This window comes from Sporosarcina sp. FSL K6-5500 (assembly GCF_038005665.1).
Lineage (GTDB): Bacteria > Bacillota > Bacilli > Bacillales_A > Planococcaceae > Sporosarcina > Sporosarcina psychrophila.
This window is the reverse complement of record NZ_JBBOTP010000001.1, coordinates 692055-807397: the sequence shown is the minus strand read 5'-3', so window position 1 is coordinate 807397 and position 115343 is coordinate 692055. Positions and strand designations below refer to the sequence as shown.

General features: G+C 40.0%; 88 protein-coding genes, 3 pseudogenes and 1 riboswitch (2 of these 92 cut by a window edge). Of the genes and pseudogenes, 66 read left to right on the top strand and 25 right to left on the bottom strand.

Translation table 11 applies throughout. From position 1 onward, the window contains the following. The 16 genes from MKX62_RS03515 to MKX62_RS03440 form a co-directional block, all read left to right on the top strand. Positions 1-654, top strand: the 3' end of a protein-coding gene (locus MKX62_RS03515; RefSeq protein WP_340740733.1) for a ribonuclease YeeF family protein. Its footprint begins 924 nt before the window's first position; 654 of the gene's 1578 nt are visible here — the last part of the coding sequence; its start codon lies off the left edge, out of view; it ends in the stop codon at positions 652-654. Positions 655-674: 20 nt separating this feature from the next. Then, positions 675-1439 (top strand): hypothetical protein, encoded by a 765-nt coding sequence (locus tag MKX62_RS03510; RefSeq protein WP_340740732.1) that lies wholly within the window; start codon positions 675-677, stop codon positions 1437-1439. A 21-nt stretch (positions 1440-1460) separates the two neighbouring features. Continuing rightward, positions 1461-1916: a hypothetical protein gene (locus MKX62_RS03505; protein ID WP_340740731.1), complete on the top strand. Its 456-nt coding sequence runs from the start codon at positions 1461-1463 to the stop codon at positions 1914-1916. Next, on the top strand, positions 1913-2362 hold the full coding sequence (locus MKX62_RS03500; RefSeq protein WP_340740730.1) for a DUF5085 family protein: 450 nt from the start codon (positions 1913-1915) through the stop codon (positions 2360-2362). Before MKX62_RS03505 ends, MKX62_RS03500 begins: the two co-directional genes overlap by 4 nt. A gap of 73 nt (positions 2363-2435) precedes the next feature. Then, positions 2436-2774, top strand: coding sequence for a hypothetical protein (locus MKX62_RS03495; RefSeq protein WP_340740729.1), 339 nt, complete (start codon positions 2436-2438; stop codon positions 2772-2774). Between the two features lie 27 nt (positions 2775-2801). Beyond that, on the top strand, positions 2802-3059 hold the full coding sequence (locus MKX62_RS03490) for a DUF5085 family protein (protein WP_340740728.1): 258 nt from the start codon (positions 2802-2804) through the stop codon (positions 3057-3059). Positions 3060-3106: 47 nt separating this feature from the next. Further along, positions 3107-3661, top strand: a complete 555-nt coding sequence (locus tag MKX62_RS03485) for a lipoprotein (RefSeq protein WP_340740727.1) — start codon at positions 3107-3109, stop codon at positions 3659-3661. A gap of 310 nt (positions 3662-3971) precedes the next feature. After that, positions 3972-4523 carry a hypothetical protein gene (locus MKX62_RS03480; protein ID WP_340740726.1) on the top strand — a complete coding sequence of 184 codons (552 nt, stop codon included), beginning with the start codon at positions 3972-3974 and terminating at the stop codon, positions 4521-4523. A gap of 223 nt (positions 4524-4746) precedes the next feature. Then, positions 4747-5127: a hypothetical protein gene (locus MKX62_RS03475; RefSeq protein WP_340740725.1), complete on the top strand. Its 381-nt coding sequence runs from the start codon at positions 4747-4749 to the stop codon at positions 5125-5127. Positions 5128-5148: 21 nt separating this feature from the next. After that, a complete protein-coding gene (locus MKX62_RS03470) occupies positions 5149-5712 on the top strand; it encodes a hypothetical protein (protein WP_340740724.1) in 564 nt (187 codons plus the stop codon). A 76-nt stretch (positions 5713-5788) separates the two neighbouring features. After that, a complete protein-coding gene (locus tag MKX62_RS03465; protein WP_340740723.1) occupies positions 5789-6166 on the top strand; it encodes a hypothetical protein in 378 nt (125 codons plus the stop codon). Positions 6167-6835: 669 nt separating this feature from the next. Continuing rightward, positions 6836-7762, top strand: coding sequence for an aldo/keto reductase (locus MKX62_RS03460; RefSeq protein ID WP_340740722.1), 927 nt, complete (start codon positions 6836-6838; stop codon positions 7760-7762). Between the two features lie 741 nt (positions 7763-8503). After that, entirely contained in the window at positions 8504-11242 is a 2739-nt protein-coding gene (locus MKX62_RS03455; protein ID WP_340740721.1) for a M14 family metallopeptidase, read from the top strand. A gap of 648 nt (positions 11243-11890) precedes the next feature. Then, complete coding sequence (locus MKX62_RS03450) at positions 11891-12160, top strand: excalibur calcium-binding domain-containing protein (RefSeq protein WP_187045853.1); 270 nt, start codon at positions 11891-11893, stop codon at positions 12158-12160. Positions 12161-12861: 701 nt separating this feature from the next. Further along, entirely contained in the window at positions 12862-14166 is a 1305-nt protein-coding gene (locus MKX62_RS03445; RefSeq protein WP_340740720.1) for a glucose-6-phosphate isomerase, read from the top strand. Between the two features lie 743 nt (positions 14167-14909). After that, entirely contained in the window at positions 14910-15734 is an 825-nt protein-coding gene (locus MKX62_RS03440; protein ID WP_340740719.1) for an alpha/beta fold hydrolase, read from the top strand. Positions 15735-15833: 99 nt separating this feature from the next. On the opposite strand, the gene MKX62_RS03435 is transcribed toward MKX62_RS03440, so the two are convergent. Further along, positions 15834-16019, bottom strand: a complete 186-nt coding sequence (locus MKX62_RS03435) for a hypothetical protein (protein ID WP_340740718.1) — start codon at positions 16017-16019, stop codon at positions 15834-15836. Positions 16020-16191: 172 nt separating this feature from the next. Here MKX62_RS03435 and MKX62_RS03430 point away from each other — a divergent pair, with 172 nt between their 5' ends. From MKX62_RS03430 to MKX62_RS03405, 6 genes are all read left to right on the top strand, one after another. Continuing rightward, positions 16192-16833 carry a hypothetical protein gene (locus tag MKX62_RS03430; RefSeq protein WP_340740717.1) on the top strand — a complete coding sequence of 214 codons (642 nt, stop codon included), beginning with the start codon at positions 16192-16194 and terminating at the stop codon, positions 16831-16833. 135 nt (positions 16834-16968) lie between these two features. Beyond that, the gene (locus tag MKX62_RS03425; RefSeq protein ID WP_340740716.1) at positions 16969-17103 is read left to right on the top strand and encodes a hypothetical protein; all 135 of its coding nucleotides are present in this window, start codon (positions 16969-16971) and stop codon (positions 17101-17103) included. Between the two features lie 351 nt (positions 17104-17454). After that, the gene (locus MKX62_RS03420) at positions 17455-18039 is read left to right on the top strand and encodes a TetR/AcrR family transcriptional regulator (protein WP_340740715.1); all 585 of its coding nucleotides are present in this window, start codon (positions 17455-17457) and stop codon (positions 18037-18039) included. After that, positions 18029-19321 (top strand): cytosine permease, encoded by a 1293-nt coding sequence (locus MKX62_RS03415; RefSeq protein ID WP_340740714.1) that lies wholly within the window; start codon positions 18029-18031, stop codon positions 19319-19321. Before MKX62_RS03420 ends, MKX62_RS03415 begins: the two co-directional genes overlap by 11 nt. After that, complete coding sequence (locus MKX62_RS03410) at positions 19305-20399, top strand: DUF917 domain-containing protein (RefSeq protein WP_340740713.1); 1095 nt, start codon at positions 19305-19307, stop codon at positions 20397-20399. Before MKX62_RS03415 ends, MKX62_RS03410 begins: the two co-directional genes overlap by 17 nt. Beyond that, the gene (locus tag MKX62_RS03405; protein ID WP_340740712.1) at positions 20396-21952 is read left to right on the top strand and encodes a hydantoinase/oxoprolinase family protein; all 1557 of its coding nucleotides are present in this window, start codon (positions 20396-20398) and stop codon (positions 21950-21952) included. The genes MKX62_RS03410 and MKX62_RS03405 overlap by 4 nt, the downstream gene beginning before the upstream one ends. Positions 21953-23206: 1254 nt before the next feature. On the opposite strand, the gene MKX62_RS03400 is transcribed toward MKX62_RS03405, so the two are convergent. Beyond that, complete coding sequence (locus MKX62_RS03400; RefSeq protein ID WP_340740711.1) at positions 23207-24259, bottom strand: acyltransferase family protein; 1053 nt, start codon at positions 24257-24259, stop codon at positions 23207-23209. Between the two features lie 551 nt (positions 24260-24810). Next, positions 24811-24969, bottom strand: coding sequence for a hypothetical protein (locus MKX62_RS03395; protein WP_340740710.1), 159 nt, complete (start codon positions 24967-24969; stop codon positions 24811-24813). Between the two features lie 164 nt (positions 24970-25133). Between MKX62_RS03395 and MKX62_RS03390 the strand changes: the two genes are divergently transcribed. Together MKX62_RS03390 and MKX62_RS03385 are read left to right on the top strand one after the other, a co-directional pair. Further along, positions 25134-28115 (top strand): S-layer homology domain-containing protein, encoded by a 2982-nt coding sequence (locus MKX62_RS03390; protein WP_340740709.1) that lies wholly within the window; start codon positions 25134-25136, stop codon positions 28113-28115. A gap of 565 nt (positions 28116-28680) precedes the next feature. Next, positions 28681-30222, top strand: coding sequence for a DUF5050 domain-containing protein (locus MKX62_RS03385; protein ID WP_340740708.1), 1542 nt, complete (start codon positions 28681-28683; stop codon positions 30220-30222). A gap of 118 nt (positions 30223-30340) precedes the next feature. Here MKX62_RS03385 and MKX62_RS03380 read toward each other — a convergent pair whose 3' ends face one another. Then, on the bottom strand, positions 30341-32020 hold the full coding sequence (locus tag MKX62_RS03380; protein WP_340740707.1) for a glucosaminidase domain-containing protein: 1680 nt from the start codon (positions 32018-32020) through the stop codon (positions 30341-30343). Positions 32021-32336: 316 nt separating this feature from the next. Between MKX62_RS03380 and MKX62_RS03375 the strand changes: the two genes are divergently transcribed. The 3 genes from MKX62_RS03375 (at position 32337) to MKX62_RS03365 (ending at position 41477) form a co-directional block, all read left to right on the top strand. Beyond that, positions 32337-34307, top strand: a complete 1971-nt coding sequence (locus tag MKX62_RS03375) for a hypothetical protein (RefSeq protein WP_340740706.1) — start codon at positions 32337-32339, stop codon at positions 34305-34307. 21 nt (positions 34308-34328) lie between these two features. Next, positions 34329-36758 carry an RCC1 domain-containing protein gene (locus MKX62_RS03370; RefSeq protein WP_340740705.1) on the top strand — a complete coding sequence of 810 codons (2430 nt, stop codon included), beginning with the start codon at positions 34329-34331 and terminating at the stop codon, positions 36756-36758. Between the two features lie 87 nt (positions 36759-36845). Further along, the gene (locus tag MKX62_RS03365; protein WP_340740704.1) at positions 36846-41477 is read left to right on the top strand and encodes a PPC domain-containing protein; all 4632 of its coding nucleotides are present in this window, start codon (positions 36846-36848) and stop codon (positions 41475-41477) included. Between the two features lie 56 nt (positions 41478-41533). On the opposite strand, the gene MKX62_RS03360 is transcribed toward MKX62_RS03365, so the two are convergent. Next, positions 41534-45409 (bottom strand): immunoglobulin-like domain-containing protein, encoded by a 3876-nt coding sequence (locus MKX62_RS03360; RefSeq protein WP_340740703.1) that lies wholly within the window; start codon positions 45407-45409, stop codon positions 41534-41536. Between the two features lie 19 nt (positions 45410-45428). After that, on the bottom strand, positions 45429-46037 hold the full coding sequence (locus MKX62_RS03355; protein WP_340740702.1) for a hypothetical protein: 609 nt from the start codon (positions 46035-46037) through the stop codon (positions 45429-45431). A gap of 108 nt (positions 46038-46145) precedes the next feature. Here MKX62_RS03355 and MKX62_RS03350 point away from each other — a divergent pair, with 108 nt between their 5' ends. Genes MKX62_RS03350 through MKX62_RS03340 form a run of 3 tightly spaced genes read left to right on the top strand, consistent with a single transcriptional unit; the run spans position 46146 to position 51296 of the window. Continuing rightward, the gene (locus MKX62_RS03350; RefSeq protein ID WP_340740701.1) at positions 46146-49049 is read left to right on the top strand and encodes a VWA domain-containing protein; all 2904 of its coding nucleotides are present in this window, start codon (positions 46146-46148) and stop codon (positions 49047-49049) included. 31 nt (positions 49050-49080) lie between these two features. Next, positions 49081-49860, top strand: coding sequence for a cohesin domain-containing protein (locus MKX62_RS03345; RefSeq protein ID WP_340740700.1), 780 nt, complete (start codon positions 49081-49083; stop codon positions 49858-49860). Between the two features lie 11 nt (positions 49861-49871). Then, positions 49872-51296, top strand: coding sequence for a putative Ig domain-containing protein (locus MKX62_RS03340; protein ID WP_340740699.1), 1425 nt, complete (start codon positions 49872-49874; stop codon positions 51294-51296). A 314-nt stretch (positions 51297-51610) separates the two neighbouring features. Here MKX62_RS03340 and MKX62_RS03335 read toward each other — a convergent pair whose 3' ends face one another. From MKX62_RS03335 to MKX62_RS03325, 3 genes are all read right to left on the bottom strand, one after another. Then, positions 51611-54208, bottom strand: coding sequence for a VWA domain-containing protein (locus tag MKX62_RS03335; protein WP_340740698.1), 2598 nt, complete (start codon positions 54206-54208; stop codon positions 51611-51613). 17 nt (positions 54209-54225) lie between these two features. After that, positions 54226-55650, bottom strand: a complete 1425-nt coding sequence (locus MKX62_RS03330; RefSeq protein WP_340740697.1) for an S-layer homology domain-containing protein — start codon at positions 55648-55650, stop codon at positions 54226-54228. A gap of 66 nt (positions 55651-55716) precedes the next feature. Next, the gene (locus MKX62_RS03325; protein ID WP_340740696.1) at positions 55717-57393 is read right to left on the bottom strand and encodes a hypothetical protein; all 1677 of its coding nucleotides are present in this window, start codon (positions 57391-57393) and stop codon (positions 55717-55719) included. A 408-nt stretch (positions 57394-57801) separates the two neighbouring features. Between MKX62_RS03325 and MKX62_RS03320 the strand changes: the two genes are divergently transcribed. After that, positions 57802-60747, top strand: a complete 2946-nt coding sequence (locus MKX62_RS03320) for an S-layer homology domain-containing protein (protein WP_340740695.1) — start codon at positions 57802-57804, stop codon at positions 60745-60747. A gap of 210 nt (positions 60748-60957) precedes the next feature. Here MKX62_RS03320 and MKX62_RS03315 read toward each other — a convergent pair whose 3' ends face one another. From MKX62_RS03315 to MKX62_RS03305, 3 genes are all read right to left on the bottom strand, one after another. Then, positions 60958-61296: a hypothetical protein gene (locus MKX62_RS03315; RefSeq protein WP_340740694.1), complete on the bottom strand. Its 339-nt coding sequence runs from the start codon at positions 61294-61296 to the stop codon at positions 60958-60960. 673 nt (positions 61297-61969) lie between these two features. Beyond that, complete coding sequence (locus MKX62_RS03310) at positions 61970-62614, bottom strand: response regulator transcription factor (protein ID WP_340740693.1); 645 nt, start codon at positions 62612-62614, stop codon at positions 61970-61972. Next, positions 62614-63822: a sensor histidine kinase gene (locus MKX62_RS03305; protein WP_340740692.1), complete on the bottom strand. Its 1209-nt coding sequence runs from the start codon at positions 63820-63822 to the stop codon at positions 62614-62616. The genes MKX62_RS03310 and MKX62_RS03305 overlap by 1 nt, the downstream gene beginning before the upstream one ends. A 52-nt stretch (positions 63823-63874) precedes the next feature. Continuing rightward, positions 63875-63956, bottom strand: a riboswitch (cyclic di-GMP riboswitch). Between the two features lie 599 nt (positions 63957-64555). Here MKX62_RS03305 and MKX62_RS03300 point away from each other — a divergent pair. The 9 genes and pseudogenes from MKX62_RS03300 (at position 64556) to MKX62_RS03265 (ending at position 70701) form a co-directional block, all read left to right on the top strand. Continuing rightward, on the top strand, positions 64556-65170 hold the full coding sequence (locus MKX62_RS03300; protein WP_187045828.1) for a CalY family protein: 615 nt from the start codon (positions 64556-64558) through the stop codon (positions 65168-65170). Between the two features lie 161 nt (positions 65171-65331). Next, positions 65332-65487: pseudogene (locus tag MKX62_RS24395) on the top strand (hypothetical protein); the annotation flags it as partial. Continuing rightward, positions 65488-66159, top strand: coding sequence for a hypothetical protein (locus MKX62_RS03295; RefSeq protein WP_340740691.1), 672 nt, complete (start codon positions 65488-65490; stop codon positions 66157-66159). Then, entirely contained in the window at positions 66107-66718 is a 612-nt protein-coding gene (gene sipW, locus MKX62_RS03290) for a signal peptidase I SipW (protein ID WP_340740690.1), read from the top strand. The genes MKX62_RS03295 and sipW overlap by 53 nt, the downstream gene beginning before the upstream one ends. 33 nt (positions 66719-66751) lie before the next feature. Then, the gene (locus tag MKX62_RS03285; RefSeq protein WP_340740689.1) at positions 66752-67603 is read left to right on the top strand and encodes a hypothetical protein; all 852 of its coding nucleotides are present in this window, start codon (positions 66752-66754) and stop codon (positions 67601-67603) included. A 160-nt stretch (positions 67604-67763) separates the two neighbouring features. Next, complete coding sequence (locus tag MKX62_RS03280) at positions 67764-68342, top strand: class D sortase (RefSeq protein ID WP_340740688.1); 579 nt, start codon at positions 67764-67766, stop codon at positions 68340-68342. A 415-nt stretch (positions 68343-68757) separates the two neighbouring features. Continuing rightward, a complete protein-coding gene (locus MKX62_RS03275; RefSeq protein ID WP_340740687.1) occupies positions 68758-69180 on the top strand; it encodes a hypothetical protein in 423 nt (140 codons plus the stop codon). A 39-nt stretch (positions 69181-69219) separates the two neighbouring features. Beyond that, positions 69220-69993, top strand: coding sequence for a LeoA/HP0731 family dynamin-like GTPase (locus tag MKX62_RS03270; RefSeq protein ID WP_340740686.1), 774 nt, complete (start codon positions 69220-69222; stop codon positions 69991-69993). A gap of 63 nt (positions 69994-70056) precedes the next feature. Beyond that, complete coding sequence (locus tag MKX62_RS03265) at positions 70057-70701, top strand: hypothetical protein (protein WP_340740685.1); 645 nt, start codon at positions 70057-70059, stop codon at positions 70699-70701. 461 nt (positions 70702-71162) lie between these two features. Here MKX62_RS03265 and MKX62_RS03260 read toward each other — a convergent pair whose 3' ends face one another. The 3 genes from MKX62_RS03260 to MKX62_RS03250 are packed head-to-tail and all read right to left on the bottom strand — an operon-like array spanning position 71163 to position 73596. Further along, positions 71163-71735 carry a 5' nucleotidase, NT5C type gene (locus MKX62_RS03260; protein ID WP_340740684.1) on the bottom strand — a complete coding sequence of 191 codons (573 nt, stop codon included), beginning with the start codon at positions 71733-71735 and terminating at the stop codon, positions 71163-71165. A gap of 12 nt (positions 71736-71747) precedes the next feature. Next, entirely contained in the window at positions 71748-72848 is a 1101-nt protein-coding gene (gene ribD / locus MKX62_RS03255) for a bifunctional diaminohydroxyphosphoribosylaminopyrimidine deaminase/5-amino-6-(5-phosphoribosylamino)uracil reductase RibD (protein ID WP_340740683.1), read from the bottom strand. Then, entirely contained in the window at positions 72841-73596 is a 756-nt protein-coding gene (locus MKX62_RS03250) for a GTP cyclohydrolase II (protein ID WP_340740682.1), read from the bottom strand. Before MKX62_RS03250 ends, ribD begins: the two co-directional genes overlap by 8 nt. A gap of 402 nt (positions 73597-73998) precedes the next feature. Here MKX62_RS03250 and MKX62_RS03245 point away from each other — a divergent pair, with 402 nt between their 5' ends. Continuing rightward, complete coding sequence (locus MKX62_RS03245; RefSeq protein ID WP_187045819.1) at positions 73999-74862, top strand: YitT family protein; 864 nt, start codon at positions 73999-74001, stop codon at positions 74860-74862. 485 nt (positions 74863-75347) lie between these two features. Beyond that, a complete protein-coding gene (ltrA, locus tag MKX62_RS03240; protein WP_338652480.1) occupies positions 75348-76733 on the top strand; it encodes a group II intron reverse transcriptase/maturase in 1386 nt (461 codons plus the stop codon). Positions 76734-76857: 124 nt separating this feature from the next. Here ltrA and MKX62_RS03235 read toward each other — a convergent pair whose 3' ends face one another. Next, complete coding sequence (locus tag MKX62_RS03235; RefSeq protein WP_340740681.1) at positions 76858-77931, bottom strand: S-layer homology domain-containing protein; 1074 nt, start codon at positions 77929-77931, stop codon at positions 76858-76860. A 408-nt stretch (positions 77932-78339) separates the two neighbouring features. Here MKX62_RS03235 and MKX62_RS03230 point away from each other — a divergent pair, with 408 nt between their 5' ends. The 4 genes from MKX62_RS03230 to MKX62_RS03215 all read left to right on the top strand — a co-directional run bounded on the left by MKX62_RS03230 (position 78340) and on the right by MKX62_RS03215 (position 82783). Further along, entirely contained in the window at positions 78340-79188 is an 849-nt protein-coding gene (locus tag MKX62_RS03230) for a MurR/RpiR family transcriptional regulator (RefSeq protein WP_340740680.1), read from the top strand. Between the two features lie 134 nt (positions 79189-79322). Further along, on the top strand, positions 79323-80207 hold the full coding sequence (gene murQ, locus MKX62_RS03225; protein ID WP_187045813.1) for an N-acetylmuramic acid 6-phosphate etherase: 885 nt from the start codon (positions 79323-79325) through the stop codon (positions 80205-80207). Positions 80208-80229: 22 nt separating this feature from the next. Next, positions 80230-81609 carry a PTS transporter subunit EIIC gene (locus MKX62_RS03220; protein ID WP_187045812.1) on the top strand — a complete coding sequence of 460 codons (1380 nt, stop codon included), beginning with the start codon at positions 80230-80232 and terminating at the stop codon, positions 81607-81609. Between the two features lie 106 nt (positions 81610-81715). Continuing rightward, complete coding sequence (locus MKX62_RS03215) at positions 81716-82783, top strand: DUF871 domain-containing protein (protein ID WP_340740679.1); 1068 nt, start codon at positions 81716-81718, stop codon at positions 82781-82783. A gap of 227 nt (positions 82784-83010) precedes the next feature. On the opposite strand, the gene MKX62_RS03210 is transcribed toward MKX62_RS03215, so the two are convergent. After that, positions 83011-83487: a VanZ family protein gene (locus tag MKX62_RS03210; RefSeq protein ID WP_340740678.1), complete on the bottom strand. Its 477-nt coding sequence runs from the start codon at positions 83485-83487 to the stop codon at positions 83011-83013. 320 nt (positions 83488-83807) lie between these two features. Between MKX62_RS03210 and MKX62_RS03205 the strand changes: the two genes are divergently transcribed. Then, entirely contained in the window at positions 83808-84515 is a 708-nt protein-coding gene (locus MKX62_RS03205) for a GDSL-type esterase/lipase family protein (RefSeq protein ID WP_340740677.1), read from the top strand. 116 nt (positions 84516-84631) lie between these two features. On the opposite strand, the gene MKX62_RS03200 is transcribed toward MKX62_RS03205, so the two are convergent. Beyond that, entirely contained in the window at positions 84632-85690 is a 1059-nt protein-coding gene (locus MKX62_RS03200) for an acyltransferase family protein (RefSeq protein ID WP_340740676.1), read from the bottom strand. Between the two features lie 540 nt (positions 85691-86230). Continuing rightward, a pseudogene (locus tag MKX62_RS24390) lies at positions 86231-86436 on the bottom strand (IS4 family transposase); the annotation flags it as partial. A 427-nt stretch (positions 86437-86863) separates the two neighbouring features. On the opposite strand from MKX62_RS24390, the gene MKX62_RS03195 reads away from it, so the two are divergent. Both MKX62_RS03195 and MKX62_RS03190 read left to right on the top strand, forming a co-directional pair. Continuing rightward, positions 86864-88120 carry an S-layer homology domain-containing protein gene (locus MKX62_RS03195; RefSeq protein ID WP_340740675.1) on the top strand — a complete coding sequence of 419 codons (1257 nt, stop codon included), beginning with the start codon at positions 86864-86866 and terminating at the stop codon, positions 88118-88120. 213 nt (positions 88121-88333) lie between these two features. Then, positions 88334-90871, top strand: a complete 2538-nt coding sequence (locus tag MKX62_RS03190; RefSeq protein ID WP_340740674.1) for an EAL domain-containing protein — start codon at positions 88334-88336, stop codon at positions 90869-90871. 313 nt (positions 90872-91184) lie between these two features. Here MKX62_RS03190 and MKX62_RS03185 read toward each other — a convergent pair whose 3' ends face one another. Continuing rightward, positions 91185-91640, bottom strand: a complete 456-nt coding sequence (locus MKX62_RS03185) for an S-ribosylhomocysteine lyase (protein ID WP_187045742.1) — start codon at positions 91638-91640, stop codon at positions 91185-91187. A 205-nt stretch (positions 91641-91845) separates the two neighbouring features. Here MKX62_RS03185 and MKX62_RS03180 point away from each other — a divergent pair, with 205 nt between their 5' ends. After that, positions 91846-93147: a Na+/H+ antiporter NhaC family protein gene (locus tag MKX62_RS03180; RefSeq protein ID WP_340740673.1), complete on the top strand. Its 1302-nt coding sequence runs from the start codon at positions 91846-91848 to the stop codon at positions 93145-93147. 176 nt (positions 93148-93323) lie between these two features. Here MKX62_RS03180 and aspA read toward each other — a convergent pair. Further along, positions 93324-93662, bottom strand: a pseudogene (aspA, locus tag MKX62_RS03175) (aspartate ammonia-lyase); the annotation flags it as partial. Between the two features lie 336 nt (positions 93663-93998). Between aspA and kdgD the strand changes: the two are divergent. From kdgD to MKX62_RS03155, 5 genes are all read left to right on the top strand, one after another. After that, positions 93999-94931, top strand: coding sequence for a 5-dehydro-4-deoxyglucarate dehydratase (gene kdgD / locus MKX62_RS03170; protein WP_340740672.1), 933 nt, complete (start codon positions 93999-94001; stop codon positions 94929-94931). 9 nt (positions 94932-94940) lie between these two features. Next, positions 94941-96401, top strand: coding sequence for an alpha-ketoglutaric semialdehyde dehydrogenase GucD (gucD, locus tag MKX62_RS03165; RefSeq protein WP_340740671.1), 1461 nt, complete (start codon positions 94941-94943; stop codon positions 96399-96401). A 275-nt stretch (positions 96402-96676) separates the two neighbouring features. Then, complete coding sequence (locus MKX62_RS24385) at positions 96677-96877, top strand: hypothetical protein (RefSeq protein WP_338655315.1); 201 nt, start codon at positions 96677-96679, stop codon at positions 96875-96877. Positions 96878-97080: 203 nt separating this feature from the next. Beyond that, on the top strand, positions 97081-97368 hold the full coding sequence (locus tag MKX62_RS03160; RefSeq protein WP_340740670.1) for a hypothetical protein: 288 nt from the start codon (positions 97081-97083) through the stop codon (positions 97366-97368). A 24-nt stretch (positions 97369-97392) separates the two neighbouring features. Further along, complete coding sequence (locus MKX62_RS03155; protein ID WP_340740669.1) at positions 97393-98082, top strand: FadR/GntR family transcriptional regulator; 690 nt, start codon at positions 97393-97395, stop codon at positions 98080-98082. A gap of 118 nt (positions 98083-98200) precedes the next feature. On the opposite strand, the gene MKX62_RS03150 is transcribed toward MKX62_RS03155, so the two are convergent. Then, positions 98201-99124 carry a LysR family transcriptional regulator gene (locus MKX62_RS03150; RefSeq protein ID WP_187045735.1) on the bottom strand — a complete coding sequence of 308 codons (924 nt, stop codon included), beginning with the start codon at positions 99122-99124 and terminating at the stop codon, positions 98201-98203. A gap of 246 nt (positions 99125-99370) precedes the next feature. Between MKX62_RS03150 and MKX62_RS03145 the strand changes: the two genes are divergently transcribed. The 6 genes from MKX62_RS03145 to MKX62_RS03120 all read left to right on the top strand — a co-directional run bounded on the left by MKX62_RS03145 (position 99371) and on the right by MKX62_RS03120 (position 105759). Continuing rightward, positions 99371-100723, top strand: a complete 1353-nt coding sequence (locus MKX62_RS03145) for an IS1182 family transposase (protein WP_338652378.1) — start codon at positions 99371-99373, stop codon at positions 100721-100723. 416 nt (positions 100724-101139) lie between these two features. Next, positions 101140-101601, top strand: coding sequence for a RidA family protein (locus MKX62_RS03140; protein WP_340740668.1), 462 nt, complete (start codon positions 101140-101142; stop codon positions 101599-101601). Positions 101602-101646: 45 nt separating this feature from the next. Beyond that, positions 101647-102621: an aminopeptidase gene (locus tag MKX62_RS03135; RefSeq protein WP_340740667.1), complete on the top strand. Its 975-nt coding sequence runs from the start codon at positions 101647-101649 to the stop codon at positions 102619-102621. Positions 102622-102927: 306 nt separating this feature from the next. Further along, positions 102928-103941 (top strand): TRAP transporter substrate-binding protein, encoded by a 1014-nt coding sequence (locus MKX62_RS03130; protein WP_340740666.1) that lies wholly within the window; start codon positions 102928-102930, stop codon positions 103939-103941. Positions 103942-103960: 19 nt separating this feature from the next. Then, the gene (locus tag MKX62_RS03125; RefSeq protein ID WP_340740665.1) at positions 103961-104455 is read left to right on the top strand and encodes a TRAP transporter small permease; all 495 of its coding nucleotides are present in this window, start codon (positions 103961-103963) and stop codon (positions 104453-104455) included. After that, a complete protein-coding gene (locus tag MKX62_RS03120; RefSeq protein WP_340740664.1) occupies positions 104452-105759 on the top strand; it encodes a TRAP transporter large permease in 1308 nt (435 codons plus the stop codon). Before MKX62_RS03125 ends, MKX62_RS03120 begins: the two co-directional genes overlap by 4 nt. Before the next feature lie 570 nt (positions 105760-106329). On the opposite strand, the gene MKX62_RS03115 is transcribed toward MKX62_RS03120, so the two are convergent. Continuing rightward, positions 106330-107226, bottom strand: coding sequence for a hypothetical protein (locus MKX62_RS03115; protein ID WP_340740663.1), 897 nt, complete (start codon positions 107224-107226; stop codon positions 106330-106332). Positions 107227-107427: 201 nt separating this feature from the next. Here MKX62_RS03115 and MKX62_RS03110 point away from each other — a divergent pair, with 201 nt between their 5' ends. Beyond that, positions 107428-108813: a S41 family peptidase gene (locus MKX62_RS03110; RefSeq protein ID WP_340740662.1), complete on the top strand. Its 1386-nt coding sequence runs from the start codon at positions 107428-107430 to the stop codon at positions 108811-108813. 101 nt (positions 108814-108914) lie between these two features. On the opposite strand, the gene MKX62_RS03105 is transcribed toward MKX62_RS03110, so the two are convergent. Next, positions 108915-109055: a sporulation histidine kinase inhibitor Sda gene (locus MKX62_RS03105; RefSeq protein WP_340740661.1), complete on the bottom strand. Its 141-nt coding sequence runs from the start codon at positions 109053-109055 to the stop codon at positions 108915-108917. A 534-nt stretch (positions 109056-109589) separates the two neighbouring features. Between MKX62_RS03105 and MKX62_RS03100 the strand changes: the two genes are divergently transcribed. The 4 genes from MKX62_RS03100 to MKX62_RS03085 all read left to right on the top strand — a co-directional run bounded on the left by MKX62_RS03100 (position 109590) and on the right by MKX62_RS03085 (position 115082). Beyond that, positions 109590-110942: an IS1182 family transposase gene (locus tag MKX62_RS03100; RefSeq protein WP_338652378.1), complete on the top strand. Its 1353-nt coding sequence runs from the start codon at positions 109590-109592 to the stop codon at positions 110940-110942. A gap of 216 nt (positions 110943-111158) precedes the next feature. Then, entirely contained in the window at positions 111159-111938 is a 780-nt protein-coding gene (locus MKX62_RS03095) for a hypothetical protein (protein ID WP_340740660.1), read from the top strand. Between the two features lie 1372 nt (positions 111939-113310). Then, the gene (locus tag MKX62_RS03090) at positions 113311-113739 is read left to right on the top strand and encodes a VOC family protein (protein ID WP_338655333.1); all 429 of its coding nucleotides are present in this window, start codon (positions 113311-113313) and stop codon (positions 113737-113739) included. 797 nt (positions 113740-114536) lie between these two features. Further along, positions 114537-115082 (top strand): DL-endopeptidase inhibitor IseA family protein, encoded by a 546-nt coding sequence (locus MKX62_RS03085; RefSeq protein WP_338655335.1) that lies wholly within the window; start codon positions 114537-114539, stop codon positions 115080-115082. A 91-nt stretch (positions 115083-115173) separates the two neighbouring features. On the opposite strand, the gene MKX62_RS03080 is transcribed toward MKX62_RS03085, so the two are convergent. Beyond that, positions 115174-115343, bottom strand: the 3' end of a protein-coding gene (locus MKX62_RS03080; protein ID WP_340740659.1) for a polysaccharide deacetylase family protein. 988 nt of this gene lie beyond the right edge of the window; the window shows 170 of its 1158 coding nt (coding positions 989-1158); its start codon lies off the right edge, out of view; the stop codon is at positions 115174-115176.

Below are 115343 nucleotides of genomic sequence, written 5' to 3'. Positions count from 1 at the left end.
ACCGCATTAGACCGTTTAAAGGTCAATCCCGATGCGAGAGCACTTAAAGAACTCATGGCAGGACTTCCTAAAGGGAATAAAAAATGGTCTCCGAAGCATTATGGCATTCAAGCTACCAATCAGGCGATGCTGAAGTTTGCGTCACAGAAACCGGGACAGAGCGGCTGGTCAGGTACTGGAGAGAGTGTACTGAAAAAGCATCCAACTTTGGCTTACTGGAATGACCAAGCAACCATTAAACAACAGGCAAAAACAATAGGAACAGCGACCATTAAAGGCGCAGGTAAGTCCTTTACGGATGTCGTTGATTTTAAAGGCATTGCGAATAGCGGCATTGTAAAAGGAGCTGCTAAATCACTCGCACCTTTAGGAGCAGGTCTTAGTTATTATAGTAACTATTCTACAGCGAAAGACGAAGGACTAGACGACGGTGCAGCTGCAGGTAGGGCAACAGTTGACACGGCAATCGATTTAGCGATCGGCGGCGCAGTACAAGTCGGATTCACTGCAGCCGGTACAGCGCTAATCCCAATACCGGGTGTAGGTACCGCAGTCGGTGTAGTGGCAGGAATAGCAGTGAACTCCTTATTGAATGTTAAATTTGGAGATGACGATAAATCAGCAATGGACCATATTAAAGGGTGGTTCCATTGAGCGAAGAAAGGGTGCATTTGATGTCCTCCAAACGAACAGTAGAAGATTTCGAAGTACTGAGAGGACCTCTTGAATCGGGTAGACAACGTCCCTCCGCTTTGGCGGGTATCCTTGTTCTATGCGTATTTTTACAGGCATTACTATTTTCACTGGAATACTTTGTTGCAGGAGATGTGACAGCTTATCCATACAAAGATGAAATATTGAAGGTTCATTTCTGGATAACGGCGGGACTTATTGTGCTGTCTCTTATTTATGCAATTCCAGCAGTGTATAAAAGAAGTGGCAAGGTCCAGTATTTACTGTCCATCTTAGTGGCCCAAAACCTATTTTCCGTTTCTCTTTTTATCTGTGCATTATTTTTCATCGGAAAGAAAGGGGAAGGCTCGTCGGTTGCACCAGAATCACTTCTGAATTTCACCTATATCACACTCCTGATAGGGTTACTGGTTTTTATCGCAACATTCGTTCGTTTCGCTATTTTACTGCGCAATGGACATTATCGCAAAGGGTCGAAAAAAGATGAGCTTAGAACACGGTTTGAAACAAAATCGTACATACCAGCCGCTGTTCTTGGCGGAATTGGATTGGTCTTTGTGATCCAGTACATTGCCAGGACCTCTGCAATCACAGATATCAATATCATGGTTGTCATTGCGATAGGCATTTTACTGTTCTACGTAATGCTATTCATCCTGCCCGAGCAGCTCGTCATCTTGTATTGCAAGTTCCGTTTTAAAAGCTTTAATTTTAATGAACAAGGAAACTTATATAACGAAAAGTGATGTTAGAAAGGGTGTTTGTAAATGGGGATTGAAAAACGTTCACTGATTTTCAATAACGTACTAACATATGAAACAGAACAAAAAAAAGAGAACTGGCAAGAAGCCATCTTCATGCTAGAAGAGTTCACGCTCAATAAAGATGTCTACAAAAACGGTCCGCTGTTTTTCTCGTTTGTTCAAAACCTAGGGGATGAAACGTCTGGAAAATTCACCTACTACTTGCCAATCAGCAGTCCAGTCGTTTTAGTAGATGACTCTGACTTTACTTTCCAAGAAAACCTAAGCATCGGAAGTGCATTGGTCATGCGGCAGGCGGATGAAAAAGTGGATTTCGCGGCTGCCCATGAGGAAGTAAAGGCATACGCCAACACGCAACAAATTGAATTGGAGACTACCTATTATTGCGTTTTACTGGATGTATACGGGGATATCATCATCGATCTCTATGTGCCGATAAAAGGGCAGGGCGATGCATGATGATTGCAGAAAACCATCAGATTGCATACCGCAATGTCACGTCCAAACTATATAACTTTTTACCCGAAGAAATTGATCTTGCTTTAACGGATTTTGTCTCGATTCTAGACGAGTATGGCTACCAAATTACGGGACCAATGTTCTTTTCGATCATCAGTAATCCGACCGATGAAGTCATGACAGCTGAATTATTCCTTCCCATTAAAGGGAATCATTTTATAATCCCGAAGGAAGCAGAAGTTAATTTCCACAGCTATTTCCTAGTTGACCGTATGCTCACGACACGAATCAAAGGCAATTTTGAAGTGGAAGCACAGGTGAAGTATTGGGAGCTTATGGAATATATGAACGCACATGAAAAAACTCAAAAAACACCTATTTTTGTAGAGTACAAAAAAAGCCGCGCAGGACAGACCTATACGGAGATGAGTGTAGGGGTTTTATAATACTTATTAAGAAGATTAGGTCAAAAAAACTTGACTGGCTTTAAGTCTTTCAAGGTTTTTTGAGTTTGGAGGTGTGCTATTCGTTGCTACTCTCATCCGATTTTCTGTTTTATTGAAAAGAGGGAAGTATCAAAAGGGATCGAAACGAGATGAACTCCGAGCGAAATTCGAAACGAAAACGTATATTCCAGCCGTTATTATTGGAAGTACTGGACTTGTGTTTATCGTTCAATTTGTCGTGAGAACGTTCAATTTGGCTGATATCGAAGAGGCTGTCATAACAGTCCTATGCTTTGCCGTATTCTATACGATGATTTTTGTATTGCCCGAGCAGCTCGTCATCTTGTATTGCAAGTTCCGCTTCAAAAGCTTTAATTTCGATAAAAGGGGTTATATGAACTCTGAAGACTAAGCTGTAGGAAAGAAGTTCTTTTCCATTATGAACAATCCCACTGCCGAACTGTTTATTCCAATTGAAGCAGAAGAGGAAATTAATTTCAGCAGTTATTTCCTGATCAACCGTATGATTATGACTCGACTAACAGATGACTTTGATACCCAGTCACAGGTGACGTTTTGGGAGCTTCTCATTTATATTGAAGAACATGAAATGAGTCGAAAAACACCCATATTCGTAGAGTTCAAAGAAACGAATGCAGGGCAAACCAATGTGGAGATGTCTGTAGGCGTGCAATGATGAACAGACGATGCGTTAGTATTGGCAATTTGATTAGGAGGATTCGCATGAAAAAAACCATATTTTTTTTGTTAGTAGTTTTACTATTGGCAGGATGTGCCTCAAAGGATAATAATAGGGAAAAAGGGGCTGAAGAAAAAGTGGATAAAACAGTTGAACAACAGACACTTTCATTACAATTATTGAAAGCAGACGAAGAAGCCGGGGTAACGATTGAAAATAGCGAAGTCTATAAAGAGTTAAATCGAATGATTATGGAAAATGCAGACATGGGACTCGCCAATGATTTCAGTATTAATATTATTGATATCGTGGACAGTGGAACAGAAAACGCTTCATTGCTTTTCTTAGCCATCAATCGTTTGGATGAACCCATGAAAAACATCAAGTTCGACTATACATTAGGTCATGATAATGGTGCATTTGTGTGGGAGGGCGTTGAAGTGGACCTTTCCGAGCAGGAAACAGGTATCATTCAACCGAATCATGCAGTTCCATTCTCTCTGAGCATAACGCCTGAACAAGAAGCACTCATCGACACACTTGAACAAGATAACCAAGTCGTGAAGATGGATAACTTTAAATTTGATTCAGTAAATTAATGAAAGCGTTGCAATGCTACTTATGATTGCAACGCTTTTAGTTGTTCGTATTTATAATTTAATTGGCGATGCAATAAAAAAGAGAACAACAGGTATCATTAATAAAGTTTCATCTTGGTATAACGGATAGGAGAGTATCAAAATCGGGGAAAATAGAATCGATACAATTACATTATCTTATTTAAAATTCCAAACGCCTAAGGAAAACAGATCTAATATTATTTGTTTTTTCTTAATATTATTATATGTAATTGGTGTAATTCCAATTATAGGAGTACCATTTTCGTTTATTTATTTTATGGCGGCAATTGTGCCGGTAGCAATCCTACAAATTTGGGCATTGCTTTATTTATTCGCCCCATACAAATTTGAGAAGTCCTATTATCTCTTTTTTGGTGTATATGGGGTTGTTAATACATATGTCTATTTTTTAGCAATACAAAAGTTATTGTATCTTCACTTAGGAGCAGAAGGGAAAGGTCCTTTTATTATTGGATTTCTTCTCTTTATCGGCTTACTGGTAACGATGAACTGGTTGAATATAAAGGCGCTGTACACAGGAACATATCATAAAATGCAACAGATGGTGAGTATTAATGTTAGATGGTTATCATTCGCAGGATTAGGTTATGTAATCGGCCAACTTATATTAACGTTTGTCTATAGTGAGTCCGCAAAAATGATGATTTTCATTTTTTTAATTTCACTATTATCAATTATAACAGCATATTTTTCTGTATATCTGCATCGTTACTTTTATATTGTCAAAAACAAGGATCTTGTAAAGCAGGTTTATCCGGAATTTAGTCTACCACTGAAAGAAAGACAAGACGGATCTAAAAAAAGTAATAGAAAGAAGTGAAGATATGATTCCAGAGTTTACGGAAAATGATATTTTCGTTATGTTGCAAACGCTGAATACAAAGTCAATCATCGGTTTTTCCAATCCATTTATAGCGTTAACAAAATAGGAAATAGAAAAGGAATGGGAGAAAACGTATAAGAAATTTCATCTTCGTGGGCTTGTTAACCTCGTCGACGGTGAAGTTAAGTTAGAGGAAGTGTTCGCCAATGCGCTCTGGATTATGTCCAGAACGAATTTGACTGTGGAAATTCTTACTGACGGAAAAAAGAAAAGCGTATTTTATTTCGGTACAGAGAATGTAGTTGAATGCTCTAAAACTTTGGGGAATAATTACACGCTCTATATGCACGGGGCTCCTAACGACACATGGAATGGCGTCATCTATCCACGTATACTTACTGGCGTTGAAAAACAACACGTGCAAATGAAGGATAGGATTCTTATTCCGACATCTATGAATAATACATTCGTGGAAAAAGATGTAGTTTTGGATACCGATAAACTAGGGCCGTTCAATGAAAGTCCTAATTTGAACAGCGTAACTAAAAAGTTGAATCATTCCATTATAGTAAACTTATACATAGTCAACAGTAATTTTTAATCATGATTGGAGAGTCTCGAAATGAAGAAGCTACTTAGAATTTTATTCGCCGCAATACTATTAGTGGGGTGTAATGGCGACAATGACCAAAAACCGCAGACGGGAGAGGAAGAAAACGTGAAAAAAGAGATAGAGCAACAAGCGCTTTCGATGCAAGTATTAAAAGTAGACGAGGAAAATGGCGTCACGTTGGAAGAAGAGATGTATCAACAATTGTCCGGACTTGTAGAAGTCAATCCCGATATTGGGGTTGCGGAAGACTTTAGTATTCATGCAATTGACTTTGTAGAAAAGAGTGCAGGCGAGAGTGTCATGTTATTTTTAGGAATTAATCGATTGGAAAAGGGAATCAAAAATATTACGTTAGAATACACGTTGGGCGTTGAAACGGAGGATACTATAAAATATGTATTCAAGAGTGAAAAAGTAGACCTATCCGAATCATTTGCAGGTGTTATTCAGCCAAACCATGCGATTCCATTTACCCTTCCGGTTACACCAGAGGGGAAAGAACTGCTTCAATTGATGACTGAAGAAAACAAAACTGTGAAAATTGAAAATGCTAAATTCGAATTGGAAAAATAAATAAAATGCTACAGCTTTTTACGAAGTTGTAGCGCCTATTATGTTTAAAGTATGTAGGGAGGTAGGTCTAGAAAACGTGAAGAAAATAATAAGGAACGTATGGGAAGTATTGAAGCAATCTGCTTCGGAAATAAAGGCGAATTGGAAGTTTAGTCAACTCGTTCAAGGAAGAAGTAAAAAGATGAAAATGTATGGATTAGTTTATATGAATACCTGTTTTTTTCTTGTCTACGCAAGTCTTTGTTTTATTTCAATGATTTATAATCTTTTTGGTATCATAGGCGGCACAATCCTAGGAATCATGGAAAGCCCATATTGGTTCTTGTTATTTCTATTGCCAGTAGCCGCGCTGCCATTTTTGTATTTTGTACATAACATTTGGACCTCAAACTATTCCGGCTTTAAAAAGGAATATTTAAAAACACATTCGATTCAAGTACCTCAAGGGGATTGAATTTTCCAGTGCATTCCTATTGGCTGATATCGGGGATGCCTTCATAACAGTCATATGCTTTGTTTTATTCTATACGATGATTTTTGTGTTGCCGGAGCAACTCGTTATCTTGTATTGCAAGTTCCGTTTTAAAAGCTTTAATTTTAATAAGAGAGGTAGCTTATAGAATGAAGAATAAGTAAAGAAACTATGCGGGGCGGACCTATACGGCGATGAGTGTAGAGCCCTTGAAGTGTCCAACGAATCGCCGCAGTTCTCCAACCAATTTTGAAAAGTGTCCAACCAACGAAGGAGTGTCCAACAAAACCCTCGAAGTGTCTAACCAATCGCGGTAAGCCTCCAACCAATTTTGAAAAGCGTCCAATCAACGAAGGTGTGTCCAACAAAATCTTCGAAGTGTCCAACGAATCGCCGCAAGTCTCCAACCAACGAAGGTGTGTCCAACAAAACCTTTGAAGTGTCCAACGAATCGCCGCAAGTCTCCAACCAATTTTGAAAAGTGTCCAACCAACGAAGGAGCGTCCAACAAAACCTTCGAAGTGTCCAACCAATCGCCGCAAGCCTCCAACCATTCTCGAAAAGACTCCAACCTAAGCATGAAATTGTTCTTTTACCTAGATTGTGAGGTATTCTAAATAGTGTGACTACATTTAAAGGAGGCTTTTTTCCATGAAATATACGCAAATTAAACATACCGAACTCAACGCATCCAACATTATTATGGGGAATATGCGTTTGACACAGCTTTCTTTAACGGAAATAGAGCAGTTAATCCGCACTGCACTTGATGAAGGGATTAACTTCTTTGATCATGCAGATATTTATGGTCAGGGTCGGTGCGAAGAATTATTTGCCGAGGCGATTCAAATGAGCCCTAGAATTCGTGATAAAATGATTTTGCAGAGTAAATGTGGCATCAAAGGTCAAGAAAACTACTTTGATTTTTCCAAAGAACATATCCTCGACTCAGTTGACGGTATTTTAAAGCGTTTAAACACGGATTACTTGGACCTGCTACTCCTTCATCGTCCTGATCCATTAATGGAGCCTGCTGAAGTTGCCGAGGCATTTGAGAAATTGCATAGCAACGGAAAAGTAAAACATTTCGGGGTGTCGAACCATAACCCAGCACAGATCGAATTGTTGCAAAAATATACACCACATAAATTAGTAGTCAACCAAATTCAGTTTAGTATTGCACACACACCGATGATTGACGCGGGAATTGCGTTAAATATGAATATAGATCAAGCTATCAATCGTGATAGCAGTATACTAGAATACAGTCGTTTGCATGATATCACGCTACAAGCATGGTCACCATTTCAAAATGGGTTCTTTGCTGGTCCATTCCTTGGCGACTTAGAGAATTTTTTAGAGTTGAATAAAGTGATTGACGAAATTGCTGCCAACTATGACGTAACAAACACGGCCATCGCAACCGCCTGGATTAGCCGCCATCCAGCTAACATCCAAGTCGTACTCGGAACAACGAATCCTCAGCGATTAAAAGACGCATGTAAGAGCACAGATATTACGTTAACAAGGAAAGAATGGTATGACATTTATAAAGCAGCTGGAAATATCGTTCCATAACAACACCATTATCAATTACAACGAAAACAACCTCCTGACCGGATTATCGGTCGGGAGGTTGTTCTGGTTTGAACCAATCATACCTCCACGCCAACCGATCATATCCCGCGTGGCCCAATCATGTATCCGCGCTAACCGATCATATCCCACGTGGCCCAATCATGTATCCGCGCTAACCGATCATATCCCGCACAGCCCAATCATATCTCCGTGCTAACCGATCATATCCCGGGGAGACCGATCATATGTCCGCGCTAACCAATCATATCCCACGGGGCCCGATCATATGTCCGTGCTAACCGATCATATCCCACGGGGCCCGATCATATGTCCGTGCTAACCGATCATATCCCACGGGGCCCGATCATATGTCCGTGCTAACCGATCATATCCCACTGCAGACCAACCATAGATGATACCGAATGCCGCCCGTACAATCCTACTACTGAGAATTGTCGATAGTTGTGCGAGGAAGGCAAGCCGGAAATTAGCGCAAATCCATTCAAAGTTTGGAAGCACTTAGTTGCTTCCAAGGAGCTATATAAACAGTAGATATCGGACAAACTTTGGACCTTCAAACCTAATAACGATATTAAAGTAATATCTCACTATAATAATAGGCGCACTATTCAAATTAGTTTAGAATTCGAAGTAAATTCACTGTCAAACAATTTGTAGATTTGTTATATTAAATCTGTAGTCTGACAATCTACAAACAATATGAAAAGGGGGAGTTAAGTAGTGAAACGGTTTTTAGTAGCATTTTTATCCATCTATATGGCAATTGCGATGGCATTGCCAGCATCAACGTTAGCTGCCCAAACAGTTGATACTGTCCAAGTTAGCCAAGCGACCCAACTAGAGGTTAGCAAATCCCTATTCTCACTTACGGAGATTCGCGATGTAGAGTTGGAAGTTGATTTTGGAAAGAAAGTAGACCTAACCAAACTGGAATTTCAATTTGGAGGGAAAAGTCTATCGGAGTGGAAGATGTGGGATGCGAAAGCGGAATCATATTCTGGGGATCCATTCATCATTGTTAAAAAAGAACCACACTATGTCGGTGGTACAACTAAGATTGCCGCTGAACTAGAGTTTGGACTACCTTTTAATACGGACAATCTATCAACACGGTCAATCCGTGTCATCTACAAAGAGCTAATTGGAGACTATGAACTTGCTCTGGTTGATGCTGCAAATGATTTAAATGCATCAACGACTGTAAAGTTAAATGTCTATGACCAATATCTCGACTGGGAAGCTATTAAGCCATCTATTGATAGTATTTTTGCCGAGTCAAATAAATTAAACGATCGCTATTTAGAGTATCAAAGCCCAGGTAAATCTGTCGAGGGCCGCGACTTTCACCTTGTAGTACTTGCAAAAGATAAAGAAGCAGTGGATAAGTATCTCAATCAAACATTGCCGACTGCGCTTGAAAATCCGGAAGAACTAATGAAGAAGATTAAAGACGGCACGATGGGTGATTATCAAGTTCCAGTCTGGTTCAATAATATCCATCCAGATGAAGTGGAAGGAATCGACTTCCAAACAGAGCTGCTAAAGAAATTCGCGATGGAATCACAAGTTAAATTCACATCAACGGATAAAAATGGTGATTCTGAAGAAGTCATTTTGGATATGGACAAAGTATTAGACAATATTATTTTTATCTTTAACTTTTCACATAACCCGGACGGACGTGTCCTGAATACACGAGCTAATGCACTTGGATTTGATTTGAACCGTGACAATGCTTACCAAACACAGGTCGAAACGATTCAATTGAATCAGGAAATTGCGAAGTGGACTCCGCTTACAATGGTAGAAGGGCATGGCTATGTAAATGGATTCTTAATTGAACCGGCTACACCGCCGCATAACCCGAACTTTGAATATGATTTACTTATTAAAAGCATGACTGAACAGGCACATGAAATGGGGAAAGCGGGAATTGGTAATTCTAATTTAACTTCTTATTTCCTAGCTTCAGAAGGCTATAAAGATGGATGGGATGACATGGGTCCTTCCTATACACCTATCTTTTCAATGCTTCATGGAACTCTTGGACATACTGTCGAGGTGCCAACTTTAAGTCAGGACTCTTTACGCGCTATGGTAGGTACTGGCTTTGGAGCGACAAACTATGTCCTTGAGAATAAAGACGAGTTATATTTAAACCAGCTTGAAATCTTTAGTCGTGGAATTAAAGGACAAGACAATCGTCTCGTTGATCCATTGTTAACGAATGCAGCTGGAGATTCAATCGGTCGGGTTCGCGGGAATAATGAAAACTTCTTCCCGGATTACTATGTATTACCGGCTGATGCAAGAAATCAGAAGAACGTGCTAGAAGTTTATAATATGGTAACGTATTTAATCCGCAACGGTTTAACAGTTGAACAAACGACTAAAGACATTATGATTGAAGCAACTACTTATCCGAAAGGAACTTATGTTGTTCCAATGAAACAAGCAAAGCGCGGCTTGGCGAATGCGATGCTTTATAAAGGCGATGACGTTTCTGATTGGGAAGCAATGTACGATCCCGTTGTTGTTAATTTCCCAGCGCTTAGAGGTTTTGACGTCGTTGAAGTACGTTTTGGAGATGAAGAAGGATTCGAAGGACATACAACAAAGGTTAGTGCAATAGAAGTTCCAGCAAGCGAAGTTAAGAAAACGGCTACTAGACAAGTACTAAAAAACACTAATAATGACACAATCAAACTTGTGAACAAACTCCTTGCAGAAGGAAAACAAGTCGGCTTGGTGCAAGAGGAAAAATTCGGATTCCGTAAAGGCGATTTCGTAGTTAATACAAGTGATTTACTCTCCTACGTCGAGGATTATACCTTTGAAGCGAATCCTTTACCAGCATACAATGCGTTTGAAATAAAGTGGATTTCGGAGCCAAAGGTAGCAGGAAGCGGTTCTAGTCAATTGACATTTTCGTTGAAAGAGCTAGGCTTTAAGCTAGTTGATGAGAAAAATGCAGAAGTCATTATCTCTGATAGTACTTTGCCTAAAGATTTATCAGGTAAAACGTTCGTAGGTATTGGTAACGGTGTACTAAAAGCTGTTAAAGATGCAGAGTTACTAGAAGGATTCGATTATGTAACGACTCAAGGTGGACATGAAGGACTTGTGAAAGCGACAGTAAATGTCAATCACCAATTAACTTCTGGTTATAAGGCAGATGAGCTTCTATATACAACGAGGGGTTCATGGATAACTGAAGTACCAGTGGATGCTGAAGTATTGGCAACAGTCAAAAATACGGATGATTTCTTCGTTTCGGGATGGTGGCCTGGACATGAAGGAGCGCAGGGGCAAACATTCGCCTTTACGCAGCAGTTGGAAGATTCAACAGTGACGCTATTTGCGAACGACTTAGCGTTTAGAGCCCACACGAAATACTATTACCGTATGTTAGCGAATAGCATCTATGCTTCGGCAAGTGAAGATACAACGCCAGAGTGAGTAGTTGATGCGAAACCGGCTACCGCCAAGTTAAATTCGAAGCAAAATAGAAAATTTCAAAGTATTAAGGGGACCCAGTCATTAATACAATGACTGGGTCTATTTGCTTCTGCTAAATTGAAATCTCTAGGATTTGTCATTTTCATAGGCAGGCCATTCATATACTAGCTGGAGCCGATCATATCCGCGTGCAGACCAATCATATCTCCGCGTAACCGATCAAATGCCACGCTAACCGATCATATCTCGACGCAGCCGATCAAATCCCACGCGCACCGATCATATCTCGACGCAGCCGATCATATCTCGACGCAGCTGATCATATCCCACGCGACCCGATCATATCATGACGCAGTCGATCAAATCCCGCGCTAACCGATCATATCATGACGCAGTCGATCAAATCCCGCGCTAACCGATCATATCATGACGCAACCGATCATATCCCACGCGAACCGATCATATATCAGCCCCAACCAGTTTTTTCAGGGTATTCAATAAACTCAAAGTCTGTTAAGGTAATTATATAGTTAAAGAGGGATGTCTTCAGCCTGATCGCTATGAATGATTGGGATAAAGGAAGGCGTTTTTTTATGCCCATAACTAGGTTCATATCTATGAGAATTAATTGAAAAGGAGGTTTTTGTTATGAAGAAAGTATTTACTGTCTTGCTGGCATTTACTATTGCGATAGGCTTCTCATTCAGTTCGGTGAATGTTGAGGCGGCTAGCCCGAAAGTCGTGACATATAAAAATTGCACAGAGTTAAACAAAGTGTATAAAGGCGGCGTAGCAAGATCTGCATCTATTAAAAATGTAGGCGGGGAAACGAAGTACAAGCCATTTGTATCTCAGGCAATCTATGATGCGAACAAAAAAAGCGACCGCGATAAAGATTTAATCGCGTGTGAAAAGTAACTATAAAAGTAACGAAGCAGCTTCAGTCCAGATGGATAGGAGCTGTTTTTTACTATAGTGTCTGGTTAGGCTTGGTTGTTGTTACCCTAATTCGCACTTCAAATTCATATGTATCCGCTCCCGATGTTTCTTCTCACCAGCTACTTTTATACCGAATTACTGCACATATTCTGCGAGTGTAAATCCTCTCCTATACAATAAGTGGACAGACTTTTAAGTGCACGTTTGACTATTAATTTATTCATTCAGCTATAACGGGAGCCACTAAACCGTGCACGATACATTGTATTCCAAGGTGATTAAATCATAGTTCATTAGCAGTGGTTAAAATAACAGTAAGTCGTTACGTATTACTGATGTTGTGTAAGTGGGGTAGTTGCATTACGATAACTAAGTGTTACTGAAGGAAATTCCTTCATATAATATATCTTCCACTGTTAATCATCCAAAATTTAGAATTGAAGTTAAGATGCTTCTTGGGCATAATAGAGAAGAAGAGCTTTGATGATCTATTTTTAATTGCGATAGCTGAAGAGGCTCACCTAATGGGAAATGAGTTACTGCCCTATCTTGATAAAAGATGAGTGGGAGTTGAAAGTGATAGACTGTTATTGAACCCGTAGAAAGAAGTCGGACATGTTAGATGAATAGTAATTTATGACTTAAATTGATAAAACCACCTAGAAGGGGAGAATGTCGAATTGGTAATTCCATTAACACTAAATCAATCACATGTATCTATAAGTAAGCTTGAGGAAGTATTTGGTACACAGGTGAAAACGATTCATCAAGAAATGAATAAAGGTACTTCTGAAGGTGCTGATTATTTGGGGTGGAAGAATTACCCGAATGAGATTTCGTCAAATGAATTAGAGGATGCTCTGAAGGCGGCGAAAAAACTGCGTGAAAATGCAGATTTGGTTGTTGTCATAGGTATTGGAGGTTCTTATTTAGGAGCGAAAGCGATTCAAGATGCGCTATCACCGTATTTCGAAAAAAACTCGGATGATCCTGAAGTACTCTTTGCTGGCCAAAACTTGAGCGGTGCATATATGAAACAATTATTAAGCTACATGGGGAGTAAAGAAGTTGCCATTATTGTTATTTCGAAATCTGGAACAACGACGGAACCTGCAATTGCTTTCCGGATTATGCTTGAATATATGGAAAACCGTTATGGTTCATCCGCAAGCGAACGAATTGTTGCGATTACCGATAAATCAGAAGGTGCTTTGAGGGAAATGGCTGTCCGTTCAGGGTTTACGTCTTTCATCATACCAAATGATATTGGGGGCCGTTATTCTGTTCTCACGCCAGTTGGTTTAATCCCTCTTGCAGTAGCTGGTGTCGATATTGAACAACTCCTTGCAGGAGCAAAAAAAGCCATTCATGATCTCTCGAACGCAGATATAGGTTCGAATATAGCTTATCAGTATGCTGCTTTACGAACGCTACTGTTATCTGAAGGCTACAATGTCGAAATTTTAGCGAGCTTTTCCCCATCCTTTGAAACTTTCCATGAGTGGTGGAAGCAGCTCTTTGGTGAAAGTGAAGGGAAGGGCGGAAACGGTATTTTCCCTGCCGCCGTCGCATATCCTACCGACTTACATTCCCTCGGTCAATATATACAAGATGGTCAACGGATGCTCTTTGAAACGTTTGTCCATTTCACAGAAGAAGCGGAGGATTGTGCGATACCTTCATCCAAAGAAAACTTGGATGGCTTGAATTATCTATCGGATAAAACATTAAATGAAATAAATGAAGTAATGATGCATGGGGCTATGGAGGCGCACCGAGATGGAGGCGTACCTTTACTACGTCTTGAAGTGGCTAAGCAAGATGCCTATCATGTTGGTTATCTCATATATTTCTTCCAACTTTCATGTGCAATGAGTGCTTACTTGCAGGGCCTAAATCCTTTCGACCAGCCAGGGGTTGAAGAATATAAAAACAATATCTTTAGATTGTTGGAGAAACCCGGGCATGTAATAGCGGCTCTATAACAGGTGTAAGTTTTAGTGATCTACAACTTAATAAAATGAGGATCAGACATGTACATAAATGTCTGATCTTTTTTGTATATAGGAAATGATTGGGCTGGGGGGATGTATGTGATTGGTTATGTGGGGGGTATGATCGGTTGGCGGGAAATATGATCGTTGGTGTGGCGTTATGATTGGTTGGAGGATTATATGATCGTTCGTGTGATGTTAATGATCGGTTGGCAGGTTATATGATCGTGCGTTAGGTAGTAATGATCGGTTGGCGGGATAAATGATCGTGCGTGAGGTAGTAATGATCGGTTGGCGGGATAAATGATCGTTCGTGTGGTGTTGCTGATTGGTTGGTAGGATATATGATCGTGCGTGAGGTAGTAATGACTGGTTGGTGGGATATATGATCGTTTGTGTGGCGTTATGATTGGTTGGCAGAGGATATGATCGTTCATGCGGGGTAATGATCGGTTGGCAGGATATATGATCGTTCACGCGGCGGATTTGATTGAGGATAAACATTTAGCTAATAATGGATAAATACTCCAGGGATAGCGTGCACAAGGAGATAATTCTCTTTTGTGACAACAAAAAGTACAGTGGGAAAATTCGAGGCGATTCTTTCAGGCTAGCACAAGACTTTTGTAAACGAATGAATTACAATAGTATTCATAAGATAACAAAAACCGACAAATTTCGATAAAATGTAGGTTTTTTGTGGATTGCTCTAAAGGGAAGAGGGTTAATTTCATTTGTTACATTATGAAACGCATAACTTAGGTCCTCAGCATGAGTGGGTCGTATTTCTTCATGGCTTGGGTGGGAATTCGAATATATGGTATAAACAAATAAAAGAGTTTAAAAAGCATTTCAACCTGCTCTTCATTGACTTAAGAGATCATGGCGGTTCTGCTAATTATGAACCTGAATTGCTGACATATACACCTGAAATTTTAGCTAAAGATGTCGTAAAGGTAATGGATTGCCTTTCTATTGAGAAGGCTCACTTTGCCGGCATTAGTTTGGGTTCTGTTGTCTTACATGCGATGCATATTTACGCACCCAGTAGAATTAAAAGCATGATTTTAGGCGGTGCAATTATCCGGTTAACAAGTGTTGCGAAAGTGATTCTGAGAACAGGAAATTTGCTTAAAAGTGTGGTCCCCTATATGTGGTTGTATAAAACATTTGCACGTATCCTTATGCCTAAAGCACACCATAAGAAATCAAGGGACGTTTTCATCCTAGAAGCAAAGAAAATTCGTCAAAAAGGGTTTATTAAATGGTATCGATTTGCTGCCAAGGTTTGTGAAATTTATCCGCGAATTGATTGTGAAAAACATGAAATTCCCAAGATATACATCATGGGTGATCAAGACTATATGTTTCTTGGCCCCGTTGAAGAAGATACGATAAAGGATAAAAGCGCTAGATTGCATATTATTGAGCAATGCGGCCATGTCTGTAATATTGAGAAGCATAAAGAGTTCAATCAAATAGCTATACAGTTTATCAAGGAACAAGTTAAAGTGGAGCAGGAATTATTAGCAACTAGTAAGCTTGTTAGTATTGCGTAATGTTAAATGAGGACCAGCCTGGATTGTGAGGGCTGGTTTTTTGTGCTAGTTAAAAAGCAAGAAAAATATATTTCGAGTGTATATTTATATAGACGGCACTTACAAAAAGAATGTTCTTCCAACACCGCTTTGTCGCTTGGTGATGGCCTCACGCAATAAGCCTGTCAGAAGATCACTTGGGAGGGATTGAATTGCATCCCTCCTTGGTCTTATTGCTTCGGCGTCTGGAGGATGCGGGTGTGCAGCCTTTGCCGCAGGACGCGGCGACATTGGGCTGCCTTTCATTAGTGTCGCTCCTTCGCTAGATTTGTTCATTATACTAATGAAGGTGTAGCAACCAGTTCACTCCAAATAAGTAGTACCGAACATTTACAACCCCATTGTAGAAAGTATGTTCCTAAGCATGTTATGATTATAGTAAAGATACGTAAAGAATAGTGAAAAGGGTGGAAGCGTCATGGATAAAAAAGAACAACAGTTATTTGCACACTACTACGACAAATTTGTTGAAAGAAGTTTTGATGAAAAGGACTTCTATAGTTTCATGATGTTGGTTCGAGACGATGCGCATGGAATTGATAGTGTTAATGGGCTTGCTGATTTCATCGCGCTAAGGGAGAAGAGCTCGGGATATGTAGGGGAGTACCTAGGAGACTGCAAACAGGTTATCGCAAATTTGGGTAATGGGGTCAAAGCTAAAAAAATTGAGGATATCTTCTCGTTTAAAGAAATAAGGAATGGTTTTAACGCGCTGTTTTTGAAAAATGGCTTTGAGAAGTTACCTGCTGAAATCATCAATGATTTCATTTTATGCACGATTTCTTTATTGCAGGACGTAAAATTAGTATCGGGTAATTTGAATAAAGAAGTGGGACATCTGAGTTTTGCTGTTTCCAGCAAAGAAGTATTTTTGATGGGGAACATGAAGACTTTAAACAAAGGCCGCTATATTCCTGTTACTTTTCAAGTTTTGTCTGTCAAGAATAGCTACGAGGCAATAACACCACAGGACAAAAATGATACACCGTATTTGTTTAACGAGGAACTAATTGAGGTTGTAAATATCGAAGGAAATCTTGTAATAACGTTTCCGGAATAACTTTCTGATGCAATGACATAAAATCTAAACTAAAACCAGCCAAGATTATAAATGGCTGGTTTTGCTGTTCATAGCTAAGAAAGTATACGTTTTTTTGACTTAGAATAATGTCTAGTCAGCTCGGATGCCCACAGGATGTGGGTTACGCGGCGATTGTCGTATTTTTCAGTTAAGCAAGATATGGGCAAGGCGATGAGTCATGAAATGTCTGAACTAACAGGCAAAGCTGAAGCTGGTTTGATCAGCAACGTTGTAAAAGCATTTTTGTAGTATAAAGAATTTCAGGTGCCACACTACGTGAAGCTATTCGGAAAATTCAGCGGCAATCAGATTTACAGACCTCTTCCTGACACCTTAGTATTATTATGAAATCGCATGATTTATTTGACTTTATTCCTCGCACCCACACCCGCACAAATTGTTTTCTGTCGATAGAACCCCCCAAAACAGGCACATTATAATCCATAAAAGCGCTCGAAAATCGCTATCTCAAAGAATAAAAAAACTCTTTCAAAATTTCAAAGGCTAAGAAGTTCCATTAAATGATAAGTCAGAATGTTGTTGATTATTAAAAAGTATCGTTGTATTATTAACCTAATACTTATTAGGTGGGGATACACAATGAGAGAAAAATTATTGAAAGCGGCTATTTATCATTATTCACGTTACGGTTATCAAGGTGCAACGATGCAAAAGATTGCTACAGAAGTTGGCATTAAGCCTGCTTCCATCTACTTTTTTTACCAAAACAAAGAAGCTCTATTTATTGCAGCATTCCAGAAGTTATTAGAAGAACACTTTAGTCAGATGAAAAAAATTATGGATGAAGTAGAAAACTCCCCAATAGAAGAGATTTTCTGTAGTTTGCTGCATGGCACTGTCTCATTCCATAAAGAAAAAGAAGAAGAAACGGCGGCTTATATTTCATTAATCACTTCTCCTCCGCCAGAGATAAAGCAGTTTCTGAAAAATCATATGGAGCAATTTGATAACTGGCTCATACAATCGCTAAACGCTTCTTTAAGGCATTACTATCCATCTATTTCTGAACAGCAATGTGTCAACGTAACAAGACAATTTTTATTAATAATGGATGGTGTCTTTTGGGAAATGAATATGTACGAGGAAAATACTTTGTCTGAGCAACTCCAACATGCTTTCCATCTAACAACTCTAATTTTGAGGGGGATTGAAGATGCAAAATGATTATGCTCGAGAAGTTGTACCGATGCATGAACGTAAGAAATGGTTTTCCATCAGTCTAATCTGGATTGCTGTTGGAATTGATTTATCTGCTATGTTATTTGGGGCACAACTCGGGGCAGGAATGGCTTTTAATGACGCCTTGCTGTCTGTGGTAATCGGATCTCTGATATTGGGTGTTCTAGCTGCATTTTGTGCATACGTTGGGGCGGCTACTGGATTATCAACGTCTATGATTTCTCGTTCCGCCTTCGGAAGTTCAGGCGCGAAAATTGTTTCGGTCTTTCTTGCTATCTCGTTAATGGGGTGGTTTGGTGTACAAGCTGGTTTTTTTGCCGAAAACGCAACTGTTGCTATCTCCGAGGCGATCGGAATTCAATTACCCATTCCGCTTCTAGCTGGAATAGGTGGATTGCTGATGATGTTGACGGCGATGTTCGGATACCGTGCAATAGAGAAGCTCAGTTCTTGGTCTGTACCACTATTAATCATATTAGTGATTCTCGCGGTTGGAATGGCGATCACTAAATTTGGCACTGCTAGTGTCGGGGCGCCTGTAGAAAATACATTCTCGATAGGAATGGCAATCTCACTAGTGATTAGTATCTTTGTTGTAGGTGCGGTAATTTCACCGGACATTTCACGCTGGGCTCGAACAAAAAAAGATGCAGTTCTAGCTTCTTTCTTTGGTTTCTTTATTGGTAATAGTTTTATGTTGGTCATTGCGATGATTCTATCCCGTGTCATGAATGAAGATAATTTGACGACGATTATGCTGACTGTCGGTCTTGGGATTCCGGGTATTCTCGTATTGATTTTGGCGCAGTGGACAACTAATACGAGTAATGCTTATTCTTCTGGACTCGGTTTAGCTGTTATTTTTACGAAGACTAGTAAAGCGAAATTAACTTTTGCGGCAGGTACAATTGGGACGCTTATGGCCGTTTTCGGGATTTATGGAAACTTCATTAACTTCCTAAGTATTATCACAATGTTTATCGCGCCAATAGGCGGTGTGTATACGGCCATTTACTATATAGGCGGGGCAAAAATGCTGTCATTTGAATCTTCTGCAAAGTACAAAGCATATCCGTTGATCGCTTGGGGGACGGGGACTTTAGTGAGCTGGATGACACTGGAGAATCCAATTGGACTGGAACTTTTCAAACTGACAACAATTCCATCTTTAGATAGTTTCATCATCGCTTTTGTTACACAGGGAATTTTTTGTTTTGTCATTAAACGTCAATTTACGAAGGAGAATCAGTATGAAGTGGTTAAATGAAGAAGATATCGAGCACATTGCGATCGGAGCATCCGTTCTTGGAACAGGTGGGGGCGGGGATCCCTATATAGGGAAATTAATGGCTCTTCATGCGATTCGTAAATATGGGCCGGTTCAAGTAATTACGATGGATGAGCTGAAAGAAAATCATTGGATTGTCCCTATTAGCGGGATGGGGTCGCCCAGTGTACTCGTCGAAAAAATTCCTTCATTCGAAATGTTAATGGCACCTTTGGTTGCGTATGAAAAAGCAAGTGGGAAAAAAATTGATATCGTTATGCCAATCGAAATTGGTGGGGTTAACTCATTGATTCCCGTGGCTGTAGCAGCAATGAAAGGCATCCCGATTTTAGATGGCGATGCAATGGGACGTGCCTTTCCAGAAGCTCAAATGGTTACTTTTCATCTTGATGGGCTAAAACCTGAATTGGTCACGATTGCAGATGAAAAAGGAAACACGGTCACGATTGAACCGGCAGATGGCCACTGGAGTGAAAAAATTGCTCGTAGTATTACGATCTCGATGGGAGGATCGTCAATTGTAGCTGATTATGGAGTGACGGGTACACAAGCGAAAAAAAGCGTCATTCCTGGTACATTGACACTTGCTCAAAAAATAGGCGAGATACTGAAACAGCCACGAAATGGAGCAATGCATCCGATCGAACAAATGCTTACATTATTAGATGGACATCAATTATTTAGAGGAAAAGCAGTTGAAATCAAGAGGGGAATCGAGGGTGGATTTACGAGAGGGAAAGCTGTTTTTGAAGGCTGTGAAGAAAATGATCTTGATTCTTGCGTGCTATCCTTCCAAAATGAACATCTTCTTGCTGAAATAAATAACAAACCGATTGCTATGACACCAGATTTAATTGCTGTTTTAGATGAAGAAACGGGCATGCCCATTACAACAGAAGGTTTGAGATATGGAGCTCGCGTCATCATTGTAGCTTTCCCGGCGAACGAGAGATGGCGGACGCCAATTGGCATTGAGACGGCAGGCCCGCGTTATTTCAAGTATCCATATGACTATACGCCATTAGAAATACTGATAAAGGAGTTTGTGCCTTCATGATAAGGTTAGGAATTGACGTTGGCGGTACCAATACAGACGGAGTTCTGTTGAATGCAAAAAATGAAGTAATCTGCAGTACCAAAACGCCCACCACAAAGAATGTTTTTTCAGGGATTCAAACGACAATTAAAGAACTACTAGCTAGTTCGGCGGTCAATGTCAGAGATATTAAAATAGCAACACTAGGAACGACGCATTGCACAAATGCAATCGTGGAGAGGAAATCATTAAATAGAATTGGAATCATTCGCATTTGTCTTCCTTCTGGAACAACGGTTCCTCCACTTGTCGACTGGCCAGAAGATTTAGTCGATAAATTACAGGCTAAAACCGCTTTGATTCACGGAGGTTACGAATTTAACGGTTCCCCAATTACAGGTATTGTGCGAGATGAATTAATAGAGACTGTCGAGTTGTTTAGAGACTCAGTAGATTCGATTGCTATTACAGGTGTATTTTCTCCGGTTCTAGCCGATCAGGAAAATGAAGTAGCAGCTTTTTTCCAACAGGAGTTACCACATATTCCGATTTCCCTTTCAAGTGAAATCGGTACGATTGGTTTAATTGAAAGGGAAAATGCAACCATTTTGAATGCTGCACTTAAGAATGTTATAAAGCATGTAGCAGAAGGCTTTGAGCAGGCATTGGTTAATGAAAGCATTCATGCAAAAATTTATTTCGGTCAAAATGACGGTACACTGATGACTAATGTCTTTGCTCAAAAGTACCCGATTTTCACCATCGCATGTGGGCCAACCAATTCAATTCGAGGAGCTTCATTTTTATCGAAAGAGCGCAATGCAATTGTCGTGGATATTGGTGGTACGACGACCGATATCGGTGTATTAGCAAATGGATTCCCGAGACAAACCTCTCTTGCCGTTGAAGTGGGTGGTGTCCGTACCAATTATCGCATGCCTGATATCTACTCACTTGGTTTAGGGGGCGGTACTCAAGTAACTTTAGAAGACAGTGCATGGAAAATTGGTCCTGAAAGTGTGGGTTATCAATTGCCCGAGAAAGCACTCATCTTCGGTGGTGAAACACTAACTGTGACGGATGTTGCTGTAGGAGTAGGCATGATGCAGATGGAGAATGCGCAAGAAGAAAAACTTCTTTCCATTCCTACACAAGAAATTTACCCACAAATTGTTGAAATGGTAGAAAAAGCAATTGATCGCATGAAAACAAGCGGGGATGACGTGTCAGTCGTGCTGGTTGGTGGTGGTGCAGCCTTGATGCCTGCCACATTAAAAGGTGCGAGTCGTATTATCCGACCTGAACACGCGGGAGTGGCAAATGCAATTGGTGCAGCACTTGGCGACATTAGCGGTACATGTGAAAAAATTTACTTGCTCGAAAATCGCGATCACCATGAAGTGATTGAAGAAGCAAAACAAGAAGCAATCCAAGCGGCTATTACGGCAGGCGCAGATCCTGATCAAATCGATATTATCCAGTTGGAAGACTTTCCATTGGCTTATATTCCAGGGGAAGCAATCTTGGTTAGAGTGAAAGTTGCTGGGCCTCTTTTGTTGGAGAGTGTGAAGTAATTTTGAATTATTTTGTAACCTGTTACTCTTTTTTACTTTTAAGGTTTTATCGGTCAAGAATAGCTACGAGGCAATAAACCACAGGACAAGAATGATACACCGTATTTGTTTAATGAAGAATTGAGTGAGGGTGTGAATATCAAAGGGGATCTTGTGATAACGTTTCCTTAGTAACTATCTGGTTCAATTACATAGGGCGCAAATGAAAACCTGCCATGGACTGGACTAAGAATTCCTCACTCTACATGCTTCGGCGCTGGATGGTCTATATCGAAATCGCATTAAGTTATCTATAATTGCGGTGGAGAAGAATAAAAGTCCCATTATGATGGATAGATTCAGAAATCCCTACTCTACACGCTTTGGCGCTTTGTGGATGCCTCCCGCGATAAGCCAGAAAGAAGACCGCTTTCAGTCTTATCGCTCCGGCTACCACGAAGACGCGCCTTCGCTGGATGTTCCAATGTATTTTTATAGAATATAGTATCCCTGTTTTTATTTTAAGGAAGTGTCACTTTCTTATAGAGGATCACATAATCTTTGAAAAGTTAGCAAAGAATACAATATACGTCGTGCTAGAGTGCCCGAAATTACATCTTCGGGCACTTACCATCTCTATAGATAGTTATCTATTCATTTCTTTCAAAGCAACTGCATTTTTCACTTGAATAGTGTAGGAACGCAGCAGGCGATTAGTCGCAACAGGATTAACGAAAAAGAGCAGCTAGAAGTGACGGAGTCACTTCTAGCTGCTCTTGCCCCTCGGTAAAAAAGTGTCGTGATTATTTCGCCGAAAGCAGGCCGGAAATATTCCAGTGAAAATGGCTGGTTTTTCCGTTCTATGCTATGTATTACGCGGCACTACTGGACAATCTCCAGTCAGATTATGCTTGGTATTCTTTTTCACCTTCCGTCGAAAGTGCCCCCGTGCGGGACAGAGGAGTGCCGCCTCTCTGTGATTAGTAGTATATGCACGATTGCCTAGAGATATACCTGTTAATCGTCTTGCCGGTGTAACGAACAAATCTAGCGACAAGCGGTGTTGGAAGAACATTCTATTTGTTAAATGCCGATTATCTATATAAGTTGAACTAATGATCTTATAAATCTCCAGCGAAGGCGTCTACTGGGGTAGCCGAAGCAATAAGACTGACAGTGGTTTTCTGTCCGGCTTATTGTGGGAGGCATCCCCTAGCGCCGAGCGTTGTTGGTAGGATTCTTTATTTCAACTTATATAGTACAGATTTTAGTGTGCTACTGCTGAATGGGTAGTGGCCTTTTTTGAGAAAATCCACCAAGGAGTAGCTTTCCATGTGGTATCAATTTTTGAATGATAATTGAAACTACGATTGGAATGACCAATCCAAATGCTGTGAATCCAATAATGCCATATGTGAAGTAATCATTTAACAAAATATCTGTAAAGATGTGCAAGTACATAATCGTTAGGGAGTGCTTCTCGATCCTTTGCAGCCAATTGAGTGACAGTTGAGTAGCGATGAGTTGGAATACGCCCACCAATACAAGTGTGAATGAAAGTGGAATGATCAAATCTAAAACAAAATGTTCATAACGCAAAAATTTCATGCTCAAATGATAGTCAATTACATTAAAGTTATCAAGTAAAACTGCTGTCACACTACCGATCAATCCCGCGGTTAACCATCTTTTCGAAACATTCATCCAAATACTCTTCATATAATAACCGAGTGAAAAATAGACGACTGCCATGAGAGCAACATCAATGTTCCAAATCATTGGGATTGTTTGAGACGCAGTATCTGGTGATCCACCAATGACGCGCATCGCAAACAAACTTTCAAAATGGGCAATACTATAAAAGATAGCCAAAATAATAATTTGTTTCGTACGACTAAAGTATTTTGTCATCCATAAGAAGAACAAATACGTAAAGAAAAGCGTAGTTACAAACCAGAATACACCATATGCACCACGTGCAAAACGTCCGCCGACAGCGAGTGTCCACAAATCATTTACATACCATGATAGATCCATATTGCCTGATCCAATTTCTAACCCGTAACGAATCAGCGTAATACTGACGAGGAAAAACAAATAGGGGACGATCAATTGCATAAAACGTTTTTGAATTGAAAGTTTCATTAAGCCCTTTTCTACAACAGGCTTAAAAAACAAACCACTTAAAATAAAGAATGCTGGCATGTGAAACCAATAGATATACTTCGCCAGTGGGAAATCGAGCTGTCCAGGATAATGACCAATGACGACAAGAATCATTAAAAATCCTTTGGTGACATCCACCCAGGATAAACGTTTCTTATTCATAATCAAACTCCTCAAGAAAATTGACGTATATCTAGTGTACAACGTATCAGTAGCTGGGAACGGAATGTAATAGATTTGACTCGAGAATGAAAGAAAGGTAGCAATGCTTGGGTGTATTTCCTTGAATTATCACGGACAACAAATTATTCTGAACCCTTTATGCGATTAGACAGAGATACTACATGTGACTGTTATTACTCGCGCCTTTTACAGCAGTACATTACTAATTAATAATGAATATAATTTTTTCATTATATTTTTATCTACCATCGTACATAACACATAGTAAGCTTCCAACGGAATAGTCAATACATGTGGTGAATATGGTAATGATTACTGAAAAACGGCCTTACTATTAATTGATTTGCAGAATGAAGGCGGTACATCGAATGTAGTTAGCGTGAATCAAATTTTGAAGAATACAGTTGTATTAATGAAACGTTGCCGTGGGGTGGACATCCCTATATTATGCTCAATTATGATATCTACTCTTCAATCAAATGAAGTTGTAGTGATACGCACTATTGAATGCTATTTGCTTTTATTGCTACCTATCCATAGCTATTTTTCTCCATATAACTAGCGCGATGCTGTACGTCTTCAAATGCTAGTATATTTTCGTGATTCACTTGTGGGTGCTGATTAATCATTCGTTCTAAATTAATAACGTCACATTGAAATTCATCTAACACTAGACTTGGTGACCTCATACCGTTATCCCACTGCCACTAAGCGCCTCTGTAGAAAAAGTGGAATAGATGGAATAGTTGAATTAATTAATTGGGTAAATTATACTAATAGTAGCAATGATTACTACTTTTCGGTCATAGAAATATATATAAGTAGCGTTATCACATTAAATGGAGGTTTTAAGTTGAAGAAACCGACTTATCAAAAATTATTCAAAGCGACGATGGCGACAGCAGTTGCGACAGGGGCTTTTGTTGCGGTTGCGCCGGTAAATACGAAAGCGGAAACGCGGACATTTTCTGATGTTAAGAACATCCCGAGTCATCACTTTTACGAAGCGGTCATGAACTTGTCTTCAAGAGGCATCTTCGCTGGATACCCGGATGGTACATTTAAACCTGGTCAAAGCATTAACCGTCAGCATGCCGCTAAATTCTTAGCGCTTACATTAGGGTTGGATACAGTAAACGTTAAGGATCCGGGATTTAAGGACGTTAGCAAAAAGAGTGCATACTATGGGCATATTGCAGCGCTGGTCGAAGCGGGAATTATTTCGGGTTATGCAGATAAGACGTTCAAACCTGGAGATAATCTGACTCGAACACAAATGGCTAAAATGCTTGTCCTAGGGTTCGAGTTTAAGGCAAGGGGTTCACAGAAAAACCCATTTAGTGATGTCAGTGATAATAAATGGAACAAGAGCTACGTCCAAACGCTATATTCCAACGAAATTACAACGGGTACGACACCTACAACTTTTTCGCCAAATGCACTTGTGACGCGCGGGCAAATGGCTTCCTTCATTTATAGAAGTGAAGCTGCTACAAAAAGGCCGGAGCCTAAGCCAGAACCATTCAATAAAGATTTGATAGCAATAGAAGCAGCGTTCAACCAATTAAAGTCTGGTACATTAAAAATTTCACGTGGAAACTATGTAACTGATGAAAAAAAATTAGCAGCTGTCCAAGCCTATGTCACTTCACTTATCACTGAAAAAGGCGTTAGTGCAAAAGCAGCGGCAGACAAAACTACAGGTAACTACGTGGTTACACTTACAAAAGGTAAAGAGAAAGTAGAAAAAACGATAACTATCAAATTTGACGCTACGACAAACGATCATATTGTTACTGAAGTGAAAGCGATTAATGCTAAACAACTTGAAGTGAAGTTTGCAACTGCTATTTCCAAAACAACTGTAGTAGACGCTTCGAATGTTGTTCGAAATATGACGTTAACGACGACAACTAGTGCGACTGCGAACCCTGGACAACTTACAGGCTCGTTATCTGCAGATGGTAAAACTTTAACGATAACTGCAAATGGGGTCTTTAATGGTGAATACACGTTCAAATCAACAGATGCTATCAAATCGGTAACAGGTGAAAAAATCGAAGAGTATACAATGACAGTTAAAGCGCATGATACAATTGCGCCAAAACTAGTTTCTGGATCTGCGACTGCGAAAATAGCTACTCAGTCGTTTTCCCTGTATTTCGATGAGCCTGTGAATGCCACAGGCGCCATCGCTTATGTCAACAATGCAGCAGCAACTGTCTCTAACAATCCGACAAACCCTAATCGTTTGGATGTTACGGCGAGCACAGCTGTTCCAGTAGGTACAACCGCAAGCATTAAATTAACGAATGTGAAGGACTACAATAACAACTCGACATCTCCAAATCCAGTGGAAACATTCGTTACGATTACTACTGACACAGTAGCTCCAACTGTGACGAATGTATTGGTTACAGGGGAGAATAGAATAGAATTAACGTACGATAAAGATATGAAAATATCGTCATTCGCAGGTAAAGCACGTATCGTTCATTCGAATGGAACTGTGACAAACCTCACAGCGTCAGCGGGGGAAAATGCAAAAACGGTGGTCTTATCGGGCACAGTATTGTCCTATAATGATAAGTACAATGCGACTCTGTTCGTCGATGCTGACGTGAAAGATACAGGTGGAAACAGTTCAGCGCTGTATTCAACTAACTTGACTTTAAACCAAGATACGATTGCGCCAGTATTAACAGCTGTTGAATGGAAAGATGGCAAAATTGTAGCGAGTTTCACAGAAAACATTGCGCTAGGCAACAACAATGTCATCACAGCCGTTGATCAAAAATCAGGTGTTTCAACGTCGATTTACCTAAACTATTCCAATGCGCAGAATGCAGTGATTGCGAACAATACGTTAACGATCCACCATGCCTTGCCAAATGGAACCTATCAACTGCGTCTCCCAGCAAACACTGTCGTTGATAAATCGACCATCCCTAATCCGAATCAGCTTGCAACACTATCGTTTAGTGTTCAAAATTCTGCGTCATGGGATACCACTAGTCCTGTAGTTTATGGGATTACAAATTATCCTGTAGCGGATGGAGTAACGCCGGGCACATTGCAAACAGCTACTTATACAGTGACCGACGCTGATAGTGGCGTGAACTTAACGACCGTTCAAGATATCAGAAACTATAGATGGGATGGCAGTGCATTACCGTCAGGCTCTTATGTATCACCAGCTATCACTACTGGAACGACAGATAAAGCGACATCTGTTGCCGTAACGGTATATGTACCAACTGCAGGTATCTCAACAACTAAAACAGCCTCATTCACTGTCAATAATATTCGAGACAACGCAGGAAATGCAATTGCATATGCTGGAAGTGGGGATGTTAGATTTGTTAGTGGGTACCAGTATCAGCCGGAATTCACTTCAGCTGCAATTGGTCCTAACAATTCTTCACTCACACTTGGTTTCAGTACTTCAATGCACTCGATCGATGCAAACGATTTTGAAATCACATTAAATAGTCACATTGTAAAAATAAGTTCTTTTGCTTCAGTTAACAATTCGACTTCATTTGTTACTGATATAAGAGCTTCAGTAGCAGATAATGTCCCGATTCATGGAGCTATAAGTGATGTTGTCTACTTGGATACTAATAGAAACAACATGTATAATGAAGGCGATTTAGTCCTGCAAATGCTTGAAGCTTCTAGCTACTGGGGCAATTCATACGACTCCTTTTCAGTAGATTTAAATGCAGACTATGTAACAAGTTTGAACGTCAAACTTGTTAAAGATTATTCGTCGCCTGCACAAGATTTACAAGGGAACCATGCTTTGTTCGGTAAAGAAATCAGGGTGAGATAAAGATTACTTTCAAGTTTTTATTATCAGGTGCCTTCATTGAACTAGGCAACATTTTATCGGAATAAAACAGCTCCCATCCAGATTATATATCTGGATGGGAGCTGTTTTTAGTTGTTAGAACCGAGTCGGCGAAATAACTGAACTAGGTGACTGTGGTCGCCCCCATATAATGGACATAAGTGGGTATAGTATTGTCCCTATTATTTTTAATGATTCATGAGATGGTGATGATATCACGGGTTACAGACCACGTAGGAGCCGGAATATTTATACATCACCTGCCTATCAATCAAATAATTCTGCCACATCATCAACTACAGTCACATGTATGATGAAATCACCTTCTTTCACTAGGAAAATCCCCTTTTCTATTAACTCAAGAGTGACGAGACTTGCGATAAAGAGACACTATATGTTTGGTAAATGGTGATGGAATATTATTAATGTCTCGTATAGTTAGTAACAGGAAAAGAAAGAATATTCTTCAGTTAACGTATGAATCCTATTTAGGTTTAATAATACTCGAAGAAATAGGTATAATGTATCTAAGGGAGATGATGAAAGAATGAAGATAACAATTAAACTACTGACAGTTATAATGGCTCTACTCTTATGGATGCCGGCTTCTTTTTTAGCGAATACAGATAACGAGCCTATTTTGGCTTCAGATAACTGGACAAATGACGCTGTAATCGCTCCAAGTGTGGATGTGCCGACACATCGCGCTGCAGCTTTAATCGAAAATAATAGAACTGTTAGCAGTTTGTCAGATTTGAAGGCTGCCGTTTACAGTGGATTCAAAAATTATGAACAAACATTTTCCATTGATTACATAGGAGACACTGCGAATTTGAAAGCTGATCTGCAATCCATATTAGATGAGATACTCGTGGAGGATGAATATTTGCATGGAACACTTGCAAGCTGGAGCTGGACCTATAAAGGTTATGTAAATGATGTGACAATCAATTTTTCAAACAGCTACCTAACAAATAAACAGCAGGAGCAATTCGTAGATAGTGAAATTGCAAGGATACTTGGTGAAATCACCGAACCGAGCATGAACGAGTTTCAAAAAGTGAAAGCGGTCAATGACTTTATCGTCCTCAATACAGCATATAGCTTCGATACAGCGGCAAGCCCGCATAGTGTGTATGCGATACTGAATGAACAACAGGGTGTTTGCCAGGCTTATGCTCTTCTCGCTTATAAAATGCTCAATAATCTTGGGTTTGATGTACATTATGTAACGGGGGAAGCGGGGGGGATTGGACATGCGTGGAATCTCGTCAAGGTTGATGGGAAATGGTACAACCTTGATACAACATGGAATGACCCTACTCCGAATCGAAAAGCACAAGTTTACTATAATTACTTTCTTGTTACGGACAATCAGTTAAAGAAAGATCATTCATGGACGCAAGGGGATTTCCCTGTTGCAACAAGTACGGAATATTCTTTTATGCATAGTGTCACTTCCGCTTATACATTAAATGATGTAGTTTATTATAGCGATGAAACAGACGGTAATAAGCTGTATAAAATGGATTTGCTGACGCAAGAAAAAACAAAGTTGACTGATAGTATGGCCCAATATATCACAGCATTTGGTGGAAAGGTTTACTTTAGCAACTATTCCAATGGCGCGCACTTGACAGAGATAGGGACGGATGGGACTAATGTAAAGGAACTGAACAAAATGAGTTCAACCAATCTCTATATCGAACAACCATATTTGTATTTCACTTCAAAAGATGGTTCACTGGAAAAAGTGAAAATTAGTAGTGCCATTACATTTGATACGGCTAAGTACACGATGTGGGATGAAAAAGAAACGAAGGATTTGAAGAAGGAATGGCGTATTGAGATGAATGCACCAGTCAATAATACAACGGTGAACGACCAAACTGTCTATATCGTAGATGCGGAAGGAAACCACTTGTCGTTCATCAATCCGGTTGTCGAAAATCAACAATTTATTCGACTACAGAATAATAGTAGCTTTTCACCGGGAAATCGCTATTATGTCGTCATTGAAAACAGTATCAGATCCAATAAAGAAAAAGTATTAACAAAAGGCGTTGTCATGCCATTCGTTGTGAAATGATAAATCGTTTAAGGTTCTCGTTCGGTCTTAACTTTGAACCATCTTGTTTAAGAAGGTAAGTAATCAAACCCCAGAATCCTGTTGGATTCTGGGGTTTGATGTCGTTATATAAAAGAATCTATTTTACTATCGTTATCTCTTTAACATAATCACCATGAACAAACAGCTCGTCATATCCAACCGCATCTGAGATTACCTTTAACCATGGCAACGGTTTAACTGGCTCTATAATTATGACGGGAATTCCCGTTTTAGCGTATCTATATGCGAGGCTATTGTTCGTTCCAGGACCACTTCGGACATTCAATGCTTCCGTTGTTAGGCCAATGGTATATGGATTAGCCAAATCTTTTCCGCCCATCAATTTATCGATACGATACATATGACCAGCTGCCTTCGCTCCCCAATAAGGATCGGCAGCATATTTGACGTTAAAGCCCACTGCTTTATTGCCAAAAATCGCACCATAGGCATAAGCGTTATTCGGTGGAATGTAATTTTTGTTTAAATACGCGTTGACCAGCTCCAAGATATTTTCCTCGACCGTTTCGAAATATTCCGGAACGGGTCTGTCATCATATACTTTCAAACCGAACAGATTATTGAATTGCTGAGCTCGTTTGCTTAGACCGTATGTACTTTCGTGCTGCGCCAATGCGAGAATGAGCAAGGCATTAATTTGTTGTTCTTCCTCTACTTGTTTCAAAAATGCCCCAAGGCCAATGAGTTTACTTTTTTCAGCCGCATTACGATAGGTTGGATCGTTAGGATAATCGGCTTCAAGACTTTTCAATGTCGTCAGGATATAGGCATCGATTTCCTCGGCTGTATAGTTAGTCTTACTTCGCGCGGGCAGAAACTGAAAGTACTGATAGCCTGTCCCAACTTGTGTCCCATTACTATCGAAGAAATGGCTACCATCCCAACTGTAATACCGCTCTCCATCATTCATAAACGATGGGGTATTCCCAGCCTGATATGATGAAAAAGTACCGGTTTTATTTGAATAAATGGAATGGGTGAGGATTCCGTTTCGAGTGGAATAATAAGATCGCTTGTCCTTTACAGTCGTCCAAGGCAATAAGGTACCGTTTGCGTGTTTAATGAAACCTAGATTGCCTGCAACTTTTACTTTGACATAGCGATCGGTCGATTCTACATATTCCAGTTCGGTATCATCGATGACATATGTTGCTTCATTCCTAAAGTTTTGATCTGAATAAATAATTGTTAACACACTGTCAACAGTCGGTTTGGTGACAACAATTCCGCTATCCATCTTTATGATTGCGTCATCATAAAGAATTACTTGTCCAACAGTCAATGCAGCAATTGCTTCGTTGTATGTAGCAAATGACTTGGAAATAGTTGTACTTCCGTCCGAGCGAAGCGTCGCTGTATCATACGTTGGATCAGCTTCCACAATACTGAATTTTTTAATGACACTTTCTTTGAGTGGGGTGTCGTCGCTATTTCTCACGCCATTTGTGACGTGGAGCGAATAGGTTGTCGAGGGCGTGTAGCCGCCGTTTGGTGGAAGGATGATTACTTTATCACCATCCGTCAAGACCTCTGATTTCACTTTGTTACCAGCCGCGTCAACCACAAACACGGTATTAGCGCCAACGCTGTTACGATCCACGGGTTTATTGAACGTAATCGTCCAGGGCTTATTTGTAGGTTGATCAGCAGACATATCCCAAGCAATTTCCGCATTTGCAATCGAGGGCAGCATAGAAAAAATGAGTGTGCTGACCAGCAGGATTGAGAATAACTTCTTATGTATTTTTAGAAACAATGGGGGTTTCCTCCTTAAAGGTTATGATTCTATCATATTACCAGTATTGGAGGAAAGTTGAAATCAGTATAAAGTTGTTTTTAATTAGAATCTGAGGAGAACTCCACAAGAAAGGCCAACTTTTACCTTCCAATTTTGAAGAGGAATTATGAAGTATTTCCTTAACATTGATGCAGATTTGCCGATAGACTATACAGAGGAGAAGCGATTTCTCTAGGTAGATAAATTCAAAATACATAGCCTAATAAGGGAGGGCCCGAGGTACATAGTTGAAACGAAATTTATAATACTATGACTAAGTTTGGAGGGACTATATTTGAAACGATTTAAAACGATCTGGCGCATGCAGTTTGTCATGTTACTGGCAATCGCCGCGATCGTCTCGTTCAGTTTTACTGTAAACGCGGCGGAAAAGGCACCACCACCACCTTATGAATATACGTTTGAAAAAGATGCGGGCGTACAATTCAATGGCATCGATGGCGTGAAAAGAATTAAAATGACGTTTTATGATAAAAACCTTTCAGTATCGGACATTGTGATGGGGCAAAATGTCTATGTTGAGCAGCCAGACGGGAAGAAGGTTAATATCCTTAACCCCATTATTGTCGGCAGCGATACAGTCACGATATCCTTTAAAAACTTACAGTACCTTGACTACTCTGAAGGTGCGAACTTGGATTATAAGGTAGTCATTGAAAAAGACGCCAAGCTACATTTTGATCAGTTAACGAAATATGAATTACCATTCAAACTCCATGAAATCTTACCAGGTTTTGAATCGGTATTTATCAAAACAACACAGCAAGTCATTAATGAGAATGTCTTGAAAAATAATGCACCCATGGATATAGCGGTTCATGTTCCTAAATTGTATCTAACGGGAATTACCACAACACACCGTTATAAAGGGATTGCAGACTTACCGAATCCGAATTTGGAAAGCCATTCGTTGACGAATATGGATGTCCTGACAGATCCAGAGGCAAGGCGGTTAACGGTCTCTGTCAACGATGAAGAACAGTATGCGCGTGACTTGGACTACCGTCCGGCTATTGGAGGATTTACGCTTGGACAGGCTGGTCTTGAAGCTTTGGTATGTGAAGGACAAAATGTTTGTACCGGAACAGCAAAAGACTTCCATCTAACAGCCTTCAATGAACACGGTAAAGTGTTAACCAATCGGAATTTCAAAGTAAGAGTAACCAATAAAACAAGTGGATTTACAGTCAGTGATTATCTGACTAAGCCGGATAAAATCTTTGGGCAACAAACGACACTACGAGAATTGATGCAAGATCCGAAGTTATTGAACACAATTGTTAGCCGTATTCCTGTGACGGAGTTAGATACACTGGGTTTGATCTATTCACTCGGCAGTAAAACGGAGGTTGCCAATCACGAGCAGCTGAAGATGGCGCTTGCGAATACTAGCATTAAAACCATCACATTGACTGACTCCATCATAGGTGACGTAGATATTGATCGCAGTGTGACGATTGATGGTTCTTCTAATAGTATTGTAGGTAATGTGAAACTTGGACAGGGTGCGAATATTACTGCAAGGCTGAAAAATACGACAGTTAACAAAAATTTAGCCATTGATGTCGGTAAAGATGGTTTTGCTGTTTTAGAGGGAACTGATGTAGTTGACTTCACAACGGCTACAAAGGGTTCGCTTCATTTATTCAATTTCGCATCATCAAATGGGATAGAATTGAATAATGACTCATCAATGCGAGTAGTCAGCGTAGGTGCGACACCTACTATGACCTTGTCTAGTGGAAACATGGTTACACTTATTGGGACGTACGGTGCGGTGAAAGCTAACAACGTAGCTGCTCAGCTGACAATTACGAGCAATACGGAAATTGAAAAACTAATCGTGCACGAACCAAACACATTGACAGTAACAAAACCAAGTGATAAAGCGCTTCCGCTACTAAAAGAAGGAAACGGCGAAATCTTTGTTAATGACACTGATCCGATTGAAGGAGAAGGTGGACAAACGATTAGAGAATGGTATTACCCTGAATTGCTAGCGCAGTCGATTGAAGCTTGGGCAGATACAGGTGCAAGGCTGACATTGGATCAATCCCCAATGGGTGTGAATTGGACAGTAGTCAATCCGAATGTCTTTGGCGGACAATCACAAGTAATTTTCAAAGATGGTTTATTATTCATTGTCGATGTCTTTGCGCAGCAGACAAAAGAAGTTGTTTTACAGGGATTACATGATGGACAGATTTATAGAGTAACGATTTTAGTGGAAATTGAAATACAATAATAAGATGGGGGTGCAACAGTATTGTTCACTCGAGTAAAAAGTATAGTACTAGCAATGATCCTGATGATTCCGTTGTTCATACCATTCGGGCAACCAGCGCAGGCATATGGTGTGACGAATCATGAAAATGTAATAGAAGTTGGAAAAAACCATTTTGTTGTCTTGAAAAATGATGGAAGCGTCTGGAGTTGGGGCGATCATACGTATGGACAGCTTGGCGATAGGTTGAGCGCAATGGAAACCGATAAGCCAAGTGCGATTCGAAGAGAAGATGGTACTCGCCTATTGGGTATTAAATCAATTGCAGCTGGCGGCGACCATACAGTAGCACTTGATAGTAACAAAAATGTCTGGACATGGGGCCGAAATTCGCATGGGCAACTAGGCTATGCAACAGACGAAACCGGGATATCCACTGAATGGATGGTGCCTCATGCTAACCCTGAAATGGTTATGGTAAGTAAGGATGTGCCATTAAAGGCGATTGCCATTTCTGCGGGCACATCTCATACCCTTGCAGTCGATGAAATTGGACAAGTATGGGCTTGGGGTTCAGGTGACAGCGGTCAAATCGGTCAACTAGGAAAGGCTACAACACCTATACTAGTTCCAGGTCTATCTAATGTTGTTGCGGTTGCGGCTGGTGGAGAGCACTCACTTGCTTTAACAGCGGGAGGGTCTGTCTATGCTTGGGGGCGCGGGACGAGTGGGCAACTAGGCAACGGGCAATCGGGTCATAAGAATCCGGAACCCCAAAAAATTGACAGCTTAACGAACGTTATGGCAATTGTAGCTGGTGATAATCACACACTAGCTATAGCGCAAAATAACACAACAATTTGGGCTTGGGGTTCAAATAAATATGGTCAGCTCGGTGACGGGGGCAGGCAAGATAGATTGACACCTGTTCAAGTATCCGGCATTAATGGTGTGAAGATGATTGCAGCTGGAAATGATCATACAATCGCTGTCAAAGATAATGGCAGCGTTTGGACTTGGGGACGTAACACGGAATATAGTGCGTTGGAACAACCCGCAAGTCGGACAACACCTATTCAAATCAAAGGCGTAAATAATGCCTTTGCCATTGGTGGTGGCGGTGCCAATAAAAATAGTTACACATTAGCAATTGATCATGAAGGATCGGTCTGGAAGTGGGATCAGACATCTTTCGATACAACAACAAGATTACCGATATTCAAACAAGTGCCAGGTATTGACGAAGTGATGGAGAAAATAGAATATCCGTTCGTACAAGGTGGGCAAGTGCTATTTAAGTATATAGGCACTAACGACACTATGGACGTTCAAGTATTTGGTAGTTTCAACGATTGGGATGAAATCTCACTCACACAAAGGGGCAACGAATGGACATTCCAGACAGAATTACAACCTGGAAAGCATGAATATGGATTTAAAGTAAATGGCAGATGGGTGGCAGATCCATTAAATCCGAATAAGGGATTTAGTGCAGCTGGTGATCCGATTAGTTATTTGACGGTAGATTCCTATGCTACAGTAGGCCCAGTTATTAATGATAGAGAAGTAACCTTTACGTACAGTAGTTATGATCATAATCGTCTGTTGGAATTTGATGCAGAGACCACCAGTGTTGTAGTGAGAGGTAGCTTTAATGATTGGTTCGGAATCCCATTAAAGAAAAATCCGAACAATACGTGGTCACTCACGAAGACGCTACCATTAGGTGAGCATACTTATTATTATGAAGTTCGAGATCATGCGACTGGAGCAGTGGCAGAATTTAGATTAGATCCACTGAATAAAAGTATTGTGGAGAATCCAATAACAGGTAGCTTGCGGAATACATTCAAAGTTGAGGAACAAATCCTAACAAAAGTACCTGTAGAAAACATTGAATTGGACAGAGGCCCTGTAGTGGATATGGTTGTTGGCGAACAAACGACTTTGCAAGCCATCATTAGTCCAACCAATGCAACGAACAAAAACTTAAACTGGTCATCTACTAAACCCCATATTGTCAGTGTAGAGGCAGGTCGGTTAACGGCACATGCGCAAGGCGAAGCAACGATTATTGTATCCTCGGCAGATGGAGGAAAGATTGATACAGTTACAGTCACTGTAAACCAACAAGACGGTGCCATTTCGTATCCAAGGCCAGGGTACAAAACATTTACTAATAAAACAAATGTTGCACCGAACAAAGTTTGGTATATCGCATTCAGTGAAGAACTAGACGGAAACTCTGTCAATAATAAAAACGCCTATGTAATGGATGAAACAGGAACAAAAATTCCAGTAGGCCATCAGTTAAGTAATGATGATAAAACACTCGAAATTCGTTTACAAGGTGGTAATATGTACACGCCAGGTGCAACGTATTATCTCTTCATCGAAGACACAGTGAAAACGAAATACGGCCAAAAGAAATTGAAAGAAAAAGTTCAAATGAAGTTTACCATTCAACTTTAATAATATGCTTTAACAAAAACCTACATTAAAACTGCCATGTGTACGTTTTAGTGTAGGTTTTTGCAATCATACATAGGAGATGAAAACGTGAGAAAATTATTATCAGTATTATTGTCGCTTTTGTTGGTCGTTACACTACTGACACCCTTACAAGTAACAGCAGCTAATGAAGAACTTCCATTTGATGAATACGGCGTTCGAGTCAATAGCGGTGAGGACTATCAGCAATTGCTAGCTGTAGGTGAAGAAGTAAGTTTCACTAGTAAAGTGGATGTGGCGTTAGATCACGAGTGGAAGATTAATTTCTCGGATATCGCAACGCCAAATAAAATTACAGCAATTACAATTGAGTGTGGCGGTAAACTCATTCCAGTCACAGCTCCTAAATACAGCAATAGCAAAGCCGTCACAATTAAGCCTGTTGCCAACTATCTAGGTGGTCAGAACTATACACTGAGAATCCTGTTGAAGAACGGTAGGAAGTACAAGATGGACTTTGCTACAGCTAAACGTAAAGAAACAGATAGAGCAAACGATAAATATACAGATCCCGGTGTAGATGTACTCTATATAGATGAAACCATAGAAGGAAAAGTATCAGGTACGAATGATATCGACTTTTATAAAATCGATATTCCAGAAGACGGACAATTGACTGTAAACATTAAGCGAGGTACGAATCCAGTATCCCTTTCTCTCTATGGGCATGAAGGAGATCAAGGTGATCTACTAGCTTATACGACAGATACAACGACGAGCTTATCCCGTGAGCTTAAAAAGGGAATTTATTATTTTAAAGTGACGGGGAATGGTGATTATGAAATCACAACTAGCTTCACAGCCAAAATAGTAGACCCAGTAAAAGAACTGGAAAAAGCACAACAAGCGGTAAGGGCACTCCCAGTACCAGCAGATGCAATGCCTAAGCACGCCGAAGACATTAAACAAGCTTTGGCACTAGTGGCTACTGCCAAAGCACTTGGTGCAAATGCTATCGAAATTGAAAAACTTGAAATCAAAATAGCAGCACTTCAAAAAGTGGTACTGCCATTAGAAATGAAAGTAACTGCACTCAATACGAAAACACTCGAAGTAAGATTCAATCGAGCTATAGATACGAGTGTAGCTTTGTTTACAGTTACCTCCTCCTTGAATGATATTCCTGTGAAGTCAGTAACATTCAATCCAAACAAGACAATTGCCAAAATTGAACTCGCGTCAATTGACAGTACAGGCTCATATACTGTGACTGTTGATGGACTAGCTGTTGAAGAAATGAAAGAAGCTATTAATGTAAAGCCTGCAACAATCGAGTCTATTGAAATCCTTGGCGATACTGCAGTTCGCATTGTAGGCGATCAAGTTTCCATAGGCTATCGCGCAGAGAATCAATACGGAGAAGAGATGCTAGAAGCACCAATAGGTGTCACAGCTAAATGGACGGACCCCCTAGCAACAAGTTCGTTAAGCGGAGCAACATCTGATGGTATCGTGAAAATCGCGATTGTTGCTAAAGAGATTGAAGAAGGCAAACTAATCGACTTAACACTTACATCTAATAAAGATAAAACAAAAACAGTTACTAAAAAAATAAAAATCTCAACACAAGCTTCTGTAAAAGGTATTACCATTAAGGAGATTTACAACGAAGCTGGTAAAAAATTAAACGAAACAACTAAACTTGTTAAGGTTGACGAGAATGATAAGGAAGAGATAGATGCAGATAAATTCTACTTATTAATAGAAGCTACAGATCAACATGGCGCCAAAATAGATAATGAAGATATTCTAAATGTACCTGGCGCAATTAGTTTAAGACAATTAGATTCATCAATTGTCAATTTTGTACCAACAACAGAATTCAAGTTAATTGATAAAAAAGATGGTACAAAACATACGGGATTAAGACTCACGGGCACACCGAAATTCGGTGAAACAGAAGTGACATTAACGGTTGTTGGAAATGGCCAAAAAGACTCCATCAAGGTGAAAGTTGAAGAAGGCAGCCGGACGGATGTTATTACATTAGACGTACCCTCATCCATCCCTGCAGATGAAGAGCTGTTCATTCCGATAAATACGATTGATAAACAAAACCAACCTATCACGAAAAAAGAAATTATTACAAATGCAGTGAGTGGTATTAAATTTACAATCAACCCGAAAAAAGATTATGAAATTGTAGAGAAAGAAATTACAACAGAAGCTGGGAAAATCGAAAAAAAAGTAGGAATAGAATTTAAAAAATCCCAAGTCATTGCGGACGAATTTACAATCAAAGCAGAATCTTCTACTGGTAAAATTGTTATGGAGAAGATTACTGTGAAAGGTAAAGCAGTGCCAACAACATGGCGAGAAGTTTCACCTAACTCTATTCAGAAAAACCTAAATCTAACAATCAAGAAAGATAAAAAACCTCAATTGATCGATGATAGCAAAGTACAATTTATCGATCAACACGGAAAGTCGATAGGGCCAACCGATGGATATAGTCTAGTAGTTACTGATCAAAATCCATTAGGCGGGTCAGTTTCTGTCGTCGATAATAAAATTACACCAATAGCTATTGGTACCGAAATTGTGACAATAGCTATTAAATATGGAGATACAGTTCTGAAAGGTAGCGAACAACCAATCACATTCACAGTGACTGATGGAAGTGGTTATAAAGCGTATGAAGTAGAAAAAATAGAGGCTATCTATGATGCTTTAGAAGCTAAGAAACTTACTAAGCAACCAGAAGATTATGCTAGGGATGTTATAGTCTTGGGTGTACTTGAAAATGGCACGAAAGAAAGATTAGCTTATGTAGATCTAGCTACTAGAGCTTATACATTTGAAGCATTAGGAGATTACTTAAAAGTTACAGGCGACGGTAAAATAAACGTCGAAAAAGCCTTTTATTATGGTAGTAAACCCGAAACAGAGCGTACAATTGGCATCAAACTCAATTCATCTGGTGAGGTTCTTCAAGCTAAAGTGACCATTTCTAATGTGGCACCAGAAGTAGTAGAGATACAAAGTTCACAACAGACAATTATTTATAATGCAACTACTGAAGGATCATTCGATTTTAAAAAGCTACCGGATGCTGTAACTAAAAATATCACTGCAAAAGATCAGTATGGAGTGAGCAGTGATAAACTATCGAATCATCAATTCGTGTTTCCAGATGGAACTCCAGTTGCTAGTAACCTAAAGTTCACTGCTGATATTGGAAACTTTATATTCAAAGATAATAATACAAAAGATGCTAAAGTAACCGACTTCTCATCAAACTCATCATTTAACGCATTTGTAACTGTTGGGAATATATCTTCAAATTCGGTTAAAATGACTGTAGAAAAGGCTCATATGCCATCAGTTGAAGCTGAGATTGCGAATATTACCTCGAACGTGTGGGGAAAATTAGATAACGATGATAATTTATTAAATATAGTACAAGGACTTGTTGGAACAGGATATACAGTCACTATTAAATCATCAGATAATAATGCAATTGCTTCGAGTGGTAAAGTAACACAACAAGATATTCCTGCGATGGTCAATGTGGTGTTTGTAGTGAAGAATACTGCTAACCCTTTATTGAGTAAAGAGATGGCTTCTATAAAAATAGAGGTTTTGGCAGCAATGAAAGTAATATTAGCTGCTGATTCAGTTGGAACAGCGGGTAATAAAGAAATTATCGGTTTACCAACTGGAAATAAATATATAGTTATAGAAGGTGCAAAATACTACGGTATATTAGCAGATGGGAAATTAAGTGCATCACAAATTTCTAGGGCATCAGCTGAAGGGCTTGCAGCGGATTTAGCAGGAGGAAAAATCGAAGGTTTACTAAACGGTACTACTTACAAAGTTGAAATCGTAGCTGCAAAAGTAGTAAATATTGATCCTGGTTCTGAATCTGGTGCGTTAGCGGGGGATAGAATAATTACAGGCTTAAAAACCGGAGTTAAATACATTGTATCAGAAGGAACGAATTTTTACGGCTTATTGGCTAATGGTAGCTTAAGTCCAGCGAAAAATGACAAGGATGCCGCTGGTGCGTTAGCAGTAGCACTATCAGGAGCGACTACCATCACAGGTTTAACAAACGGTGTTACTTACAAAGTTGTAATTGCACCGGCAGTACCTCTTGCCGGAGTAAAAGCAACTGCGGGTAATGGCCAAGCAACTATTAATTTCCCAGCACCAACAGGAGCAACATCTGTAAAAGTTCAACAATCTACGGATGGAGCCACTTGGGATACTAGTTATGCAAAAACTGTACCAACATTATTAACTGAGAAATCCACATCAGCAACAGTTACAGGTTTAACAAATGGAGATACTTATTATTTCCGCGTAGACGTAAAGGGTGGGGCTTACGAAGGCACTTCAGACATTACAACTGAAATTAGGCCTATGGCACCGATTACTATAAAAGCCATCAATGGCTTAATAGCACCGAAAACAGGCGAGTCACCGGTGAAAGACACAATTATTACTGAGGAATATACAGCAACGATTGAATGGAATCCCGATCACTCAATTTTTGATTCTGAAAAAATATATATAGCAATAATTATAATTAAACCAAAAGAAGGCTATACATTGGAAGGTGTAACACAGAATTTCTTCACAGTAGTAGATGCAATAGCAACAAACACTGCTAATATAGGTGTAATAACAGCAGTATTCCCAAAGACAAAACTACTGCCTGGCACTCCGCAATAAAAAATTTCAAAGCAAAAAAGCGATTGGCCCTCACCTTGAGGGCCAATCGCTTTTACTCATTTCGCAATAAACGTCTGCGTCAATGGTTGTTTCAAAAATTCGTTATTCTTCGTACTGCCTTTAAACTGGCGATCAATGTATAGCGTGTACTGATTGCCACGTCTGAAAGATTTATCAGGAACCACGCTAATCTGTTTACCGTCAGCGCTTAGTGATAATGTTGTTGCTACTAGTGTATTCGTTGAATCATCCATGATATAAATCAGTCCTGAATACAATGCTTTGTGATCTACTTTTGCATTGAAAGTAATCGTTACTGGCTTTATAGCTGGACGTTCGATTGTTTTTTTCCATTCTGTCATCACGATTGTTTCTACGTGAGCTAATGGACTGATGATATTGCCTTTCATAACAATCGCATACAGTTCACCATTCGGTGCTGCAACCGGTTGGCCCGTGTAACGCGTCCAGTTGGACAAGTCTGCGTTGTTCACTGTATAGCTTTGTAGATCAGGATCCCGCGCACTACGGTCAAATGCGATATGACTACTATTTGTCGTGTAGTAAATTTGTCCACCTGCTGCAGCTGATATGCGATACGTATTTGCTGTAGCGGATGTAATAGTTGGTGCAGCAAGGTTTTCGACCAATGCATACGTACCTGGCTCAGTTGCTAAACCAATAATGTTGTCGTTACCTTGTGGACTACTTGGTTGAATGATTGCCACTAATTGATTGTTGTTGCGAACTAGACGTGCAAAGTTTTTATTAGCCTGTTTTTTCATTTCTACTTCAATCGGTTGCACGAAAGGTTGTGCTGAGTTCCCCCAGCTAATTTCCATCGGTTGATTGACAACTGGGTCTGTAGAGCTTGTAACAATTGTTGGTATTTTAACAGTCAATGCTGGAGATTTTGCTTCAATGGCATTACCGTATGGAATATGAATCGCACGGTCCTGTCCAATAAAGCTAACCCCTTGTTTCTCAGCAAGTTTTTTTTCTTCGAGTGATAGGGTTTGTGTTGAACCCGCTGCTGAGAACGTTGCCGATTTCCGTACTGTTTTAGTCCATGCATTTGTTTCAAAGTCCTCTATTTCTACTGTTACGGTATACTCTTTTACTTGTTCAGGGTCTTTGGGGTCTTTCGGTGTAACCGTGTACTTCACAGGTGATGTGAAATCCTTTGAAGTGATTCCACTTACTTGTACTTCAGTGCCCACTTTTACTATATTTGTTGCTGTTGCTGTTGCAAACTTCGCTTTTAAACTTTTGACGACGGTACCTTTAGGAACGACTACTTTGATGGTACCAGCAGTATGGTCGATAACGCCATAAGCGCGCTCAAGCGCGAATTCGAACGCTGTAATGAGTGCTGGTTCACTTGCGTTCTCAAATAAGCTGACATTCACTGGGTTGGAAGGTGCACTTTCAATCCCATTGACCGTTTGCGTGACGTAATAGCCAAGACCAGCTGGTATGTCTTTAAAGATAGCCGTTGGATCAGATACAGATACCGGCTTTTGTGAATTAATTAGCTCGCCATATGCATTATACAAGTTGACGACAGTCACGGCTTCTTTATGAGTGAGGACCCCATCGACTTCGATTGTACTTCTGCCTGCTTCAGCTTTAAGCTTGTCTATTTTTGGTGGTGCAACCGTAATAATACGTTGCTTGTCATCTGCCTTTGCACCACGTTTTGTTGTGACACTATAGATAATCGTGTAAATTCCAGGGAACTCCATTTCAATCAGCTCATTACAAATGGTTACTGGATCGGTCACAATGTTTTCATTACAAAGAACTTTATTGCCAAATAGTATTTTCTTTTTGATATCATTCGTAAGTTTTGGACCATCCAAGTAATCGTCTGCTGTTGCACCTGCATCCTTGAAATGTCCTACCCCTATATCCGTATTCGCAGTATAGCTATACTCATTTATTGAGATATTCCAAATGAAAGATAAGTTTTCAGGACCATTTATTGTAATATAGGGACGGTTTTTATCACGAACATCGACAATATTAGAACGCATACTTTCCAAGATTTCACCATCTATTGGGAACTCTTGTATTACATAGTAGCTACCAGGCGGGATTTTCATGTCCACATTGAGTGTTGTCCCATCTAGTCCCGTTGGGTTTTTGAAAACGTAAGTTGTCACACCTACTGGTAATGGTTTTGAAACTGCGATAGGTTTATCGGGATTTGCTACGTCATACAACTTTAAAGTAGCACCTGGGTACGCACTTGTGACGCCTACTTCACCTAGGTCAGCAGTACTACCGATTGCAATGACAGCATGTGGCTTCACGTAAACGGTACGGATGACTGTACTCGCAACGTTTCCAGCAGTATCCGTTACATTGTACGTCACGATATATTTTCCTGGAACGCTCATATTGACTGCGCTGCTGTCGATTTTAATGCTTGCTGATAGGCTAGCTGCGTTATCGATATTATCTGTAGCCGTTGCGCCGTATTCAATGTAGATTCCGCCACGGATAAATTCGACTTCATGTTTATTGATCAGTTGAATAGTTGGCTTTGTTGTATCTTTAATGTCAACTCGTGGGGAAGTTTCACTTTCAATCCCGTTGACGACTTGGGTAACGTAATAGGCAATGCCGACTGGAATACCTGAGATTTCGAATAATCCAGTGGCACTATCATTGGCTCTTGTAATTGTTTTAATCGGTTTACCACCTGGATCTTGATAAACTTTCAATGTAGCTTCGCCCATGACATTGTTTACCCAAATATCCCCAGTCGGACGTCCAGGTGCATTTTCATTGGGAATAGCAGTATGAACAACATTATCGATATCCAATGTCGGTGGTGCGATTGTAACGGTTTTTGTTACGGTAGCAGTGTTGCCTGCATCATCTTTTGCTGTGTACGTTATTTTGTAGATACCAGGTGTATTGATTTTCTGGTTTGGAGAGACAGTGATTTCAATGGATGGCGTGCTGATATTATCTTTTGCCACTACATCACTTTTACTGAATGGATACTCCCAATTTGTATAGTTTTTAGGCATAGATACTTTGTCTGTAGCAGGTCCAACGAGTGAAATGGTTGGAGCCATTTCATCGATAATTTTTGCATAGTTAGAACGAGAACTCTGTGCTCCATTCTCTTCCTGGATTACATAATATTCGCCGGCACTTAAACCGGTAAATGTGTAGCTATTTAGTGCTTCAACGTTTCTGATGACTGGTTCATTACTAGAATTGACGATATACAATAGAAGGCGATTACCTTGTCTCGTATCAGTAACTTCGATGGCCCCGCCGTTATTATTTTGACCGGCTCCTGCAATTGTAACGCTTAGTCTAACAGGACGCGGTGCAATATCTTGTGAATTGGAAAATGCACTTTCAACACCGTTGATTGTTTGCTTTGCACGATAGTTTTTACCGGGCGGTACTTGTTCGTCCGCGTATCCAAGGTCAAAATAACCAACCCCATTTTCATCTGCCTCTGTTTTACGGGTTATAAATCCGCTTTTATCGTGATGAAGCGTTAGGATAGCGAATGGTTCGGCACCTGAAACGACAATCCTTGTCGCTGACGGTTCAGCGAGTTCTACCGCTTTAGGCGTAACTAATACGGGTAGTGAACGATCGGATTCAGTTCCGCCAGCTGGTTTTGACGTTACTTGATATTTTCCGGGACTTACATTATTGAAAGTATGTTCGGAAGTTGTATTATCCTTTGTTTGAGCTGACGTACTACTGTTCTCAGGGTAAAGTGTAAGTGTTTCACCCACGATTGCATTGGTAACTTGAACAGTCCCTTTTCCAGTGATAAAGTTTGCCGTACTTCCTGTTACTGTTCCGCTGAACCCATCCGCAAATACAGGTGGCAGGGGTCCGACGGTCATTAAAAGAAGCATGAATGTCATTAAAATCGATACTGTTTTCTTCATTATAAAATACCCTCCTAGATTACTTCACTTCATAAAATTGTTTTTCGAGCAGTTGACCATGTGCATCGTATGCACGGATGGTAAGCACGTCACCAGAGAGGAGACCGTTCATTCCTAGTGAAAACTTATTGTTCGATTGGCGAATCAAAACTTTTTCGGGCAAGTTGTCGAGTGCCACTGTTGTTTTGGCCACTTCACTTTTCCCTTGAACGATGATATTCGTAGCCAAAATGTTGAAATTAGCACTAATCGTTTGGATGTGCGTGCCTTGTAACTGGAATTTCATTGTGACTTCCTCTTTAAGCTTCTGACCTTTTACGGATGCAAAGCTTTGTGGGATGACGAGTGTGTATTCTGTCCCAAATAGATATGGATTTATCGGTTCTACTATAATTTGCGTTAAATCAGCCGATATTCTAATAGAGGCTTCATGTTTCTGATTATTAGTAGATGTTATGTAAATAGCATTTGGATCTACCGGCTCGTTGACTTTGTCGCTAAACGAGATTGTCCAAGTTTTCATTGGATCGGTGATGGGTTTGAAATCAAAGGTTTTAGCACTCGCGGGTTCAATCCAAAATAGGAAGAGGGTTGCAAGTAGTACTAGTGTCGTTATTTTTTTTAACATGTACGTAGACTCCTTCTTAAATTTTAGTAAATCATCGTGTTGCTGAACAATGAGGTGGATTGGTAAAATTGTAGTTTCTATAATAGTTATCGGAAAGGAAGAGAAAAAATGAAGGTACATAAGCAAATTACATTATTTTTAACAGCATTATTAGTGGCTTCGATTGTCTGGATTCCGACAATTGGGCATGCAACTACGGAGTATAGTTATGGAAATCAAAGCTGTGGGGTGGACCGAGGGATAGATGTGATATTTGTCATCAATGATTCTCCTGCGATGATGGCGATTAACATATCCTCTAATCTGACTTCAAATGATGGCTATATTTCAGAATCGGTTAAATATATCCAATCATTACCGAAAAATGATCGGATTGGTGTCATTGGATTTAATGATAAGGCAGCCAACTACCTATCGTTATCAACAAACCGCTACGATACAGTTGCCCAGATGAATAAATTCCTGACTGCTGGTCCGAATACAGCGGGCGGTAATGATTTAAGTACAGGGATTGAAGCAGCGCTTGATGAATATGCAAAAAGACCGAGCACAAATGAAAAATCAATTATTATTATGACAACTGGTTTTTCGGTTAATAACTCGAAATCACTGGAATTGGCACAACGAGCTTATGAGGAACAAGTTACGATTCATGTCTTTGGTTTTGGCTCCATAGTAGACGTAGATGAAACGAGTTTAACAAAAATCGCAAAGAATACCGGCGGGAATTATTATAATGCACCTCGTGCGACTGACTTGGCACGTGATTTAGCTGGATTGAGGTCGACGGTTAGTGGGTTTGTTGGTCGAGAACAAAATAGCAACTGGACATTAACGAATGATGTAATTGAACCAAGTGGATTACTTTTACACGACAATGTCAAAGTGGATTTGAATGGCTATAAATTGGAAGTGAAAGGTGATCTTGTCCTACAGTCTTGCGCAGAATTGCGCGCAGTTAGTGGTGTGATCACAGCTAATAATGTAGAGCAAAAATCAGGTTCAGCGATTTATTTGAATAATAGTCAGTTAGACGTGAAAAATATTTTTACCCAAAATGGTCTCTTGCGTGTGAACGGGAACTATGGTGGTGTGGCGACTCCGGAAGTAATCGTCAACAACTTCGACCAAAAAATACGTGGTGTAGTTGAGTTGACTGGACGTACACTTCATGCGAAGGGCAATTTTGATCAAGAAGGTCGTGTTCAGGCAGGTGGCGGATTGCTAAAAGTAGCTGGTAACGTCACGCAAAAAGGGTTTTTTAATTTACAAAAAGGCAAGCTGTTTGTGGAAGGGAATTTGTTCGTTAACGGGGATACGTTAAAAGATGATGCCTTTACGGAAAATCGTTCATTGAACGTTGATGGAGGGCTTGTGCAAGTTGGTTCTGCTGAGTCGATGGCAATCACGAGAGAAAAGGGTAATATACGACAATCAAGTGGTCAACTATTCGTCAATCATGGAACGGTTAATGTATTTGGTGATTATTCCATTACGGATGGTTGGTTAACGATGATTGAAGGATCTATGGATACGACAGCGGCTGACTATGGGGAAGGCGATGGTGATTTTGTCCATGTCTACCGTGATTTTTCAATGTCGAGCCCACGTAATCATGCGAAAATGGATTATATTCATATCGGTAAGCCACAGCATGACCAGGGTCATTTAACAGACGGTGTGTTACGCATTGATGGTAACTTTACACAACTGGGTGACAAGCGGTTCCACGACAAGTATAGTGATCGCTCTCAAAATTTTGTAGAGGATTACAGTCGCTTGAACTTTAGTGCAGCTGGTAGACATAAAGTGTTGTTAACGGGTAAAGGAAAAGTCAGTGTTCAAGGTAATGGTTTTACGTTTAATATTTTAGAGGTAAAAGACAAGCTGTCAGATTATAAACTAAATGGTCCAGTGAAACATAAAAAACTTATTGAACGTGCTGTTGCGGCTAACACGAAGTTAGCAAGTTTATCTATTAATGGTGTTAATGTCTTCAATTTCAATCCGAATGTGACAACTTATTACGACCACTATGTTCCGGCAGGTAGTCTTACAGGTGGTGCTTACACATTGCAAGTGGATGCGCGGGCGGAAGATCATCGCAACGCGAAGGTCGAAGTGGTGAATTCAGTTGTGACAAATGGTAAGTCGGAAGTGAAAATACTTGTTACGGCACATGATGGCACGACTGCTATCTATACGGTTCACGTTATAGTGGGTGATGGATCAGATGGCAGGGTGACATCAGTTGTCCTTCAGCAAAAAGAATTATCATTCTTGAAAAAGGATAATGGTAGCTTTAGCCCTGAGAAAGCGACAATTGACTATACGGTTTACCCAACCAATGCGAAGAACCAACAAGTCATTTGGTCAAGTACCAATACAGCTGTTGCTACTGTATACAATGGAATTGTCACGGCAGTTGGTGTAGGTCAGGCCTCCATCATCGCCACGACGATGGATGGCAAATTCTCCGATTCGGCAAATGTTACCGTATTGCAACCAAATGACTTGTTAGCAGGTATTAAAACATTTGCAGATCTTGTGAGTGATAATAACCGTTACAATCAAATAATGGCATTATACAATCGAGATGACATTGGTATTGTTGTGCCAGGTAAGTATATCCAAAATTTGGAGTTCGCGAGTAACTCAACAGGCTATTTAATAAGTGGTACAATTATGCTAGATTCAACCGTTAAACGAGTGGATGTTCGAGTCAATGGACAGTCATTACCAGTGCCAGAACCGGCTGATGGGAGGGCAATCTTTAGTCGGGCAGGTCTGACGATTAATGATTATATTGAAATCATTGCCTATAATGCAGCGGGGGACAAATTGGAGCAGATTGAAACGTATTATCCGGTAGGGTTTGAGTCAGGTGATATTGTTCCATTTGGTTTCTATTCGATTCAACGATTATTAGAGAATCCTAGTCTATTGGAGTTAATACTAGACCGCTATGCATTGGAACAGCTACCGTTTACTCACGGCCTAAGCTCTGAATAACGAACAAAGGGGGCAGAGGGCACGATTCGTCGTGCCCGTTCTATTTATGAGGAATTTAAAAGTATTTGTATTGTTAAGTCTGTTTATGTTGTTATTGCCGGCTACACTGGCGCATGCGGTTAGCAAACCTGTTGTTGGGGTTTCTACGGTTTATATGGAAAAAGCCGGAGCAGTTAATCTATCTGTCTTTATAGATAGTGATGAACGAATTGCGGGTGGCTCTTTTGACGTGGTTTATGATCCGACATTGTTGACGGTGAAGGACAAGGCTGTGAAGGAGGGGACTGTATGGTCCAACCAGCTGAAGGCCATCAATAGTGCGGAGCTTGGCAAAGTATCCGTGGCTTGGGCGCAGGCAACTGGCGTGTCGATGAAAGGGACTGTGATAGAATTTCCAGCTACTGTTATAGCAGCCGGTGCCGGTTCCACGATGAATCTGACGTTGAAAAATGTGAAGTTATTTGATGCACAAGGCAATGAAATTTCTGTACAAGTGTTGAATGGGCAGGTTAAACCGTTTACTGGTGATGTGAAAGCACATCCGGGTACTGTCGAAGTGAACAAGGAGTGGACTATTCGTTTAAGCACTCCTTATAATCCAGCAACGCTTAATAATCAGACTGTTACTGTAAAAAGAGGTACAACAGTTGTTGAAGTGACTGTCAAGCCGATTAACGCGACATCATTCAAGATGACGCCGAAAAATCCTTACGCTAAGGGCAAGCATACGCTGGAAATTACAGACCAACTTCGCTCAGAGCATGGTGGGAAATTGAACAAACCTGTGCGGCATGAATTTACGGTTAAATGAGGAGGGATAGTATGAATAAGAAACAACTGAAATTGGGATGGACATTCTGTATGGCATTGTTTTTAGTCGTATTGTCCGGATTCACCGTACATGCTGCGACAGGCCCGACGTTAGAAGTGGGCGAGACCCGTTCGCTTGGCGATACAGTCAGAGTGCCTATTACGATTTATAAGACAGCGAATTTGACTTCCATTGATGCGACGGTTTCATTGCCGACAGATCAAAAAGGTATTAGGTTGAAAAGTTTTGAGCCAGCTGGCATTTTTGCAGGCACGCAATACCGTTCAAGTCCTGATATTTCAGGTAACACATTAAAGTTTGATTTTTTATCCCAAACAGTAAAAGAACCTACATTGGGGAATAAACCAACCGTTATTGGGTATATCACCTATACGCTGACGCCTGAATTTGAGGCGGGTCAATCTGCTCGGTTAGAAATTGGTGAAATACGGGCAAAAGGCCGTGCAGATGCCGATTTATTGTTTGAACCGTTACAAGGTAAAATCGAACGCAAACTGCCAATCGGTGGCGTTATCAGTGATAATGGACCGAGTGCTGCTGCTGCAATACGTATTTTACAGCATGTTAATGGTAGCGATTTAATTACAGAAAAAGAAATGTGGTTATCGGCAGATGTCGATGGCAATGGTAAGTTGAACCAAGATGATGCTCAGTTGATTTTAGATTATCTGGCAGGTATCACGACTTCATTCCTAGCGATTGAGACAGTTGAGTTAGATAATGCAGCAGTGGGTAGTGAGTATGAGGAACAAATATCGGCCAAGCACGGAAGGGAACCTTATGAATTTAAAAGTAAAGGCTCACTACCTTCAGGGTTGAAATTAAATCCACAAACGGGTGAACTGACAGGGGTAGTGAAAACTGCTAAAAACTATCAGTTTACGATTCAAGTGACAGATGCCGTAGGAAACATAGCTGAACGGGCATTTGCCGTTGACGTCATTAACTCGGATATCATCGCTGTTGAAAAACTAGGCATGATTAACGTTAGTCAAGGCGGGCAGGCTAATCTGCCGGGGAGAGTATTGGTTACCTATAAAGATAAATCGACAGGATACGAATCAGTAACTTGGGGTGATGTAGATACGATCGAACTGGGTGAACAGGCGGTTAAAGGTATTATTGGTACTAGCGGATTTACTATAACCATCAAAGTGAATGTCGTCAATGAAAACTATGTCAATGGCATTAGTATCAAAAAAGCATCATTCCTAGACCTCCATACAGTCGTTATCCATACAGTACCGGAAGTATATGGCGTGACGATAAATGGCACGGATATGCTTTACGAAGGCAATAATGAATATAGTTCGATTGTTACGGGCATACCAAGCGGTGCAAATATTACGTTTGTATTGAAAGATAAATACGGTAACGTACTTGAAACAAAATCACAAAGTCTACTACCAAATTAACACAGAATAAAGCTCGGTACACATACAATTGTATGTGCTTGCCGGGCTTTTTTACTGTTTATAGGTGTTGAAAGTGGGTCGCGTGCGAACTAGACAACACACGGTCGAAAGTAAGCAACGTTCCGCGGTAAACAACGTTTCGTTGGAAGTGAACAACATATCATCCGAACTAAACAACGCCGCCGAAAGTAAACAACATATCGCCCGAACTAGACAACGTTGCGCCGGAAGTAATCAACATATCCCCGAAACTAAACAACAACAAAAAAAGTGCAACCCATCAAACAGGTTGCACTCCAATCCATTTCTTTCATTTACCTTTTAGTCATCTGAACACGTTTTTCGCCGACCAACTCACCTTTAGCATTGTAGGCAAGGAAGACGCCTTCTTGGAGCAGGTGGAAATTGTTGATTTCATAAGTTCCCTTTTTAAGAGCGAAGTAGCCTTGAGCTAAATTTCGATTGGCTAATTCATAATCGATGTTACCTTCGGATGAATTGAAACGTAAGACGACGCGGGTGATTTGTCCACAGTTGTCGCTAACATACGTATTCATAAAGAATTCATTTCCTACGGTTTCAAGCGTAGGTGATGTGAATACTTGGCTGGACAGCGTACAAGTTGGACCAGCTGGGATGTCGCATGTAATGGCGGAAAGGATGGACTGGTAGGCGGCACCCAATTCACTACTTTCTGCTACATGATAATAATGACCACCCGTATCCTTAGCTAACTGTTGTAATATTGCTTCGTTTAGCTGCTTTTTATTGCCCAAGCCAATGGTGTAAATTTTGATGTTTTTCTGTTTGGCTTCAGAAATTATACTCAACGTTTGTTTTGCATTTGATTTCCCATCGGTGAGTAGTATCGCTACTTTCGGTGCATTGCCAGGCGTGAATTTATCGAATGCAACTTTTAGTCCGCTTAAAATATTCGTACCGCCTGATTGCTCTACATTTCTCAATGTGGGTTCTACATTAATTACTGTATTAGCATCAGGATATAGTAATCTACCTCTTGAATTGAATTGTGCAGCAATATTTCTTTGTGCATTTAGCGCCGTCATCAGCTCTTGTGATTTCGTAACACGTGCGCCCGATGGATCGCTAGCTCTCATACTGCCGGAAGCGTCAAGGACAAACGCAATTTCTGGCACTGTCGAGCTACAAGTTGTATCTGCTTGTAGAGTTGGCTCATAAAGTACATTTATACGTTGTGGTGTGTTTGCTACAGAGGAAAGCACATCTCTATAGTTCGGATCCACAACCTCGAATTCCGCAGTGATTTCATCCGCAATCGAGTAGGTCGTATTTGGAGAGGTGATGGTTGTAAACGCTATTCCATTCGAGAACCACACATACTCATTAGTTAACGTAGTACCTTGAGCAGAATGGAATCGAACGCGTCCAGTGTAGCCCTGAATGGTTTGTCCACCAGGAGCGACAACGGTTGCTTTCAGTGTGGCTGTTGCCCCGTTAGCCGGTAGCGTGCCATTGAATGCTGTAGCTGTTGTGGTGTGAGGGATTATCTCAAGCCGTAGTTCTGCTTGTGGTGCATAATCCAGGTTCACTGTAATGGGCTTGTTATCACAGTTTATGTTGGACTGGTTCAGCTGGAATGTCAGCGTGTCCGTGCGATATTGACTGGATCTAGGTGCAGTGACTTTGACAATCATATCGGGTCCATCTGTCATGTTCACAGCACTTGTACCACTCGGTCTGTTGTTAGCTTCAGCCTGAGCTTCAGCTAAATAGGTACGTGCAGCTACTGCTTGTGTTACGGCAATAGTTGTTAAGCGTTCAGTTTCAGCTAAGCCTTCCCGTGCTTTTATGACATCTTGTATAGTACCAACGATGTTTCCGCCAGTGGGGCCAATAGGTTTATCTAATACGGATTCCCAGTATTTTAAATTGATTTCCGCGTTATTAACATCATTTCTTGCCTTTACCAACTGAGCCTCAGCTGCCTCAGCATTTGATATAGCTAGCTTTAGATCATATTTTGGTGGAATAGCAGTTTGAGCACTATCTATTGTTGCACCAAGCGCTGATTTGACTGTGAACGACAGCGAGTCCCCGTAGTCAATCGTCCCGCCGTTTGTACAGCCTTTCAATGAGACGGTAACAAATGTCGAATCAATCCCATTAGCAATTAATTTTGGTTTGTCAACATCAATATCGACAGCTACATTTGACACAGGAGGAACAGTCGGCTGTGTGACGACTGGTGGTTGTGTAGTGACTGTTGGTGGCTTAAACGTCACCGATGTCCCCGTGCCTAGAAAAGCAGGTGGAAGTGTAATGGTTTTGTCATCGCTACCTGTCGCGCGATAGCTGAGTCCAACCATTTCGCAATTTCCTGCGTCTGACAAACGGTTTAGGAAAACAACGGCATCTGCCCGCGTCATGGAGAGATTGGCGCCATAATCTTTATAATCATTTTTACCAGTGGCGCCATTCGCCAAATCATTGATATACATATACTGAACGGCGCGTTGTTCGCTTAAATCGACTCCTTGGAAGGCAGCTGCAATACGTGCAACTTGCCCTTTGGTAATCGATAAATCCCGTGCTTTTACATTACTAGAGCCGTTAACAGGCATGTTTTTGGTTTGTAAGTAACGATAATTGTTAGCAGTAGATGCCTTGGAAGAATCTGCCGCTGAACAATCAAGTCGGATAAGCATATTGACAAATTCTGCTTCTGTTACCGTCCGATCCGGTATGAATATGCCGTTTGGAAAGCCTTTTGTGAGGCCTTCCTTATAGGCCCATTCAATGGATGAGTAGGCTGGGTGGTTCGTTTTTACATCTTTAAATGGGCTTGCTGCACTAACAAGAACAGGGAAAGCGGCTATAACAAACGCGAGTGTAAAGAAAAGAGCAATCGTCTTTTTTGTTAAATAAGTCATGTACCGTCGTCCTTTCTTTACTCAAAAAAGAGTATATCATCACGATAGTTTTGTTTTAAATCACTTTCCAGGAAATCAAGGAAACGCACAAGTAGTGCAGATGCCTGGGCTCTTGTTAGTGGATCATGGGGATTAAAACGATTGGAGTTATCTCCCGAGACAAATCCAAGTTCAGTTGCTACATAGACACTATCTTTTGCCCAACTAGGAATTTTATTGTTATCGACATAATTTGTTCTGTAGCCTGGACTTGGTGCCCGGCCCTCCATGCCTAATGCGCGGATAAGAATTGCCACGCCTTGTGCTCGGGTAATCGGCCCATCCGGGTTAAATAGATTAGGCGTAACCCCTGTGATAATTCCTTTTTCCACAGCACTTTCAATGTATGGATAATCAAGATCTTTCGCGTTTAAATCATTAAAAATGGCTTTTTTAGGTACCTTACTCTTTTTAGGTTGTTCCAATACACGAATATCCACAGCTTTTAATACACCGATTGTATACTGATAGCGTTGCATTGGTGTATTTGGCGAGAAAAATTGTGATTTTTCATCAAATACGCCTAGAGAATACAAGCGTTCAATATTATCTTTTGCCCAATGTGTTGATAAGTCGCGGAATTTTGGAACGATGAGTCGTTCAATTTTGGGTACGTTTTCTTGGGATAAATGAATTGTTCCTTTACCCGCACCATAAGGGATATCATACGTATACTCACCAATCATATTCGACTTACTGACGACAGCATGTCCGCCCGTAAAGCTGGATAGGGAGGGATTATGAGCTTCATATTGTAATGTTTTCGATTTGCTATCGGACACTTTACTTGTGACAAAAGCCTGTCCATATTGCGTCATAATTTCATTGTCCATGATTTGTGTTTCTGTGGCGCCCCAGAAGTTTTCATAGCCCATATTCCGACCGCTTACATGAACAGTAATATCCTCAAGCTTTTTTGTTTTATCCTTCGATGTTAGTTTATAAATTTTGCGTCCGACAATATTACCAGAATAATAATCTGAAGCAGGGCGGTTGTCGCTAACAGCCCCTTGCGAAAATTGATAATCATCTAATGTATAGGTGATTGCACCAACGGTAACTTTCTCAGAAAAACTTTTAATAGTTGTTTGGGCAGTTGTTTGTCCTTTATCCTCCCGTTTGTCTAGGTCAGATACGTAGACAGCACTACGAGTCAGTTTATCGCCCGCTAGACTGGTTAACGTCACTTTATAGGTAGATGTTAGTTGTCCTTTCCCTTCTTTTTCAGAGACAGTTGCTTTTCCCGTGAATTTGATAGGGTAACCTGTTAAAAAGAATACTTCTTCATACGTATACTCGTTTAGGACGCCGCCGTTGAAATCAGGCGGTTTTGCTTCGGCACGGGGTGCGATGAGCAGGAACGAGATGATCAGCGCACTCATAAAAATTGCTTGTTTTTTCATAAACTGTTGAATAGTGAATCATCCTTTTCTGGTGGAAGCGGATACTAGGTACCCGTTTCCACATAATTAATTGACCAACAGAATACGGCCTTTTACTTTCGATTCATGAAGCAGATAGAGACGGTCATTGACGCGTAAGTCTTTCGCAGAGATGACTTTACCGTCTTTGATAATCGTTGCTTGCTCAATATTCATACTTGAGATGAAGCCAGCTTCCTTCCACATACCATCCTGCCATTGGCTGACATTGCGGATTCGGATAATTGCAGGGTTGAATTGTGTAATACCCTCGATTCTACCGACAGAGACCATCGTTGCTGTTGGAGCAGTTGGTTCAATGATGTGGGCTGCAACGATTTGATTGTTTTCCACATAGAAATAACCGTATTTACCTTTGTTCGCATAGTCTTGCATTTCGTTTTGTTGTGGAATAATTGTTCGTATGGAGCCTTTTGAATCTTCTACAGCAATCGTATCGTTGCTGAAGGATAGTGCAGGCATTGACTCAGGTTGCCAGTAATTACTTTTCGATAACAGCATTGCGTTCGTAAGTGTTAGCTGGTAGGCATTGGCTGTGTGAATCTGACCGAAATAGATACCGTGATTCGTTAAATTCGGGCTTTGGAAGCCGTCATTCGAAATATGCACAACATTGGCGAACTCGCTTTGTTGGCTACCTTCTGTTGTAACGAAAGCTGTTCCGCTAGCTAGCAAACTATTTGCGTCAACTAAACGACCATTACGAATTAAAATGGTCCCATCATGATAACGAATGGGTCCTGCTTTTTGAAGGCCAATCAATTTGGAAGTCGTGTTAACGAACGTCATCGGTTCATAAAAAGTACGTTCATTCTTTTGTTTAATAACCATTTTTTCAATGACTTCTTTGCCGAACTGACCGACAGTGACGAAGTAAACGTCGTGATTGGCATACTGGCGAAGACGATCAGGTTGAATCAGTTTAGTGCCAACGTAAATTGGCGTTTTGGCCGAGTAGCTGTAGCTACTATTGCTAAAGCCATTGATGCCAAGTGCTGTATTGGGTTGCCATCTCCAATCCAAAAACTTTTGTTCATCTTTCATAATGACTTTGTTGCTTGTCGGTTCGATGCGTTGAATGGTCCCCTTGTAGAGAGCTTCAACTTTGATACCTTGTACGTTGATTTCAATGGAATGAATGGAGTTCGTATTATATTCAGAGAAATTCAGTTTCACTCGATCTCCTTCATACAACACACTTAAGTCGACAAATGTGGTTCCTTTGACAACTTCAGTTTGACTATTTAAATAGTAGGTTTTCGACTGTCCATTATCGAGTCGAATCGACAGGAACGTACCATTTGGGTCAATCTGATTGACAGTCCCTGTTACGACTTTATCGCGCTGTTCAATTTTTGCAGGGGCAGTTCCTGTTGAACCACGCATCGCTTTTACACGGCGTAAATTGATGTCTAGTTCGACTTCCATCCCGAACTTAAATGCATCGATTGTCGTTGAAACTGAATCGACAGAAAGAGTTGCAAACTTGTCAATCGACAAAGTCATCGTACGACCTTGTTCGTTTTTGATTGTGATGTTACTCAATCTTCTTTCCGTAAGGTTTTTGTCTATCTGCACTTCGTCATACGTGACGTTGACAAACGTTCCTATAACGGGTGAATCGGCCGAGACCGGATTAGCTAGGAAAAAGCTTGAAAAGAGTAAAACGAAAACAGCGATTAAAAAAGAGTTGTTTTTAAACAAATGTGAGACCCCCATTGTGAAAAATTCTACTAGCAGCATGAGCCTATGTATAATAGTAGGTTTATATCTAGTATATCGGAGTGAATGGCTAGAATGTTAGAGGGGAGTAGGATATAACTGATAATTTTCGGGGGGAGTTTGATAGGAATCGTAGAAAACAGAACTTTTTATGTAACACTTCTCTTATTATGACGTGATTTTTATATAAAAATTTTAGTTCGCCAATAACTTTAGCTGAAGTATAATAAGGGGTTAGTTGCACAAAAATTCCAATTAAATTATACTGATAATTAGGAATGAGCTGTTCTTTTTTAATCTAGTAATTAATAAAAACCTAACAAATTACTATGAATGAGCAACACCGAAAGGTAACTAGGGGACACGACAACACTACATGGGGGTTAAAAAATGAGGAAATCAAGTTATGAAAAAGCATTCAAAGCTATGTTGACAACAACAGTTGCAGCTGGGGCTTTTGTTGCTGTAGCGCCTGTAAATACAGAGGCGGCGACGTCGACGTTTTCTGATGTCAAGGACATCCCAACTCATCATTTTTATAAAGCGGTAATAAATTATACTGCAAAGGGCATGATGAGTGGCTATCCAGATGGCACATTCAAACCAGGCCAAAATATTACCCGTCAAGATGCTGCAAAGTTATTAGCTCTTGCACTAGAGTTAGATACAGTGAACGTCAAAAATCCAGGATTTAAAGATGTTAGCAAAACGAGCCCCTATTATGGATACATTGCAGCGCTTGTTGAGGCAGGCGTTATTTCGGGTTATGAAGATAACACATTCAAACCGAGCGCGAGTCTTTCTAGGGCACAAATGGCAAAAATCATTGTGCTTGGATTCGAATTCGAAGGAACGAAATCTGTCAAACTACCGTTTAGTGATATCAATGATAAGCAATGGCATATTGACTATGTCCGAGCACTTTATGCAAACGAAATTACAACAGGTACAACACCTACAAAGTTCTCGCCTAATGCACTTGTGACGCGTGGCCAAATGGCTTCATTCGTCTTCAGAAGTGAAGCGATGGTAGCGCCGAAACCGATCCCTGTAGATGTAGATAAAGTAGCAGTAGAAGTAGCACTCAACCAGTTAAAAGCCGGTACAGTAACTGTTTCACGCGGCAATGATGCAACGGATGCCAACAAACTAGCGGCCGTTCAAGCCTACGTCACTTCACTTGTTACTGAAAAAGGTGTTACAGCAAAAACGGTGGCAAGCACAACAGCTGGAAATTATGTAGTGACTTTAACAAAAGGACAAGCGAAAGCAGAAAAAACGATTGCCATCACATTTGGCTATGCAGCGGATGATCGTTTTGTTACCGAGGTGACAGCGATTAACGCGAAACAAGTTGAAGTTAAATTTGCAACACCTGTTATGAAGTCAACGATATTAAACACTTCAGGTGAAGTTCAAAATATGGCATTTACAATGGTCACGGGCGCAACAGTGAACCCCGGACAACTGAAAGGCTCATTGTCCGAAGATGGTAAAACGTTGACGATTACTGCGAATTGGGTCTTTGACGGCGAGTATGCGTTCAAATCAATGGCCACGATTAAAGCAGCAACCGGTGAAAAGTTTGAGGAGCATACTGCCATTGTTAAAGCGAATGATAAAGTAGCACCAAAACTTGTGTCAGGATCAGCGGCAGCGAAGACATCTACGAATTCTTTTGCTCTACTTTTCGACGAGCCAGTGAATGCCGCCGGAGTCGTCGCTTATGTCAATAATGGATCAGCAACTGTAGCTAATAATCCTACGAACCCAAATCGATTGGATGTCACTTCTAACATCCAGGTCATAGCGGGCACGACTGCCACAATTAAATTGACGAATGTTAAGGATTATAATAACAACCTTCTAACGCCAAATCCGTTGGAAACAACAGTGGCAATTTCCGCAGATACAGTGGCGCCAACTGTGACGAATGTAAATGTTACAGGAGAAAATAGAGTAGAGATTACGTACGATAAAAATATGAGTATTACTTCATTCGCGGGAAGAGCACGTCTGGTTTATTCGAACGGAACGGTGACAAACCTAACTGCGACGGCGGGTACTAATGCCAATACAGTGATTTTAACGGGTACAGGATTACCTGTTACTAATAATTATAATGCAATCTTATTTATTGATGCTGATGTAAAGGATACTGTCGGCAATGGTACGGCGCTTTATTCATCTAACATTACGCTAAGCAAGGATGTTATTGCACCTGTATTGACATCAGTAGAGTATAAGGAAGGCAAAATTGTTGCTAGTTTTACAGAGGATATTGTACTAGGTAGAAAGAACTCCGTGACAGTTATTGATCAGAAAACGGGGAAATCTACTCTGGTTTCCTTGAACTCTAGCAATTCAGTGATTACTACTAATACGTTGACAATTGCTGGATACTTGCCAAATGGAGCGTATCAATTGCATCTACCTGCTTATACAGTTGTCGATAAAGCGAGCACACCAAATCCGAATAAAACTGATATGCTGCCGTTTGGTGTTCAAAATACATTGTCTGCGGATAGCACTCGCCCCGTTATTGGCGCAATCAAGAGCAATCCAGCAATAAATGGAGCTGAGCAAACAGTCACTTATACTGTGACAGATTTTGATAGTGGCGTAAACTTGATCTCTTTGCAAGAAATGAATAACTATACATGGGACAATAGCCCATTACCATGGGGTTCTTTTGTGACAACTGATTTTACAGGGGCGGTAGATAAAGCGACAACTGTTACTGTCACAATCCATATCCCATCTACTGGAATTCCAGCAAGTAAACAAGCGCTATTCTCCATCAATAGCATTCGGGACAATGCAGACAACGCAATTGCATCAGCTGCAGTGGAAAGTATTTATCTATATGGCGGTTACCAATATGGTCCGGAATTGAGCCAGGCTTATATTGACGCTTATGGTACCTCATTAGTGCTTAGTTTTAATGAAGCTGTTCGGAATTTGGATGTGAACGATTTAGAAATTATGCTGGATGGTAAGCATTTAAACAAAAATGTAATTGCTTCAGTTGTTCCTGTCTACAATTCTAATGCAAATCCAAATGTATTTGTTACAGGTATCAATGCTTCGGTGGCCACGGTTAGTGGATCAAATCAAAGTATCTATTATTTGGATAATAACGGCAACGGGAACTATGATACAGATGACATCTATTTATATACTGGAAACTATTCTTCAAATGTAACGAATTCAATTCCAGTGAATTTAAACACTTTAGGTAATTTATCAGTCAAACTCATTCACGATAATAATTCACCCGTCCAAAATCACCAAGGGATTAATGCGATATTCGGTAATGTAATTAAGGTGAAATAGATTTCGTCATATTTTGATAGTGAAGTGCCTTCAGTTTGAAAGTCTGAAGGCACTTTTTATTATCAATTCGAAAAGCGGTAACTATGATGAAACGTGCAGATTGGTGTCTCACACAAGTAGAATACTGATATCTTTAGTCGGTTGGTCGCTATTTTGCTCAGATAGTTCGTGAATAACCCAGTTTTTAGATAACATCTGTTTCAATACAAGCTATATTCGTTGCTCAATTTTTAGGTGTGAGATGCCGCTATCCGTAAGTTGATAATCGTGGTCCTTGATTTTATCGAATTTCATTTTCAATAAGTTATGCAACCCGTTCATTGTGATGAATTTCACAGTATATCCATTTGAAAGTATAGATAAGAACTTTTGCGGATCTTGATCATAAAGTTTAATAAGTTCATTGAAATCGTAAGCAGGTTTCACGTTCTCCCAAAAGCCGATATCTTTCTGCGCAATTTTGGTAATGATTTCATCATCTGATACGCCGTTGCCACGAAGCGTTTCAATCATGTAAGCATCCATCATCGTAATCTTGTTAGTGTCCACTAGTGTTCCCCCTAATAGTAGTGTTGACTCAATTATAGAGGAGTGCAAGGCATCCTATTCAACACCAACCAACCAATCTGTGTTTGTTCGGTAGTTTGGCCTGTGGAAAAATAACAGGAAACAAGTTGAATGCGGCATGACCGAGCATATATTTGGGCGACCGAGCATAAAGTTGTATAACCGAACATATCTATTGGCCGTCCGAGCATATCGGTTGTCCTCCGATCATATCCATGGGCTAATCGAGCATACCGGATATTCTCCGATCATATCCATGGGCTAATCGAGCATACCGGATATTCTCCGATCATATCCATGGGCTAATCGAGCATACCGGATATTCTCCGATCATATCCATGGGCTAATCGAGCATACCGGATATTCTCCGATCATATCCATGGGCTAATCGAGCATACCGGATATTCTCCGATCATATCCATGGGCTAATCGAGCATACCGGATATTCTACGATTATATCCATTGGCCGACCGAGCATATCGGATATTCTCCGATTATATCCATAGCCAATCGAGCATAAAGTTACAGCATCAACCAATCATATCTCTCTCGTCAGTCTCTATTCGAGTGGAAAAGCGGATTACTAGAAACTTATTCAACAGAAAAGCTCCCACGAGGTTACTAATCGTGGGAGCTTTTAGCACTAGACACCTATTCAATTCACGCTATACGCCACCAAGCCCTTAGCATTGGCATACAATGCCGCGTTTGTTCGATCGGCAAGATCTAACTTTGCTAATACCTGACTGACATGTTTTTTTACAGTAAACTCTGTAATATATAAAGCCTGTGAAATTTGTTTATTTGAATGGCCCATCCCGAGTTCGAGTAATATCTCCTTTTCCTTCGGTGTTAGCTGTTCGATATGCCTATCATTTTCAAAAGGGCTTTCCTTCGATTTTATCACCAAATCAAACACCCCTGGATCATAATACTTTCTACCTCTGCCGATAACTCCGAGGGCATGGATCAGTTCTTCAGGTAATGCCTCTTTTAATATATAGCCATCGACTCCTATTTCTTTTGCCTGTTTAAAGTCGTGCTCTTCCGTCGATGAAGTTAGCACAACAAATTTACAGGTTATTCCTTGTTGTTTTGCTTCTGTAATTAATTCCAAACCGGATTCATTTCCCAAGCGAAGATCCACTATCGCCAAATCAGGTGTAGTGTCATGGAATAGAGTTAGCGCGTCATTTCTATTTGCTGCTTCACCTAGGATTTCAATTGCTCCATCTATAGTAAGGATAGATGTTAATCCTTTTCTTACTAATGGATGATCGTCGACAATAACAATTTGCATTAGCCAATCACCTGGACCTTCTCAAGTATTTTTGCGGTTGGAATTTCGATTTGTATTTCTGTCCCTATCCCGTGTAATCCACTTATCAAAAACGTTCCTGCAAAAGTACTTACAAGACGTCTCATATTGAAGAGACCGATACCTTTTTCATGCTGGCCATCGGATATGTGCGAATTAATTCCGATTCCATTATCATGAATTTCCAATACAGTTTTCTCGTCCAGTATAGATAATCTGAGTTCAATAGCCGTGGACTGACCATGGCGAACGGCATTTCCGCAAGCTTCACAAATAATTCTATAGAGTGCTTGTTTTAATTCGCTGGATAGTAAAGCTTCATCACCCGTTATTTGACAATCAATCTGTATATCACTTAACCGTGCGTACTCGTCCAAATAATTCTTCAGCTGGACTAGAAAAGGCTTTTCACCATTCTTTGTCGAGTTGAGACCGTAAATAGCCAACCGTAGTTCCTTTAATGTAGTGTTGGCAGATTGTGAAAGAAATTGATATTCATCATTCAACTCAGTACTTGTCATACTTTTACTTTTTGTTTGTAAACTATGCAGAGAATAAACAATACCGACCAATCTTTGCGAAACACTGTCGTGGATTTCATTGGAGATACGATTTTGTTCCTTACTTACAATCATTTGCTCCTTCATTGAATCTGTATGAATTCTTTCGAGCATTATTTCACTAAGTTCGGCTAAAAACTCAAAAGGGCGATTGAAGAGTAATGTTTCTCTAGCCTCACTTGAATCGGAAATCTTAACGCCGATAACGCCGATAGTAGTGGAGGTTCTAATGACTTTCATCCCGTACCAATCCTCGTTAATTTTACTGACAAACAGTTCATTCTCCAGACGTATAGTATTCCATTCTTTTTTTAGGCCAGTTTCAATATGGGGATTACTCGTAGAAGATGCTAGGTAGCTATTTTGATGATTTACATCCGTTAACCAAAAGAATGCTTCATCACTATGTGTAAGCTTGATGATAGCTGCTATTATTTCATTCATTATAATTTGAGGGCTTGAATTATCCATTAGGTGGTACAGCGATATACCGTGCTTCAATGTATCTAGATAGGTATCATTCGTTTCGATTGGTTTATTAGTAGTGCATGCTTGTACCAAATCCAAAGCAGCAGCTTTCTGAGTGTATCCTTCTAATATATCAGCTAGAATCTTTCTGATTTTTGTCACACCCTCTCATTTCATAATAAAAACCCAATCAACTTGAACATAATGTCCAAGTGTAATTAGGTCGGTTGCACCAATAACTCCATACATCCAAGGTGCCCATATAGAGGATGTATTTCACAGTTTCCGTAAATTATATTCTTTTATATAGTTCAGTATAACCAAATTACATTGAATATGACGTCATCTCCTGCGGTTGAAGAGGTTCTTTTTTTTTGTTATTAACTTGTATTTTAGCGAATTAAGACTTTTCAGTTACTTGTTACCTATCAGTAAATCAATATTAAAGGTTACTTCTATAAGATAGAGCTATTACTTCCGAGTTAGCTATTCATTAACAGAAGTAGAAGTGAACTGGTACAAAAGTGCACCGACCCTACACTAAAGTAGAAAATCGAAGTAGACAAACGATATCAGAAAATCACTCTTTAGAGTGAGGATGCCCGCCAGGAATACTCCTATACTAAAAGTAGTTACAAAAATGGTAACGAGCCGAAAAAAGCATTGGAGGAGATTTCCATGAAAAAGTATGACACCTACTAAAGGGGTGTCAACGATCACAACAGCTGCCAAACTATGAAAATGGTGCATGCAATCAAGGCTACTTTATCAGGTGAAAATGAACTCATACCTTAGATCGAAGAAGAAAATAATTTCTTCCAAGTCGCAGGGAAGAACAAAAGAACAAGCATTCAATAAAAGCGAAAAAATACAAACTAATTGGAGGAAATTAAAAATGGGTATTAAACAAAAGCTTGCAATGGGTATCGCAACTGGAGCATTGGCTGTAAGTATGATCGGCGGGGGAACATATGCTTATTTCAACGACGTGGAAACAAGCACGAATACATTCGCTGCCGGTACACTGGATTTATCGCTAAAACCTGAAACAATTATCGATGTAAAAAACATTAAGCCTGGCGACTGGATGAATCGTGATTTTACATTGAAAAATGACGGCACACTCGACATATCCAAGGTATTACTTAAGACAGAGTATACAGTAACAGACAAAAATGGTGATAATGTAGAAAACTTTGGAAGTCATATCCGAGTTAACTTCATGTGGAACCACGATAAATCAATCACGGGACCGTGGACTGGACTGGACAACGTGGTTTACCAAACAACTCTTGCTGAGTTACAGGGTATGACACCAGATGCCGTTGCAAATAAAGTCTTTGTCCCATACCTTGAAGAAAAAGGCGGTTTAAAAGCCGGCAATTCTGACACGCTGTCCGTACAATTCGAATTTGTCGAGAACGACAAAGATCAAAACGAATTCCAAGGTGATTCTTTAGAGCTTAAATGGACATTTGATGCACAGCAGACAAAAGGGGAAAAGAAATAACATATATCCCGGGAGGAGAGCACTTCTCCTCCTTCCTTTTATTTCATCAATCAACCAATGCTCTTCCTTATATATATTTCTCAACATATAACTCGATTTTATGTTTTGAGGAATATACGTAAGAAAAATCCAGTGGTAAAAAATCGAAAGGCGGGATCAGGTTGAAAACCAGCCGAAGGCGCAAACGTAGGAAAAAGCATCAAGGTCCATTTCTGACTTTAAAATTGGCACTCATATGCTATTTAGTCATCTTTAGCATTAGTTATATTTCGTCTGACACATCCGCATATCTCAGTAGCCAGTCGGAAGTCTCCCAGATGATCACTGCCGAATGGGAAGTTCCGGTTGTACTTACGAATCAATGCGGTGAGGAAATTGAAAAGGATGCTGTAACGGGCGAGGAAATCAAGATCGACCGCGAGAACATAGATAATAAGCCTAAGGAAGAAAACGATAAGGACACGGTATCGGGTGAGGAAACCGAAGTCGACTGCCTAGACAAAGATGATAAGACTAAGGAAAAAGAAGAACAGGATGCTGCACCAAGCGATGTCGACTGCAAGCGCGAAGATGATAAGTCTGTTGGAGAAAACGAACAGGATGCTGTTTCAAGCGAGAAAATAAAGACCGACTGCAAGAATATAGATGATGAATCTAAGGAAGAAATTGAAAAGGATAAGGCCACAGAAGGTGAAGATGATAAAGCAGATTCGGATGCTAACAAAGAGAACGAGCAGCAGAAGCCTGAAGATGACGGTAAAAAACAGCCGGACGGCAAGGATGGATCTGTTGATGAATCTACTGAAAAGAAACCGGAAGAAAAGGATTCTATAGAAAGTAAGGCTCCAGAAAATAACTCTGAAACAAAGAATGAAGCTGAAGTGAACGCTGTCGTAAAACCAGAAAATAATACAAAGAAAGTAGAAGGTGATACAAATGAGAGAGAAGAAGTTAATGAAAAAGAAGAAACGAATGAAGAGGATAAGTAGCATCGTCTCAGGCATATTGATGGTTCTGCTGATTAGTGTCGCTTCCGTAGTGGTCTTCACGAAAATCTCAGGCGGCGAGCCACAACTTTTCGGTTACCAACTAAAAACTGTTCTGTCGGGATCCATGGAGCCGGGAATCCTAACAGGCTCGATCATTGCTGTGAAACCGGCTGAAGATAAAACTAATTTTAAAAAAGGCGACGTCATCACATTTCAGGAAGCAGAAAATATTTTGATCACACACAGGATTACTGAGGTGGTCAAAAGTGGCGACTCCGTACTTTACCGGACAAAAGGCGACAACAACAATGCAGAGGACATGAATCCAGTTCTGTCTGACAATGTGGTAGCAGAGTACACCGGTTTTACAGTGCCTTACGTAGGGTACTTCATTAACTTTACCCAGTCGAAGAACGGTGCGCTTTTGCTATTAATACCCGGATTCCTGCTGCTTATCTACTCGGGGTTTACGATTTGGAGAGCACTTGGAGAAATCGAATTGGCTCCGAAAAAAAAGGTGAATATAGTGGGGGAAGATGCCGGAGAAGGTTCTTCCTGAATCAATCGCTAAGATATGTAAGGAGGCATTATCATGAGCAAACTGTTTCGACTGTTTCCGGTTCTTCTATTGATTAGCGGAATCTGTTTCTTTCCTATGACGAGCGTATTAGCAGATGGTGAAGACAACACGGGCAAGGATGATATAGACATCAGCATTTCACCAAATGATACGTTATTTGAAATCAGCAATATGAAGCCTGGGGACTGGGCACCTCGGACCATTACAGTCAAAAACTTAGGTAGCAAAGATTTTGCCTACCAAATGCAGTTAGAAAACAGTGGAGAAAAAAAGCTGTTCAATGAGCTACTGCTGGAAATAAAAGCCGACGACAAGGAATTGTATCAGGGCAAATTGGCTGCATTTAAATCTCTGCCCGCAAGAAAACTTACACGCGGCAGCGGGGAGAATCTGGACATCACTATTCGTTTTCCGGAGCACCTTGGAAATGATTTTCAAGGCCTTGGGGCGGCATTTGTTTTCACTTTTACGGCGGAAGGAAGAGATAACCCGGGGAATGGAGGAGGCGATAACCCAGGGGACGGAGGAAGCGATAACCCTGCGAATGGAGGAAACGATAGCCCTGCGAATGGAGGAAGCGATAGCCCTGCGAATGGAGGAAGTGATAACCCTGCGGAGGAAGGAAGCGATAACCCTGCGGAGGGAGGAAGTGATAACCCAGGGGAGGGAGGAAGCGATAGCCCGGCGGTTCAAGTCACAATACCAGGACAGATCGACAGCGGCGTTCCAACAACAGCCGGGTTCAACTTGCCTGCCACGTCAACAAATATATTTAATTTGATGTTAGTTGGTTCTGTACTTGTGGCAGGTGGAATTGTGTTGATGATCATCAGGCATTACAGAAGGATGAAAATAGCTCAATAGACACGTAAATGACTCAAATGGCTAATTGGTTAAAGAGAAACTTTTGAAAAGCTGCCTGTGCATGGCGTATCATGCCTTGGTAGCTTTTCTGTTTTCCGTCAAAACTGAAGTGAATATGAGATGAATCAACACATCCTTTATTAGCTGGAGGTGATGCAATTTGCTGAAAAAAATGGCTGTGATTTTGCTGGCGAGTGGACTATTTTTCATTGGATACGCCAGTCTGCAGCTTAAGTCCGCACAGCAGTCGGAAAAAGTCGCACTAGCTCAGGCAAAGGAAGAGTTGGAACAACAAAAAATAAAGTCACCCCAGCTTGAGTCATCCCATCCCGACCTGTCTTTTCAGAACGGTCAAACAATCGGCATCCTGCAAATTCCCATTATCCAAAAAGAGCTTCCCATTGTGGAAGGGACGGATGACGATGCTTTAAAGCAAGGCGTTGGTCACTACACAGGCACCGTTTATCCCGGGCAAAAAGATCAAATTCTGTTATCGGGACACAGGGACACCGTGTTTACTGGATTGGACAAATTGCAAAATGGCGATACAATCATTATGGAAATGCAGCATGGTACCTTTACATATGCCGTTGTGGATACGGAAATTGTAGATGCAAATGATACAACAGTCATCCGTTCTACAGCACCGGAAGAAATGCTGACTTTATCCACATGCTATCCATTTCGGTATATCGGCAATGCACCGCAACGGTATATTGTTTATGCGATACCGGAGTGAAATGAGAACCTACAAGACTTCGTTATTCAAAAAAGTATGGAAAAAATCCAGCCAAGTACGTGATTGGTTGGATTTTTGCATGCTTAGCACCGAATACTGTCGCTATTTCTTCTCACATCGATAAGAACCTAGATCTATTACAACTGCCCATCGATTAATCAATATCCAAAGTTACTTCTATAAAATAGAACCAATCATCGAAGTAGAAGCGACCTGGTACAAAAGTATACCGACACTACACTAAAGTAGAAAACCGAAGTAGACAAACGATACCAGAAAAGTACTCTTTAGAGTGAGGATGCCCGACAGGAATACTCCTATACTAAAAGTAGTTACAAAAAAGGTAACAAGCCGAAAAAAGCATTGGAGGAGATTTCCATAAAAAAGTATGAAATCTACTAAAGAGGTGTCAACGATGAAAAAAAATCTGGTGTTTGTTCTGGTGTTTACTCTCTTAATGGGCGCAGGAACCATTTATGCAAGTGGCAATCCAGGACAGAACCTTTCCGAATGGTATAAGAATGCATTCCATAAAGAAAGCGAAAAGTTGGGTGCAGCTACTGCAACCGGTATGATATTGGTCTTGAAAGAAGTCAATGTTTTTGTGAGAGATTCAAAAAAAAGCATTGATTATGCATTGGCAAGTTTCCGCGACGATAAGGTGAAAGAAGCGGAGTCCGGCATCGAAAAGTATCAGGCTGACACGATAAATAGTCTGAACGCTACGGTTAATAAACTTGAAAACGTAAACTTCAATGATTACGTGGACAAGCAGAACATTGAAGCACAAATTGATCAGGAATTCGAAAAGATGGTAGAAGACGTATTTAGCGAATAAGCACTCATACAAACCAATATGATAAAAGGGGATAATTAAATGTTCAAAACAGTAAAAGGTAAAGTAATCGCAGGAACAATGGTATTTGGACTCGTAACAGGTGCAGGAGTAGCGTTCGGTGCAACAGATGCAGGCACAAACCTCAAAAATTGGTATGACGGGCAATTTGGGAAGGCATCCACAAATGTAGCAGGACAAGTTGCAGCATACGCTGGCGGTAAAGTTGACGGATTGGCGGTTGAATATAATGGCTTGAAAACAGATGCTACAAACAGTATTAATGCAAAGGGCGTAGCCCAAGCAGGTGTAGCAAACAAAAATACTGAGAAACTAAGCCGAGAACATATTGATGCAATAAAAGAAGAACAAGCACATATCAACACTTATTTGTCTGGTCAATTTGATAGCTTATCAAATTTTGCTAACGGCTTAATTAATCAAGCTGGTGATGACGCCCTTCAATATGCGAAAAATGATTTAGGGGAATACACAGGAGCTGCGGGAAATGCCGCGAATGAAAAAGTTAAAACGGACGTAAAAGCCGTAACTAATCAAGCTGTTAAAGACTTGGAAGATACAATTAATGCGGCGAAAGCAGATCTTCAAACTAAATTAGATAAGGAAACGGGTTTAACCGTTACTGAAATTAAAGGTTTAATCGACGCGAAAATCAATGAACTTCGCACAAAAGTTACCGATTTGAAAGATGGCTTGGTGAAGGAGCAGGAAAAAATTATTACAATGACAGCAAAAGGACTTCAACTTGAAGCTGAAAAAGCAATGAAAGCTTTGGTTGATGGCATTAACAAATAATACTAATATTCAATAAGGACCTCATCCAGTGAGGTCCTTATTGTTTTAAATGGAGGTGCAACTATGTCGAATAAATTCAAAAGGTATAAAAGTAACTTCAGTTTTAAAAAGATAGGCCTATTACTCGGGGCTCTCCTGTTAACGATTGGTCTAGGAAGCGGCATGAATAATGCATTTGCTGGCGAGGATGCCGGGAGTTCATTAATAAATTGGTTTGGAGCCAAAAGGACGGCATCCGAACAGGAAATATCTGCAGCAATCACTGAAGAAAAAGACAAACTTATGGGCGAGTTGAAAATAGCTTTGCAAGAAGCTAAGCAAAGTGCCGAAGACGAATTGGCGAAATTCACTGAAGAACAAAAACAAATCCGTACAAGTGAATTGCAGAAATTCGCCGCTAATTTAAAAGCGAATATAGAAATCGACCTCACTAAAGAAAAAGAGGCGATTATTGCCGAGTTGGATGCAGAACATAAGCAAGCCATCGAAGACTTGGAAAACCCAGCGGCTCCAATCAATCCAACACCAAAACCAGGAGTAAAACCGGAACCAGCTCCAGAGCCGGGGGCAGAAGTGAAACCGGAGCCAACGCCAGAACCTGAATTGGAGACACAACCAGTGTTGCCACCTGAATCGGATACAGAACCGAAACCCGAGCCAGCATCTGAACCGGAAACAGCGCCAATAACGGAGCCGACTTCAGAATAACTTGCAGGCGCGGGTTAGTGACAATGAATCCCTGCAAATCAGAGGCAATCAAGCTTTATTGGACGACAAAAATCCAGCCAAGTACGTGATTGGCTGGATTTTTGTATGTTTATCACCTAAAACTATCCCTATTTCTTCTCACCAATCATAACCGCCCTGCTACCGATCATATATCCTGCCAACCGATCATAACTGGCGGGCTGCCGATTATATATCCCACTCACCGATCAAAACCGCCGCGCTACCGATCATATATCCCGTCAACCAATCATATACCTCATCCGACTCTCCTCGATTGGGGAATTTGGGGACACAACCAGTGTTGCCATCTGAATCGAATATAGAAACGAAACCCGAGCTAGCAACTGAACCGGAAACAGCGGCACCAATTGAACAACAAAGAAATCCAGCCAATCTCATAAATGGCTGGATTTCTCTATGTCTAACACCTAAAACTATCCCTATTTCTTCTCACCAATCAACAACTCGTACAACTCCGACCAGTCGGTAATCCGTGGGAAATCCAGATGTCGATTATACGATTGGCTTTTGGCGAACAAATTGAGGGGATGATTCCTCAACGTCTCAAGAACCGCAGGCTTGTCATCGAAATAATAGTCTAGGTTTAAATCCTTGATGATGTTGACTTTGTCTTCATCTTTCATGCCGTAATAAAACCTGTCTTTGTTAACAGGAAACCCATTTTCAATCATCCACTCGATTGTACGCTTGCCATGAACGTCGGGTCTCGCCGTAATATAATAAATTTCATGACCTTCTTTATCCAGCCTTTGTAAGGTTTCCACTGCATCTGGATAGGGAGGACAGGATGTGAAATAGATTTCTTCCAATGAACGATTCCACATTTGACTGCCTTGTTCAGCAGTCATGTCAAAAAGCTCATGAATTTCAACCTTATCCAGTGCGTGGAAGAGATCTACCGCCACTGTCCGATTCAACTTCGTGTTGTAAAGTTGAAAAGCATGTTCCCTCAAATTAATCAACGTATCATCAATGTCAAAACCGAATTTCATTTTCCAAAACCTCTATTCATTTGCAGTATATCGCGGATAGCCCGTGAACTTGAAATCTTTGCCGACGGGGGTAATCTGGAGATCCGCCAAGTCTATAGCATTCCGCATTAATTCTACGCCTGTACCTTCAAGAAATGTTGGTGCATGGGCGCCTCCGACTAGTTTAGGTGCGATATAAATTTCAACTTTGTCGACCAGCTGATTTTCAAGGAAAGCGGCGTGAATGGAGCCGCCGCCTTCAATTAAGACGGAGGAAATAAGCTTTTCACCGAGAATGCGGACGACGTCATTTGGGTTCACTTGTTTCACTCCGGAAGTTGGGAAGATTAAAATTCCTTGTTCTTCTAGCTTCTGTTTAGCTAGTTGGTCAACTTCTTGTGCAGTGAAAATCCAAGTGGGTGCCTGTCCGTCGGTTACGATCTTTGAATCCAGTGGAATTCGCAGTGTGGAATCTAAAATGACGCGAATCGGATTCCTTCCATTAGGGATCCGTGTAGTTAATTCGGGATCATCCTCAATTACTGTATTGACGCCAACTAAAATAGCCATATTTTCATTGCGCAGTACATGCCCGTCATGCCTAGCTTCGGCGGATGTAATCCACTTACTGTCGGCTGTGTGTGTTGCGATTTTTCCGTCCAATGTGCTTCCTGCTTTCATCGTCATGAAAGGCTTTTGCTCGACGATGAACTTGTTAAATACTTCATTCATCTGACGAGATTCCTCTTCCATTATGCCGACGATGACCTCAATTCCGGCATCTTCTAAAATCTTGACACCGTTACCGGCAACAACAGGATTTGGATCAAGCGTGGCGATAACAACTTTGTTAATCCCGGCTCCAACAATGGCTAGTGCACAAGGACCCGTTCGCCCGTAATGCGAGCATGGCTCAAGGGTCACATAAATCGTGCCGCCTTTTGCCCTATCACCAGCCATCCGAATGGCATGTATTTCCGCATGCGGTTCTCCAGCCTTTAAATGTGTCCCGATGCCAACTACTCGATTGTCATTGACGATAACCGAACCGACGAGTGGATTTGGATCTGTCTGTCCTTTCATCGCGCTCGCATTGCTTAGGGCTAAATTCATGTAAAATTCATGGTTAGTCATTTGGCTGAGTTCCTTTTTCATCTAAATGGCCTGAACGATCAATCTTTGTCTGCAAATAACTTTCATTGAACTCTGATTTATCGCCCCATAAAGGTTCTCTTCCGGATACAGGGAGCCCAGCATTTTTCAGTGCATCCAGTTTCTTTGGATTATTTGTCATGAGCTTAACAGGTTTTGTCCGTAGCGTCTTGAGTACCTGAATCGCATCATCATAATTTCTGGAGTCGTCGACAAATCCAAGGCTTTCGTTTGCTTCCACTGTATCATAGCCATTTTCCTGCAGCACATAGGCCATCGCTTTGCTGAATAAACCGATGCCGCGCCCTTCATGATTCGCTAAATAAAACAGCGCACCCGTCCCATGGTCCGCAATATTCTGCATCGATTGCTTAAGCTGATAGCCGCAATCGCATCTTTTACTACCAAATATATCGCCAGTATGGCAAATTGAATGCATGCGAATTAACGCATCATCCGCATTTTCGAAATCTCCGTAAACGAGCACGCTTGACTGTTGGTACTCCGCCAAATTCGCAGATGACAGCTGTTCGATAATTTCTAAGTAATTGTCCGTTACTTGGCAACGGCTAAGCCAGCAATACCATTGAAAAACAACTGTTTCTCCATGCAGATTAACAGGTAGTTGGATTGGTCCGACCAAGTAGATGGCGCCTTCATCTGTGGGTATCATTTGTATTTTATCTTTTAATACGTCAAGGATTTTTGGTTCCAGTTTCAAATTCAACATACAATCATTCCTTCTATTTAAATTTGGTTTATCATGCAAACTTATAGTAACTGTAGTACTTGAGCCACTTCAAGTGGATTTTCATAAGTGCAATAAATCAGGAAATTATTCCTTTAGCATACCTCATTGTTTCGTGATTTACTTTAAAGTTGTTTGGGGCAGTTTGCTAGGCAGACCTTTCACTAAAACTTCATCCTCTTCTATACGTATGCGCTTATATCTGATTGTCGGTGACAGTCACCCAGTCAAATTGAAAACTGCCGAATAAGCGGTGACAAAAGCAAAGAAATCGTGCAAATTATTATTTTGCTCCGAGCTGATCTTTTATTATTTACATGGAATGCAGAAAGAGGGATAATAGTATTACAAAATAATTTAATGTCGAAGGACTGTATTTCACTCATGAAAAAACAGCACAAAAAAGAAACACGTACACATTTTATATTCCGTTATCTATTCATTATGATAGGGGCGACTATGGCGGCCGTCGCAATTGAACTATTTCTTGTTCCAAACTCTATTATAGATGGTGGAATCATCGGGATTTCACTAATTCTTACTTTTTTAACGGGTATCCCATTCGGTTTACTCATACTTCTGATCAACTTGCCATTCCTTTTCTTTGGCTATAAGTATATCGGGAAGAACTTTTTCATATCTTCCTCTTTTGCAATCGTTGTACTTGCGCTTGTGGAAATTCCACTTAAGGCGGTTGACCCTTTTGTGACGGATCCGCTTCTTGCGACTGTCTTCGGAGGGCTACTGTTAGGAGCGGGCGTTGGGCTTGTCATTCGTAATGGCGGTGCTTTAGATGGGACTGAGATACTTGGTATTTTATTGACTAAAAAGATTCCATTCTCTGTCGGCGAATTTGTGATGTTTTTCAATATCTTCATTTTCGGCTGGGCAGGCTTTGTACTCGGCTGGGAGCAAGCCATGTATTCGATTTTGACGTATTATATCGCTTCAAAAACAATCGATGCCGTTATCCAAGGTTTGGATGAAACAAAAGCGGTGATTATCGTGTCGGATGAATACGAGGAACTCGGTATTGCTATTAATGAACGTCTCGGTAGAAGCATTACGAACCTTAAGGGAAGCGGCGGTTATAACAACAGTGACAAAGATGTCATTTACGTAGTTGTCACGCGTCTGGAAATAAGTAAATTGAAACAAATCGTCCATGAAGTCGATGCAAATGCATTTTTAACAATCATGAATACGCAAGAAGCACACGGTGGACAGTTTAAAGCGCCGATTCATTGAGATAAACAACAAAAAGAAGTGTAGACCTCAATCGGTCTGCACTTCTTTTCATGTGCGCCCTGCATGGGCGAATACTCGGTGGTGAAAGTCCACTACAGGCTTGGCAGTAGGAACTGTTAGCGAAAGACAAGGTGGCTATCGTGAGGTAGTGGCTGAAGGAAGTCGGACGCAAACTCCTGAACTGACGAACAGAAACTAGATAGAAGGCTGAATTAGGTCGGATAAGGTTGCATGACAAACCGAAGTCCAATACTGCCCGAAACCTATACAGTAAATCTAGCAGTTACATGGGAGGAAAGTATTCGCTCTTACCGGGGGAGGTCTTACGAGGGCACAGTGCAAGTTAAATGATAACGAACCAGTGCAATCTCTGTGGTGACATGAAGATGAATCGTAAGAAGTCAGCAGAGGTCATAGTAGTGTTCACTGACAGGACATGAAGGACTGAACAATAATAATTTTGAGGATACAAGGAGGTGTGGAAATTGCGAAAACCGCAGAAAATAGGGAAACCTAGCTACCGTCAGAGAGATAATGTGGAACATGAAGGGTATGACGGAGTGCATAGTAATTTCCATGGTGAACTGAACAATCAAAATGGTGTACATCTGTTTGAGAAAATCCTCTCAAGGAATAATCTCAATCAAGCTTACCTACAAGTTGTCAGAAATAAGGGAGCCGCAGGCTCAGATGGTATAACCTATGACCAGCTACTCCCATACTTGAAGGAGCACAGGGAAGAATTACTAGTGAAATTACATAACGGAACTTACCGCCCGCAACCCGTGTTGCGGGTTGAAATTCCTAAACCAGACGGTGGTGTAAGAAAACTAGGAATTCCAACTGTAATCGACCGGATGATTCAACAAGCAATCAATCAAGTCTTACAACCCATTTTTGACCCTACGTTCTCCGATAATAGCTTTGGGTTTCGTCCAAAGCGTAGTGCACATCAAGCTATCACCCTAGCGAAGTCGTACTACGAACAAGGATACAAATATGTTGTAGATATGGATATGAAAGCTTATTTTGACACAGTAAACCACGATAAACTTATGCACTATATTGAGGAAAAGGTTCAAGATAAGCGTGTTTTACGTCTTATCCGCCAATATCTCAAAAGCGGTATTATGGTAAACGGTTTATTTCAAGCATCCGAAGAAGGAACCCCGCAAGGGGGGAACTTATCGCCGCTATTAAGTAATATTTACTTGAATGAATTCGATAAACTCCTCACAACACGTGGGCACAAATTCGTCCGTTATGCGGATGACTGCAATATTTACGTCAAAAGTAGACGGGCAGGTTATCGAGTGATGGAGAGTTCAACCAACTTCCTTGAAGGCGAACTAAAATTAACCGTAAATCGTGAGAAAAGTGCGGTAGGAAGTCCACTGAAACGAAAGTTTCTAGGGTTCTGCCTATTGGCAACTAAAAACGGCGTCAAAATTCGACCACATCAAAAGGCGAAATCTACTGTGAAGCAAAAGTTGAAGAAAATAACAAAGCGGAACAGAGGGAGAAGCATTGAAGTTCTATTCAAGCAAATCAAGCAGCTAATGACGGGGTGGATAAACTACTACGGTATTGGTGAAATGAAAAGCTTTATGAATGAATTAAACGGTTGGTTGAAACGACGAATCAGGCAATACATTTGGAAACAGTGGAAAAACCCACGAACGAAATGTAAAAATCTAATTCAACTAGGTACCGAAGAGCGAAAAGCCTTTGAATGGTCAAATACCCGAAAGGGTTACTGGAGGATTTCTTCCAGTTATATCCTTCATAGGTCTTTAACAGATAGAAAACTGGCACAACTCGGATATATGGATATATCCGTGAAGTACCAGTTTGTACACTCAAATTATTGAACCGCCGTATACGGATCCGTATGTACGGTGGTGTGAGAGGGACGAACGAATCAAATTTCTGATTCGTTCACTCTACTCGATTAATAAAGAAAAAGCCCCCATCCGGCTTGGGATAGGGAGACTATCAATTAGTACTTGGGACAAACACGTGGAAGTTAACGTTAAAAGTTTCTCGGAATTGAATGTCGTTTTTGTCAGCGTAAAGTGTAACTTGGACGTCCTCTGCAGATACATCGCTGTCCGTTGAAGGTTTAGTACTTGGTTTCAAGAGGGCGAAGAAGTCTTCTTTCAACGTATTTTTTGCGGTGGGTCGCGAGAGGTCGACAGCTTTAGCATTACCTATGCTAATTTTTTTCACGCCGAGCGCTCGCAATTTACTAGAGAAAACACCAATTCCGGTCAACCCTTTAATCCCTTCGTCAATATCATAGGCAGTCATCGTTACTGTATTTGTCCTGCTATTAAACCTTGATTCGGCAACTTTTTTAACGCCTACTTCAATGACACCATTTTGCGTAACGACTTTTCTGATTTCAGCACGCGCCTTTTCAATTGGATTAGACGCGACTTTGATATTCTCGGTACGTACAACGAACGATGCCATTTGGGCACGTGTGATGCTAGCATTCGGATCGAAAGTTGTTGGCGTCTTTCCTTTCGTCACCTTGTTAGTGACGAGTGCCTTGACATGATCCACGTACCACGCAGAATTACTTACATCTCTGAATGGATTTACGGTAGATTTACCCTCGAGTTTGAATCCGAGATCGATTGCTTTCGCCATATGGGCACGCGTCATGGATGCATTTGGTTTGAATGTATTGTCTTCGAATCCTGAAATGAGCCCTGCATTTTCAAGTGCTGCTACATATTTATAGAAGCCATTCTTGTTGTCGAGGTCTTTAAAGCCCGGATTTCTGACGTTTCTCGTATCCAGCTTCAATGCGAGCGCAAGTATTTTCGAAGCTTGACCACGCGTAAGCTCATTGTCCGGACGATATGTACCATCTGAATAGCCTTTGACAATTCCACGCCCAGCAAGATTCATAATCGGATCATAATGGTCAAGAGTCGGTTTTACATCTGTAAATGAAGTACCGGCCGCATCGGTAGTGACAGGTACTGCAGTAACAATCACTCCCAAGACAACTGCCACAGAAACAGTAGCCGCATATATCTTTCTTCGTAAATTGCTCATTTTGATGTAATTCCCTCCAATAGTTAAACTTTTATGGCAATAATATGGATTTTAATACACAAAGAAACTATAGCATAATCCTATTTAGAATGATAACTCAATATATGAACTAATTATAGAGTTAAGCTGGACTTCTAGTACTTAACGGAAATGGTACTAGTTGGTTAGTTGGGGAATTGGATGTGATTGTTGAGGAGTCAACGAATCGGAAAGCGTTCAACCAAACTATCGAAGTGTCCAACCAACGCGATGGAGTGTCCAACCAATTCCGTGAAGAGTCCAACAAACCGGAAAGCGTCCAACCAAACTATCGAAGCCTGCAACAAACGTGGTGGAGCCTCCAACCAATCCCGTGAAGTGTTCAACAATCCTGGTGTCGTATATACTAAAGGTGTTGGAGGTGTGGAAATGAAATCATTAATCGATAAAATTAAACAAAGCTTGGCTATTTTATCTGCTGCTGAAAAAAAAGTGGGTGAATACATAATTTTGCATTCGGAGCTAATCCCCAATATGACGACGAAAGAGTTGTCAAAAAAGACAGGTGTAAGTGAAGCGAGTGTAATTCGCTTTTGCAAATCGATTGGAATGGGTAGCTTCAAGTCATTTAAACTTGCGCTTGTTAAGGATTTAACGTTAACAGAAATGAATTTGACGGATTTTTCGATATTACAGAAGAAGGATACCCCCTACGACTCATTTCAAAAGGTTATACAGGTAAATAAACTCGCAATTGAATCTTGCACGGACTCAATGGATAAGAAGGAGTTATTGAAAGCAGTAGATGCCATAAAAGACGCGAAAAAAATTGTTTTCTTTGGTGTTGGCGGATCATCGACTGCAGCACTTGATGCACACTATAAATTTACAAGGCTAGGGTATCAATCTATTACCTCTTTGGATTTTCATTATATGCTTACGGTTATTCCTTATTTAACTAAAAATGATATTTTTGTTGCCATCAGTACATCGGGAAAGACGAGGGATGTATTGGAACTTGCCCAGTTCGCTCAAAAGAAAGGGGCAATTGTAATCGCAATTACGAATCTGGATAAGTCACCCTTATACAGAACAGCGGATATCAGACTTTGTACCCCGAATGTGGAACAGGATTTTAGAATTGGAAGCATACCTTCCAGAATGACGCAGCTGACGGTCATTGATACCTTATATATGAGCATTTTTCATCATGTCGGAGAAAAGGTAATCAAACAATATCAGGAAGCAAGAAGTGAGATGGAGAAATTACGGAGATGAGGGAACCGAATAAGGGTTTCCTTTTTTTATTCTCTTATGAAATTAAGATTCAGTAATAATTCGAATAATCTTGACATATAGTTTCTTGTGGGTACAATTGGATTATAAAGTATTAGTTTAAGAGGGGCGATAGAATGCTTGAAAAATTAGCTACAGAAAAGAGAAATAGCAAGACGATGCAACTTGATGAAATGTCTGTAAGGGGAATTCTAGAAGCGATGAATCGAGAGGATAGTTCAGTTCCTACTACCATCAAAAACGAGCTAGATCATATTGAAAAAGTTGTTGAATCTGTTGTCCAATCGTTCCAAACAGGAGGCCGACTCATATATGCTGGAGCGGGAACGAGCGGAAGATTGGGGATTCTTGACGCTGTTGAATGTGTCCCGACGTTTGGGGTTTCTCCTGAAATGGTTCGAGGTTTCATTGCCGGAGGAATGGAAGCGTTTACAACTGCGGTTGAGGGTGCCGAAGACAGTGTAAATATGGGGGCACTAGATATGGAATCTGCTTCAGTTTGCGATAAGGATACTGTCATTGGGATAGCCGCGAGCGGTAGAACTCCATATGTAATAGGTGCTTTAGATTACGCACGTGAAAAAGGAGCCAAAACGGTAGCAATTTCATGTAATAAAGGCGCTGAAATAAGCAAGCATGCCGAAATGGTAATTGAAGTAGAGACTGGTCCTGAAATTTTAACAGGGTCAACGAGATTAAAAGCGGGAACAGCCCAAAAGTTAGTGCTAAATATGATTTCTACGGCATCCATGATTGGAATTGGGAAAGTATATGAAAATCTTATGGTCGATGTCCAATCTACTAATGAAAAGTTAACAGAGCGCTCCAAAAGAATCATTATGGAAGCCACTCAAGTTGACTATGAGACCGCTGAGAACTATTACGAAAAAGCCCAGCAACAGGTGAAAACCGCTATAGTCATGATTTTACTGCAAAGTACTTATGAAGAAGCGGTTGAAAAATTGGAACAAACAGGCGGCTTTGTCCGAAAGTCTATATAAATAGTGAAATGGGGGGATTGGAATGAAAAAGGAAGAGCGTATGGCCAAAGATATTTTTGCGAATATCGGCGGTAAGGAAAATATTCAGCGGTTATCCCACTGTATGACTCGTTTGCGCTTGGTATTAAAAGATGATAGTAAGGCGAATATTGACACGTTGAAAAAAGTCGATGGCGTAATGGGTGTCATTGAAGATGATACTTTGCAAATCGTAGTGGGGCCGGGGACGGTCAATAAAGTCGCTGCAGAAATGAGCAAAGTCACGGGGCTATCAATTGGGGAAGAGGCAGCCTTAGATGAAAATGATTTAACTTTTAGCGAAAAAGCAGCAAGAAATCAAGCCAATCTGAAGGAGAAGAATAAAACACCTATAAAAATGCTACTTCGCCGAATTGGTAGTATCTTCATTCCACTAATCCCAGGTCTTGTTGCATCAGGTCTAATTAACGGAGGGGCAAACTTCGCGAAAAACGCGGGTGTGGATCCGACGGTAACATGGATGCAAATTCTTCTTCTACTTGGAAGCGGTATTTTCATGTATCTTGCGATTTTGGTGGGTTGGAATACAGCTAAGGAGTTTGGAGGCACACCAGTACTTGGTGCAATTGCTGGAGCATTTTTGTTCAACCCTGCACTTGCAGATATTACGATTTACGGTGAGGCATTAGTGGTAGGTCGAGGTGGATTATTTGGCGTCATCTTTGCAGCTTGGTTAATGACTTGGGTTGAAAAGCGTGTTCGATCTGTTATGCATGATTCGATTGATATTATAGTTACACCTTTAATTACCGTATTAACAGTAGGTTTCTTTTCACTCTATGCAGTAGTACCAGTTGCTGGTGTTCTATCTGATGGTATTACATCTGGAATCAATGTCATTTTGGATGTCGGTGGTGTTGTTGCAGGTGCGGTTCTTGCAGGTTTCTTCCTGCCGCTAGTTATGGTCGGACTTCATCATGGTTTGACGCCCATTCATCTAGAGTTGATTAATTCTGTTGGCTACACTGCATTATTACCAATATTGGCAATGGCAGGCGCGGGTCAAGTTGGTGCAGCCATCGCGATTTTTGTGAAAACTAAAAACAAACGATTACGTAATATAATTAAAGGGGCGCTACCAGTAGGCTTCCTAGGAATCGGAGAACCACTACTTTACGGGGTCACGCTTCCCCTAGGCCGCCCATTCCTTACTGCTTGTATGGGTGCAGCAGTCGGCGGCGCCTTCCAGGCAGTCATGAAAGTAGCTGCATCTGGTATCGGCGTATCTGGTATTTCGTTAATACCACTTATTGCAGACAATAAGTTCTTGTTTTATTTCTTAGGTCTATTAATTGCTTATATATTCGGATTCCTATTCACGTACTTGTTTGGATTCAAGGAAGAAATGGCGGACGGTATTTAAAAAAGGGGGGCTTGCCTCCTTTTTTTGATGAAAAGAAAGATCTAGCTCGAGGCACGTCTAATGCGGCGTCTTGCGCTTTTCTTAAACTTACAAAGGAGCTGATTGCATGCTTGGAATTTCCGTTTATCTAGGAAATGATTTGAACGAGGAATTTGAATCTTATCTTAAAAAGGTGAGAGAAATCGGTTTTACTTCCATTTTCACATCGCTTCATATCCCCGAGGAGGATCCGCAGCTTTATAAAGAACGTCTTCAAAGACTAGGGGCAGCAGCGAAACAATATAATATGGAGTTAATGGCAGATATTTCGCCAAAGTCACTTGGACATCTTGGTTTCACATGGGAAAATGCAGAAGGTCTTCTTGAGTGGGGGCTAACGGGTTTACGGGTGGACTATGGTATTTCAGAAGCCACAATTGTCAGGTTATCTAAGAAAATGAAAATTGCACTGAATGCAAGCACACTGACCGAGGATAGTCTGGAAAAAATGAAACAGGCAGGGTTACACACAGAATCTATTGAGGCGTGGCATAACTTTTATCCGCGACCCGAAACAGGACTCGATCGTGATGAATTTCGCAAGGTGAATGAGTGGCTGAAACAGGAAGGGGTCACCGTGATGGCCTTCATTCCAGGAGATGGATCATTGCGCGGACCGCTGTATGAAAAATTGCCGACATTGGAAGACCATCGAAGTATCTCACCATTTTCCGCCTTTCTGGACTTAATTGAAAATGGTTGTGTGGACAAGGTCTTGGTCGGTGATCTTACACTGACTGAGCAATCGCTAGAGCAATTTGCATCTTATCAACAAGGGATTTTTTTATTGCGAGCTGAGCAGGCAACCCACGACAAATCTTTACTTGAAATAGTTGGAGCTGTGCAGACAAATCGTTTAGATGCTGCTCGGGATTGCATCCGATCGATGGAATCAAGAGAATATGGACTAATTGGCACCCGTCCCGTTAAAGCATTCAATACGGTAGAAAGACCACTGGGTACGATTACCGTAGATAACGAAAAGTATGAACGCTATCAAGGAGAAATTCAAATTGCGAAACGAGATCTCCCAGCTGATGAAAAGGTTAATGTGATTGGCCGAATCAATGAGGATGATCGGTTATTGCTACACTATATGCATGGTGGATCTAAGTTTCAGATAAAATGGATGTAATGAAACAGATACTGAAAAAATGCCTTTGTAAAATATCGGCAGAGGCATTATCTTAAGGAGTAAGAAGAACCGAAAAACATTGTGACTTCTTAATGTGTTCAAGAAAGCACAACTGCTTGTGTTTTCTGTTCAGATGATGCTACCGAAAAACTTAAATCAATGCACAAGTAGTTTTGAAGCATATCTAGAGTTATCGATGAAAAAAGCAAGAAATCGCTGTGTAAATTCTAGCGCTTTCTTGCTTTTTTTGGGCGTTTCAGTAATAAAATAAACCGTAAAATAATGAGAAATGTAATGGCTCCTACCATATCGAGAATGACGTCTTGAAGCGTTGGTGTCCGTCCGCTTGTCAGCGATTGGTGATATTCATCCCCAGCGGCCAGTAAAAGTGTTATCCATGTGGCGGTCAATATGCGAAACATGTGTTTAGGTAAAATTAAATAGATGATGGAGGCAATAAATCCAAAAGTGAAGAAATGAGCACTTTTTCTGACAAGGAATTCAACAAAAGGATAATAACCTCGTTCATCGATCGAAACTATTATGCCCCAATACGGCACGTGCAGTTTAGAAAGTGATGATTTGAATGGCTCTCCGGGCAACCATTTTTCCAACGTAGGTATGAGCGATTGCTGCTCAGGGCTTTGTCCAGAAGAAAAGAATAGAATGCTAAGTAGGATGATCAAAATGAGAAGTTTTTTCATATGAAAAGTGTACCATAAGAGGTGTTGGAATACTTGGATAAAAATTGGGATTCCTAGTTGGAATTGAATGCGTGCTCATTTCGAGGAGTGCCTAGTTAAGCTATGGGAATAAAGTTAATGATTGCTCCTGTTTCCACTGCGATTTGTGGTGAAAGATACGATTACAATTCAAAAAACATAGAAGTAGAGCCTGACTGCGGAGGGAATTGAACCTGAAATATGAAATGAAATAAAACATTATTTGTTGGAAATCTGGGTATAGATATATTGTAGTAAGCTCCATACATAAGGAATAGATTTAAGAATAGGGAGTGTCAAATTTGAAAAAGATTAAGTCTTTATTGGTTATATCATTACTTTTAAATATCATTTTGATTGGAGTGGGAAGTGTTGGAGTGTCTAAAATAGGCGGCATTGAATTCATAAAAAAACAAATGCAACCGGCACCTTCCGGAAAAGGAACTTCAGATTATTACTTCACGAAAAAAAGTATCTTCGATCAGTCCGATGCTAAAAATGTAAGTGAAATATTCATTGGGGACAGCATTACAGATTACGGAGAGTTTCAGGAATACTTCCCTAACGAGGTTGTACTAAATAGAGGAATCAGAAACGACGTGTCAAAAGGAGTATTGAATCGAATACAGGAAGTGGTTAATCGGAACCCTAAAGAGGCATACCTTATGATTGGCGTTAACGATATTCGATACTCCAAAGGTAGTAAGAATTTCGAAAAACACATAACTGCGATTGTGAAGTCTTTCGAAGGTGAAAGCAGTAAACTCATTATACAATCCATACTTCCAGTAAATAACGAGCTGTTTGGTAATGAAGTATCTAATAAAAAAGTAAAACAATTTAATGAAGTATTACAAAGGATTGCTGAAGAAAACGGAATCGAGTACATTGATTTACATTCTAGTTTCGTGGACAAGAACGGGCAATTGGATGAGAAATTCACAATTGACGGTATCCACTTAAATGGGGAAGGGTACAAGGTTTGGATGGATGCTCTTAGACGTAAATAATTGCGGGGTCACCATTACAGTCCGCGTACAATTCTGAAAGTTGAACATAGCTGGTTCCATTTAAAGAAATTCAATAAAAAAGCTGAACCCCATGTCATCACGGAGTTCAGCTTTTTCTAATTTATAACTGGAGTAGTAGCATTTTTTTTAGGCGAGAATCCACCAAGAAATAATTTCCCGTAAGGCAACATTTTTTGAATGATAATGGAAACAATGATTGGAATGACTAATCCAAATGCTGTGAATCCAATAATACCATATGTGAAATAATCATTTAACAAAATATCTGTGAAAATATGCAAGTACATAATGGTTAGTGAGTGTTTCTCTATATTTTGCAGCCAATTCAATGACATTCGGGAAGTGATGAATTGAAATCCTCCCACCACTACCAGTGTGAATGACAGGGGGATGACCAAATCTAGAATGAAATGATCGTATCGCAAAAATTTCATGCTTAATCGATAGTCAATTACATTCCAGTTATCAAGCAAGACCATTGTTACACTGACAACCATTCCAGCAATCATCCAGCGTTTCGTGACATTTTGCCAAATATCCTTCATGTAATAACCAAAGGCAAAATAGACGACCGCCATGAGTGCAACATCGATGTTCCAAATCATCGGAATCGCTTGCGAGGCTTCGGAAGGTTTTCCGCCAATCACATGGATTGCAATAATACTTTCAAAGTGGGCTATTATATAAAAGATCGACAGAATAACAACTTGTTTTGTACGGTTAAAGTATTTTGTCAGCCATAAGAAAAATAGATACGTAAAGAATAATGTTGTCACAAACCAGAAGACACCATAAGCACCACGTGCAAAACGACCTCCCACGGCAAGTGTCCACAAATCATTTATATACCAAGATAAGTCCATATTGCCTGAACCGATTTCTATGCCGTAGCGGATCAGCGTAATACTTATTAAGAAAAATAAATAGGGGACAATCAGTTGCATAAAACGTTTGTGAATTGAAATTTTTAGTAGGCCTTTTTCCACAACGGGTTTAAAAAACAAACCACTCAAAATGAAAAAAGCCGGCATATGAAACCAGTAGATATATTTCGAAAGAGGAAAATCAAGTTGTCCGGGATAATGTCCAATAACTACAAGGACCATCAAAAACCCTTTCGTGACATCCACCCAGGATAAACGCTTCTTATTCATAAAACTACTCCTCACAGAAACTAATCTTTTTTATTGTATACCCCTATATTAGGTTTTTATAACGACGTAACAGTATTGACTCGAGAATGAAAGAAATCTGGAATTAATTTCTTGATAGTCACTAACATAGTTCTGGTATTAACCAGAGTATTTGTAATGGGTACAAAAAAACAGCCTCTTCGTGAGAGGCCGCTAATAACTTACGTTTTTAATTTCGTGACAGTTATTCATGAAAAAATAGGCAACTAAGCCTTGATATAACTTGGCACACTGGCAATTTCTTGTTTGGAAGCGCGCATTCTGTGCTAACCATTAACTTTTTTATTTCGATTTTGAATGAAATCAATTTTTACTCGTGCCTCGTTCGACATTACACAATGAATGGAACGAAGAATGCTCTTATTATCTTTAACAGGCTGCGCCAAACTATAAAGTTACTTTAAATCAACCAACCGAATAGTACTGTTATGTTGTTTTTACCATGCTGATATTGAACGAAGATTGATTTATGAACCGATACACGGCATCCTTGACTGGTTAACGACCAGCTTTCTTTGACTCTAAAGAGAGAACCGGTTTCTGTGTTGGAAAGTCAAGCAAAAAACAAGTTGAAAAAAGTAGGAACAACTGAAACCGACAGCTTTTATAATGCCCATATTGCGTAAGTGTTAAAAAAATTCTAGTTCAGAAAAAACAGAGAGAAGTTCTTTTGGCAGTTGATTAGCAGCGGGGATATGGTCTATCATATTAGTAGGCGCCTCTTCTATTTTGCAGTGATTTCTAGTTAATCCCACTACACAAAAGAATGAGGTGTCTTTTTAGTTACTTAAAATTGTCAATGGACCTATTGGTTCGACTAAAAGGCTAGTGCAATCAATTGATTTTATCGTTTTATTGGGTACGGTAGTTGAATGTTGAATTATATAGTAATCGTAATCAAATAATGCAACCACTATCAGATGATAATTTGGTTGTAGCTGCATCGGATTACTTAGACGAATTGCTAGAGGCAAGAGGTTCTTTAGCGAATCAGTAGTCGAGCATTATTAAAGTAAATTATTCGTGAAATTGCGTCTATCAAAGAGATACAAATGGAACCTACTCATTTATTTTGTTATTTTAGTTCTTTATGAGATGTTTAAGAATTACGAAGCAAAAAGGAGATGGTATTAGATGAAAAACCGTTTGATATGGCAATGGCTTAGCTGCATTGTTATTGTGGCAGTTGTGTCTCTCAGTGGACAAACAAAAGCTTTATCTCAATCGTTTAAAGATGTCTCACAAAACCACCCTTTTCGAGAAATAATTCAGAACATGCAAGTAAGGGGGCTGATTAATGGCTATCCGGATGGCTCGTTCAGACCAGACGAAACAATTTCACGTCAGCATGTTGCTCATTTATTGGATAAAGCATTAGCGTTAGAAGCGAAGACAGTCGCCGTTATTCGTTACAAGAATGTGCCTACGAATCATCCTTACTCAAATGCGATTGTAAAAGTTTCACAAGCAGGAATTTTCAGCGGAGACGTTAATGGGAACTTTAATCCTAACGCACCCATCACACGGGTACAGATGGCTAAAGTACTGGATCTGGCGTTTGAATTAAATATTAAATCCTTCAGCCATTATCGAAATGTAGGTAAAAATAATTGGGGGTTTCTGCACATACAGGCCCTCAATTCAAATGGGATTACAGTTGGAAATAAGGGCTATTTTAAACCGAATGAGCCCGTGACACGTGCCCATTATGCGGCATTTCTGCACCGTGCGTTAAAAATGCCTAAGGTTCCAATCCCTAATCCGAACCTCCCGCCGACGAAAGAGGAAATACTAAATTTAGTCTATAGATTGCCTGTTACAGTTGAAACTACTATTAATAATTCTAAGTTACAGTCGTCCCCGTTTAGCGCGGTTCGTACGGAACTATTGGAAACTGCAACGCAACCGTTAGTGGACTCAGACTTGAAGAATTACTATGCAAATATGTGTACGTATTGTGATATGGGTCTTTTTCCATCTCTAGCGGATGAAACAGATTACCGATTTGAAATTCTTGAAAACACGCCAAATTTAGTTAGGATTCGTACGGTTTCCTTTGACGCTCCGCTTGAAGACGCTGTTTATTTGGAGTATGGGTTTGAAAAACAATCGGGCAAGTGGAAACTGTCAATATTCGACTGGGATCACGTCGGGGCAGGAAGCTTTGACCTTACCAAAGAGGAAGCGCTTCAAATTGTGAAAAATGAGTATGCTAGCTATGCATCGTCGCCGGTACGAGTGAATTTTCTTAACACCAAGTATGCCGATGTATATGATCCGTACACGGACCAGGATTATCGTCGCCTTATGTACCGAATGCAAGTGGAAACTGAAGAAGGGAGTTTCAATACCTTTTTCTATCCACATAGCGGATTGTTTGATCAAGAATAGACAGTGCATGAAAAGTATCTCTACGTGACAATTTTCAGAAAATACACTACGCTTGTATAATAATAGAATGAAGATTAGACACTTGGTGAATGTCTGGTCTTTTTTTTGTATTTTTATTCAATAAGTTGATCGGTGAAATGAACAGTCACCAGTTCGACTCTGATACGATTACCGCGGTATTATCTAATCGTTTTTTATAAAGGGGGAGTATAATTGCTAACAAGAATTACTAAAAAGAAAAGATTAATGGCTTATCTGAACGAGGAAAAAAACTCTTATCCGCAAATATTTGAAAATTCACCTGATATACTTCTCTTCGTTGTTGATCGAAAAGGGGTCATCGTCAGTATACGTGGAGGGAGTGAACTGATAACTGGAACTAAAGTAGAAGAATGCATAGGGGAAAAGTATAGTAACTTTGTTTATGAAGAAGATTTAGAAAGGGTAAAAGGCTACTTCGCCAAAGTTTTAAACGGAGAAGCTCAATATGTAAAATATCGAGTCATTAATGAACATGGTGGAGTCAGTCATATTGATGTAACGCTGACACCTATTCAAATGGAGAATAATGAAGTATTAGGTCTTTATGGATTAACAAGTAATATTACTGTTGCACAAGAATTGAAGCAGGATATTCAAGAAATGCGCGAAAAACTTCAATCATTAATTCATTATTCTCATGAAATTATTGGCATCCTCGATTCAAAAGGAACAATTGTCTTTGAAAGCCCAGCAATTGAGGCTGTTCTTGGGTATAAAGTGGAGGAGATTACTGGGACAAATTTTTTTGACCTGATACATCCAGATGACCATCAACTGAAGAAGAGTAAATTCAAAGAGATTCTCAAGCGGCCTAATACTCCGTTTACAGTAGAGCTGCGATTAAAGCATAAAAATGGAGAATGGCGTGACTTTGAAGTTATCTATACGAATCTACTCCATGCCCCAAGTGTGAATGGGGTTATTTGTAACTTACATGACATTTCTGAATTAAAAAAGCAACAGCGCGAAATTCAATATATGGCTTACCATGATTATTTAACTGAGTTACCAAATCGACGAGCATTTGAAAGTGGAGTGGATCTTGAAATAAGACTTGCGAATATTGATAAGAGAAAGTTCGCCGTTTTGTTCCATAATCTAGACGGATTTAAGTTTTTAAATGATTCATTAGGTCATGAGGTCGGTGATCTGTTATTAATTGAAATTGCGAGGAAGTTAAAAAATACACTTAATAAAAATATAAAAATGATGGCGAGAATAAGTGGAGATGAATTCGCAATTTTAACTACAAACCTTCAAGACATTCATTCAATTGAACAAATCGCGAAGGATGCATTGCAAGTTTTTGAACAATCATTTGACATTAAAGGTTATAATCTTTTCATTACGACGAGTATTGGTATTAGTATTTATCCTGAATCGGGAGATGATACTGCTTCACTCATGAAAAATACAGGCTTAGCATTGTACCTTGCAGAAAAAGCGGGAAATAATAATTATCAAATTTATTCACCAACGGCCAATGTCGCTACATATAAGGTTTTTTCTTTAAGGAATGAGCTTAAGCAAGCGTTGCATGACAATCAATTTCTTGTCTATTATCAACCGATTGTTCATACTGGGACGAATCAAATTGTTAGTGTAGAAGCGCTACTTCGTTGGAATCATCCAGTTTGGGGAATTGTTTCACCGGATGAATTTATTCCGCTGGCTGAGGAGTCGGGATTGATCACACCAATTGGTGAATGGGTATTGCGGACAGTTTGCAAAAATGTGCGTTTATGGCATAATGCTGGGTACTTTATTCAGGCTTCAGTCAATTTGTCACTTGTGCAGTTTTTACAAACAGGTTTAGTCGCTATGATATCTAGCATTTTACAAGAAAATGAACTTGATCCAAAATGGCTTAACATTGAAATTACGGAAAGTACGATGATGGAGCAGGAAGAAAAAGTATTAGGGAAAATAGAGAAGTTGCGTGGGTTGGGTATACAAATCTCACTTGACGATTTTGGGACAGGCTATGCATCCTTTAAAAGTTTAAGAGACATAAAACCGGATATATTGAAAATAGATAGGAGCTTAATAAAGGACATTCCATCTGATAAGGATAGCGGCGAAATAGTAACCTCAATTATTCAATTAGCACATAGACTCTCAATAGAAGTCGTAGCGGAAGGTGTCGAAACGATAGAACAGCGAGAGTTTGTATCTAATTTACAATGCGATTGGATACAGGGGTATTTATTTAGCAGACCTGTTTCAGAAGAAAACATTCTAAAGTTATTAGCCGGAAAATCGAATTCTGAAATTGAATCTGTGCCTATAAAAGAAAAAAGAAAATATTTTAGAATTGACCTCCAATATCCGCTTGAAGCATTTATGACGGTGGCAGAATTAAATGGAAAGAATGTACAATTAGGAAATACAAAAGTGGTAGTCGAAAACATAGGACCGGGTGGATTACGTTTCGTATCCAACATTAAACTTCCTACAAGATCGGACATTGTATTGAAGTTTCAAACAACAATAATTGACGAAGAAATGACGCTTTATGGGACAATTGTATTTGATGAGGAACAAGGAGATCTCTACCGATCCGGCGTTAAATTCATAGTCGATGAGAAGCAAAGAGACTACTTGATTAAGAATTTCAACCAATTTCAATTGCAGTTGAAGAAGGATCCGCTCTTAATCGGACATTCATTTGTAACGGAAAACGTTACAACTTACTTCAAGGGGTTATAAGAGCTTTTAGATACCTACACACTATAACAGCTAGAAAACACACTGAAATTGCATACTGATTAAAATAAAGACCAGACATGTACCTAGGAGGAAATCGGTGAAGTATCCAACTAAATCATAGGAGTCTCCAACAAACTCACTGCTCGCCAAATTAGTTGGCAGAACATTAGCCTACAACTCATATAGTACAAGAAATCAAGGATTGCAAACAAAAAAGAGGTTGCCCCAAATTCAACGTTGGGGCAACCTCTACTGTTATTTTCAGGTGCTAAATTATAGAATGACAATCATAATTGTACGTAATTTAATATGCTTAATCGCGGAACGGATCGTCACTTAGTCCCGCTTCAAGCACTAACTTTGCATACTCTTGTGCTGCAAATAGCGAATGATCTTTATAATTGCCACATTCGAGTGCAGAAACGGCGGGAATGTGTTCGGTTGTTACTACTTTTTCGAGAACTATTGTTAAAGCGGCGGCAACTTCTTTAGGCTCATGTTCATTCCAAATAATCATGTAAAATCCTGTTCTACACCCCATTGGTGATACGTCGACAATCCCTGTCAGTTCGTCGCGTAAATACGTCGCAAGTAAATGTTCTAGCGTATGAACAGCTGAAGTTGGCATTGCGTCCTGGTTGGGTTGTAAAAATCGTAAGTCATATTTTTGAAGAGTACTGCCTTTCTCGTGTTGTTCCGTACCCGCCAAGCGTACATAAGGGGCTTTTACTATCGTGTGATCCAATAAAAAGCTTTCCACTACTGCCATTTTTATCATCCTCTCAGGTTTGTCATCTAACCTATCACACTTTAACTAGCTATGTAAACTAATTTATACGTTAATTCTGATAACTATAAATAGCCCTGTTGACACCAGTAAGAAAGCAGGATACGATTAGTTATTGTAATTCATATAGAAATACTATGTTTTCAGTAAGTTCTGGGATTTCGACAGACTACTAGGAGGAATATTTATGACAAAACTTAAAGTGAAAAAGGGAAATCCCTTTGCGCTTTTTCCATTACTTGTTTTTGTGTTGCTATTTATAGGCACAGGAATTTTTACAAAAGACTTTTCAAATATGCCATTGAATGTAGCGATACTAATCGCAGCCGCTATCGCTTTGATGATGAATAGAAAAGAAAAGTTGTCCAGTAAAGTGGAGACATTTACTAAGGGTGCTGGCCATCCGAATATTATATTAATGGCTGTCATCTTTATTTTAGCTGGTGCATTTTCTGCAGTTGCTAGCGGAATGGGAGCGGTCGAATCCACTGTTAACCTTGGCTTATCCCTATTACCAACGAATTTGTTGATGGTTGGATTGTTCGTTATTGGCTGCTTTATTTCGATTTCAATGGGAACGTCAATGGGGACCGTTGTTGCATTGGCTCCGATTGGAATAGGGATTGCTAGTCAAACGGGTATCCCGCTTGCATTGGCGATGGCGACGGTAATCGGCGGTGCAATGTTTGGTGATAACTTGTCGATGATTTCAGACACGACAATTGCGGCGGTTAGGACACAAAATATAAAAATGAAAGACAAGTTTAAAGTAAATTTTTTGATTGTTTTGCCTGGGGCAATTGCTACAGCGCTTATTCTAGGTATAATCACACGAGGTAATGTAGCTGATTTGAGTGGGGACTATCAGTATGAGTTGTTTAAAATACTCCCTTATATCGCGGTATTTGTAGCGGCGTTATTAGGTGCACATGTGCTGGTCGTTTTGCTTGGTGGAACGCTATTTGCTGGAATTATCGGGATGATTGATGGCTCTTATAGTTTCGGTGGTTTTTTACAACTAGTTGCTGATGGAATTATTAGTATGGAGGATTTAGCAATCATTGCAATCTTAATCGGTGGCGTCGTTGAGATTATCAAATATAACGGCGGTATTGATTATCTTTTATATGTCATTACGAGCAAAATTAAATCGAAAAAAGGGGCTGAGTTTGGGATTGCCGGTTTAGTTAGTATGGCTAATATCGCCACCGCGAATAATACGATATCGATTATTATTACTGGGCCATTAGCAAAAAGTATCGCGGATGAATATGAGATTGACCCAAGGAAGTCAGCTAGTTTACTTGATATGTTCGCAAGTAGCTGGCAGGGGATATTGCCTTATGGAGGGCAAATGCTTGCGGCTGCTGGACTAGCAGCAATATCTCCGGTTAGTATTATCCCTTATTCATTTTATCCTGTCTTAATCGGAATTTGCGGTGTTGTTGCTATTTTAATCGGTTATCCGAAATTTCGCCAGACAGAATAGGCAGTTGCGATTTCGCTTATTTGGGATAGCAGTCCGCTGACACACGTTTAAATTAGATATAGTTCTGAAAAAAATGTAGTTATAATTGATAATAAACAATCCCCCACAGTCTAGAAAAGTGGGGGATTGTTTATTTATTTCAATAACAGTCCTCCAGAAATTCCTGGGTTGGTCATTTAATAAAGATCTAAGATTAGGTTTAGTTCATCTTCAGATAAAATCCCGTACTGATTACAAAGTTCACAGATGAATTTATTCTCTACAATAGCTTCACGTACTATTTTGCAGCAGCTTCATAGCCAATATGAGAAGTAATGGCTGTAATAACTGCCCCACTCTTTTAAACATAGTGTTTCATTTGCTTTTATTCCTAAAACATAATAACCGGTAAATATCTGGAATCCATTATTCATGATGTTAATGGACTACGGTAGGTTAAAAACGAGTAAAGGTTCCATGACATTCAGTTCCAGTTGGCCAGCTTCGTATGCTAGACATATGGTGTTATCAATTCCATAATCACACTTTATTTTATGTTTTACAATGCGACAATGTGTTGCTGAGCATGATTCACGCGATACATTGGGAATGCATTTATAGATTGGTGGATTACAGGAAACAGGATTCTATTCTCAGCCAGATGTACATGAAACAACCTTAGCCCAAAATCACTGTATCACTAATGATAGTAAAACTACATAATTCAGTCCGAATTCTACTTATACGTTTGGTATAACAATTTAAATGTGGAGCTTTTTTTCAAGCGTATTTTTAAAAGAGTTGACAGATAATTATTATTGTCTTACAATATGACATATAGAATAAATACAATTTTGAGGGGTGGAATTAACATGAGTACATTTAGTAGGAGAGCACCAAAAGGAATTTTAGGGTTCCCAGTTGCTCCAATGGATGCAGAAGGTAAATTGGATTTACATGCGTTAGGTGAAAACATTGAGTTTTTAATTGAAAATGGGTTGAAATCGGTTTTTGTCGCGTGTGGTGCAGGGGAATTACATGCAATAAGCAATGAAGAATATAGAGCAATGGTTGAAGTTGCAGCAGAAAAGACTAAGGGGAAAGTACCACTCTATACGGGTGTTGGTGGGAACATTACTTATGCTCTTGAACAAGCTCAAATATCTAAAGAACTTGGGGCTGAAGGTTACCTGATCTTACCTCCGTATTTGATAGATCCTTCTCAAGACGGAATCTATAATTACTTGAGTAAGATCATAGAAAGTACAAATTTGAATGCAATTGTTTATCAACGTGATAACTGTGTTTTAGAACCTAAAACCTTGCAAAAACTATGTGAAATACCTCAGCTCGTAGGCTATAAAGATGGATTAGGTGATATGGAGCTAAATGTTGAGCTCACTCATTTGATTGGTGACCGCCTGGAGTGGATCAATGGAATGCCGTTAGCAGAAGTGACGATGGCGTCGTATGTAAACCTTGGATTCACTTCTTATTCATCGGCTATTTCCAACTATATCCCTCACATTTCCGCGAAGTATTATGATGCACTGCTAAAAGGAAATGACGAAGTAGTTCATGAATTGTATGAAGAAGTAATCTTTCCAATTCATCGTATTCGGAAACAGAAAAAAGGGTATGCTGTTTCACTTATTAAAGCGGGGATGCAAATCGTAGGCCTTCCTGTCACTACAAATGTCCGAGCGCCTATCGCCCCTGTGGAAGAGGGGCATTATGAGGAGTTAAAATCGATTATTAATAATGCATTGGCGAAATACCCTACTCATGCCAAGGCTATAAACTAGGAGGTAATTATGAATACAACAACTGAATCTAAAACTACGACATTCTTAAATTATATTAACGGCGAATGGGTGGCTTCCGATACAGGTCAGACGGAGGTCAGTAAAAATCCTGCAATAAAAGGTGAAGTGGTCGGTTCGTATCAACTATCCTCAAGCAATGATTTTAATGATGCGGCAACCTCTGCTCGAATAGCGCAAAAAGCTTGGCGTAAACTAGCAGGAAGTGTTCGCGGAGATTATTTATTGAAAGCTGCTTCTATATTAGAGGAGCGTATCGATGACATTGCGGCTACAATGACCCGAGAAATGGGGAAAACATTTGCTGAGGCGAAGGGAGAAACTGCACGTGGTGTAGCTATCCTACGATATTATGCTGGCGAGGGAATGCGGTCGATCGGGGACGTCATCCCTTCAACAGATAGCGAAGCACTTTTGTTTACAACACGCGTTCCTGTAGGGGTTGTTGGAGTTATTACGCCGTGGAATTTCCCGGTCGCTATTCCACTCTGGAAAATGGCCCCAGCACTTATTTATGGGAATACAGTTGTTATTAAACCTGCAAGTGAAACGGCCATTACATGTGCTAAAGTGATTAACTGCCTGCACGATGCAGGTTTTCCGGCGGGTGTTATCAACATGGTGACAGGCTCAGGTGCTAAAATTGGTACAGAGATGGTAAATCATCGTGAAATCGATGCCATTACGTTTACAGGGTCGAACACAGTCGGTAAACAACTGGCCCATAGCGCTGTTACAAGGGGAATTAAATATCAACTTGAGATGGGTGGAAAAAACCCAGTTATTGTTGCAAGTGATGCGGATTTGGATTTGGCAGTCGATGCTACAATCAGTGGTGGACTAAAATCTACTGGCCAAAAATGTACAGCAACAAGCCGTGTTATCGTTCAAAAAGAGGTATACGATAGATTTAAAGAAAAGTTGCTTGAAAAAGTGGCGGAAATTACTGTCGGAGACGGTCTTGAATCAGGTACGTGGATGGGACCTTGTGCCAGCGAAGGCCAGTTGAATACCGTTCTTTCCTATATTGAAAAAGGAAAAGAAGAAGGGGCCACATTGTTATTCGGTGGAAATCGAGTACTTGAAAATAAAGGATATTACGTGGAACCAACCGTTTTTGAAAGTACTTCGCCCGATTTAACGATTGTCAGAGAAGAAATCTTCGGTCCCGTTCTTGCACTCTTGAAAGTGGATACACTGGAGGAAGCTCTGGAACTGGCAAATGACTCGGAATATGGACTAAGTGCTTCTATTTTTACAACAAACATAGGGAATATGTTGTCCTTCATTAACGAAATGGATGCTGGCTTAGTGCGGATCAATGCAGAAAGTGCGGGCGTTGAATTACAAGCTCCGTTCGGTGGTATGAAGCAATCCAGTTCTCATTCCCGGGAACAGGGTAGAGCTGCAATTGAATTTTTCACTTCTATTAAAACTGTATTTATAAAATAAGATCCAAGCAGAGGAGTTATGCGATGAAAAGCTAACTCCTCATTTTTACATGCCTTTTTTTAGTCGTTTGATTTTTTGCTGAAGTGGATGTATGGTCCCGAGTAATGATGAGAAGGGATAACGTGCATTACATTAATGACCAAGAAATTAGGAGAATCATTTCGGTGAGCGGCATTATTGAAACAATCTAAGCGTATTACTTACAGGAAGGGGAAAAACGTTCATTGCTCCCAGAGCGATTATTTATAAATGAAGGTAAAAATTCGGCTTTGTAAATGCCTTCATTTTATGAGAACTATAATGGGACAAAACTAATTGAGATCACCTCTGATAATGAAGCTAGATTGAGGGGGATTTTTCTATTAAGTGACAGAGAAACGATGAAACCACTTGTTCTTATGGATACCAGAGCGATTACAGCAATGCGAACCGACGCTGTAAGTGGTTTAGGTATGAAATACTTGGCCTCCGATTAAACTGATACAATTGGCGTCATTGGCACATGCGATCAGGGGTTTAGCCATTTGCAGACCGCTTGTGTAGTTCGGCCGATACAGCGCGCTTAGTGTATAATCGTAGTAAGGAATGACTAGATTCTTTTTTAGAGGAAGCCAAGGGTGAATTTCCATCCGTCCAATTTGAAGTTGCTGAACCCGAAACAATTTTGAAAGAGGCTCAATTGATTATTACAACAACGACTTCCGTGGAGCCTGTAATCCCCTTTGACGGGCAGATTGATTTAACTGGAAAGCATTTCGCAGCTTTAGGTTCCTTTAAGTCATTTATGCAGGGATTTCCTGATACAATTATTAATGAGGCGGATTATTTATTTGTCGATTCGCATGCTGCAATTTCTGAATGCGCTGAAATGATCCAGTCAAAAACATTTGGCTATAATGAGAACATGGTTCCCGAATTGAGAAATTTAGTCCAATGTGGTAATAATGAAAACATGAAGAAAGAATAGGATAGTTTTGAGAGGAGGGGTGGTATGCAGGAATATAAAATGGATACTATCCGTAGAAGTACATTGTCACAACAGGTGCTAGAACAAATTGTACACCTGTTGATGAGTGGACAATTGAAACCGGGGGATAAGTTGCCGGCAGAAATGTCATTAATGAAGCAGTTTGATGTAAGCCGACCTGTATTACGCGAAGCACTGAGTTCATTGGAGACATTGGAGATCATTACGAGGAGACCACGTGGAGGTACATTTATAAATAACAAGGTCGGCAGTAATCCATTCAATGTTATGCTTGCATTATCTATTAATAATGTACCTGCCATCATCGAAGCGCGTATGGCCTTGGAATTGGGTTTGGTCACGATTGCAGCTGAAAAAATAACGGATGACCAACTTGAAAGGTTAAGGGAGACCATTGATTCCATACAAGAGAATGCGGACGGTGATTATGGTCGTTTAGATAAAGAGTTCCACAGGATTATTGCACAAAGTGCAGATAATCCTGTGGTTGAGGGAATGATTGATTCCCTGCTTGTAACACATGAAAAAACGGATAGCTTAATTAGCTATCGGGAACCGGAAATTACAATTGAGCATCATATCGCAATCTATGAAGCATTAAAAAGAAGAGATCCTTTTGAATCCTTTAAACAAATGTATAAGCATCTTAGCTATGTGAGAAATAAAATTTTGAAGGATTACGAAAAGAAGTAATTATACTAATAGTAAACGTCAACTAATGCCTGCAAGTTTAGATGGGCATTAGTTGACGTTTATTTATGTTCATACCAAATTCAAATGAATGGGTTTACCGTTACCCATTAAATTTCCTTCAGAGTGAAAGATCTTCATGTTTTTCATTTAAGAAATTTGCGTACTGGAGAATGAAATTGAAAAAAACCTCTATGCATGGTAACGTGGGATGAATTTTAGAAGTAGCGAGATAAATATTTCTAAATGCATTAGGGTGATCAATAGGAATCTTTTTAATGGAGAAACTATCAAGAACATCCAGATCGGGTACGATTGCAATACAATTATTATGATTAGTAGAAACTAATCCAGCCATAGTGATTTCTTCCGCCATAGTACAAAAATGATTAGGTTTTTTAGAACAACCGGAAAAAAGTCGATTGATGAAACTTTGAATTTCTCCCGCTGACTCAGTATAACTGATAATTGGGTAAGGCAATAATTCTTCCATAGATAATGAAGTTTGATTTGCCAATGGATGATTTAAAGATGTGATACAAACCAAATTTTGCTTGAGAACGGGTGTGAAATTTATATCGGGTTCATTAGGCATATAGGTGCAAAATCCAAGATCCACGGAACCGTCTTTTATCTTTTTTATACTGGTCGCGGTATCGCATTGATGGAAATTTATTGTGATATTTTTGTGATTTATATCGGCAAGAAAGTTTTTAATTAGTATAGGTACAAAATGATATCCCAGTACAAATAAGAAACTAAAATCGATGATCCCAGAATCCTTTTTCTTAAATTGATGTAGCAAATCATAACCGAGTTCAATTTCATGAAATCCCTTTGAAACATAAGAGCTTAACAATCTACCGTATTTTGTCAGACGAACATTGCGGCCCTCTTTTTCAAACAGCGCAACCCCTAAATCTTCTTCCAGTATTGACATGGCACGACTTAAACTAGGCTGCGTAATGCAAAGGAATTTGGCCGCTTGTGTATAATGCTGGAATTCTGCCATTATCTTAAAATAGTAAAGATTATTAAAGTTCATGTCTATCTGTCCTCCTCATGTTTTTAAGCCTAAAATGTTTTATTCCTCGCTAGGTAGCAATCAACTGTTTATTGCGATTTTTCCATCTTCTAAAATTGATGAAAAAATGAATTGTCATTTGAATCAATTTCATATCTCTGAGCCCTTGCGGCTCTAAGTATAAAACGGCAAGAAAATAGAGCACCTCCCCAAATCCTGTATAATGAGAGTTCTGACACACACATTAACAGACTGGAGAAATGCTCTATGCCTATTATACGACAAGAAAGCCTGTTTGACATGAAAGTTTTATTTGATTTGGAACCTACCCATCGATTTAATTCAATTTTATCCGGTATTGAGATTCATCCGATCCTTGACGTAGTAATGAAAAAGTCTAGATTCGGACCTAAACAATCGCTTAATTACTCTGCAATGATCTATTCATTGATCATCCGAATCACCGAGCGTATTCCTTTTATTAAAGACTTAGTAAAACGTCTCTCTACAGACTTACGATTTAAAGTTGATTGTGGATTCTTGGTATCAGATGAAATCCCATCCGAAGCTTCTTATTCACGTATGATCACATTGATTAGCGATTCTGATGCGTTAGAAATTGTTCAAGAAAGCCTACTTCTTCAGGCTATATCAGAAGGTTTCGTCTCAGATGAAACGATAGCCATTGATGCAACGCATGTAGAAGCACGTGATCGTGCTCCATATAAATCAGATAAGGTTGAAAAAGAACCCCAAAAACGAGGGCGTAAAAAGAAAGAGGAACGTGAACAATGGCTAATTGATAAAGCCGAAATAGAAGCGAATCTTCCGGTTTACGAAAAGAAAATTGAATACCAACTTGATATACCGCTTAAGGAACTTCGTTCCTCAGTTCCCACACAACCAAAGTGGGGAATAAAGAAGAACAGTGAAGGGAAAAACGTATTTTGGTACGGATTCAAATGTCATCTGGCAGTTGGGACGAAGAGCCAATACATTCTTCAATCTCTGTTTTCCTCTGGTAATCTTAACGATGGAAAAGCTGCAATCCCATTATTAAAAGGTACTAAAGAACGCCTTCCGTTATTGAAAATAAAACATGTGACAATGGATGCTGGTTACGACTACCAACCAATTTATGAACAGATTTATCGTAATGGAGCGCAATCTATCATTGCTTATAATAAGAAGAACGAGCCCGAGCCAATAGGCTTTGATGAGCATTTCGCACCCACATGCGTGCGGGAACATTCCTATCGTTATGATAGCTTCGATGCGAAGTACAAAACGTTGAAATACACACGGCCAAACGAATGTAAGGACTGCCCATTAGCTAACGACAGTTTATGTCAGAAAATCTATAAAAAGAAAATTTCTGGCGATCTAAGACGTTACACAGCACCAGCACGTGGGTCAATGAAATGGGATGAAATTTATAAGGAACGAAGTTCCGTTGAACGTGTAAATGCTTATCTAAAAGGCTTTTTTCTGCTAGATCAGATTTATCATTGTACCGGAGTCAAAGCCAAAGTTCATTTCGACTTGGTTCATATTGCATACAATGCCAGTAAACTTGCAGTTGATCGTCTTACACAGCTTCAACTATCCGCAACAGCATAATCGTCTATTTCATTCGTTTTTTTAAGAAATCATTTCAAATTCTGTTTCTTTATGATTTTTTAAAAGTACGCATTATGAAATTGATTCATTTACGAAAGAAAAAGTCAGTTTTATTGTCTTTACTTTCGAATGATTTCTAAAACTATACCAACAACCATAGATAAAAGCTATGTATTCAGGTAGAAATAAGTATTGGTAGTTATGTGATAATTCGTAGTATTATAAATGAAGAAGGGAAGATACGATAATGTTGAAACCCGCGGATGAATTAATAAAAGAATATCTTAGTATAATACGAGGCTTACGATGCTGTACAGCGCTCGAAATAATGCAATATCACAGCAGAAAGCAGATTGGTTCAAAAGAAAATTACTCGGAGTATTCTTATTGTTATTGGGTGGAAGGGAGAAATAATTATGGGTTATGAAGAAAGATTAGAGAACGAAGGATATAAACTTCCTGAACAAGTCAAACAAAGTAAGCGATTATTTGAGGGGGGAGTTAGAACCGGTAATTTGATTTTTGTATCAGGAAATGCTGCGAAGGTGGATGGCATTTTGAAGTATCAAGGAATTGTTGGTGACACAATTGCTATTGAAGAGGCCCAAGACGCAGCTAAGATTGCCTTTGTAAACTGTTTAGCAACAGTAAGGAATATGATGGGAAGCCTTGATGGTATTAAGAAAATTGTCAATATAAAAGGTTATGTGGCAAGTACAGCAGATTTCATTGAGCAGGCGGAAGTTATGGATGCAGTGTCTGCTTTGGTGAATGAAGTATTTGGTGAAGCGGGGAAACACAGTAGGGTCTCTATGGGAACAGCTTCACTTCCAGGAGGAACACCTGTAGAAGTTGAAATTGTTGTTGAAGTAAAATGATGAAGTCGTAAATTAAAAATTGACATAAAAAAGGAGAAAAGAGCTATGAAAGAAATGCTAAAAGAAGTGCCATTGGGTATCAGACAATTGTTTACTAGTATTACACATTTAAAAGAAGGAGAAAAGGTACTTGTCATTACTGATGATAATAAAAGAGAAATCGGTGAGTTCGTATATAAGTATGCTAAAATGTTTTTTGAAACAACTATGATTGTAATGACGCCAAGGGAAGGGCACGGTGCTGAACCTACGGAAGCTGTCACAGCAGCATTAAATAATTGTGATGTTGCGTTTGGTGCAACCACGATGTCTCTATATCATTCAAAAGCCCGTTTAGATGCAAGTAAAAATGGACGATTACGCTGGATTGGACTTCAGGATTATGCCCTTCATATGTTTGAGTCAGGAGGATTAACGGCGGATTTTGACGAGGTTACAAGGGTAGTTAATCGTGTTGCTCCTTTTTATAAAGGGAAAACGTTTACACTTACTGCACCTGGTGGAACCAATATGGTTTGTAGTATAGAAGGACGTGAGCCTGTTTTGGATCATGGAACGGCAATTGTGCCTGGAGCTGCTTCATTTCCTCCGAATGCAGAAGTTGCGTTGGGACCGGTTGAAGGGACAGCTAATGGTGTATTAGTATTTGACGGAAGTATTCCACATCCTTTATTAAACTTAATTGATGAGCCAGTCAAATGTATTGTGAAGGACGGGTTTATTACAGAAATATTGGGTGGGCGTGAAGCAGATATATTACGTAAACTCTTAGCTGATTTCAATGATCCGACAGTTTATAATATTGCAGAACTCGGTCTCGGATTAAATAAAGAGAATTTCCTCTGTGGGCATATGGCGCCGGATGAAGGTTCTTTTGGAAATATCCATATTGGTATTGGAAAGAATTTGAACTTTGGTGGTCATGTAAACTCCCCATTGCATTTGGATTTGGTAATTAAGACCGTGACCTGCGAGATTGACGATCGCTTCATTATGAAAGATGGCGAATTGCTAGTATAACTAGGTAAATCATTCACAAAGAAATATTAATAAAAAAACCTCTTGATATCATAAGTTGTTCCCGTTTGATGGCGAAAAGAACAACTCTATGTACCAAGAGGTTTCTATATGGTTTGTAACTTGTGAAAGCACTTAAATTACAAAAATGTCTACACAGAATAATAAATCGTCATATGAAGTAAGCGCTTACAATGTGTGGCTAAGATGAAACATTTAGCAACTACTTCTTATTTAATCTATTAAGCTCTCTTGTTGTAAAGGAAGAATAGTGAGAGGTAACGAAATATTGTATAGGAGGATGATTATATGAAAAAGATTAAAAAATTTACAGCTGTCATTCTATGCTTGTTTTTGATGCTAGTAGTAGCTGGATGTTCTTCTTCGGTTAGTGGTGAAGAAATAGGCAAAAAACGAATTATCAGCATAGCTACAGTTCAGCCGGAAAACCATTCCATCGTTCTAGGTTTGAATGCATTTAAAGAGTATGTAGAGGAAAAACTGGGCGACAGAATTGAAATAAAAATCTTTACCAATGGTGTAATTGGTGGAAATTCAGAGGCGCTTGAATTACTACAGATGGGATCCTTGGACATGGTTGTTACAAGTGGAAGCAATTTAGAAGCATTTGCTGATGAATATAAGATTTTCAGTTTACCTTATTTATTTAAAGATGAAGCAAGTTTTCGCAAAGTTATGGACGAAGAAGAATTTATAGACAAGATTTACGAGTCTACAGCTGATAAGGGAATTCAGGGAGTCACTTGGTTTGCTAATGGTGTTAATAATTTCTATTCATCGAAGAAAATTGAAACACCGAAAGACCTGAAAGGCTTGAAGGTTCGTGTGCAGTCAAGTGAGGCGAACGTAAAGATGGTACAAGGCTTTGATGCAGCAGCAGTTGTTTTGGCATACGGTGAAGTCTATACTGCATTACAAAATAAGGTAATTGATGCTGGAACCAATCCTGAGATGGCACTTGTTAATATGAAACATGGAGAGGTTGCAAAATACTATTCTCGGACAGAACATCAGATTTTTACAGATATGTTTGTGGCAAGTACAATATTTATGGATTCATTGACGGATGAAGAAGAAGAAGTTTTTCAAAATGCTTTCAAATTGAGTACCGAGGTTGCAAATGGGGAATGGGACAATCTCATTTCAGAAGCGATCGAGGAGGCAACACAGATGGGAGTAGAGTTTATTACAGTGGATAAAGAACCATTTGAAGAACTACAAAAGCCGGTAAAAGAAGAGTTATTGAAAGGAAATCCGGAATTGCAAACTCTTTATGACATAGTCCAAAAAATTCAAAACTAAATGAAAGGAGAGGATGATAATGGAAAAGATAAGAAGCGTTATGGATAAAGTCCTAGCTGCGATCTGTGCACTATTATTAGCCTTTATGACTTTACTTGCGACGTACCAAGTGATTACACGGTACGTCTTCAAAGCTCCGAGTACAATGTCAGAAGATATGCTGAGTTATTCATTTGTCTGGGTATCCTTGCTAGGCGCTGCACTTGTCTTTGGTCAAAAAGATCATATGAGGCTATCCCTACTTTCAGATAAGTTTAAAGGAGCAAGCGGGCTTGTCTTATCAATTTTTACTGAATTGCTAATTATAGCGATTGCAGTAATTGTCTTTTTAGTCGGAGGAATAGATTTTGTCGGAGTAGGTGCACTGCAGGCTTCACCCACTTTAAATATTACTATGGACTTTGTTTATACAATTCTTCCACTCAGTGGTATTTTGATTATAATCTACAATGTACTAAATATCATTCAATCTATTCAGAAATTTAACGATAGCGAAAAGGAGGAATTACAATGAGCGTAGCGTTATCAGCTGCTTTATTGATCCTTGTGACAATTGTTATTCTACTACTATTGGGTATTCCAATTGGTATCACATTGATTGTTGCATCAATATTAGCTATTACGCAATCGTTGGGTTTTTCGGCAGCGGTTCCTTCCTCTGCATTAAAAATGTTTCAGGGGATTAATATCTTTACACTATTAGCAATTCCTTTCTTTATTCTGGCGGGAAATATAATGAATAAGGGAGGCATTGCCCTTCGTTTAATCAATCTAGCAACTGCAATGACAGGGAGGATTCCGGGCTCATTAGCTCACACCAATGTAGTAGCTAATATGCTATTTGGATCAGTATCTGGCTCGGGAACAGCGGCTGTATCTGCAATGGGAACAATTATGAGTCCCATTCAAAAAGAGAAGGGCTATGATGAGGATTTTACAGCAGCAATTAACATCGCAACCGCACCTACTGGACTGTTAATTCCACCCAGTACTGCTTTAATAACCTACGCGTTGGTGAGTGGTGGAACTTCAGTTGCAGCTCTTTTTCTTGGAGGCATACTTCCAGGTATATTATGGGGTTTAAGTTGTATGGTTGTGGCTTATTTTTATACAAAGAAGAAAGGATATATCGATACAAAACCAATATCATTTAAGGAATTTATTAGAGTTACACTAGATGCAATACCAAGCCTGTTTTTGATTATTATAGTTATTGGTGGGATTGTTGGTGGTATATTCACTGCTACAGAAAGTGCAGCATTCGCAGTTGTCTACACCTTGCTTTTATCCACTATTTTTTATAAAACGTTAAAAATTAAAGAATTATATACAATTCTAGTTGATAGCGCGAAGTTGTCAGCGATTATTATGTTCTTAATCGGCGCTTCTAATATTATGGGCTGGGTCATGTCGTTTACTGGAATACCTAACATGATGGCTGATGTCATATTGGGGATTTCTGATAATCCTATCATTATCTTGTTGGCGATAAATCTTTTATTACTATTTGTAGGTACATTTTTGGATCTTACGCCTGCGATTTTAATTTTCACACCTATTTTACTTCCTGTTTGTTTAGCATTAGGAATGACACCTTTACATTTTGGAATTATGCTTACATTTAATCTATGTATTGGAACGATTACCCCACCAGTAGGGAATATTCTTTTTGCCGGTATTAAAGTGGCCGATAGGAAATTGGAAAAAGTTATGCCACATCTTTTAAAGTTTTATGGAGCTATTTTTGTTGTTCTTATGCTGGTAACCTATTTCCCATGGTTTTCATCATTCTTACCATCATTAGCTGGATATCGTTAATATAACATTTGAAATAATAAACAAGGGGCTGTGTGACAAACAGCTCCTTATTTGTATACCAAGTATTGGCGCATTCTAATGGGGGTTAATGTTATATCCTCAAATCAGGCGATTAGACATCATTAGAAAGATGGCGGAAACTAATTTCATACACAGGCACCGGCGTTTGTTTTTTAAAATTACTGCATCTTCAATGTAAGCAATACATCATAGATTGTGACGAATTATGTTTCCACAATATCCGCTCCGATATATGGGACACCCGATAGTCGGGCAAGTTGCTTCGATATGTCTTCAGTTAAATTGAAAAAACAAGAAAAGATTCAATAATAATGCCTCGCAATCACACGAATTAGAATTGAATTTGAAAACTTTGTTGTATTCAATAAGAATGAATACCATTGCATCTAGATAGATTTAGTATGTATCGAAGTCTTGGCGAAGAGGGAAATTAGTATCTTAATTGAAAAAGTCAATTGTCATCGTGGATCTCGAATTTAGGGAATAAATCCAATCAATTGAAATGAAAAAAGTCAGCCAACTCTCAAAGTTGGCTGACTTTTTTGTTGTTTACTCCACCACGGAAATTTCACCGTGCTCCAAACTATAATAAAAGTTTTCGTCAGCTACTGTAACGAGAACATTGATTGTGGAGGGGTCCTCTTCGTTTGGACGATACAGTAAAAGATCTTGATTTTGCGGTACTAGTAAATAGTCGGTACCGTCTTTATTGTGATATCGTTCGCCTTCAAAGTGCTCTACAATCTCCTTTTCAAGAGCCTCTTTTGTTGTTGTGAAAGAAATTGTTTCTACCCAATCGTCGTAATACGTGACGAGTAATTCTTTCGCAGGGTATTGTTGAATCCAGTAATTTTGTATCATTTCATCAGGGCCTTCAGATTCTGGATTGCCAAGCTTTGCTTTCACTGCCGACGGTTTGTCGCCTTGTAGAACGCCGTAGATTAGGAATTGATCATTTTTCATACGGAACATAGGTGTTTCTTCTATTGAAGTAGATTTTTTGTATTCACCGCTGAGTATTAACTGAGATCCGTCAGTAATTTCATCATTGATGGTGAGCTGAAGCGCTGAGCCGTCCATCTTGATGATCATTTTGCAGTTTGCGGTAGCCTCGCAAGTAGCTTCGGCTTGATTGCCATCAATTGTTCCGTTCCCTTCAAAGGTAAGTGACTTCGGAGAAGAGTCTTCGGTAGTTGGCTGTAAGCCGCTTATTTTGTAGGCGAATTCAGATTCAGCGTTCTCCGTAATGTGCAGCGTGCCAAGTATGTTGTCACTTAGGAAAAACCATTCTCCATTCCAAGGGCTTTCGGAGACGGTTTCGTTAGTAGGTGTCGGATTTTTTACTGGATCAGTTTTGCCACTGGGAATCTGATCTTTGTCGGGGCTGCATCCCGTTACAATGATTGCGAGAAGCAGGATGGCTGTTCGTGGTATCCACTTTTGCATATTGGTACCTCCATTTATTGGGTTGTTGTGCATTCAACTATACAGGACATTGGTGGTGTCAGCCACTAAGATAAATAAACATTTCACTTCATTATATGGATGATTACAAAATGATTCGAATACTTTTAATCTAACTTGGAGCCTATCAATGAAAAGCGTATAATAGAAGAAAGTTGAAATTAATAGGAGGGATTAATCAGCGTGAAGATAAGCCTGAAATCATTTGTGTTGTTATTTGCCATGCTATTCGTATTACTTCCACAGGTAACTTCCGCGTCAGCAGAACCGCTTGATGAAATCCGGCAATTGGTGCGTGATTTCTATGTCGATGACGTGCCGGAATCGGTGTTGTCTAAGGGCACAGTTAAGGAGATTACAAAGCATCTCGATCCCCATTCCGTCTATATGAGTGCGAAGGAGTACCAAGGATTCGTTAATGGGATTGAGCAGCGGATAGTTGGAATTGGTGTTGTGCTAGAAGAGGATTTGAAAGGTGTTAAAGTCATTTCGGTTATTCCGGAAGGGCCTGCAGCGAGAGCGGAAATACAACCGGGTGATGTGATTACACATGTAAATGGGAAAAGCATCGTAGGGAAGTCAATTCAGACTGCGATATCGTTAATTAGCGGAGAAGAAAAAACAGTGGTTACGGTAACGATTAACCGGATTGGCCAACGAGACCCTATCACCAAAAAAATTACGCGGGAAGAGATTACGCTGCCGAATGTTGAATATGAAATGCTTGGCGGCAATATTGCCTACATTCGACTGAACAGTTTTGCAATGGAATCCTCGAGAGAAATGAACAAAGCAATTCAATCTTTAAACGGAGCAGATGGATGGATTGTTGATTTGCGTAACAACGGCGGAGGTTACATAACAGCTGCACAGGACATTGCGGGATTCTTTCCAAATACAGTCAACGCGTTTCAATTAAGGGAAAAGAACAGTAAGCCGATGACTTATCCGTCGACTATTCAACCAAGAAAGTATAACGGACCAACGCATGTTTTGATTAATGAATACAGTGCGAGTGCTTCGGAAATGGTCTCTGCGACAGTGAAAGAGCAAAAGACGGCTACTTTATACGGTCAAACGAGCTACGGTAAAGGTACGATGCAAGCGATGTATGGATTTGATGATGGCAGTGTGTTGAAAATGACGACTGCAAGATTTTATTCGCCGGGCGGACAATCAGTAGATAAAGTGGGTGTTAAGCCGGATGTCATAACCAAAAAAGAGGCTGAGCTCGAAGTGTCCCATCATGATCAGTTACTTAAAAAGCTGAAGGGATACAAACAGCTTCCTGAACTTGTGAATGTCCCCGTCAGCAAGAAGTTTACGGTTGAAATGAATACAACAATGAATTGGAAAAACATCGATAAAAAAACGGTTCAACTTATCCAATTGGGAGGACAAGAGATCGGGGCTTCTATAAAGGTTGTGAATGCAACTACAGTTACTGTTGTTCCGAATAAACCATTGATAGCGGGAAGTAGATATGTACTTGTGATTCATCCGCTTTATAAAAATACGCAAAATAAACCGATGAAACAGGGTGTATACTTAGAAGTATCGGTTAAATAAATAAGCACCGGGTTTTCGTCGACTTTAAGAAATATAAAGTTGGGTGAAACCTGGTGCTTTTTTTCATGGAATATGAAATTCATTTTTAAAAATTTGTAAAATCAAGAAGAAAGTTGAACTTCATAGTGTAAAGAGCGTCGACGAATTTCCGCTTCTAATAATTGAATAAAGTGAGGGCATAGTTTGATGGTTTTTGCCTTGAAATAGGATTCAATCAACAAGTCATCAGGTAGTTTATTCATCTGGGGTTCCACCTCCAATCGTATAGATTATAGATTATAGATTATGTGTACTATATTGAAATGTGTATGCATAAGATGATATGTAACAAGGTTGTACTCTTAATCTACCAAAGATTCGGATTAAGAACAACTGTTCCTTTATCCACAGTTGGTGGTGGATAAGCTGTGGTTAATATGTTTGTAATGGCTACGGATACATAGGGAGTGGTGGGTATAACGTTAGCAACTTTATCCACAGATGTTAAAAATGCAGATTTTGTCGAAACATTTATTTGGATTTCTGATGAATTTCGGTGTGAAATAGTTATTATGTCTATTCTAAAACAAACAGAATAAACATGAATGTTTGAGTAATATGCATTCTATCTGTCCTGATTAGGCGAATCCCTTTAAGTTATTTCGGTAATTGAATCAATTTCATATCTCTGAGCCCTTGCGGCTCTAAGTATAAAACGGCAAGAAAATAGAGCACCTCCCCAAATCCTGTATAATGAGAGTTCTGACACACACATTAACAGACTGGAGAAATGCTCTATGCCTATTATACGACAAGAAAGCCTGTTTGACATGAAAGTTTTATTTGATTTGGAACCTACCCATCGATTTAATTCAATTTTATCCGGTATTGAGATTCATCCGATCCTTGACGTAGTAATGAAAAAGTCTAGATTCGGACCTAAACAATCGCTTAATTACTCTGCAATGATCTATTCATTGATCATCCGAATCACCGAGCGTATTCCTTTTATTAAAGACTTAGTAAAACGTCTCTCTACAGACTTACGATTTAAAGTTGATTGTGGATTCTTGGTATCAGATGAAATCCCATCCGAAGCTTCTTATTCACGTATGATCACATTGATTAGCGATTCTGATGCGTTAGAAATTGTTCAAGAAAGCCTACTTCTTCAGGCTATATCAGAAGGTTTCGTCTCAGATGAAACGATAGCCATTGATGCAACGCATGTAGAAGCACGTGATCGTGCTCCATATAAATCAGATAAGGTTGAAAAAGAACCCCAAAAACGAGGGCGTAAAAAGAAAGAGGAACGTGAACAATGGCTAATTGATAAAGCCGAAATAGAAGCGAATCTTCCGGTTTACGAAAAGAAAATTGAATACCAACTTGATATACCGCTTAAGGAACTTCGTTCCTCAGTTCCCACACAACCAAAGTGGGGAATAAAGAAGAACAGTGAAGGGAAAAACGTATTTTGGTACGGATTCAAATGTCATCTGGCAGTTGGGACGAAGAGCCAATACATTCTTCAATCTCTGTTTTCCTCTGGTAATCTTAACGATGGAAAAGCTGCAATCCCATTATTAAAAGGTACTAAAGAACGCCTTCCGTTATTGAAAATAAAACATGTGACAATGGATGCTGGTTACGACTACCAACCAATTTATGAACAGATTTATCGTAATGGAGCGCAATCTATCATTGCTTATAATAAGAAGAACGAGCCCGAGCCAATAGGCTTTGATGAGCATTTCGCACCCACATGCGTGCGGGAACATTCCTATCGTTATGATAGCTTCGATGCGAAGTACAAAACGTTGAAATACACACGGCCAAACGAATGTAAGGACTGCCCATTAGCTAACGACAGTTTATGTCAGAAAATCTATAAAAAGAAAATTTCTGGCGATCTAAGACGTTACACAGCACCAGCACGTGGGTCAATGAAATGGGATGAAATTTATAAGGAACGAAGTTCCGTTGAACGTGTAAATGCTTATCTAAAAGGCTTTTTTCTGCTAGATCAGATTTATCATTGTACCGGAGTCAAAGCCAAAGTTCATTTCGACTTGGTTCATATTGCATACAATGCCAGTAAACTTGCAGTTGATCGTCTTACACAGCTTCAACTATCCGCAACAGCATAATCGTCTATTTCATTCGTTTTTTTAAGAAATCATTTCAAATTCTGTTTCTTTATGATTTTTTAAAAGTACGCATTATGAAATTGATTCAATTGCATTAAAAATAGGTTTTTAAGAATATAAGTACGGGTTGAAGGAATAGAGTAGAATAATCAAGTTGCTGTGTGGTAATTAGTGAAAAGTGAATTTTATTAATGACTAAGAATGGGAGGGCATGGATTGCACTGCATAAATTGCGGACATGAACAAAGTGAAGGTAAATTCTGTGCGGTTTGTGGCGTGGTTTTGGGCGACATTCTGATTGAAGGGGAGCAAACAAGAAATCGGTCATCTGCAAGATATAACCAACAATCAAATGAATACATCGAAAAGGTTAAAAATGCATCTAAAATGTACTGGAACTATTTCTTGAACTATTTGAGGCAACCTTCTCTAGCGCTTAAACAAGGTGAAAAGGAGTTTTTGAATGGCATAATAAATATAGTAACCATGGCATTTATTATTGGCTTATTTTTATTTACCTCCATGAAACGTGTTGCATCGTCATTTCTTGGAGCTTCGCACGAATTGTCATTTACCTCAGTGATTGGTAGTTCTTTATTATTTGTGTTTATCAGCACAGCAATTATTATCGCATCATTGTTCCTAACGATTAAGTTTCTCGGTTCTGAACACTCATTCAAAAGTATCGCTGGCATTTACGGAACGCATCTTATCCCATCCACATTCCTCGTATTGATATCCTTTATTTTGCTCCTATTAAAAGCGTACACCTACAGTAACTTTCTTCTCTCATTTGCACTCCTATTTGCATTTTTTATCATACCGCTGTATATTCTAATAAAATTACTGACCAAAGCAGAAGAGGGGATTGATCCGCTGTACTGCGTCCTCGCCTATATTGTCATTTTTGGAATTGCTTTTTCGATCTACCTTTTTCTTTTAGAAGGTTCTTTAATTGTTGATGTGTTGAATGTGTGGATGGTAGGCAAACTGTGAATGATGAACGGATAAAAAGTAGCATCTCCGAACTAGTTATAGGTTCGGGGAAGCTGCTTTTTAATGTTTCATTCCGGTCTGTTGATTAACCATTTATTTGCATAAAATTCTGGTGAGAAGGGCTTGATGACCTTGATTTTCACTGGACTATTTTCGGCTAACTATTCAAGTGAAAAATGCAGTAGTTTTGGAAGAAAAAATAGATGACATTCTATGTAGTGTGTAAGTGCCCGAAGATGCAATTTCGGGCACTCTTGCAAGTTGTATAATGCGTTCCTTTCATACTTTTAGTAAAGATTATGGACCTAATTCATGTGATGTCTTATTGAAAGTGACACTTCTTTATTAAAAAAAGAAAAAACCATATATGTTGAATTAAAGAATCCCATTGAATCTACTGTAGCGCTTAATAAGGAGAGAGTTATAATTCGGAGGGCACTGAAAAAGTACGATTTCCTTCAATCCCGTTGATTTCCGTTCCGAGCGGACGCTTTCCGCGGGCACGGCTTCAGCCAATCGAACAGCAAAGGGTTCGATTTGCCGTATTTCTGCGTTCTTGGCAGAAATTAAGGCATTCTTGCCCCGTGCTCCCAACGCTAGCGCTTTTGCTCGCAAAAGCCGTTCTTCGTAACGGCTCTTCCTGCGGGGTCTTCAGCTCGCGCTGTTCCCGCTGGAGTCGCCGCTCTTCACTACAATCAACTAGTTGATACTATATAAATTGAAATAAGGAATTCCATTGAACCGCTACGGTGCTAGGGGATGCCTCTCGCCATAAGCCAGATGAGGTATTCTTTAACCTATCTGGAATAACCTCTTGGCATTAACTGTATTATTTCTGCAAAGAACGCAGAAATTATACAAACCGAACTCTTCGTTGTTCGGTTGGCTACCCCTGTTAAGGCGCCTTCGCTCAGTATATATACCGGATTCAACATATAAAATTATATTCAAGAAATCCGCACTCTAGGTTGCAGATTCCATCACAGATAATGAAATGCGCTTTTTCAAATAAGACCATCCAGCGCAGGCGCGACTTCGTGGTAGCCGGAGCGATAAGACTGAAAGCGATCTTCTTTCTGGCTTATCGCGGGAGGCATCCACAAAGCGTCGAAGCGGTATTAGTGGGAATCCTAATTCGTTCCAAGTATCGGGATTTTTTCAGCGGCCGCCCAAAAGTCCTTGTAAAGCGCATACGCCGTATTCATTTGATAAACATATATAGTGACACTATTCGGTAATCAAGTTGTCGGAGCGGTTTACGATTTGACCGCGTGAAAGTACCTCGCATGACACCGAAACAAAAGAAGTGTTACACTATTGGGACAAGACACTTAACAATAAAGATTAGTTAAAAATCGAAGGAGTGATGGTAATGGCTGTTGATGTTTATCTTAATTTTAACGGGAATTGTCGTGAAGTGGTGAATTTTTATGCAGAGGTATTTGGAATAGAAAACCCGAAAATAATGACATTCGGAGAAATGCCGCCTAATCCGGAATATCCACTTCCAGAAGAAGCGAAAGATCTTGTTATGCACTCCCGTCTGAATATTAGCGGAAGCAATGTTATGTTTTCAGATGTATTTCCTGGAATGCCATTTATTGAAGGCAACAACATTAGCCTCGCAATCGTAAGTAAGGATTTAGAAGAGATTACATCTGCATTTAGTAAACTGAAAGAAGGCGGCAAAGTAGTTATGGAACTCCAAGAGACACCCTGGAGCAAATCCTACGGCCAATTAACGGACAAGTTCGGGATTATTTGGCAATTTAATTACGACAGTGGAGAAACTTTCATGTGATTTAACAACACTGAAAAGTAAAACGCAATGCGCAGACTTCAAAGCGTATTGCGTTTTTTTCATTGTCTAGACTCCAGCGCTTTTCTTAAATTCAATACGTATCACTCCCTTTACTCGCATATACATAATTGGTAGGACTTACAGCTATATATATGTTGAATTAAAGAATCCCATTGAATCTACGGTAGCGCATAATAAGGAGAGAATTGTAATTCGTTGTGGATTGTAGAACGCTTGGCGCTTTGGGATGCCTTTCGCCATAAGCCTGGATTAGCGCTTCGCATCCGGTCTTACAGCTTCGGCGACCCCTTTGTCGCGCCTGCGCTAGAGTGTTCATTATCGAGAGAAATGTAATTTTGAGATGTATATGCCGAGACTATAAGGTGATTACTTTTTGATACTATTTATATTCAAGAAAGACACACTCCAGGTTGCAGATTTCATCGCAGATAATGAAAAGCTCTTTCTCAAATAGACCATCCAGCGCAGGCGCGACTTCGTGGTAGCCGGAGCGATAAGACTGAAAGCGATCTTCTTTCTGGCTTATCGCGGGAGGCATCCACAAAGCGTCCAAGCGGTATTGGCAGGAATTCTAATTAGTTCTAAGTATTGGGACTTTTTCAAAGGCCTCCTAAAAGCCCTTGTAAAGCGCATGCGCCGTATTCATTTGTTCAACATATGTAGGTTGAATTCGTTACGGTGCTAGGGGATGCCTCCCACCTAAGATTATATAGACTTTTATTTGTTCAATATACATACGACTTGAAAGTTATAAATATATGAGAGGTGGCATGGAATTGAAAAAGTTGTGGCTATTTAGCTTGTCGCTATTGCTGTTGTTATGTACTGCTTGCCAGCAATCGGCTGTTGCCGAGGTGGAGGAAAGTGAAGTTCATTCGGAGAAAGCGGTGGAGATTGCTGCAAGTTGGGCGGCGACGGCGAGTCTTGTGCAAGCAGGTGGGGTCTATATAGAAGGGGAATATATGAGGTTCAACTATAAAGGTAAGACATATCGCTACATGGCTAGCCACTTGGATACGAAGAAGGAAATGAGGGTCGAATTAGAGAAGTCAGTAACAAAAAAAGTTGCCAAACAATTTATGAAGGACCAAAATTTTATTAAACAACAAAGGAGGTTGGCGCAGGTAGAGGTTGACGGTGAATCGCTTCTTCAGTGGAGTGAGGCGACAGCAAAATTGGTGAAATCGAAAAAGAATAAAAGCGTATTCGAAGTGAGAGTACCCGTAGGCTATACAGGCGAATTTGATACGTTCGAAGTTACGTACGAATACGTGAGGAAATCAGGTTGGCGTATAAGTAAACTTCCGGAATATAAGAAATAAAAGATGAAACCTCCCCGTGAGTTGGGAAAGGTTTCATCTTTTTTGATTATAAGAACAGAGTCCCGGATGGCTGTCATCTAGCAAAGAAATTTTATCTTCCTTGCAATTTATCCGCAAATTGCTTCAAGTTCATGTTGGAGTGAATGCGCTGACGTTTTAGATCGAAGAGGGAATCTCCCTGGAAGACATTGCCCTCATCAATTGTATACGCACTCGTTATCCCGGCGGATTGTAAGGCGTAAATTGCCGCCAAACTGCGTT

Excerpts from the sequence above, each read along its gene's own strand:
- MKX62_RS03510 (WP_340740732.1), top strand. The coding sequence starts at position 675 with ATGTCCTCCAAACGAACAGTAGAAGATTTCGAAGTACTGAGAGGACCT.
- MKX62_RS03505 (WP_340740731.1), top strand. The coding sequence starts at position 1,461 with ATGGGGATTGAAAAACGTTCACTGATTTTCAATAACGTACTAACATAT.
- MKX62_RS03500 (WP_340740730.1), top strand. The coding sequence starts at position 1,913 with ATGATGATTGCAGAAAACCATCAGATTGCATACCGCAATGTCACGTCC.
- MKX62_RS03490 (WP_340740728.1), top strand. The coding sequence starts at position 2,802 with ATGAACAATCCCACTGCCGAACTGTTTATTCCAATTGAAGCAGAAGAG.
- MKX62_RS03485 (WP_340740727.1), top strand. The coding sequence starts at position 3,107 with ATGAAAAAAACCATATTTTTTTTGTTAGTAGTTTTACTATTGGCAGGA.
- MKX62_RS03475 (WP_340740725.1), top strand. The coding sequence starts at position 4,747 with ATGTCCAGAACGAATTTGACTGTGGAAATTCTTACTGACGGAAAAAAG.
- MKX62_RS03470 (WP_340740724.1), top strand. The coding sequence starts at position 5,149 with ATGAAGAAGCTACTTAGAATTTTATTCGCCGCAATACTATTAGTGGGG.
- MKX62_RS03460 (WP_340740722.1), top strand. The coding sequence starts at position 6,836 with ATGAAATATACGCAAATTAAACATACCGAACTCAACGCATCCAACATT.
- MKX62_RS03450 (WP_187045853.1), top strand. The coding sequence starts at position 11,891 with ATGAAGAAAGTATTTACTGTCTTGCTGGCATTTACTATTGCGATAGGC.
- MKX62_RS03435 (WP_340740718.1), bottom strand. The coding sequence starts at position 16,019 with ATGAAAGGCAGCCCAATGTCGCCGCGTCCTGCGGCAAAGGCTGCACAC.
- MKX62_RS03430 (WP_340740717.1), top strand. The coding sequence starts at position 16,192 with ATGGATAAAAAAGAACAACAGTTATTTGCACACTACTACGACAAATTT.
- MKX62_RS03425 (WP_340740716.1), top strand. The coding sequence starts at position 16,969 with ATGTGGGTTACGCGGCGATTGTCGTATTTTTCAGTTAAGCAAGATATG.
- MKX62_RS03420 (WP_340740715.1), top strand. The coding sequence starts at position 17,455 with ATGAGAGAAAAATTATTGAAAGCGGCTATTTATCATTATTCACGTTAC.
- MKX62_RS03415 (WP_340740714.1), top strand. The coding sequence starts at position 18,029 with ATGCAAAATGATTATGCTCGAGAAGTTGTACCGATGCATGAACGTAAG.
- MKX62_RS03410 (WP_340740713.1), top strand. The coding sequence starts at position 19,305 with ATGAAGTGGTTAAATGAAGAAGATATCGAGCACATTGCGATCGGAGCA.
- MKX62_RS03405 (WP_340740712.1), top strand. The coding sequence starts at position 20,396 with ATGATAAGGTTAGGAATTGACGTTGGCGGTACCAATACAGACGGAGTT.
- MKX62_RS03400 (WP_340740711.1), bottom strand. The coding sequence starts at position 24,259 with ATGAATAAGAAACGTTTATCCTGGGTGGATGTCACCAAAGGATTTTTA.
- MKX62_RS03395 (WP_340740710.1), bottom strand. The coding sequence starts at position 24,969 with ATGAGGTCACCAAGTCTAGTGTTAGATGAATTTCAATGTGACGTTATT.
- MKX62_RS03385 (WP_340740708.1), top strand. The coding sequence starts at position 28,681 with ATGAAGATAACAATTAAACTACTGACAGTTATAATGGCTCTACTCTTA.
- MKX62_RS03360 (WP_340740703.1), bottom strand. The coding sequence starts at position 45,409 with ATGAAGAAAACAGTATCGATTTTAATGACATTCATGCTTCTTTTAATG.
- MKX62_RS03355 (WP_340740702.1), bottom strand. The coding sequence starts at position 46,037 with ATGTTAAAAAAAATAACGACACTAGTACTACTTGCAACCCTCTTCCTA.
- MKX62_RS03350 (WP_340740701.1), top strand. The coding sequence starts at position 46,146 with ATGAAGGTACATAAGCAAATTACATTATTTTTAACAGCATTATTAGTG.
- MKX62_RS03340 (WP_340740699.1), top strand. The coding sequence starts at position 49,872 with ATGAATAAGAAACAACTGAAATTGGGATGGACATTCTGTATGGCATTG.
- MKX62_RS03335 (WP_340740698.1), bottom strand. The coding sequence starts at position 54,208 with ATGACTTATTTAACAAAAAAGACGATTGCTCTTTTCTTTACACTCGCG.
- MKX62_RS03330 (WP_340740697.1), bottom strand. The coding sequence starts at position 55,650 with ATGAAAAAACAAGCAATTTTTATGAGTGCGCTGATCATCTCGTTCCTG.
- MKX62_RS03320 (WP_340740695.1), top strand. The coding sequence starts at position 57,802 with ATGAGGAAATCAAGTTATGAAAAAGCATTCAAAGCTATGTTGACAACA.
- MKX62_RS03310 (WP_340740693.1), bottom strand. The coding sequence starts at position 62,614 with ATGCAAATTGTTATTGTCGACGATCATCCATTAGTAAGAAAAGGATTA.
- MKX62_RS03300 (WP_187045828.1), top strand. The coding sequence starts at position 64,556 with ATGGGTATTAAACAAAAGCTTGCAATGGGTATCGCAACTGGAGCATTG.
- MKX62_RS03295 (WP_340740691.1), top strand. The coding sequence starts at position 65,488 with ATGATCACTGCCGAATGGGAAGTTCCGGTTGTACTTACGAATCAATGC.
- sipW (WP_340740690.1), top strand. The coding sequence starts at position 66,107 with ATGAGAGAGAAGAAGTTAATGAAAAAGAAGAAACGAATGAAGAGGATA.
- MKX62_RS03285 (WP_340740689.1), top strand. The coding sequence starts at position 66,752 with ATGAGCAAACTGTTTCGACTGTTTCCGGTTCTTCTATTGATTAGCGGA.
- MKX62_RS03275 (WP_340740687.1), top strand. The coding sequence starts at position 68,758 with ATGAAAAAAAATCTGGTGTTTGTTCTGGTGTTTACTCTCTTAATGGGC.
- MKX62_RS03270 (WP_340740686.1), top strand. The coding sequence starts at position 69,220 with ATGTTCAAAACAGTAAAAGGTAAAGTAATCGCAGGAACAATGGTATTT.
- MKX62_RS03265 (WP_340740685.1), top strand. The coding sequence starts at position 70,057 with ATGTCGAATAAATTCAAAAGGTATAAAAGTAACTTCAGTTTTAAAAAG.
- MKX62_RS03260 (WP_340740684.1), bottom strand. The coding sequence starts at position 71,735 with ATGAAATTCGGTTTTGACATTGATGATACGTTGATTAATTTGAGGGAA.
- ribD (WP_340740683.1), bottom strand. The coding sequence starts at position 72,848 with ATGACTAACCATGAATTTTACATGAATTTAGCCCTAAGCAATGCGAGC.
- MKX62_RS03250 (WP_340740682.1), bottom strand. The coding sequence starts at position 73,596 with ATGTTGAATTTGAAACTGGAACCAAAAATCCTTGACGTATTAAAAGAT.
- MKX62_RS03245 (WP_187045819.1), top strand. The coding sequence starts at position 73,999 with ATGAAAAAACAGCACAAAAAAGAAACACGTACACATTTTATATTCCGT.
- MKX62_RS03235 (WP_340740681.1), bottom strand. The coding sequence starts at position 77,931 with ATGAGCAATTTACGAAGAAAGATATATGCGGCTACTGTTTCTGTGGCA.
- MKX62_RS03230 (WP_340740680.1), top strand. The coding sequence starts at position 78,340 with ATGAAATCATTAATCGATAAAATTAAACAAAGCTTGGCTATTTTATCT.
- murQ (WP_187045813.1), top strand. The coding sequence starts at position 79,323 with ATGCTTGAAAAATTAGCTACAGAAAAGAGAAATAGCAAGACGATGCAA.
- MKX62_RS03220 (WP_187045812.1), top strand. The coding sequence starts at position 80,230 with ATGAAAAAGGAAGAGCGTATGGCCAAAGATATTTTTGCGAATATCGGC.
- MKX62_RS03215 (WP_340740679.1), top strand. The coding sequence starts at position 81,716 with ATGCTTGGAATTTCCGTTTATCTAGGAAATGATTTGAACGAGGAATTT.
- MKX62_RS03210 (WP_340740678.1), bottom strand. The coding sequence starts at position 83,487 with ATGAAAAAACTTCTCATTTTGATCATCCTACTTAGCATTCTATTCTTT.
- MKX62_RS03200 (WP_340740676.1), bottom strand. The coding sequence starts at position 85,690 with ATGAATAAGAAGCGTTTATCCTGGGTGGATGTCACGAAAGGGTTTTTG.
- MKX62_RS03195 (WP_340740675.1), top strand. The coding sequence starts at position 86,864 with ATGAAAAACCGTTTGATATGGCAATGGCTTAGCTGCATTGTTATTGTG.
- MKX62_RS03185 (WP_187045742.1), bottom strand. The coding sequence starts at position 91,640 with ATGGCAGTAGTGGAAAGCTTTTTATTGGATCACACGATAGTAAAAGCC.
- MKX62_RS03180 (WP_340740673.1), top strand. The coding sequence starts at position 91,846 with ATGACAAAACTTAAAGTGAAAAAGGGAAATCCCTTTGCGCTTTTTCCA.
- kdgD (WP_340740672.1), top strand. The coding sequence starts at position 93,999 with ATGAGTACATTTAGTAGGAGAGCACCAAAAGGAATTTTAGGGTTCCCA.
- gucD (WP_340740671.1), top strand. The coding sequence starts at position 94,941 with ATGAATACAACAACTGAATCTAAAACTACGACATTCTTAAATTATATT.
- MKX62_RS24385 (WP_338655315.1), top strand. The coding sequence starts at position 96,677 with ATGCCTTCATTTTATGAGAACTATAATGGGACAAAACTAATTGAGATC.
- MKX62_RS03155 (WP_340740669.1), top strand. The coding sequence starts at position 97,393 with ATGCAGGAATATAAAATGGATACTATCCGTAGAAGTACATTGTCACAA.
- MKX62_RS03150 (WP_187045735.1), bottom strand. The coding sequence starts at position 99,124 with ATGAACTTTAATAATCTTTACTATTTTAAGATAATGGCAGAATTCCAG.
- MKX62_RS03145 (WP_338652378.1), top strand. The coding sequence starts at position 99,371 with ATGCCTATTATACGACAAGAAAGCCTGTTTGACATGAAAGTTTTATTT.
- MKX62_RS03140 (WP_340740668.1), top strand. The coding sequence starts at position 101,140 with ATGGGTTATGAAGAAAGATTAGAGAACGAAGGATATAAACTTCCTGAA.
- MKX62_RS03135 (WP_340740667.1), top strand. The coding sequence starts at position 101,647 with ATGAAAGAAATGCTAAAAGAAGTGCCATTGGGTATCAGACAATTGTTT.
- MKX62_RS03130 (WP_340740666.1), top strand. The coding sequence starts at position 102,928 with ATGAAAAAGATTAAAAAATTTACAGCTGTCATTCTATGCTTGTTTTTG.
- MKX62_RS03125 (WP_340740665.1), top strand. The coding sequence starts at position 103,961 with ATGGAAAAGATAAGAAGCGTTATGGATAAAGTCCTAGCTGCGATCTGT.
- MKX62_RS03120 (WP_340740664.1), top strand. The coding sequence starts at position 104,452 with ATGAGCGTAGCGTTATCAGCTGCTTTATTGATCCTTGTGACAATTGTT.
- MKX62_RS03115 (WP_340740663.1), bottom strand. The coding sequence starts at position 107,226 with ATGCAAAAGTGGATACCACGAACAGCCATCCTGCTTCTCGCAATCATT.
- MKX62_RS03105 (WP_340740661.1), bottom strand. The coding sequence starts at position 109,055 with ATGAATAAACTACCTGATGACTTGTTGATTGAATCCTATTTCAAGGCA.
- MKX62_RS03100 (WP_338652378.1), top strand. The coding sequence starts at position 109,590 with ATGCCTATTATACGACAAGAAAGCCTGTTTGACATGAAAGTTTTATTT.
- MKX62_RS03090 (WP_338655333.1), top strand. The coding sequence starts at position 113,311 with ATGGCTGTTGATGTTTATCTTAATTTTAACGGGAATTGTCGTGAAGTG.